This window comes from Streptomyces sp. TG1A-60 (assembly GCF_037201975.1).
In the GTDB taxonomy this organism is placed as follows: Bacteria; Actinomycetota; Actinomycetes; order Streptomycetales; family Streptomycetaceae; genus Streptomyces.
On record NZ_CP147520.1, the window covers coordinates 2,129,710 to 2,245,052 of the forward strand.

Annotated in this window: 69 protein-coding genes, 1 tRNA gene, 3 rRNA genes and 8 pseudogenes (2 of these 81 only partly in view); 20 read left to right on the forward strand and 61 right to left on the reverse strand. The window is 69.2% G+C overall.

Features of this window, described 5'->3' with window-relative positions:
* The 3 genes from WBG99_RS08590 to WBG99_RS08600 form a co-directional block, all read left to right on the forward strand.
* On the forward strand, positions 1 to 3,373 hold the 3' portion of the coding sequence (locus WBG99_RS08590) for an ATP-dependent helicase (protein WP_338895764.1). Its footprint begins 1,550 nt before the window's first position; 3,373 of the gene's 4,923 nt are visible here — the last part of the coding sequence; its start codon lies off the left edge, out of view; the stop codon is at positions 3,371 to 3,373.
* Positions 3,374 to 3,511: 138 nt separating this feature from the next.
* Complete coding sequence (locus WBG99_RS08595; protein ID WP_338895765.1) at positions 3,512 to 4,366, forward strand: DNA-formamidopyrimidine glycosylase family protein; 855 nt, start codon at positions 3,512 to 3,514, stop codon at positions 4,364 to 4,366.
* A gap of 32 nt (positions 4,367 to 4,398) precedes the next feature.
* Positions 4,399 to 5,163, forward strand: coding sequence for an SDR family oxidoreductase (locus tag WBG99_RS08600; RefSeq protein ID WP_338895766.1), 765 nt, complete (start codon positions 4,399 to 4,401; stop codon positions 5,161 to 5,163).
* Between the two features lie 32 nt (positions 5,164 to 5,195).
* On the opposite strand, the gene WBG99_RS08605 is transcribed toward WBG99_RS08600, so the two are convergent.
* From WBG99_RS08605 to WBG99_RS08650, 10 genes and pseudogenes are all read right to left on the reverse strand, one after another.
* Complete coding sequence (locus tag WBG99_RS08605) at positions 5,196 to 5,405, reverse strand: hypothetical protein (protein ID WP_338895767.1); 210 nt, start codon at positions 5,403 to 5,405, stop codon at positions 5,196 to 5,198.
* Positions 5,406 to 5,628: 223 nt separating this feature from the next.
* A complete protein-coding gene (locus WBG99_RS08610; protein ID WP_338900264.1) occupies positions 5,629 to 6,099 on the reverse strand; it encodes a DNA starvation/stationary phase protection protein in 471 nt (156 codons plus the stop codon).
* A gap of 304 nt (positions 6,100 to 6,403) precedes the next feature.
* Positions 6,404 to 6,780 (reverse strand): annotated as a pseudogene (locus WBG99_RS08615) (helix-turn-helix transcriptional regulator).
* Positions 6,781 to 6,889: 109 nt separating this feature from the next.
* Complete coding sequence (locus WBG99_RS08620; protein ID WP_338895768.1) at positions 6,890 to 7,435, reverse strand: CinA family protein; 546 nt, start codon at positions 7,433 to 7,435, stop codon at positions 6,890 to 6,892.
* Positions 7,432 to 8,163: a CDP-diacylglycerol--glycerol-3-phosphate 3-phosphatidyltransferase gene (gene pgsA / locus WBG99_RS08625; RefSeq protein ID WP_338895769.1), complete on the reverse strand. Its 732-nt coding sequence runs from the start codon at positions 8,161 to 8,163 to the stop codon at positions 7,432 to 7,434. The genes WBG99_RS08620 and pgsA overlap by 4 nt, the downstream gene beginning before the upstream one ends.
* Entirely contained in the window at positions 8,160 to 9,641 is a 1,482-nt protein-coding gene (rimO, locus tag WBG99_RS08630; protein WP_338895770.1) for a 30S ribosomal protein S12 methylthiotransferase RimO, read from the reverse strand. The genes pgsA and rimO overlap by 4 nt, the downstream gene beginning before the upstream one ends.
* A 112-nt stretch (positions 9,642 to 9,753) precedes the next feature.
* Positions 9,754 to 10,625, reverse strand: a pseudogene (locus tag WBG99_RS08635) (RodZ domain-containing protein).
* 325 nt (positions 10,626 to 10,950) lie between these two features.
* Complete coding sequence (locus WBG99_RS08640; RefSeq protein ID WP_338895771.1) at positions 10,951 to 13,698, reverse strand: DNA translocase FtsK; 2,748 nt, start codon at positions 13,696 to 13,698, stop codon at positions 10,951 to 10,953.
* Between the two features lie 149 nt (positions 13,699 to 13,847).
* Complete coding sequence (locus WBG99_RS08645) at positions 13,848 to 14,531, reverse strand: response regulator (protein ID WP_338895772.1); 684 nt, start codon at positions 14,529 to 14,531, stop codon at positions 13,848 to 13,850.
* A gap of 297 nt (positions 14,532 to 14,828) precedes the next feature.
* Positions 14,829 to 20,207 carry a HAMP domain-containing protein gene (locus tag WBG99_RS08650; RefSeq protein WP_338895773.1) on the reverse strand — a complete coding sequence of 1,793 codons (5,379 nt, stop codon included), beginning with the start codon at positions 20,205 to 20,207 and terminating at the stop codon, positions 14,829 to 14,831.
* A gap of 510 nt (positions 20,208 to 20,717) precedes the next feature.
* Between WBG99_RS08650 and WBG99_RS08655 the strand changes: the two genes are divergently transcribed.
* On the forward strand, positions 20,718 to 23,462 hold the full coding sequence (locus WBG99_RS08655) for a SpoIIE family protein phosphatase (RefSeq protein WP_338895774.1): 2,745 nt from the start codon (positions 20,718 to 20,720) through the stop codon (positions 23,460 to 23,462).
* Positions 23,463 to 23,554: 92 nt separating this feature from the next.
* Here WBG99_RS08655 and WBG99_RS08660 read toward each other — a convergent pair.
* From WBG99_RS08660 to WBG99_RS08705, 10 genes and pseudogenes are all read right to left on the reverse strand, one after another.
* Positions 23,555 to 23,630 (reverse strand) — tRNA-Thr (locus WBG99_RS08660).
* 162 nt (positions 23,631 to 23,792) lie between these two features.
* A complete protein-coding gene (locus WBG99_RS08665) occupies positions 23,793 to 24,455 on the reverse strand; it encodes a DegT/DnrJ/EryC1/StrS family aminotransferase (RefSeq protein ID WP_338900265.1) in 663 nt (220 codons plus the stop codon).
* Positions 24,456 to 24,566: 111 nt separating this feature from the next.
* Positions 24,567 to 24,683: ribosomal RNA gene (rrf, locus tag WBG99_RS08670) — 5S ribosomal RNA — on the reverse strand.
* Positions 24,684 to 24,768: 85 nt separating this feature from the next.
* Positions 24,769 to 27,890: ribosomal RNA gene (locus WBG99_RS08675) — 23S ribosomal RNA — on the reverse strand.
* A 308-nt stretch (positions 27,891 to 28,198) separates the two neighbouring features.
* A 16S ribosomal RNA gene (locus tag WBG99_RS08680) occupies positions 28,199 to 29,727 on the reverse strand.
* Together the 16S, 23S and 5S rRNA genes form the textbook arrangement of a ribosomal RNA operon.
* 502 nt (positions 29,728 to 30,229) lie before the next feature.
* Positions 30,230 to 31,915: a ribonuclease J gene (locus WBG99_RS08685; protein WP_338895775.1), complete on the reverse strand. Its 1,686-nt coding sequence runs from the start codon at positions 31,913 to 31,915 to the stop codon at positions 30,230 to 30,232.
* Positions 31,916 to 32,065: 150 nt separating this feature from the next.
* Entirely contained in the window at positions 32,066 to 32,965 is a 900-nt protein-coding gene (gene dapA, locus WBG99_RS08690) for a 4-hydroxy-tetrahydrodipicolinate synthase (protein WP_338895776.1), read from the reverse strand.
* Positions 32,966 to 33,176: 211 nt separating this feature from the next.
* Positions 33,177 to 33,626 (reverse strand): annotated as a pseudogene (gene thyX, locus WBG99_RS08695) (FAD-dependent thymidylate synthase); the annotation flags it as partial.
* Positions 33,627 to 33,638: 12 nt separating this feature from the next.
* A pseudogene (locus tag WBG99_RS08700) lies at positions 33,639 to 34,556 on the reverse strand (HNH endonuclease); the annotation flags it as partial.
* Positions 34,536 to 34,826: pseudogene (locus WBG99_RS08705) on the reverse strand (FAD-dependent thymidylate synthase); the annotation flags it as partial. The pseudogenes WBG99_RS08705 and WBG99_RS08700, both read right to left, overlap by 21 nt.
* Positions 34,827 to 35,015: 189 nt before the next feature.
* Here WBG99_RS08705 and WBG99_RS08710 point away from each other — a divergent pair.
* Entirely contained in the window at positions 35,016 to 35,573 is a 558-nt protein-coding gene (locus WBG99_RS08710; RefSeq protein WP_338895777.1) for a hypothetical protein, read from the forward strand.
* Positions 35,574 to 35,642: 69 nt separating this feature from the next.
* On the opposite strand, the gene WBG99_RS08715 is transcribed toward WBG99_RS08710, so the two are convergent.
* The 6 genes from WBG99_RS08715 to WBG99_RS08740 form a co-directional block, all read right to left on the reverse strand.
* Complete coding sequence (locus WBG99_RS08715; RefSeq protein ID WP_338895778.1) at positions 35,643 to 36,098, reverse strand: hypothetical protein; 456 nt, start codon at positions 36,096 to 36,098, stop codon at positions 35,643 to 35,645.
* Between the two features lie 16 nt (positions 36,099 to 36,114).
* Positions 36,115 to 36,867: a 4-hydroxy-tetrahydrodipicolinate reductase gene (gene dapB, locus WBG99_RS08720; RefSeq protein WP_338895779.1), complete on the reverse strand. Its 753-nt coding sequence runs from the start codon at positions 36,865 to 36,867 to the stop codon at positions 36,115 to 36,117.
* A 23-nt stretch (positions 36,868 to 36,890) separates the two neighbouring features.
* Positions 36,891 to 38,270, reverse strand: coding sequence for a pitrilysin family protein (locus WBG99_RS08725; protein ID WP_338895780.1), 1,380 nt, complete (start codon positions 38,268 to 38,270; stop codon positions 36,891 to 36,893).
* Positions 38,267 to 40,483, reverse strand: a complete 2,217-nt coding sequence (locus WBG99_RS08730) for a polyribonucleotide nucleotidyltransferase (protein WP_338895781.1) — start codon at positions 40,481 to 40,483, stop codon at positions 38,267 to 38,269. Before WBG99_RS08730 ends, WBG99_RS08725 begins: the two co-directional genes overlap by 4 nt.
* Before the next feature lie 366 nt (positions 40,484 to 40,849).
* Entirely contained in the window at positions 40,850 to 41,137 is a 288-nt protein-coding gene (gene rpsO / locus WBG99_RS08735) for a 30S ribosomal protein S15 (RefSeq protein WP_338895782.1), read from the reverse strand.
* 353 nt (positions 41,138 to 41,490) lie between these two features.
* Entirely contained in the window at positions 41,491 to 41,736 is a 246-nt protein-coding gene (locus tag WBG99_RS08740) for a hypothetical protein (RefSeq protein ID WP_338895783.1), read from the reverse strand.
* 440 nt (positions 41,737 to 42,176) lie between these two features.
* Here WBG99_RS08740 and WBG99_RS08745 point away from each other — a divergent pair, with 440 nt between their 5' ends.
* Positions 42,177 to 42,470, forward strand: coding sequence for a DUF397 domain-containing protein (locus WBG99_RS08745; protein WP_338895784.1), 294 nt, complete (start codon positions 42,177 to 42,179; stop codon positions 42,468 to 42,470).
* A gap of 385 nt (positions 42,471 to 42,855) precedes the next feature.
* Here the strand turns inward: WBG99_RS08745 and eccD are convergent, their stop codons facing one another.
* Positions 42,856 to 44,364, reverse strand: a complete 1,509-nt coding sequence (gene eccD / locus WBG99_RS08750; protein ID WP_338900266.1) for a type VII secretion integral membrane protein EccD — start codon at positions 44,362 to 44,364, stop codon at positions 42,856 to 42,858.
* Between the two features lie 336 nt (positions 44,365 to 44,700).
* Between eccD and eccCa the strand changes: the two genes are divergently transcribed.
* Positions 44,701 to 48,675, forward strand: coding sequence for a type VII secretion protein EccCa (gene eccCa, locus WBG99_RS08755; protein WP_338895785.1), 3,975 nt, complete (start codon positions 44,701 to 44,703; stop codon positions 48,673 to 48,675).
* A 319-nt stretch (positions 48,676 to 48,994) separates the two neighbouring features.
* On the opposite strand, the gene WBG99_RS08760 is transcribed toward eccCa, so the two are convergent.
* The 5 genes and pseudogenes from WBG99_RS08760 to WBG99_RS08780 form a co-directional block, all read right to left on the reverse strand.
* Positions 48,995 to 49,294, reverse strand: coding sequence for a WXG100 family type VII secretion target (locus tag WBG99_RS08760; RefSeq protein ID WP_338895786.1), 300 nt, complete (start codon positions 49,292 to 49,294; stop codon positions 48,995 to 48,997).
* 73 nt (positions 49,295 to 49,367) lie between these two features.
* Positions 49,368 to 49,712: a WXG100 family type VII secretion target gene (locus WBG99_RS08765; RefSeq protein WP_338895787.1), complete on the reverse strand. Its 345-nt coding sequence runs from the start codon at positions 49,710 to 49,712 to the stop codon at positions 49,368 to 49,370.
* Positions 49,713 to 49,848: 136 nt separating this feature from the next.
* A pseudogene (locus WBG99_RS08770) lies at positions 49,849 to 51,097 on the reverse strand (S8 family serine peptidase).
* 67 nt (positions 51,098 to 51,164) lie between these two features.
* Positions 51,165 to 52,934, reverse strand: a complete 1,770-nt coding sequence (locus WBG99_RS08775) for a hypothetical protein (RefSeq protein WP_338900267.1) — start codon at positions 52,932 to 52,934, stop codon at positions 51,165 to 51,167.
* 2 nt (positions 52,935 to 52,936) lie between these two features.
* Positions 52,937 to 53,383 (reverse strand): hypothetical protein, encoded by a 447-nt coding sequence (locus WBG99_RS08780; RefSeq protein ID WP_338895788.1) that lies wholly within the window; start codon positions 53,381 to 53,383, stop codon positions 52,937 to 52,939.
* Positions 53,384 to 53,913: 530 nt separating this feature from the next.
* On the opposite strand from WBG99_RS08780, the gene WBG99_RS08785 reads away from it, so the two are divergent.
* From WBG99_RS08785 to WBG99_RS08800, 4 genes and pseudogenes are all read left to right on the forward strand, one after another.
* Positions 53,914 to 54,417, forward strand: coding sequence for a hypothetical protein (locus WBG99_RS08785; RefSeq protein ID WP_338895789.1), 504 nt, complete (start codon positions 53,914 to 53,916; stop codon positions 54,415 to 54,417).
* A gap of 114 nt (positions 54,418 to 54,531) precedes the next feature.
* Positions 54,532 to 56,832, forward strand: a complete 2,301-nt coding sequence (locus WBG99_RS08790) for a hypothetical protein (RefSeq protein WP_338895790.1) — start codon at positions 54,532 to 54,534, stop codon at positions 56,830 to 56,832.
* A gap of 22 nt (positions 56,833 to 56,854) precedes the next feature.
* A complete protein-coding gene (locus WBG99_RS08795) occupies positions 56,855 to 57,418 on the forward strand; it encodes a hypothetical protein (protein ID WP_338895791.1) in 564 nt (187 codons plus the stop codon).
* Positions 57,419 to 57,577: 159 nt separating this feature from the next.
* A pseudogene (locus tag WBG99_RS08800) lies at positions 57,578 to 58,369 on the forward strand (transposase family protein).
* 309 nt (positions 58,370 to 58,678) lie between these two features.
* Here WBG99_RS08800 and WBG99_RS08805 read toward each other — a convergent pair.
* From WBG99_RS08805 to eccB, 3 genes are read right to left on the reverse strand one after another with little or no spacing between them, the layout of a single operon-like run.
* The gene (locus WBG99_RS08805) at positions 58,679 to 58,975 is read right to left on the reverse strand and encodes a hypothetical protein (RefSeq protein WP_338895792.1); all 297 of its coding nucleotides are present in this window, start codon (positions 58,973 to 58,975) and stop codon (positions 58,679 to 58,681) included.
* Positions 58,972 to 60,282, reverse strand: a complete 1,311-nt coding sequence (gene mycP, locus WBG99_RS08810; protein WP_338895793.1) for a type VII secretion-associated serine protease mycosin — start codon at positions 60,280 to 60,282, stop codon at positions 58,972 to 58,974. The genes WBG99_RS08805 and mycP overlap by 4 nt, the downstream gene beginning before the upstream one ends.
* Before the next feature lie 25 nt (positions 60,283 to 60,307).
* The gene (eccB, locus tag WBG99_RS08815; protein ID WP_338895794.1) at positions 60,308 to 61,831 is read right to left on the reverse strand and encodes a type VII secretion protein EccB; all 1,524 of its coding nucleotides are present in this window, start codon (positions 61,829 to 61,831) and stop codon (positions 60,308 to 60,310) included.
* A gap of 370 nt (positions 61,832 to 62,201) precedes the next feature.
* On the opposite strand from eccB, the gene eccE reads away from it, so the two are divergent.
* From eccE to WBG99_RS08830, 3 genes are all read left to right on the forward strand, one after another.
* On the forward strand, positions 62,202 to 63,422 hold the full coding sequence (gene eccE, locus WBG99_RS08820) for a type VII secretion protein EccE (protein ID WP_338895795.1): 1,221 nt from the start codon (positions 62,202 to 62,204) through the stop codon (positions 63,420 to 63,422).
* Positions 63,422 to 64,201: a hypothetical protein gene (locus WBG99_RS08825; protein ID WP_338895796.1), complete on the forward strand. Its 780-nt coding sequence runs from the start codon at positions 63,422 to 63,424 to the stop codon at positions 64,199 to 64,201. Before eccE ends, WBG99_RS08825 begins: the two co-directional genes overlap by 1 nt.
* 296 nt (positions 64,202 to 64,497) lie before the next feature.
* Positions 64,498 to 67,374, forward strand: a complete 2,877-nt coding sequence (locus WBG99_RS08830) for an SCO5717 family growth-regulating ATPase (protein WP_338895797.1) — start codon at positions 64,498 to 64,500, stop codon at positions 67,372 to 67,374.
* 172 nt (positions 67,375 to 67,546) lie between these two features.
* Here the strand turns inward: WBG99_RS08830 and WBG99_RS08835 are convergent, their stop codons facing one another.
* The 9 genes from WBG99_RS08835 to rimP form a co-directional block, all read right to left on the reverse strand.
* Positions 67,547 to 68,500, reverse strand: coding sequence for a bifunctional riboflavin kinase/FAD synthetase (locus tag WBG99_RS08835; protein WP_338895798.1), 954 nt, complete (start codon positions 68,498 to 68,500; stop codon positions 67,547 to 67,549).
* A 201-nt stretch (positions 68,501 to 68,701) separates the two neighbouring features.
* Positions 68,702 to 72,595: a trypsin-like peptidase domain-containing protein gene (locus tag WBG99_RS08840; RefSeq protein ID WP_338895799.1), complete on the reverse strand. Its 3,894-nt coding sequence runs from the start codon at positions 72,593 to 72,595 to the stop codon at positions 68,702 to 68,704.
* Between the two features lie 388 nt (positions 72,596 to 72,983).
* Positions 72,984 to 73,898, reverse strand: a complete 915-nt coding sequence (gene truB / locus WBG99_RS08845) for a tRNA pseudouridine(55) synthase TruB (RefSeq protein ID WP_338895800.1) — start codon at positions 73,896 to 73,898, stop codon at positions 72,984 to 72,986.
* Positions 73,895 to 74,347 (reverse strand): 30S ribosome-binding factor RbfA, encoded by a 453-nt coding sequence (gene rbfA / locus WBG99_RS08850; protein WP_338895801.1) that lies wholly within the window; start codon positions 74,345 to 74,347, stop codon positions 73,895 to 73,897. Before rbfA ends, truB begins: the two co-directional genes overlap by 4 nt.
* A gap of 45 nt (positions 74,348 to 74,392) precedes the next feature.
* Positions 74,393 to 74,686, reverse strand: a complete 294-nt coding sequence (locus WBG99_RS08855; protein ID WP_338895802.1) for a DUF503 domain-containing protein — start codon at positions 74,684 to 74,686, stop codon at positions 74,393 to 74,395.
* Between the two features lie 263 nt (positions 74,687 to 74,949).
* Entirely contained in the window at positions 74,950 to 78,081 is a 3,132-nt protein-coding gene (infB, locus tag WBG99_RS08860; protein WP_338895803.1) for a translation initiation factor IF-2, read from the reverse strand.
* 147 nt (positions 78,082 to 78,228) lie between these two features.
* A complete protein-coding gene (locus WBG99_RS08865) occupies positions 78,229 to 78,525 on the reverse strand; it encodes a YlxR family protein (RefSeq protein WP_338895804.1) in 297 nt (98 codons plus the stop codon).
* Positions 78,526 to 78,676: 151 nt separating this feature from the next.
* Positions 78,677 to 79,663 carry a transcription termination factor NusA gene (gene nusA, locus WBG99_RS08870; RefSeq protein WP_338895805.1) on the reverse strand — a complete coding sequence of 329 codons (987 nt, stop codon included), beginning with the start codon at positions 79,661 to 79,663 and terminating at the stop codon, positions 78,677 to 78,679.
* Between the two features lie 2 nt (positions 79,664 to 79,665).
* Positions 79,666 to 80,184, reverse strand: a complete 519-nt coding sequence (gene rimP / locus WBG99_RS08875; RefSeq protein WP_338895806.1) for a ribosome maturation factor RimP — start codon at positions 80,182 to 80,184, stop codon at positions 79,666 to 79,668.
* Between the two features lie 290 nt (positions 80,185 to 80,474).
* On the opposite strand from rimP, the gene WBG99_RS08880 reads away from it, so the two are divergent.
* The 3 genes from WBG99_RS08880 to WBG99_RS08890 are packed head-to-tail and all read left to right on the forward strand — an operon-like array spanning position 80,475 to position 82,424.
* Positions 80,475 to 81,011 carry a hypothetical protein gene (locus WBG99_RS08880; protein ID WP_338895807.1) on the forward strand — a complete coding sequence of 179 codons (537 nt, stop codon included), beginning with the start codon at positions 80,475 to 80,477 and terminating at the stop codon, positions 81,009 to 81,011.
* Entirely contained in the window at positions 81,008 to 81,463 is a 456-nt protein-coding gene (locus WBG99_RS08885) for a ferritin-like domain-containing protein (RefSeq protein ID WP_338895808.1), read from the forward strand. Before WBG99_RS08880 ends, WBG99_RS08885 begins: the two co-directional genes overlap by 4 nt.
* 28 nt (positions 81,464 to 81,491) lie before the next feature.
* Positions 81,492 to 82,424 (forward strand): aminoglycoside phosphotransferase family protein, encoded by a 933-nt coding sequence (locus WBG99_RS08890; RefSeq protein WP_338895809.1) that lies wholly within the window; start codon positions 81,492 to 81,494, stop codon positions 82,422 to 82,424.
* Positions 82,425 to 82,463: 39 nt separating this feature from the next.
* Here WBG99_RS08890 and WBG99_RS08895 read toward each other — a convergent pair whose 3' ends face one another.
* The 8 genes from WBG99_RS08895 to WBG99_RS08930 all read right to left on the reverse strand — a co-directional run bounded on the left by WBG99_RS08895 (position 82,464) and on the right by WBG99_RS08930 (position 94,190).
* Positions 82,464 to 83,873: an IS4 family transposase gene (locus WBG99_RS08895; protein ID WP_338895810.1), complete on the reverse strand. Its 1,410-nt coding sequence runs from the start codon at positions 83,871 to 83,873 to the stop codon at positions 82,464 to 82,466.
* Between the two features lie 483 nt (positions 83,874 to 84,356).
* A complete protein-coding gene (locus WBG99_RS08900) occupies positions 84,357 to 86,060 on the reverse strand; it encodes a proline--tRNA ligase (RefSeq protein ID WP_338895811.1) in 1,704 nt (567 codons plus the stop codon).
* Between the two features lie 126 nt (positions 86,061 to 86,186).
* Entirely contained in the window at positions 86,187 to 86,726 is a 540-nt protein-coding gene (locus WBG99_RS08905) for a GNAT family N-acetyltransferase (RefSeq protein ID WP_338895812.1), read from the reverse strand.
* Positions 86,727 to 86,895: 169 nt separating this feature from the next.
* Entirely contained in the window at positions 86,896 to 87,750 is an 855-nt protein-coding gene (locus WBG99_RS08910; protein WP_338895813.1) for a GNAT family N-acetyltransferase, read from the reverse strand.
* A 227-nt stretch (positions 87,751 to 87,977) separates the two neighbouring features.
* Positions 87,978 to 89,135, reverse strand: coding sequence for a flavodoxin-dependent (E)-4-hydroxy-3-methylbut-2-enyl-diphosphate synthase (gene ispG / locus WBG99_RS08915; protein WP_338895814.1), 1,158 nt, complete (start codon positions 89,133 to 89,135; stop codon positions 87,978 to 87,980).
* 273 nt (positions 89,136 to 89,408) lie between these two features.
* A complete protein-coding gene (locus tag WBG99_RS08920) occupies positions 89,409 to 90,713 on the reverse strand; it encodes a site-2 protease family protein (RefSeq protein WP_338895815.1) in 1,305 nt (434 codons plus the stop codon).
* Positions 90,710 to 91,984, reverse strand: a complete 1,275-nt coding sequence (gene dxr / locus WBG99_RS08925) for a 1-deoxy-D-xylulose-5-phosphate reductoisomerase (protein WP_338895816.1) — start codon at positions 91,982 to 91,984, stop codon at positions 90,710 to 90,712. The genes WBG99_RS08920 and dxr overlap by 4 nt, the downstream gene beginning before the upstream one ends.
* A 265-nt stretch (positions 91,985 to 92,249) precedes the next feature.
* Complete coding sequence (locus WBG99_RS08930; RefSeq protein WP_338895817.1) at positions 92,250 to 94,190, reverse strand: acyl-CoA dehydrogenase family protein; 1,941 nt, start codon at positions 94,188 to 94,190, stop codon at positions 92,250 to 92,252.
* A gap of 405 nt (positions 94,191 to 94,595) precedes the next feature.
* Here WBG99_RS08930 and WBG99_RS08935 point away from each other — a divergent pair, with 405 nt between their 5' ends.
* Together WBG99_RS08935 and WBG99_RS08940 are read left to right on the forward strand one after the other, a co-directional pair.
* Complete coding sequence (locus tag WBG99_RS08935) at positions 94,596 to 95,609, forward strand: LacI family DNA-binding transcriptional regulator (protein ID WP_338895818.1); 1,014 nt, start codon at positions 94,596 to 94,598, stop codon at positions 95,607 to 95,609.
* Positions 95,610 to 95,791: 182 nt separating this feature from the next.
* Positions 95,792 to 97,843 carry a glycoside hydrolase family 31 protein gene (locus tag WBG99_RS08940; protein ID WP_338895819.1) on the forward strand — a complete coding sequence of 684 codons (2,052 nt, stop codon included), beginning with the start codon at positions 95,792 to 95,794 and terminating at the stop codon, positions 97,841 to 97,843.
* Positions 97,844 to 98,307: 464 nt separating this feature from the next.
* Here the strand turns inward: WBG99_RS08940 and WBG99_RS08945 are convergent, their stop codons facing one another.
* From WBG99_RS08945 to WBG99_RS08975, 7 genes and pseudogenes are all read right to left on the reverse strand, one after another.
* Positions 98,308 to 99,054, reverse strand: coding sequence for a hypothetical protein (locus tag WBG99_RS08945; protein ID WP_338895820.1), 747 nt, complete (start codon positions 99,052 to 99,054; stop codon positions 98,308 to 98,310).
* A gap of 49 nt (positions 99,055 to 99,103) precedes the next feature.
* Positions 99,104 to 101,344 carry a glycoside hydrolase N-terminal domain-containing protein gene (locus WBG99_RS08950; protein WP_338895821.1) on the reverse strand — a complete coding sequence of 747 codons (2,241 nt, stop codon included), beginning with the start codon at positions 101,342 to 101,344 and terminating at the stop codon, positions 99,104 to 99,106.
* Complete coding sequence (locus tag WBG99_RS08955; protein WP_338895822.1) at positions 101,341 to 103,347, reverse strand: beta-galactosidase; 2,007 nt, start codon at positions 103,345 to 103,347, stop codon at positions 101,341 to 101,343. Before WBG99_RS08955 ends, WBG99_RS08950 begins: the two co-directional genes overlap by 4 nt.
* The gene (locus WBG99_RS08960; RefSeq protein WP_338895823.1) at positions 103,347 to 105,578 is read right to left on the reverse strand and encodes a 1,4-beta-glucanase; all 2,232 of its coding nucleotides are present in this window, start codon (positions 105,576 to 105,578) and stop codon (positions 103,347 to 103,349) included. The genes WBG99_RS08955 and WBG99_RS08960 overlap by 1 nt, the downstream gene beginning before the upstream one ends.
* 232 nt (positions 105,579 to 105,810) lie before the next feature.
* Complete coding sequence (locus WBG99_RS08965; protein WP_338895824.1) at positions 105,811 to 106,764, reverse strand: carbohydrate ABC transporter permease; 954 nt, start codon at positions 106,762 to 106,764, stop codon at positions 105,811 to 105,813.
* On the reverse strand, positions 106,761 to 107,810 hold the full coding sequence (locus WBG99_RS08970) for an ABC transporter permease subunit (protein ID WP_338895825.1): 1,050 nt from the start codon (positions 107,808 to 107,810) through the stop codon (positions 106,761 to 106,763). The genes WBG99_RS08965 and WBG99_RS08970 overlap by 4 nt, the downstream gene beginning before the upstream one ends.
* 26 nt (positions 107,811 to 107,836) lie before the next feature.
* Positions 107,837 to 109,521 (reverse strand): annotated as a pseudogene (locus WBG99_RS08975) (extracellular solute-binding protein).
* 376 nt (positions 109,522 to 109,897) lie between these two features.
* Between WBG99_RS08975 and WBG99_RS08980 the strand changes: the two are divergent.
* A complete protein-coding gene (locus tag WBG99_RS08980; RefSeq protein WP_338895826.1) occupies positions 109,898 to 112,750 on the forward strand; it encodes a glycoside hydrolase family 3 C-terminal domain-containing protein in 2,853 nt (950 codons plus the stop codon).
* Between the two features lie 142 nt (positions 112,751 to 112,892).
* On the opposite strand, the gene WBG99_RS08985 is transcribed toward WBG99_RS08980, so the two are convergent.
* Together WBG99_RS08985 and WBG99_RS08990 are read right to left on the reverse strand one after the other, a co-directional pair.
* Entirely contained in the window at positions 112,893 to 114,350 is a 1,458-nt protein-coding gene (locus WBG99_RS08985) for an aldehyde dehydrogenase family protein (protein ID WP_338895827.1), read from the reverse strand.
* Between the two features lie 319 nt (positions 114,351 to 114,669).
* Positions 114,670 to 115,343 carry the final stretch of a PucR family transcriptional regulator gene (locus WBG99_RS08990; protein ID WP_338895828.1) on the reverse strand. Its footprint extends 1,126 nt past the window's final position, so the window shows 674 of its 1,800 coding nt (coding positions 1,127–1,800); its start codon lies off the right edge, out of view; the stop codon is at positions 114,670 to 114,672.

Consider the following 115,343-nt stretch of genomic DNA (forward strand, 5'->3'; position numbering starts at 1 on the left):
CGGCACGATCACGGGACGACCGGGCGCCCAGCGCCTCGCGGTCACCTCCGGGGGCACGATCCCCGACCGCGGGCTCTTCGGGGTCTTCCTCGCGGGCGCCGACCCCAAGAAGGGCGGTGGCCGGGTCGGCGAGCTCGACGAGGAGATGGTGTACGAGTCGCGGGTCGGGGACGTCTTCACCCTCGGCACCAGCTCCTGGCGCATCGAGGACATCACCCGCGACCGGGTACTGGTCTCCCCCGCGCCGGGCGTACCGGGCCGCCTGCCCTTCTGGAAGGGCGACCAGCTCGGCCGCCCGCTCGAACTGGGCCGCGCGGTCGGCGCGTTCCTGCGCGAGGTGGGCTCCCTGTCCCAGGAGGACGCCCGGCTGCGTCTGCTGGCCGCCGGACTCGACGCCTGGGCCGCGGACAATGTCCTCTCCTACCTCGCCGAACAGCGTGAGGCATGCGGTCATGTCCCCGACGACCGCACGGTCGTCGTCGAACGCTTCCGCGACGAGCTGGGGGACTGGCGGGTCGTCGTCCACTCCCCCTTCGGCGCCCAGGTCCACGCCCCCTGGGCTCTCGCCCTCGGTGCGAAGCTCTCCGAGCGGTACGGCATGGACGCCCAGGTCATGCACGCCGACGACGGCATCGTGCTGCGCCTGCCCGACGCCGACCTGATGGGTCTGGACCTGCTCGACATGGAGCCCATGAAGGCGGGCACGGAATACGACGCCGAGCAGGCTCCCCTCGGCGCGGCGGATGTCGCCTTCGACAAGGGCGAGGTCGATCAGATCGTCACCGACCAGGTCGGCGGCTCAGCGCTTTTCGCGTCCCGCTTCCGCGAGTGCGCCGCCCGCGCGCTCCTGCTGCCCCGCCGTAGCCCCGGCAAGCGCACGCCCCTGTGGCAGCAGCGCCAGCGTGCCGCCCAACTCCTCCAAGTGGCCAGCGAGTTCGGCTCGTTCCCGATCGTCCTGGAGGCGGTCCGCGAATGCCTCCAGGACGTCTTCGATGTTCCTGGTCTCACCGAGCTGATGGGCGACATCGAGTCCCGCAAGGTCCGCCTCGTCGAGGTCACCACCCCGGAGCCATCCCCCTTCGCCCGCTCACTCCTCTTCGGATACGTCGCCCAGTTCCTCTACGAGGGCGACTCCCCGCTCGCCGAGCGCCGCGCCGCCGCCCTGTCGCTGGACTCCCGGCTGCTGGCGGAGCTGCTGGGCCAGGCGGAGTTGCGTGAGCTGCTCGACGCCGAGGTGCTGGTCGAGCTGGAGCAGGAGCTCCAGTGGCTCACGGAGGACCGGCGCGTCAAGGACGCCGAAGGCGTCGCGGACCTGCTCCGGCTCCTCGGCCCCCTCAGGGACGCCGAGTTGGCCGAGCGCGGCGCCGAACCGCAGTGGGCGCGGGAGCTGACCGCGGCACGCCGCGCCATCCGGGTCCGGATCGCCGGCACGGACCACTGGGCGGCGACCGAGGACGCGGGCCGCCTGCGCGACGCGCTCGGCACGGCCCTGCCGGTCGGCGTCCCGGAGGCCTTCACCGAACCGGTCAAGGACCCGCTCGGCGACCTCCTCGCCCGGTACGCGCGCACCCACGGCCCGTTCACCTCGGCCACGGCGGCAGCCCGCTTCGGCCTCGGCGTGGCCGTCACGGACGGGACACTCCATCGACTCGCGGCGAACGGCCGTGTCGTACAGGGCGAGTTCCACCCGGCGGGCATCGGCCAGGAGTGGTGCGACGCGGCCGTGCTGCGCCGTCTGCGCCGCCGCTCGCTCGCAGCTCTGCGGCACGAGCTGGAGCCGGTACCGCCAGCCGCGCTCGCACACTTCCTGCCCCAGTGGCAGCACGTGGGCGGCGGCCACAGGTTGCGCGGCCTCGACGGACTGGTGCGCGCGATCGAGCAGTTGCAGTGCGCTTCCGTCCCCGCCTCCGCCCTGGAGAAGCTGGTCCTGCCGTCCCGGGTCGCCGCCTACGCCCCCGCCATGCTCGACGAACTCACCGCCGCCGGCGAAGTCGTCTGGGCGGGCGCAGGTGCCCTCCCCGGCAAGGACGGATGGGTCTCGCTGTACTTGGCGGACACGGCCCCGCTCCTTCTCCCACCCGCGCACCCCCTGGAGCTGGCCGCGCTCCACGAGTCGATCCTGAGCGCCCTCTCCGGGGGCTACGGTCTGTTCTTCCGGCAGATCGCCGACCAGGTCCGCGCGACCACCCACCCCGACGTCACCGATCCCCAACTGGCTGACGCCGTCTGGGATCTGGCCTGGTCGGGCCGGCTAACCAACGACACTCTCGCCCCCATGCGCTCCCTGCTGGGCTCGGGCCGCACCACGGGCTCCACCGCCCACCGCGCCAAGCGCACGGTCCCGCGCGGCCGGTACGGCTCCTTGACCGCCGCCGCGCGCCCCCAGTCCCGTACGGGCCCGCCCACGGTCGCCGGCCGCTGGTCCCTGCTCCCCGCGCCCGAGACCGACCCCACGGTCCGCGCCCACGCACTGGCCCGCACCCTCCTCGACCGGCACGGCGTCGTGACCCGGGGTGCCGTGGCGGCAGAGGGCGCCGAAGGCGGCTTCTCCGCGACCTACCGCGTCCTTTCCGTCTTCGAGGAGAGCGGTCAGGCCCGCCGCGGCTACGTGGTCGAGGGCCTGGGTGCCGCCCAGTTCGCGATGGACGGCGCCGTGGACCGCCTGCGCGCCGTCGCAAGCGCCCGCGACCGGAACGCCCCTGTCCCCGACCCTGCCCCGAACGACTCCCCCGAAGGCCACGGCACGGCAACCGCGGCGCTTCGGGACGGGTTCCCCGACGACTCCGGCCTCCTCGCCCCCGCCGGCTTCGACACTCCGACCACCCCGGACTGGAACCCCGACGGCGACCACAGCGAAATCAGCCCGCTCGACCAAGGCGGCCCATACGGCCGAGGCAGTTCATACGACCAAGGCGGTGCCTCCACTCACTCCAGCCCGTACGGCCGAGGCGGCCCCCCGCACCGCACCGGCCCCACCCCCTCCCCCCGTGCCGTCGTCCTGGCCGCCGCCGACCCGGCGAACGCCTACGGCGCCGCCCTCCCCTGGCCCGACCCGCCCACCGAAGCGGGCCACAAACCGGGCCGCAAGGCGGGCTCCCTGGTCGTCCTGGTCGACGGTGAGCTGACCCTCTACATGGAGCGTGGCGGCAAGACCCTGCTGGCCTGGCCCGCCGACCCGGACGCGAGGCCCATGGGCGACCCCCGCCTCCCCGCGGCCGCCGAAGCCCTGGCCACGGCGGCCCGCGCGGGCTCCCTCGGCACGGTCACGGTGGAACGCGTGAACGGCACCTCAGCCCTCACCTCCCCCCACGGCCCCCTCCTGGAAGCAGCAGGCTTCATCGCAACCCCGCGCGGCCTGCGCATCCGAGTGTGAAAAGCGTGGCTCCGGCCCCGAAAGGGGCGCGAGGGTCGGCGCGACCAGCCCCCACAACCCGCACCCGCCACCCCACCAAGCCCTCCGAGCTGTAAAGCGCCCCCGGCCCCGGCCCCCAGCGCATGCCACCCTTGACCCATGCCCGAAGGTGACACCGTCTGGCAAACGGCGAGACGACTCCACGCCGCTCTCGCCGGCAAGGTGCTGTCCCGCTCCGACCTACGCGTGCCGAAGTACGCCACGGCCGACCTCACCGGCCGCACCGTCCTGGACATCACCCCCCGCGGCAAACACCTCCTGACCCGCATCGAGGGCGGCCTGACCCTGCACTCGCACCTGCGGATGGACGGTTCCTGGAAGGTGTACGGCAACGGCGAGCGCTGGCGCGGCGGCCCCGCGCACCAGATCCGCGCGATCCTCGGCACCGCCGACCGCACGGCCGTCGGCTACCGCCTCCCCATCCTGGAACTGCTCCGCACCACCGACGAGCAGCGAGCCGTCGGTCACCTGGGCCCCGACCTGCTCGGCCCGGACTGGGACCCCGGCCGCGCCCTCGCGAACCTCCTGAGCGACCCGTCCCGCCCCCTCGGCGAGGCACTGCTCGACCAGCGCAATCTCGCCGGCATCGGCAACGTCTACAAGAGCGAGCTGTGCTTCCTGCTCAGGGTCACCCCCTGGCTCCCCGTCGGCTCCCTCCCCGAGGACACCGCCGCCCGCCTGCCGACGCTCGCCAAGGAGCTCCTGGAGGCCAACCGCGACCGCCCGATCCGTAGCACCACGGGCCACCGCCACCGCGACCTCTTCGTGTACGGCCGGGCCCCACACCCCTGCCTGCGCTGCGGCACCCCCGTCCGCACGGCCGACCAGGGCGACGGCTCCCGCGAACGCCCCACCTACTGGTGCCCCACGTGCCAGCCTGGCCCCGCCCCGGCACCGGGCGCTCCCCGAGCGGCCCGGCCTGATCCGCGAACCCAACGCCGCCCACTCAATTGACGGCCCGTCAGAAAAGCTCGTACCGTCACCTCATGCCCCTCCCGGCGTACGACCTCACCGGCCGCACCGCGTTCGTCACCGGCGCCGGCAGCGGTATCGGCCGCGCGTCGGCCGCGCTGCTCGCCAAGGCGGGCGCCACCGTGCACTGCGCGGACCGCGACGCTCAGGGCCTGCACGAGACCGCGGCCCTGGTCAAGGCCGGAGGCGGCACCGCGCACACCCACCATCTCGATGTCACCGACCGCGCCCGGCTCGCGCGGGCGGTGGCCGCCTGCCAGCAGTTGCACGTGATGGCGGCGATCGCCGGGGTCATGCACAGCAGTCCGGTGCTGGAGACCCGGGACGAGGACCTCGACCGGGTGTGGAGCGTCAACTTCAAGGGGGTGCTGCACGCCTGCCGGGAAGCGGCCCGCCGGATGATCGCCGATGCGACGCGGGGCAGCATCGTCACCATGGCCTCCGGCGCCGTCGACACCGGCGGTCCGGGCTTGCTCTGCTACGGCGTGAGCAAGGCCGCGGTGGTCCAGCTGACGAAGACCCTGGCGACCGAGGTCGGCCCGCACGGCATCCGCGTCAACGCGGTGGCGCCGGGCTGGATCCGTACGCCCATGACCGACCGGCACGACAACGAGACACAGGCGCGGACGGAGACCTTCATGGCGCGGCGCTCACCCCTCGGCCGGGTCGGCGAGCCCGACGACATAGCTCACGCCGTACTGCACCTCGCCTCCGACGCATCGTCGTTCACCACGGGCCAGATCCTCCGCCCGAACGGCGGGGTGGCCATGCCCTGGTGACCGCGGCCCCAACCGCGCTCCCCCGGGCATGGTCACCCCACGCCCCCTGACGCATCCCCCGACCGCTCAGGTGCCCGTCTCCCCTTCGGCACGCAGTGCACAGGCAGGAGACTCAACCCCCACCCGCCGGCCGCGACCGCCCCCTCCACCGCACCGGCATCCGGCACCAGCGCGAGCCGCAGCACACCCCACCACCACAGCGCACCGAGTCCCAGAGCCGCCCCCCAGCGAACTATCCGCATGGCCGCCACCTCCAGGCCTTTCGGGCCCCCAGAACGACGCTAGACGGCTCTCGTCACGGCCGGAGAGGGCGCACCACCGGCACAAGGACGCACGGCCCCCTCACGGGGACCGCGCCCCCAGGGCGGCCGATGCGCCCCGCAGCCACACACCGCTCTGTCCACGCCCCCGGGCGCACCATCAGAGGAAGCACGGAGAGCCGGCGCCCGCTCGTGTCCGCCGCCGCTACCCGTGCTCCGCCTGGAACATCCAGTGGTGCTTCTCGAGATCCGCGGTGATCCCGATGAAGATGTCCTGGCTCACCGGGTCCGCGTCGGCGGTGCTCTCCACCCGCGTCCGCATCCGGGTGATCACCGCGCCGAGCGCGTCCACCAGGGTCCCCACCGCGTCCGTGTCCTTGACCCAGCCGTCCGGGGTCTTGCCGATACCGCTGCTCCCTGCCACCGTCGCGGCCCGGCCGTCCGGCGAGACACCCAGGGTGGCGGCGCGTTCGGCGACCGTGTCGGAGTGCAGTCGGGCGGTGTCCACGACCTCGTCGAGTTGGAGGTGGACGGAGCGGAAGCGCGGCCCGACCACGTTCCAGTGGATCTGCTTGGCCACGAGGGAGAGGTCGACGAGATCGACCAGGGCACCTTGCAGCGCCTCGGAGACGGTCTTGAGATCGGCCTCGGACAGCGGGCTCTTCACCACGTACATCGGCACGCTCCGGTTTCTTGAGAGGACCGTACGCCCCTGTGCGTTCCTACGACCTTGCGCGGGCGTACGGAATGGATCGCGCGCACGCCCCCGAGCCCGCCCCTCAACGATGACTGCACACCACCACCCCGGCAAACGGGAGCCGCTCGGGCTGAGGCCACGCCCGCCCCTGACCTCAGCCCGAGCGGCCCGGCAGCACAAAGCCCCGGCCGACACCCCCAGGTCGCCCTGGAGGCCCCGCCCGGGGCTCCCTCTCTACTTCTTCACCGGCGCACGCCGAACCTCACGCACACACCCGCGGCAGTCACGCCGCGACGACATCCACCGCTTCGGCGGGCGCCTTGATCGTAACCCGCTCCGGCGGCACACCGGCCACCGAGACGGAGTTGAGCATGGGGCGACGCACTGGTGCTGGCACCGGTTCGGTGACCGCTGCGGACTGGGCCAGCTCGGCAAGGGCGAGCTCGTCGCTCACTTCCCGCATGAGTTCGGACATCCGTACGTCCAGCGCGTCGCAAATGGCGGAGAGCAGTTCGGAGGAAGCCTCCTTCTGCCCCGCTCCACCTCGGAGAGATAGCCGAGTGAGACTCGGGCGGACGAGGAGACTTCGCGCAGAGTACGGCCCTGGCGCTGGCGCTGCCGACGCAGCACGTCACCCAGCAGGCGACGGAGCAGAATCATCGGTGGCTCCCTCCTCGGACCGCGTAGCCGCATCCTTCACGCCCCACCGTACCGCCTTGCGCTGCGGCCGTGCGGGGAGCGCTGTTGTGTTCACTCAGGGCTGCAAACATCAAGTCCCCCCGTTCTGTTCCGTATCCTGTGCCCGCTCGTTCCCGGCCTGTTCGCCCGCGAGCTCCTCAAGGAGCAGTGCGAGTACGCTCCGTACACTCTCCATACGGATTTCCGTCCGGCCGCCGTTCAACCGCAACGACGACACTTTCCCGCCACCTGATACGCCGGAATGGGCTGCGGGCGGCCCGGCGACGGCCACATAGACCGTGCCGACGGGCCGGCCGTCCTGCGGTTCCGGACCCGCGACGCCGGTGGTCGAGATCCCCCAGTCGGCGCCGAGCGCCTTGCGCACGCCGTCCGCCATCTGGGCCGCGACCTGTGGGTCCACCGCCCCCTGCTGGTCCAGGAGAGTGGCGTCGACACCGAGCAACCGGTGCTTCAGATCGGTCGCGTACGCGGTGACCGAGCCCCGGAATGCCTTGGAGGAGCCCGGGGCCGCGGTGATCGCGGCCGAGACCAGACCACCGGTCAGCGACTCGGCGACAGCGAGCGTCTCGCGCCTCACTGTCAGTAGTCGTAGCACCTCGGCGGCCGTGGAAGTCAATGTTCCGTTCCCTCCGCAGCGGCCTCGCGCTCGGCGATTCCGCGCCGACGCAGCACAATGGCCTGTCTTACGTAGTCGAGTCCGGTGACGACGGTCAGGACGACCGCCACGGCCATCACCCACCACCTCAGAGTGGCCAGGGGCCCCTCCAACGCAAGGACGTACATCCCGACGGCGGTGCCCTGGGTGAGGGTCTTCAGCTTGCCGCCGCGGCTCGCCGGGATGACTCCGTACCGGATGACGATGAAACGCAGGAGGGTGATGCCCAGTTCCCGGCCGAGGATGACGCCCGTCACCCACCACGGCAGATCGCCGAGGGACGACAGACAGATCAGCGCGGCACCCATGATCGCCTTGTCGGCGATGGGGTCGGCGATTTTCCCGAAGTCGGTGACCAGGTCGTACGTCCGGGCCAGATGGCCGTCGAAGATGTCGGTGATCATGGCGACGGCGAAGGCGGCCCAGGCCCACGCCCGCCACACGGGGTCGTACCCGCCGTCCATGAGCATCAGCATGACGAAGCCCGGTACGAGAACCAGGCGGACCATGGTCAGAATGTTCGCGATGTTCCAGAGGCTGGCCTGGTTGACGGCGGCAGCGCCCAGCTTCCCGCCGCGCACGGGCCGCGCGTCTCCGGCAGCGCTTGGGGGGCTGGGAACGCCGGAAGCGCTCGTCGCGCCCTTGGCGCCGGAGGTGCCGCCCGCCGCGGATGCCGGGGCTCCTGTCATCTGGCCGCCTCCTCAGTACACGCGAGAGAGCCGGGCGAACCGGGAAGCACCTCGGCCACCAGGTCGACGCCTTCCGTGCCGACCACCTTCGCCTCGACCACAAGGCCGACGCTCAATTCCTCACCGCTCGTGAACAACACCTGGCCGTCCGTCTCGGGGGCCTGGTGCGCACCTCGGCCGTACGCGCCCTCGTCCCCGTCGACCGACTCGACCAGCACCCGCACGGTCTGCCCGACGCGCTCCTCGGCACGCTGCGAGACCAGTTCCTCGGCCAGCCGCGAGACACGCGCGAGCCGCTCGGCGACCACGTCCTCGTCCAGCTTGTTCTCGTACGTCGCCGCTTCGGTGCCCTCCTCGTCGGAGTAGCCGAAGACGCCGATCGCGTCCAGTCTCGCGCCGTTCAGGAACCGCTCCAGCTCCGCGAGGTCGTGCTCGGTCTCGCCGGGGAAGCCCACGATGAAGTTGGACCGCATGCCTGCCTCGGGGGCTTTGGCGCGGATGGTGTCGAGCAGTTCCAGGAAGCGGTCGGTGTCGCCGAAGCGCCGCATCGAGCGGAGCACCGCGGGGGCGGAGTGCTGGAAGGACAGGTCGAAGTAGGGGGCGACCTTGGGGGTGGACGTGAGCACGTCGATGAGACCGGGCCGCATCTCGGCGGGCTGGAGGTAGCTCACACGCACCCGCTCGATGCCGTCGACCTCGGCGAGCTCGGGAAGGAGGGACTCCAGCAGCCGGATGTCACCCAGGTCCTTGCCGTACGAGGTGTTGTTCTCCGAGACCAGCATGACCTCCTTGACGCCCTGCCCGGCCAGCCACCGGGTCTCGTTCAGCACGTCAGCGGGCCGGCGTGAGATGAAGGAGCCGCGGAAGGAGGGGATGGCGCAGAAGGAGCAGCGGCGGTCGCAGCCGGAGGCGAGCTTCACGGAGGCGACGGGCGAGCCGTCCAGGCGGCGGCGCAACGGCGAGCGCGGCCCGGAGGCCGGAGCGAGACCTTCCGGGAGATCGACGGGGGCGTGCCCCGGAAGCGCGACCTCGGTCGCCGACTCCTGGCGCTCGGCCGGGCTGATCGGCAACAGCTTGCGCCGGTCGCGCGGGGTGTGCGCGGCGTGGGTGCCACCGTTCAGGATGGTCTGGAGGCGGTCGGAGATGTCAGCGTAGTCGTCGAAACCGAGCACGCCGTCGGCCTCGGGCAGCGCCTCGGCCAGCTCCTTTCCGTACCGCTCCGCCATACAGCCGACCGCCACGACGGCCTGGGTTCTGCCGTGTCCCTTGAGGTCGTTGGCCTCCAGGAGCGCGTCGACGGAGTCCTTCTTGGCGGCCTCGACGAAACCACAGGTGTTGACGACCGCGACGTCCGCTTCCTCGGCGTCCTCGACGAGCTCCCAGCCGTCCGCCTCCAAGCGGCCTGCGAGCTCCTCCGAGTCCACCTCGTTACGGGCGCAGCCAAGAGTGACGAGTGCGACGGTACGGCGTTCAGGCATGGGCTCAAGACTACTTCGTCCCACCGACAGCCCACGTCTACGGGGCAGGGCCCTACCCGTAGGGGCGCTTCCCCGTACGATGCCTGTGCGTACCCCGGCATGCTCGGGAGGGTCAGCCGACCTCCGGGTCGCCCTTCGTGTAGGTCAGGCGCTCCACCTGGCCGGGCTGGAAGTCGTCCTCGATCTTCTTGCCGTTGACGTAGAGCTGGACGGCTCCGGCGTCACCCAGGACGAGGTCGATCTTGGAGCTGTCCTGGAACGTCTTGGACTGGCCCTGCTTGAGGAGGCCGTCCCACAGGAGGCGGCCGTTGTGGTCCTTGGCGGAGATCCAGCTACGCCCGTCGGCGGCGCTGACCTGTACGGTCACCTTGTCACGAGGCGCGGCGGCGATGGCGCTGTCGGTCGGGTCGGCGTCGGTCGGGTCGGCGTCGGGCTCGTCGGCTGCGGGCGGGGGGAGGCGGGCTTGCTGTTGGTAGGTTTGGAGCCCTCGGCGAGCTGCGTGGTGTCGCCGTCCTCGCCGTCGCCGCCGTTGAAGGCGGTGAAGCCGACGAAGCCGATCACCGCGACGATCGCGGCGACCATGGCGGCGGTCCAGTTGGGGCCGCGCCGCTCGGGTCGGATGCGCTCCGCCTCGAACAGCGGGGCCGCCGGGGTCGGCGCGGGCCGCCCGCCGTGGGTCTCGTCGAACTGTGTGAGCAGCGGAACGGGATCGACGCGCGCCGCGCGCGCCAGGGTGCGGATGTGGCCGCGCGCGTAGACGTCGCCACCGCAGGAGGCGAAGTCGTCCTGCTCGATCGCGTGCACGATGGCGATGCGGACCCGGGTGGCACTGCTGACGTCGTCGACGGTCAGCCCGGCCGCGATGCGTGCCTGCTGAAGGGCACGGCCGATCGAGGGGCGTTCCGCCCAGCGTTCGTCACGGTCGTCTTCGAACGGAGGCTCGTCTTCGGGGGAGTTGCCGTCAGGGGAGTTGCCGATGGACACGGGGGCGCCTTTCGAGCGTGTAGCCACCTGTGCTGGAGGTTCAGTCTAGGGGGGGTACGAAAGGGTGGGGCAACCGGACGGTGGGACTTTGTACGCCATCAGAATGGCCGGACATCCTGCTGGTGGTGAGGGGTGGGGCACGAAACTGCCCCCTCCTCCAACTTGACGTACACCGAAGGGAAACGGTTGCTCACGATTTCCTTACGGGTGAGTCACGTTCGAATACCCGAATGCCGTAAGCACATCCGCGTTCCGCCCGTCGGACGACCGGTTTTCCCCTCCTCCGCGACCTTTGTGTGACCCTTTCGAGCCCCGGCCGCAGATCTCACTCCCCTTCAGTCTCCCCCCGGATCACGGCCAGCACTCCGTCCAGCTCGTCGGGTTTCACCAGAACGTCACGTGCCTTGGAACCCTCGCTCGGTCCGACGACACCCCGGGACTCCATGAGGTCCATCAGCCGCCCGGCCTTGGCGAAGCCGACGCGCAGCTTGCGCTGGAGCATGGACGTCGAGCCGAACTGCGTGGAGACGACCAGTTCGGCCGCCTGGCACAGCAGGTCGAGGTCGTCACCGATCTCCTCGTCGATCTCCTTCTTCTGCTTGGTGCCCACGGTGACGTCGTCCCGGAAGACGGGCGCCATCTGGTCCTTGCAGTGCCGGACGATCGCGGCGACCTCGTCCTCGGTCACGAACGCGCCCTGCATCCGGGTCGGCTTGTTCGCGCCCATCGGCAGGAAGAGCCCGTCACCCTTGCCGATCAGCTTCTCGGCGCCGGGCTGGTCGAGGATGACGCGCGAGTCGGCGAGTGAGGAGGTGGCGAAGGCGAGCCGCGAGGGCACGTTCGCCTTGATCAGACCGGTGACGACGTCCACGGACGGCCGCTGTGTGGCGAGCACCAGATGGATGCCGGCCGCGCGCGCGAGCTGCGTGATCCGCACGATGGCGTCCTCGACGTCCCTCGGCGCCACCATCATCAGGTCGGCCAGCTCGTCCACGATCACCAGCAGGTACGGGTACGGCTGGAACTCGCGCTCACTGCCCTCGGGCGGCTTCACCTTGCCGTTCCTGATGGCCTCGTTGAAGTCGTCGATGTGCCGGTAGCCGAAGGCCGCCAGGTCGTCGTAGCGCAGGTCCATCTCGCGCACGACCCACTGCAGGGCCTCGGCGGCCCGCTTGGGGTTGGTGATGATCGGCGTGATCAGGTGCGGGATGCCCTCGTAGGCGGTCAGCTCGACGCGCTTGGGGTCGACGAGGACCATGCGGACGTCCTCGGGGGTCGCGCGGACCATGATCGAGGTGATCAGGCAGTTGATGCACGACGATTTACCCGAGCCGGTCGCACCTGCGACGAGCACATGCGGCATCTTCGCCAGATTGGCCATCACATAGCCGCCCTCGACGTCCTTGCCGAGCGCGACCAGCATCGGGTGATCGTCCTCGGCCGCGTCCGCGAGACGCAGTACGTCACCGAGGTTGACCATCTCGCGGTCGGTGTTGGGGATCTCGATGCCGACCGCCGACTTGCCGGGGATCGGGCTGATGATCCGTACGTCCGGGCTGGCGACGGCGTACGCGATGTTCTTGGTGAGCGCGGTGATCCGCTCGACCTTGACCGCCGGGCCCAGTTCGACCTCGTAGCGCGTGACCGTCGGGCCGCGGGTGAAGCCCGTGACGGACGCGTCGACCTTGAACTCGGTGAAGACGTTGGTGAGGGAGGCCACTATGGCGTCGTTGGCGGCGCTGCGGGTCTTGCCGGGCCCGCCCCTCTCCAGGAGGTCGAGCGAGGGCAGTGAGTAGGTGATGTCACCGGAGAGCTGGAGCTGTTCGGCGCGTGGCGGCAGCTCGCGGGGCTCATCGGGAGCCTGCTTGGTGAGGTCCGGCACGGGGGAGTCCTGTCTGGCTCCCTTGGGCGGCTTGGCAGCCGGGGGTTCCTGCTTGGGCGCCTTGCCGCGGGCGGCCGGGACGGGCGTGGTGTCCTCCCGGTCCCCCACGCTCACCCCCTGGGTCAGGTCGGCGACCACCGGCGAGGGCGGCATCCCGTGCAGCACGGCACCGTCGAGCGCGGCAGCGGCGGCCGCGGCGACGTCCACCGCGTCCATCGGCCGGTCCGCGTCGGGCTGCCGCACGGCGGAGCGCTTCGGTCGGCGCCGGGTGGGTGCCTCCTGCTCGGCGCCGACTGGGTCGTACGCCTCGGGGGCCGGGCGGCGTCTGCGGGGGCGCGCGGGCAACGCGTCGCGCCACTGCTCCTCGTAGCGCGCGTCGTCCTCGCCGTACTCCTCGTACGCCTCGTCGTCCGCGACGATGCCCAGCTTCCGTCCGAGCAGCCGCAGCCGCTGGGGGATCGCGTTGACCGGCGTCGCCGTGACCACCAGCAGCCCGAAGATCGTGAGCAGCACCAGCATCGCCACGGCGAGGGCCTCACCCATGGTGTAGGTCAGTGGGGTGGCCGTGCCCCAGCCGATGAGTCCTCCGGCATCCCTTATCGCCTGCATTCCGACGGTGCGGGCGGGCGAACCGCAGGCGATGTGGACCTGTCCGAGCACGCCGATGACGAGCGCGGACAGGCCGATGACGATCCGGCCGTTGGCCTCGGGCTTCTCGGGGTGCCGGATGAACCGTACGGCGATGACCCCGAGCAGTATCGGCACGAGCAGGTCGAGCCGGCCGAAGGCGCCGGTCACGAGCATCTCGACGAGTTCGCCGACCGGGCCGCGCAGATGGGACCAGGTGCCGGCGGCGACGATCAGGGCAAGGGCGAGCAGCAGCAGCGCGAGACCGTCCTTGCGGTGCGCCGGGTCGAGATTCTTCGCGCCCTGCCCTATGCCTCGGAAGACGGCGCCGACGGCGTGCGCGGCGCCGAGCCAGACAGCGCGTACGAGTCTGTACACGCCCCCGGTCGGATTGGGAGCCGGCTTCGGAGGGGCCGTCTTCTTCGCGGGTGCCTTCTTGGCGGCGGCTTTTTTCGCGGGGGCCTTCTTCGCCGGAGCCGCCGCCTTCTTCGCGGGCGGCTTCTTCGCTGCGGACTGACGTGAGGCCATGAGTGTGAGGTTACCGGTGGAGGCCACAGCCGACACGTGTGACTACTGCTTCACCCGTTCGTGTCGCACGCCCGAAGCCCCGAAACTGACATCGTCCGACAGGACCTCAGCCGGAAGACCGTCGTCCACAACTGGACGCGGGCCTGAGTCACTTGTGTGCCCCCGGCCCGCGCCGCGGAACGTGCTCAGTTCTGCGACGGCACCGATGCGGGCCCGCCCGTGCCCGGCTCCAACGCGTCCAGCGCCCGGCGCAGGCCCGTGAGTTTGCGTTCGAGATGGGCAGCTGTGGCCACCGCGGCGGCGTCCGCCGCCTCGTCGTCGAGCTGTTTGGACAACGCCTCCGCCTGCTCCTCGACGGCCGCGAGCCGCGCGGAGAGTTCGGCGAGGATGCCGCCGGAAGGCTCTTTGGAGCCGCCCGCCGTGCCCTTGCCACCGCCCTCCAACTGGAGCCGCAGCAGCGCCGCCTGCTCCCTGAGCTGGCAGTTCTTCATGTACAGCTCGACGAAAACGGAGACCTTGGCGCGCAGCACCCATGGGTCGAACGGCTTCGAGATGTAGTCCACCGCACCCGCCGCGTACCCACGGAACGTGTGATGCGGTCCGTGGTTGATGGCGGTGAGGAAGATGATCGGGATGTCCCTGGTCCGTTCGCGCCGCTTGATGTGCGCGGCCGTCTCGAAACCGTCCATTCCCGGCATCTGGACATCCAGCAGAATGACCGCGAAGTCGTCCGTCAACAGCGCCTTGAGCGCTTCCTCCCCGGACGATGCCCGCACCAGCGTCTGATCGAGCGCGGAGAGGATGGCCTCCAGCGCCAACAGATTCTCCGGCCGGTCATCGACCAGGAGGATCTTGGCCTTCTGTACCATGGCCCGCCCTCCTCGCCCCGGCTTGGGGCCTCCCCTGTCCGCAGGACTCGGCGTGACACCACTCGGCGTCACCCCAGGGGACGACTCCCTCGCGCCACCCGTCCTTGTGCCGGTCATCGTAGCCGCACCCCGCCTGTCGCCACACCCTGTCACCGTGATGTCACTGTGCTCGTAGCAGAAACGCAGCAGGGGACCAGAAGGTTCCCCGAATCCCGCGTTTCTACACGGCCGCGGCCACACTCAGTCAGCAACTGCGCGCGCCCCCCAACGGGTTGTCATCTCATGTCGTACGCGGTGTCACTCACCGCGCATCCACTGTTCCATGACCGACAGCAGATGATCCGGATCGACCGGCTTCGTCACATAGTCGGAGGCTCCGGAGCCGATCGCCTTCTCCCGGTCGCCCTTCATCGCCTTGGCCGTCAGCGCGATGATAGGCAGTCCGGCGAACTGGGGCATCCGGCGGATCGCCGTCGTCGTCGCGTATCCGTCCATCTCGGGCATCATGATATCCATCAGGACGACCGACACGTCGTCGTGCTGCTCCAGGACCTCGATGCCCTCTCGGCCGTTCTCCGCGTACAGCACGGACAGGCCGTGCTGCTCCAGGACGCTGGTGAGCGCGAAGACGTTGCGGATGTCGTCGTCGACGATCAGCACCTTCTCGCTGTCGAAGCGGGCGACCCGGGGCGGCTGCGGCGCCTCCTGCGCCCAGTGCTCCTGTGCCTGCCCGTTGCCCGCGGCGGGCGGGGCGGACGGGGAAGGGGCCGACACGGCCCTGCGGCGCCGCCTGAAGAGCGCGGCGGCCCCGTTCTGGGTCTCGCGGTACGACTTCACCTCGGCCGGCGTCTCGGCGGACTCGGTCAGTTCGTTCTCGGAGGCCAGCAGTTCCCCGGCCCCCAGCGCGGCGGGCGCGTTGTGCGGGTAGCCCTGCGGGGGCAGTTCGCTCGGGTGCAGTGGCAAATACAGGGTGAAGGTGGAGCCGCGTCCCGGCTCGCTCTGCGCGTGGATCTCGCCGCCCAGCAGCCGGGCGATCTCCCGCGAGATGGACAGCCCCAGACCCGTACCGCCGTACTTGCGGCTCGTGGTGCCGTCCGCCTGCTTGAACGCCTCGAAGATCACCCGCATCTTGCTGGCCGCGATGCCGATGCCCGTGTCCGTCACCGAGAACGCGATCATGTCGGCGTCCGCGTCCCGCAGCGAGCCCGCTTCCAGCAACTGCTCCCTGATCGCAACCGGCACATCCGCGCCGGCCGGCCGGATGACCAGCTCGACGGCCCCGGAGTCGGTGAACTTCACCGCGTTGGACAACAGGTTCCGCAGCACCTGCAACAGCCGCTGCTCGTCCGTGTGCAGCGTCGCGGGCAGCTCCGGCGAGACCCGTACGGAGAAGTCGAGACCCTTCTCGGCGGTCAGCGGCCGGAAGGTGGCCTCCACGTAGTCGACGAGTTGGACGAGCGCGATACGGGTCGGTGAGACGTCCATCTTGCCCGCCTCGACCTTCGACAGGTCCAGGATGTCGTTGATCAGCTGGAGCAGGTCGGAACCAGCCCCGTGGATCGTCTCGGCGAACTCGACCTGCTTGGGCGTCAGGTTCGACTCGGCGTTGTCGGCGAGCAGTTTGGCGAGGATCAGCAGCGAGTTGAGCGGGGTGCGCAGCTCGTGCGACATGTTCGCCAAGAACTCGCTCTTGTAGCGCATGGAGACGGCCAATTGCTCGGCACGCTCCTCCAGGACCTGTCGCGCCTCCTCGATCTCGGTGTTCTTGACCTCGATGTCGCGGTTCTGCCGGGCCAGCAGCTCGGCCTTCTCCTCCAGTTCGGCGTTGGACGCCTGGAGGGCCTTCTGCCGGTTCTCCAACTCGTCCGAACGCTCGCGCAGTTGCTCGGTCAGCTCCTGCGACTGCTTCAGCAGCACCTCGGTCTTGGTGTTGACGGAAATGGTGTTGACGCTCGTCGCGATCATCTCCGCGATCTGGTTCAGGAAGTCCTTCTGGATCTGCGTGAACGGCGTGAACGACGCCAGCTCGATCACCCCGAGCACGGTCCCCTCGAAGAGCACCGGAAGCACGATGACCTGCGCGGGGGGCGCCTCTCCGAGCCCGGACGAGATCTTCAGATAGCCGCTCGGCGCGTTCTCCACAAGGATCGTGCGCTTCTCCTTCGCGGCCGTCCCGACCAGCGCCTCACCGGGCCGGAAGGACGTCGGCATCGAGCCCATGGAGTAGCCGTACGAACCGAGCATGCGCAGCTCGTACTGCTCTTCGTTGTCCGGGGCGAGGTCCTTGCCGTCGAGGAACGGCAGCGCGAGGAAGAACGCGCCATGCTGCGCGGACACCACCGGCGTCAGCTCACTCATGATCAGCGAGGCCACGTCGTCGAGATCCCGGCGGCCCTGCATCAGCGCGGAGATACGGGCGAGGTTGCCCTTGAGCCAGTCCTGCTCCTGGTTGGCGATCGTGGTGTCGCGCAGGTTGGCGATCATCTTGTTGATGTAGTCCTGCAGCTCCTTGATCTCGCCGGACGCGTCGACATCGATCTTGAGGTTCAGGTCGCCCCGGGTCACCGCGGTGGCCACGCGCGCGATGGCACGCACCTGCCGGGTCAGGTTCCCGGCCATCTCGTTCACCGACTCGGTGAGGTCGCGCCAGGTGCCATCGACGTCCCGTACCCGGGCAAGACCGCCCAGCTGCCCCTCGGTGCCCACCTCACGGGCGACCCTGGTGACCTCCTCGGCGAAGGACGACAACTGGTCCACCATCGTGTTGATGGTGGTCTTGAGCTCCAGGATCTCACCGCGCGCATCAATGTCGATCTTCTTGGTCAGGTCGCCCTTGGCGATGGCGGTCGTCACCATCGCGATGTTGCGGACCTGTCCGGTGAGGTTGGACGCCATCGAGTTCACGGACTCGGTGAGGTCCTTCCAGGTGCCCGCGACACCCGGCACGTGCGCCTGACCGCCCAGGATGCCGTCCGTGCCCACCTCACGGGCCACCTTGGTGACCTGGTCGGCGAACGAACTCAGCGTCTTCACCATGCTGTTGAAGGTGTCGGCGAGCTGCGCGACCTCGCCGCGCGCTTCGATCGTCACCGTACGGGTCAGGTCGCCGTTGGCGACGGCCGCCGCGACCTGGGAGATGTTCCGCACCTGCATGGTCAGGTTCTTGGCCATCAGGTTCACATTGCCGCTGAGGTCCTTCCAGATACCGGTGACGCCCGGCACGTGCGCCTGGCCGCCGAGGATGCCCTCGGTACCCACCTCGCGGGCCACCCGGGTCACCTGCTCGGCGAAGGACGACAACTGGTCCACCATCGTGTTCACGGTGGTGACGAGTTCGAGGATCTCGCCCCGCGCGTCGACGGTGATCTTCTTCGACAGGTCGCCCTTGGCGACGGCGGTCGTGACCTCGGCGATCTGACGCACCTGGATCGTCAGGTTGTTCGCCATGAAGTTCACCGACTGCGTGAGGTCCTTCCAGGTACCGGAGACGCCCTGCACCTCGGCCTGACCGCCGAGCTGTCCCTCGGTGCCCACCTCACGGGCGACCCTGGTGACCTCCTCCGCGAACGACGACAGCTGGTCCACCATCGTGTTCAGCGTGTTCTTCAGCTCCAGGATCTCGCCGCGCGCGTCCACGGTGATCTTCTGCGACAGGTCACCGCGGGCCACCGCCGTGGCGACCTGCGCGATGTTGCGCACCTGGCCGGTGAGGTTGCCGGCCATGCCGTTCACGGACTCGGTGAGGTCGCGCCACACGCCGGCGACACCGGGCACCTGCGCCTGACCGCCGAGGCGGCCCTCCGTGCCCACGTCCCGGGCGACCCGGGTCACCTGGTCGGCGAAGGACGACAACTGGTCCACCATCGTGTTGATGGTGTTCTTCAGCTCCAGGATCTCACCGCGCGCGTCGACGTCGATCTTCTGCGACAGGTCGCCGCGGGCCACGGCCGTCGTCACCTGGGCGATGTTGCGCACCTGCGAGGTGAGGTTGCCGGCCATCGAGTTGACGGAGTCGGTGAGTTCCTTCCACGTGCCCGAGACACCGTCCACACGGGCCTGACCGCCGAGGCGGCCCTCCGTGCCCACGTCCCGGGCCATCCGCGTCACCTGGTCCGCGAACGACGACAACTGGTCCACCATCGTGTTCACGGTGTTCTTCAGTTCGAGCATCTCGCCCGCGACATCGACGGTGACCTTCTGCGAGAGGTCGCCGTTGGCCACGGCCGTCGTCACCGCCGCGATGTTCCTCACCTGTCCGGTGAGATTCCGGAACGCGGTGTTGACGGAGTCCGTCAGGTCCTTCCACGTACCGGCCGCACCCGGCACCTGCGCCTGACCGCCCAGCCGGCCCTCGGCACCGACCTCGTTGGCCACCCGCGTGACCTCGGCGCCGAAGGAGGACAGCTGGTCGACCATCCCATTGACGGTGTTCTTCAGCTCCAGCATCTCGCCGGCCACGTCCACGGTGACCTTCTGCGAGAGGTCGCCGTCGGCCACGGCCGTCGTCACCGCCGCGATGTCCCGCACCTGCGTGGTGAGGTTCCGGAAGACCGTGTTCACCGAATCGGTGAGGTCCTTCCATGTTCCCGCCGCGCCCGGCACCTGCGCCTGACCGCCCAGCCGGCCCTCGGCACCGACCTCGTTGGCCACCCGCGTGACCTCGTCGGCGAAGATCCGCAGCGTCTCGGTCATCTGGTTGATGGTCTCGGCGAGCTTGGCGACCTCGCCCCGTGCGGGCACGGTCACCTTCTGCGACAGGTCGCCGTTGGCGACCGCGGTGGTGACCTGGGCAATCCCCCGCACCTGCGCGGTGAGGTTGCCGGCCATGGTGTTCACCGAATCGGTGAGCTCCTTCCACACACCGGCCACGCCCGGCACCTCGGCCTGACCACCGAGCTGCCCCTCGGTGCCCACCTCACGGGCGACTCGCGTCACCTCGGAGGAGAAGGCGGAGAGCTGGTCGACCATCGTGTTGACGGTCTCCTTCAGCTCCAGCATCTCGCCGGCCACATGAACCGTGACCTTCCGGGACAAGTCACCCTTCGCGACCGCGGTCGTCACCAACGCGATGTCCCTCACCTGTGCGGTGAGTCGGTGCGCCATGGTGTTGACGGACTCGGTCAGGTCCTTCCACGAACCCGACATACCGCGCACCTTGGCCTGCCCGCCCAGCTTGCCCTCGGTACCCACCTCGCTGGCCACGCGAGTGACCTCATCGGTGAACGTCGACAGCTGATCGACCAGGTTGTTGACCGTACGCCCGACCTTCAGGAACTCCCCTCGCAGCGGATGCCCGGTCCCGTCCGGCGCCTGCGTCCGCAGCTCCATACGCGGCGAGAGATCTCCCTCCGCGACGGCCGACAGCACCCGACTGACCTCGGAGACAGGCCGTACGAGGTCGTCGACCAGCGCGTTCGACGCGTCGATGGCGGTCGCCCAGGACCCCTCGGTGGCTCCCGTCTCCAGCCGCTCCGTGAGTTTTCCCTCACGCCCCACCATGCGCCGCACCCGCGACAACTCGCCGGTCAGATGCAGATTCCGGTCCGCGACCTCGTTGTACACGGCCGCGATCTCGGCCATGACACCGTCGCCGGACACGGTCAGCCGCTTGCGGAAGTTGCCGTCCCGCATCGCCTCCAGCGCCGTGAGCAGCCGGTTCAGGGCAGCCGTGTCCACGGTGGTGGTCCCATGGTTGGATTTACGCGATGTGCGCTGGTCGTTCAGGGACTGTCCGCCTTTCGCGCGCGTCTTAGTGCCCCGCGTCGCTGCGCCAGACTCCACTGTGCCCCTCCCGCAAGGGTCGACCGTTCCTGCTAGACGTACTTCGCCGTATTCGAACGCTTCGCACTACTCGTACTGCTCATACCACTCGTACCACTTCGCACGCGGATACTTCTGCTCGGCAAACCGAGTGCCCACTCCCTGCCACGCTCGGAAGGCACTCGACTCGCCGAGCTTCTCCTGGAAGCCTGCCCAGTGTTTCACCATGGCCGAACCAGGCCATAACAGTTCGGCAGCTTCGCACACGGTCCGCACACCTCCGGACGGAAACACAGGCGACCGGCATCCGCTTGGACGGCGAAGGTAAGTAACCTTGCATGCGGCTGTCCAGCCATGCCGGTCCCGTCCGGCCTGGGCGGTGGCGCACGAGCACGAGCGGGCAGGCATCGGAGGGGCGGCCGCACCATGACCACCGGACTGCATCCCGGGGAGACTCCCCAGGACCCCAGGCCGACGGAGAACCAGCCTCTGCCACGGCAGGAGGCCGGCCGCGGGTTCCCGCACGACGAGAACCGGACAAGGAGTTCCGTGATCACCGCGCGCGCGGCCGCCAGCTTCGACCCCGTCTCGCGATCCGTCGCGACCGCCCGCTCGTTCGTCCGCGACACCCTGCAGGGCTGGGGGTTCGCCGATATCGTCGACGACGCCGTGGTCCTCACCAGCGAGCTGGTCACCAACGCGGTCGTCCACGCGGGCACCTCCGCCGACGTCCTCTGTCTGCGCTCGGAGGACGGCGTCCGCATCGAGGTCGCCGACAGATACCCCGAGCGTGAGATTCCTCTCCAGGGCAGCCACATCAACATGGGCAGCCTCGATCGCGAGGGCGGTCGCGGCCTCCAGCTGTGCGCGGCGATGGCCGGCCGCTGGGGCGTCGAGTACACCCCCACGCACAAGCAGGTCTGGTTCCAACTCGACCTCCCCGACCGCCCGGTGGGCACCCGCACTGCCGGCCCGTCCCTCCCCGCCCACCTGCTCCCGCTCGCCGACGGCCGGATCCGCGTGGCGGTCGTCCAGATCGACCGCTCGGGCGCGATCGGCGCCTGGAACGAGGACGCCGAGGAACTCTTCGGCTACGCCCCCGACCAGGTCATCGGCAAGCCCCTCACCGACCTCGCCGCCTGGCCGCACACGCCCGGCACCAGCACCGGCGTCGCCGAGGCCCTCAGACTCTCCCGCTGGGAGGGCAGTTACGGCATCCGCGGCGCAAACGGCCGTGTGACGCCGGTCTACGCCTCCCACCTCCGGGTACGCGACACGGCCGGCGACCCCTCCACTGTCTGCCTGCTCGTACGGGACCACGAGCGCGCCGTCCTGCAGACCCCCCTCCGTGTACCGGCCGGCGACACGGCCGGCTCCGGCGAGGGCCAGGCCGCGGACCCCTTCGAGGTCTTCATCGGCTCCCCGGCGCCGGACGACCTCGACGGCCTCCTCCAGCGCACGGTCGAGCGCGCCCGCGACATGCTCGACGGCGACTCCGCCTTCCTGCTCCTGGCCACCGACGACGAGACCGAGCTGGAGGTACGCGCCTCCACGGGCCTCCCCTCGGCCCGCCAGCGCTTCGCCCGCGTCCCCGTGGAGGCCGGCCCCGGCCGCTACGGCTCGGCCCGCATGCCCGCCGTCCACGACGACCTCCTGGCCGTCCCGGGCGCCGTCCCTCTCCTCAACGGCACCGGCATGCGCTCGGTCGTCACGGTCCCCCTCAAGGTCGAGGGCCGGCTCACGGGCTCTCTGGGCGTCGCCGCCGAGGCCCAGGGCCGCTACTCCAACGAGGAGGCCCTGCGCCTGCAGTTCGCCGCCGACCGGATCGCCCTGGCCGTGGAGTCGGCCCGTCTGGGTGAGCTGGAACGCCTGCGCCGCGGCTCCCTGTCGTTCCTGGTGGAGGCCTCCGACCTGCTCGCGGGTACCCTCGACCGCGACCAGACCCTGGCCCTCATGGCTCAGATGACGATCCCGACCCTCGCCACCTGGTGCGCGGTCTACACGATCGCCGACCAGGCCTCGGACCCGTACCTCAGTTACGTCCTGCACGAGGACGAGGACCTCATCGACGGCCTCAAGGCCCTCCTGTCAAAAATCCGCCCGCCGGAGCCCATCCCGACCCCGGGTGCCCGCGTCTGGACGGCCCCTGCCGAGGCGGCCCACCAGGCGGCCCTGCGCACCTCCATGCGCAGTCTCGGCCTCGGCGAACCCGCCACGGTCAGCTCGGGCATCGGCACGACGCTGGCGACGGCCTCGGCGGTGGGCGGCGAGACCGTCGTCCTCCCGCTCGTGGCCCGCAACCGCGTCATCGGCATGCTCACCCTCGGCAAGCCCACGGACGAGCACTTCCGCCAGGAGATCCTGGAGTTGGCGGAGGACTTGTCCCGCCGTGCCGCTCTCGCCCTGGACAACGCCCGCCTGTACTCGGAGCGCATGGCCATCAGCCAGTCCCTCCAGCGCAGCCTCCTCCCGCCGGAGCTCCCGGATATCGACGGCGTCGAGGTCGAGGTCATCTACCGCGCGGCCGGCGAGGGCAACGAGGTCGGCGGTGACTTCTACGATCTCTTCCCCATCCGCGACGGCGCGTACGGCTTCGCCATCGGCGACGTCTGCGGCACCGGCCCGGAGGCCGCCGCGGTCACCGGCCTGGCCCGCCACGCCCTGCGCCTGCTGGCCCGCGAGGGCTATGCCGGCCCCGCGGTCCTGGAGCGCCTCAACTCCGCGATCATCGACGAGGGCGCCCGCAGCCGCTTCCTGACGCTGCTGTACGGCGAGTTGTGGCCCCAGGAGGACGGCAGCGCCGTACTGAAGGTCGTCTGCGCCGGCCACCCGCTCCCGCTGCGCCTGCGCCAGGACGGCACGGTCGAGCCCGCCGCCGAACCCCAGGCTCTCCTTGGCGTCATGGAGGACCTGGAGCTGTACGAGCAGACGGTCACCCTGGACCCCGGTGACGTCCTCCTCTGCGTCACGGACGGCGTCACCGAACGCCGTGAAGGGACCCGCATGTTGGGCGATGACGGCCTCACCGAGGTCCTCACCACCTGCACGGGCCTCACGGCGGGCGCGGTCGCTGCCCGCGTCATGCGCGCGGTCGAACGCTTCGCCTCCGACGCCCCCTCGGACGACATGGCCATCCTGGCGATGCGCGTCCCGGGCCTCCACACGGACTGAGCGGCCCCAGCCCCGGAGAACCCGGGGCATGCCTGGACATGAGAAAAGGCCACCACCCACAAGGGTGGTGGCCTTTTCTGCTTGACTCCTACTGGAGCCCCCAAACGGAATCGAACCGTTGACCTTCTCCTTACCATGGAGACGCTCTACCGACTGAGCTATAGGGGCATGTCACCCGTTCGGGGCTTCCCTCACGGCAACGAGATAGATCATACCCCCAATCCGCCGATGTTTCGAACCGCCGGCCCACCGACAGGCTCCACGCGCCCCCGAGTTACCCCGCGCACCAGAACGTGGCGGCGACAGGCAACGTTCGCCTCCGTCGCAGCACTAGAACGCCGGTTGCAGCAGCCCACCGAGCGCATTACAGGCGGCCACCAGTCGCTGCAGCTCCCGCCGCGACATGTCACCCCCGATGGGCAGCGCCAGCGTCTCGTCGGCGGCCCGCTCGGTCTCCGGCAGATATACGTCCCGCCGGAATCCAGGCATACGATGCACCGGCGTCCTCACCGGCACGCTGCACTCGACTCCCTTGGTCCGCACCGCCCGAGCGAAGGCGTCCCGGTCCGGCCGCCCGTTCCCGGGCACGCGCACGACGTACTGCTGAAAGGTGTGCCCGCCGCAGTCCTCGGGTGTCCGTACGCCCTTCAGCTTCACACTGAGATACGCGGCCCGCTGCCGCCGCTCCCCCAGCTCACCGTACGGCGCCTCCGACTCTCCCTGCTCCAGCACCAACAGCCCGTTCCGCTCCCCGACTTGATGCAGCGCCTCGATGTCCGCCGACCGACCGAAGCGGTGTACGACGACCACAGCGACCGTCCGCGATGTCACTGCGGCCTCGACTGCCGAGGCGTCCAGGCAGTATGTCGCCGGTTCTATGTCGGCGAACACCGGTACAGCCCCTGTCAGGCTCACCGCCTGAGCGACCTCCGGGTTCCCGAACGCCGGCACGACCACCTCGTCACCGGCGCCTACACCTGTGGCCCTGAGCATTCCAACGGTACCCATGACTCGGATCCTGCTCGCGCGACGTGAACTCCAAGTAAAGCCCAACAAAAAGAGCTGGTCCCCGAACCGAAATTCGGGGACCAGCTCTCACTGTTTGTTCGGCGGCGTCCTACTCTCCCACAGGGTCCCCCCTGCAGTACCATCGGCGCTGTAAGGCTTAGCTTCCGGGTTCGGAATGTAACCGGGCGTTTCCCTCACGCTATGACCACCGAAACACTATGAAACAGTCAACCGCACCGCCGTGACCATGGCGGGGTTGTTCGTGGTTTCAGAACCAACACAGTGGACGCGAGCAACTGAGGACAAGCCCTCGGCCTATTAGTACCGGTCAGCTTCACCCATTACTGGGCTTCCACATCCGGCCTATCAACCCAGTCGTCTACTGGGAGCCTTAACCCCTCAGAGGGGGTGGGAGTCCTCATCTCGAAGCAGGCTTCCCGCTTAGATGCTTTCAGCGGTTATCCCTCCCGAACGTAGCCAACCAGCCATGCCCTTGGCAGGACAACTGGCACACCAGAGGTTCGTCCGTCCCGGTCCTCTCGTACTAGGGACAGCCCTTCTCAAGACTCCTACGCGCACAGCGGATAGGGACCGAACTGTCTCACGACGTTCTAAACCCAGCTCGCGTACCGCTTTAATGGGCGAACAGCCCAACCCTTGGGACCGACTCCAGCCCCAGGATGCGACGAGCCGACATCGAGGTGCCAAACCATCCCGTCGATATGGACTCTTGGGGAAGATCAGCCTGTTATCCCCGGGGTACCTTTTATCCGTTGAGCGACGGCGCTTCCACAAGCCACCGCCGGATCACTAGTCCCGACTTTCGTCCCTGCTCGACCCGTCGGTCTCACAGTCAAGCTCCCTTGTGCACTTACACTCACCACCTGATTACCAACCAGGCTGAGGGAACCTTTGGGCGCCTCCGTTACTCTTTGGGAGGCAACCGCCCCAGTTAAACTACCCATCAGACACTGTCCCCGATCCGGATCACGGACCCGGGTTAGACATCCAGCACGACCAGACTGGTATTTCAACGACGACTCCACAACCACTGGCGTGGCTGCTTCAAAGTCTCCCAGCTATCCTACACAAGCCGAACCGAACACCAATATCAAACTGTAGTAAAGGTCCCGGGGTCTTTCCGTCCTGCTGCGCGAAACGAGCATCTTTACTCGTAGTGCAATTTCACCGGGCCTATGGTTGAGACAGTCGAGAAGTCGTTACGCCATTCGTGCAGGTCGGAACTTACCCGACAAGGAATTTCGCTACCTTAGGATGGTTATAGTTACCACCGCCGTTTACTGGCGCTTAAGTTCTCAGCTTCGCCCACCCGAAAGTGAGCTAACCGGTCCCCTTAACGTTCCAGCACCGGGCAGGCGTCAGTCCGTATACATCGCCTTACGGCTTCGCACGGACCTGTGTTTTTAGTAAACAGTCGCTTCTCGCTGGTCTCTGCGGCCACCCCCAGCTCGAGGAGCAAGTCCTCTCACCAGTGATGGCCCCCCTTCTCCCGAAGTTACGGGGGCATTTTGCCGAGTTCCTTAACCATAGTTCACCCGAACGCCTCGGTATTCTCTACCTGACCACCTGAGTCGGTTTAGGGTACGGGCCGCCATGAAACTCGCTAGAGGCTTTTCTCGACAGCATAGGATCATCCACTTCACCACAATCGGCTCGGCATCAGGTCTCAGCCACATGTACGACGGATTTACCTGTCGCACGGCCTACACCCTTACCCCGGGACAACCACCGCCCGGGATGGACTACCTTCCTGCGTCACCCCATCACTCACCTACTGCAGGTCTGGTCCGTCGGCTCCACCACTCCCCTTTGCCCGAAGGCTCCGGGACGGCTTCACGGACTTAGCATCGCCTGGTTCAATGTTTGACGCTTCACAGCGGGTACCGGAATATCAACCGGTTATCCATCGACTACGCCTGTCGGCCTCGCCTTAGGTCCCGACTTACCCTGGGCAGATCAGCTTGACCCAGGAACCCTTAGTCAATCGGCGCAAACGTTTCTCACGTTTGTATCGCTACTCATGCCTGCATTCTCACTCGTGAACCGTCCACAACTCGCTTCCGCGGCTGCTTCACCCGGCACACGACGCTCCCCTACCCATCACAGCCGCCGTTGGGCGTACATGCTGCAATGACACGACTTCGGCGGTACGCTTGAGCCCCGCTACATTGTCGGCGCGGAATCACTAGACCAGTGAGCTATTACGCACTCTTTCAAGGGTGGCTGCTTCTAAGCCAACCTCCTGGTTGTCTCTGCGACTCCACATCCTTTCCCACTTAGCGTACGCTTAGGGGCCTTAGTCGATGCTCTGGGCTGTTTCCCTCTCGACCATGGAGCTTATCCCCCACAGTCTCACTGCCGCGCTCTCACTTACCGGCATTCGGAGTTTGGCTAAGGTCAGTAACCCGGTAGGGCCCATCGCCTATCCAGTGCTCTACCTCCGGCAAGAAACACACGACGCTGCACCTAAATGCATTTCGGGGAGAACCAGCTATCACGGAGTTTGATTGGCCTTTCACCCCTAACCACAGGTCATCCCCCAGGTTTTCAACCCTGGTGGGTTCGGTCCTCCACGACCTCTTACAGCCGCTTCAACCTGCCCATGGCTAGATCACTCCGCTTCGGGTCTTGAGCGTGCTACTGAAACGCCCTGTTCGGACTCGCTTTCGCTACGGCTACCCCACTCGGGTTAACCTCGCAACACACCGCAAACTCGCAGGCTCATTCTTCAAAAGGCACGCAGTCACGAGACAAGCACACGTGCTTGTCCGACGCTCCCACGGCTTGTAGGCACACGGTTTCAGGTACTATTTCACTCCGCTCCCGCGGTACTTTTCACCATTCCCTCACGGTACTATCCGCTATCGGTCACCAGGGAATATTTAGGCTTAACGGGTGGTCCCGCCAGATTCACACGGGATTTCTCGGGCCCCGTGCTACTTGGGTGTCTCTCAAACGAGCCGTTCATGTTTCAGCTACGGGGGTCTTACCCTCTACGCCGGACCTTTCGCATGTCCTTCGCCTACATCAACGGTTTCTCACTCGTCTCACAGCCGGCAGACTGTGAAAGAGAGATCCCACAACCCCGTATACGCAACCCCTGCCGGGTCTCACACGCATACGGTTTGGCCTCATCCAGTTTCGCTCGCCACTACTCCCGGAATCACGGTTGTTTTCTCTTCCTGCGGGTACTGAGATGTTTCACTTCCCCGCGTTCCCTCCACTTGCCCTATGTGTTCAGGCAAGGGTGACAGCCCATGACGACTGCCGGGTTTCCCCATTCGGACACCCCCGGATCAAAGCCTGGTTGACGACTCCCCGGGGCCTATCGTGGCCTCCCACGTCCTTCATCGGTTCCTGGTGCCAAGGCATCCACCGTGCGCCCTTAAAAACTTGGCCACAGATGCTCGCGTCCACTGTGCAGTTCTCAAACAACGACCAACCACCCATCACCCCGAACCAGAGCGGTCCGAGTGCACTGGGGCCGGCACTGAAGGCAGCCATACGGCCATACCCTCAGACACCCAACAGCGTGCCCGACACGATCAGTCGATGAGCTTCGCGTTCCACGCCGAAGCAGTACTAACGCTCTCACCCATACTGAACCGTGCCGAATAATCAACGTTCCACCCATGAGCAACCAGCATCAGACGTTCGCTGATGTCCTGGCCTCTGACCAGCCGAAGCCGGTAAGAAGTGCTCCTTAGAAAGGAGGTGATCCAGCCGCACCTTCCGGTACGGCTACCTTGTTACGACTTCGTCCCAATCGCCAGTCCCACCTTCGACAGCTCCCTCCCCACAAGGGGGTTGGGCCACCGGCTTCGGGTGTTACCGACTTTCGTGACGTGACGGGCGGTGTGTACAAGGCCCGGGAACGTATTCACCGCAGCACTGCTGATCTGCGATTACTAGCAACTCCGACTTCATGGGGTCGAGTTGCAGACCCCAATCCGAACTGAGACAGGCTTTTTGAGATTCGCTCCGCCTTACGGCCTCGCAGCTCATTGTACCTGCCATTGTAGCACGTGTGCAGCCCAAGACATAAGGGGCATGATGACTTGACGTCGTCCCCACCTTCCTCCGAGTTGACCCCGGCAGTCTCCTGTGAGTCCCCATCACCCCGAAAGGCATGCTGGCAACACAGAACAAGGGTTGCGCTCGTTGCGGGACTTAACCCAACATCTCACGACACGAGCTGACGACAGCCATGCACCACCTGTACACCGACCACAAGGGGGCGACCATCTCTGGCCGTTTCCGGTGTATGTCAAGCCTTGGTAAGGTTCTTCGCGTTGCGTCGAATTAAGCCACATGCTCCGCTGCTTGTGCGGGCCCCCGTCAATTCCTTTGAGTTTTAGCCTTGCGGCCGTACTCCCCAGGCGGGGAACTTAATGCGTTAGCTGCGGCACCGACGACGTGGAATGTCGCCAACACCTAGTTCCCACCGTTTACGGCGTGGACTACCAGGGTATCTAATCCTGTTCGCTCCCCACGCTTTCGCTCCTCAGCGTCAGTAATGGCCCAGAGATCCGCCTTCGCCACCGGTGTTCCTCCTGATATCTGCGCATTTCACCGCTACACCAGGAATTCCGATCTCCCCTACCACACTCTAGTCTGCCCGTATCGAATGCAGACCCGGGGTTAAGCCCCGGGCTTTCACATCCGACGCGACAGACCGCCTACGAGCTCTTTACGCCCAATAATTCCGGACAACGCTCGCGCCCTACGTATTACCGCGGCTGCTGGCACGTAGTTAGCCGGCGCTTCTTCTGCAGGTACCGTCACTTGCGCTTCTTCCCTGCTGAAAGAGGTTTACAACCCGAAGGCCGTCATCCCTCACGCGGCGTCGCTGCATCAGGCTTTCGCCCATTGTGCAATATTCCCCACTGCTGCCTCCCGTAGGAGTCTGGGCCGTGTCTCAGTCCCAGTGTGGCCGGTCGCCCTCTCAGGCCGGCTACCCGTCGTCGCCTTGGTGAGCCATTACCTCACCAACAAGCTGATAGGCCGCGGGCTCATCCTTCACCGCCGGAGCTTTCCACACCGAGGAGATGCCTCCCGGTGTCGTATCCGGTATTAGACCCCGTTTCCAGGGCTTGTCCCAGAGTGAAGGGCAGATTGCCCACGTGTTACTCACCCGTTCGCCACTAATCCCCACCGAAGTGGTTCATCGTTCGACTTGCATGTGTTAAGCACGCCGCCAGCGTTCGTCCTGAGCCAGGATCAAACTCTCCGTGAATGTGTACCCGTAATCGGGTGCAACACCACGAGAGCGGAACAGTCAGGCGGAATAAGCCCGACCGTTCACAGCGTCCTCGCTGTGTTTGTTTCAAAGGAACCTCGCCCCGACCGAAACCGGCCAGGAACGGGGTATCAACATATCTGGCGTTGATTTTTGGCACGCTGTTGAGTTCTCAAGGAACGGACGCTTCCTTTGTACTCACCCAAACCAACCGGCTCAGGCTTTCCTCCGGGCGCTTCCCTTCGGTCTTACGTTTCCGACTCTATCAGATCCTTTTCCGATCCGATTTCCTCGGCGCTTTCCAGGTTCCCGCTTCCGCGTTTCTCTTTCCGGCGGCTCCGACTTTATCAGAGGTTCTGAGTCGGCATTCCCGCCCGGTCCGGGGGCTCCTGGCGCACAGTTGCGTCGGGTTCCCCCTGGGCGGAGCCGTAAACGTACTGGAGCGGGGCGCCCCGATGCAAATCGAGGAGTCCCGCTCCAGGCAGGGGCTGACGGGGGGTCAGACCTCAACGACGACAGGGAGGATCATCGGCCTGCGCCGGTAGGTGTCGGAGACCCACTTGCCCAGGGTGCGGCGGATGAGCTGCTGCAGTTGGTGGGGCTCGACGACCCCGTCCTGTGCCGAACGCTCCAGGACTTCGGTGATCCGCGGGACGACCGCGCTGAAGGCAGAGTCCTCGATGCCGGAGCCTCGGGCCTGGATGTGCGGACCGCCGGTGATCTTGCCGGTGGAGGAGTCCATCACGACGAAGACGGAGATGATGCCCTCGTCGCCCAGGATCTTCCGGTCCTTGAGGGCCGGCTCGCCGACATCGCCGACCGAGAGGCCGTCGACATAGACGTAACCGGCCTGGACCTTGCCGGAGATCTTGGCCTTGCCCTCGATGAGGTCGACGACCACGCCGTCCTCGGCGATGACGATGCGGTCGTGCGGTACGCCCGTCATGGCGCCCAGTTCGGCGTTGGCGCGCAGATGACGCCATTCGCCGTGCACCGGCATCAGGTTCCTCGGACGGCAGATGTTGTAGAAGTACAACAGCTCGCCGGCCGAGGCGTGTCCGGAGACATGGACCTTGGCGTTGCCTTTGTGGACGACGTTGGCACCCCAGCGGGTCAGGCCGTTGATGACGCGGTAGACCGCGTTCTCGTTGCCGGGGATCAGGGAGGAGGCCAGGATCACCGTGTCGCCCTGGACGATGCGGATCTGGTGGTCCCGGTTGGCCATGCGGGACAGGGCGGCCATCGGTTCGCCCTGCGATCCGGTGCAGACGAGGACGATCTCATGGTCAGGCAGGTCGTCGAGCGTCTTGACGTCGACCACCAGGCCGGGCGAGACCTTCAGAAAGCCGAGGTCCCGGGCGATGCCCATGTTCCGGACCATCGAGCGGCCGACGAAGGCGACCCGGCGGCCGTGCTCATGGGCGGCGTCGAGGATCTGCTGGATGCGGTGGATGTGGCTGGCGAAGCTCGCCACGATGATCCGCTTGCGGGCACCCGCGAAGACCTGGCGCAGGACGTTGGAGATGTCTCGCTCCGGCGGAACGAACCCCGGGACCTCGGCGTTCGTTGAGTCGCAGAGAAGGAGGTCGATTCCCTCCTCGCTCAGCCGTGCGAATGCGTGCAGGTCCGTCAGCCGGTTGTCCAGCGGCAACTGGTCCATCTTGAAGTCGCCCGTGTGGACCACCATGCCCGCGGGGGTACGGATGGCCACGGCCAGGGCGTCCGGGATGGAGTGGTTGACCGCGACGAACTCGCAGTCGAAGGGGCCGATACGCTCGCGGTTCCCCTCCGCCACCTCAAGGGTGTATGGGCGGATGCGGTGCTCCTGGAGCTTCGCCTCGATGAGGGCGAGGGTCAGCCTGGAGCCGATCAGCGGGATGTCCGGCTTCTCGCGGAGCAGATACGGGACCGCGCCGATGTGGTCCTCGTGACCATGCGTGAGGACGATGCCCTCGATGTCGTCGAGGCGGTCCCTGACGGATGAGAAGTCCGGCAGGATCAGGTCGATTCCGGGCTGCTCCTCCTCGGGGAAGAGCACTCCGCAGTCGACGATCAGCAGACGGCCGCCGTACTCGAAGACGGTCATGTTGCGGCCGATCTCACCCAGGCCGCCGAGCGGGGTGACCCGGAGGCCGCCTTCGGTGAGGACCGGCGGCGGGCCGAGTTCAGGATGCGGATGACTCAAAAGACTCTCCTCACCACGCGCGCCACGTACCTCTGTGGCACGTGGCGCGCATGACGTTCGTGCAAATGCAGTTGTGGATGTGGACGCAGGCGCATCGTCCTGCTTATTCAGTTGTGAAGTCAGGTTTGTCGTGCAGTACGAAGTCCGATGTCAGAGCTGTACCCCGCCGGCGCCAAGATCGATCTTGAGCTGGGCGATCTCAGCGGGTGAGAGCTCCACCATGGGAGCGCGCAACGGTCCGGCGGGCAGACCCTGGAGGGCGAGCGCCGCCTTGGTGGTCATCACGCCCTGGGTGCGGAACATGCCGGTGAAGACCGGGAGCAACTTCTGGTGGATCTCGGTGGCCTTCTGGACGTCACCGGAGACGTACGCCTCGACGAGGGAGCGCAGCTCGGGGGTGACGACGTGGCCGACGACCGAGACGAAGCCGACCGCGCCCACGGAGAGCAGCGGCAGGTTCAGCATGTCGTCGCCGGAGTACCAGGCGAGGCCGGAGCGTGCGATGGCCCAGCTGGCGCGGCCGAGGTCGCCCTTGGCGTCCTTGTTGGCGACGATGCGGGGATGCTCGGCGAGGCGGACGATCGTCTCGGTGTCGATCGGGACACCACTGCGACCGGGGATGTCGTAGAGCATGACGGGCAGGTCGGCCGCGTCGGCAATCGCCTTGAAGTGGCGGTACAGGCCCTCCTGTGGGGGCTTGTTGTAGTACGGCGTGACGACGAGGAGCCCGTGGGCGCCGACTCTGTCGGCGGCGCGGGCCAGCCCGATGCTGTGCCGGGTGTCGTTCGTGCCGACGCCGGCGATGATGTGGGCGCGGTCGCCGACGGCTTCGAGGACGGCTCGTACCAGGTCCGATTTCTCCGCGTCACCGGTGGTGGGGGACTCGCCGGTGGTGCCATTGATGACCAGGCCGTCGTTGCCTGCGTCCACCAGGTGGGTGGCGAGCCGCTGCGCGCCGTCGAGGTCGAGTGCGCCGTCCGCCGTGAAGGGCGTGACCATGGCGGTGAGGACCCGCCCGAAGGGGGTCTGCGGAGTCGAGGTCGGAGCCATGGGTAACACGCTACTCGCTGCTCAGGTCCCGGTCTGCCCTCGGGGGGCGGTAAAAGTCAGGACAAATGCGGAGCCCGGCACTGCCTGCTCGGGGGTTCAAGCAGTGCCGGGTCCGTTTGATCAGGCTAGATGAACTTCACGAAATGCCGCAATACGGACACTTCGCTCGACTGATCCGTACATCTGTGCCTGGCCGAAAGTCGCCGGTACGCTACGGGGCCACCCGGCCGTTCGCGTTGAACGCGGCATGCGTGAGCGGCATGAGCTTCGCCCACTCCGCCTCCATCCTCTCGCCTACCATCTCGATCTCCCGCTGCGGGAAGGACGGGACCTTGGCGAGCTCGTGCTGCGTGCGCAGGCCGAGGAAGTGCATCAGCGAGCGGGCGTTGCAGGTGGCGTACATCGAGGAGAACAGGCCTACGGGAAGCACGGCGCGGGCGACCTCGCGGGCGACACCTGCGGCGAGCATCTCCTGGTACGCCTCGTACGCGTGGACGTACGAGTCCTCCATGACACGGCCGACCAGCTCCTGCTGGGCCCGGGTGCCCTCGACGAAGACGTACTTGCCGGGGCGGCCCTCCTGGACGAGCTTGCGGGACTCGTCGGGGACGTAGAAGTGGGGCTGGAGTTCCCTGTACCGCCCGGACTCCTCGTTGTAGGAGTTGTGGACGACGATTCCGTTCGCGAGGAAGTTGTGCCAGGGGCCCTCGACGGAAAGGTCGTATGTCATCTCCTCGCCGTCCTGTTCGATGGTGAGGATCCGGTCCGGAACGGCTGTGGCGATCTTGCCCTCGCGCTGGGCCAAGGCCTGCTCTCCCGCGCTCTTGACCGAGTGACAGGGCTCGCACGCGGGCGCGAGGTTCGTCTCGTCCAGAGCCTGAGTCAGGTCACCGGCGACGGGGACCAGGTGGTCCAGGGCAAGCTCCGCGCGGGGGAAGTCCTGACCGCAGAGGTGACAGGTGTCGGTCTCCTTGATCAGCCGCTCTCGTTGCATGGAGGCCCATACCCCGATGCCCCGCCGGAGGCTCGGCGGGACCAGTGCCTGCGACGGGCGCGGCGCGGTGCGCGCCGCCATCACCGCGTCCCCGACAGCCAGTTCCCCGGCCTTGCACCAGCCTTCGGGCGTGAACACCGCGTGATCGGCCGTGCAGCGAAGCGTCTTTCCGGATTCCGTGGTGATCTTGATAAGTGATTTCACCCCGGACTGGATGACGTCGACGATCCTGGCCCGCTGGGCGAGCAGCGTCTCTTCGTCATAGCAGCGCACGTGGTTACGACGGACCGATTCGAGCTTCCGCAGGCGCGTGCCGGGGTGCGGTTCCCGGAACTCCGCCACGGCCGACTCGGCTGCCTCACGGCTCTCGTACAGGCCGAGGTAGTGGTTCTTCTCGCCGCGACGGACCTGGGTCATCCACTTTCCGGCCCGGCTGTGCCAGGTCACGCCACCGGCGGAATGAGGAAGCCGGTCCTCGACTCCGAGGTGCCAGAGCTCGTGGAGCTCGGCGATGGTGCGCTGCCGAGGATTGCCGGCCTCGCTCTCCAAGGTGATCTCGGTGTCGCCGGCCATGCACCAGCCGACGCGGTGGCGCATGAACTCGCGGAAGACGAAGATCGGGGCGCTGATGAAGAAGGTCATCGAGTTGTGCTCGAAGGGGCTGCCGTGCCGGTCCCGCATCAGGTAGTTGATCAGGCCCTTGGAGCGCTCGGGGTCCTTCTTCAACTCGTCCAGGGACTGCTCGCCCGCGGTGGAGACCCGGGCGGCCCACAGCACGTCCGAGTCTGCCGCGCTGTGCTTCACCAGTTCGACGGTGACATCGCTGCGGAAGCTGGGTTTGAGGTCGTCGTCGGGGATGTCGGTCACGGCTCGGAGGGTCCTTCCCATTGCTGCTCTCGGGCGGCGCCCACTCTACGGCCCGGCACGACAAGCGGCCCGGATAGCCGGAATTGCCCCTTCTTGTGCCCCCGTTGGCCCCCCGAAGGTGGTGAGTGGACATCCGGCTGGGTAGCCTCACCGGGCGAAACCTCTGTGTGGATCGAGTGAGGACCAGCCGTGCCCCTGCCCTTCCTGACCGCCGACCGCGCCTTCGACCAGGCAGTGGACGAAGCGCTGCCGTTCGACGACCGGGACCGCTGGCGGCGCCCCTACCGGCCCGGTCCGTGGCGGGTCGGCGCGGCCGCCCTCCTGCTGCTGCTCGCGTCGTACGCGCTGGTCGCCGCGGTCATCATCGCGGCTGCCGAGACGCCGCAGGCGGGCGCGGTCTGCTTGGGGGTGGCACTGTTCGTCATCGTCTGCGCCCTGCGGCTGCTGCGGGTCGGCATCTGGGTGAGCGCTCGGGGCGTGCGCAAGGTGGGCTTCTTCAGCACGCGGACGGCGTCCTGGGAGCACATCGTCTCGGTGCGCACCACGCAGCAGCCGGTGCGGTGGCTGGGGCTGCCGCGGACCGTGCAGGGGCAAGCGCTGCTCCTCGTCCGCAAGGACCGTGCGCCGGAGGCCGTGGGGCAGCTGATGACCTCGCACAACGCCGACTTCCTGGCGCGGACGGAGGCCTTCGACCGGGCGGCCGACACGATCGAGGCGTGGGCCGCGGAGTACGGGCGCGCCGCGTAGTCGGGCGTGTGGGTGAGGGGCCGGTCCGCGTGGGCGACCGGCCCCTCACCCCGTGTGGAGGAAGCGGGATCAGGCGGCCGGCGCGGGCCTGCCGTCGTGGAGGGCGATGGCCCGCTGCATGGCCTTGCGGGCCCGCGAGGTGTCACGGGCGTCGTGGTAGGCGATCGCGAGGCGGAACCAGGTACGCCAGTCGTCGGGGGCGTCCTCGGTCTCCGCCTTGCGCCGCGCGAAGACCTCGTCGGCCGCCTCACGGTCGATGCGCCCGCTCGGGGTGCGCTTCAAGTCGTCGACGGGAAGGCCGTCTTCGGCGTCGAGTTCGGCGGCGAGCTGGTTGGCCCTGCGGACGAACTGGGTGTTCTTCCACAGGAACCAGACGCCGATCGCCGGGAGGACGAGCACGGCGACGCCGAAGGCGATCGTGACCGGCGTGCCGGTCTCTATGAGCAGGACCCCGCGGCTGCCGACCAGGACGAAGTAGACGACCAGGACGGCAGCCGTGAGGGTGTAGGTGATCTTCGCGCGCATGATCTTTGCCGGCCGATCAGCCCAGGTCGAGGAAGTGTTCGAGGCCGAAGGTGAGGCCCGGCGTCGTCACCACGCGGCGGGCGCCGAGCAGGATGCCCGGCATGAAGCTGCTGTGGTGGAGGGAGTCGTGCCGGACGGTCAGGGTCTCGCCCTCGCCGCCGAGCAGGACCTCCTGGTGGGCGAGCAGGCCGCGCAGGCGTACGGCGTGGACGGGCACGCCGTCGACGTCGGCTCCCCGCGCGCCGTCCAGGGCCGTGGCCGTGGCGTCCGGTGCCGGGGCGGTGCCGGCCGCGCGGCGGGCCTCGGCGATGAGCTGGGCGGTGCGGGTGGCGGTGCCGGAGGGGGCGTCGACCTTGTTCGGGTGGTGCAGCTCGACGACCTCGACGGACTCGAAGTAGGGCGCGGCGATCTGCGCGAACTTCATGGTCAGGACGGCCCCGATGGAGAAGTTGGGCGCGATGAGCACACCGGTCTCCGGGGACCCGTCCAGCCAGTTCCTGAGCTGCGCGAGGCGTTCGTCTGTCCAGCCCGTGGTCCCGACGACCGCGTGGATGCCGTGGCGGACGCAGAAGTCGAGGTTGTCCATGACCGAGGCGGGGGTGGTCAGTTCGACGGCGACCTGGGCGCCGGACTCGGCCAGCGTCTCCAGCTTGTCGCCCCTGCTCAGGGCGGCGACCAGTTCCATGTCCTCGGCGGCCTCGACGGCCCGTACGGCCTCGGAGCCGATGCGGCCCTGAGCACCGAGGACCGCCACGCGCAGCTTGCTCATTGCTTGGTTCCTTAACTGGGGTGTTAGGCGACGGCTTCGTGCAGACGGGACGCCTGCTTGTCCTTGAGCGGGCCGATCACCGACAGGGAGGGGCGGTGTCCCAGGATCTCGCGGGCCACGGCACGGATCTCGTCCGGGGTCACCATGGCTATCCGGGTCAGCATCTCGTCGACCGACATCTGCTCGCCCCAGCACAGCTCGCTCTTGCCGATGCGGTTCATGAGGGCACCGGTGTCCTCCAGGCCGAGGACCGTGGAGCCGCGGAGCTGGCCGATGGCTCGCTCGATCTCGTCGTCCGGCAGCCCGTGCTCGGCGACCTGGTCGAGCTCGTCCCGGCAGATCTTCAGCACGTCGTGCACCTGGGACGGGCGGCAGCCGGCGTAGACGCCGAAGAGGCCGCAGTCGGCGAAGCCGGACGTGTACGAGTACACGCTGTAGGCAAGGCCGCGCTTCTCCCGGACCTCCTGGAAGAGGCGGGAGGACATGCCGCCGCCGAGCGCGGTGTTGAGCACGCCGAGGGCCCAGCGGCGCTCGTCGGTGCGGGCGAGGCCGGGCATGCCGAGGACGACGTGCGCCTGCTCGGTCTTGCGGCCGATGAGCTCGACCCGGCCGGCCGTACGGAGGCCGCGGCGGCCGTCGCGCGGGGCGATCGGGGCGGCGTCGGCGCGGGTGAGGGCGCCCGCGCTCCCGAAGGCCGCGCGGACCTGTCGTACGACCTTGTTGTGGTCGATGTTGCCGGCGCAAGCGACCACGAGGTGGGTCGGGTCGTAGTGCTTCTTGTAGAAACGGCGGATGCGGTCGGCGGTGAGCGCGTTGACCGTGTCGACCGTGCCGAGGACGGGGCGGCCGAGGGGGGTGTCGCCGAACATGGTGTGCGCGAACAGATCGTGCACACAGTCGCCCGGGTCGTCCTCGGTCATCGCGATCTCTTCGAGGATGGCACCGCGTTCGACGTCGACGTCCTCCTCGCGGATGAGCGAGCCGGTGAGCATGTCACAGACCGTGTCGATGGCGAGCGGCAGGTCGGTGTCGAGCACGCGCGCGTAGTAGCACGTGTACTCCTTCGCCGTGAACGCGTTCATCTCGCCCCCGACCGCGTCGATCGCGGAGGAGATGTCGAGCGCGCTACGCCGTGACGTGCCCTTGAAGAGCAGGTGCTCCAGGTAGTGCGTGGCGCCGTTCAGCGCCGGCGTCTCGTCGCGGGAGCCGACGTGCGCCCAGATGCCGAAGGTCGCGGAGCGCACGGAGGGCAGGGTCTCGGTGACCACGCGGAGGCCGCCGGGCAGGGTGGTCTTGCGGACCGTACCGATGCCGCCCGCGCCCTTGATGAGGGTTTGGGTACGGGCGACGGCCCGCGCCTCCGAAGAGGTGCGGGCCGTCGCCGTGGAGCTACTCGACGTCACTGGTCGGTGTCGTCCTTCTTCTCGTCGTCGCCTTCGCCCTCGATCACGGGGATGAGGGAGAGCTTGCCGCGGGAGTCGATCTCGGCGATCTCGACCTGGACCTTGGCGCCCACGCCGAGCACGTCCTCGACGTTCTCCACGCGCTTGCCGCCGGCGAGCTTGCGGATCTGCGAGATGTGCAGCAGTCCGTCCTTGCCCGGGAGCAGCGACACGAACGCACCGAAGGTCGTCGTCTTCACGACGGTGCCCAGGTAGCGCTCGCCGACCTCCGGCATGGTCGGGTTGGCGATGCCGTTGATCGTGGCGCGGGCGGCCTCGGCCTGCGAGCCGACCTGGGCACCGATGTAGATGGTGCCGTCGTCCTCGATCGTGATCTCGGCGCCGGTGTCCTCCTGGATCTGGTTGATCATCTTGCCCTTCGGGCCGATGACCTCACCGATCTTGTCCACGGGGATCTTGACGGTGATGATCCGCGGGGCGTTGGGGGACATCTCGTCCGGGGTGTCGATCGCTTCCATCATCACGTCGAGGATGTGGAGGCGGGCGTCACGGGCCTGCTTGAGGGCGGCGGCCAGGACGGAGGCCGGGATGCCGTCCAGCTTGGTGTCGAGCTGGAGGGCGGTCACGAACTCCTTGGTGCCGGCGACCTTGAAGTCCATGTCGCCGAAGGCGTCCTCCGCACCGAGGATGTCGGTGAGGGCGACGTAGTGCGTCTCGCCGTTGATCTCCTGGGAGATCAGGCCCATGGCGATACCGGCGACGGGGGCCTTCAGCGGCACACCGGCGTTCAGCAGCGACATGGTGGAGGCGCATACGGAGCCCATGGACGTCGAGCCGTTGGAGCCGAGGGCCTCGGACACCTGACGGATCGCGTAGGGAAACTCCTCGCGCGTCGGCAGGACCGGCACGATGGCGCGCTCGGCGAGGGCGCCATGGCCGATCTCGCGGCGCTTCGGGGAGCCGACGCGGCCCGTCTCGCCGACGGAGTAGGGCGGGAAGTTGTAGTTGTGCATGTAGCGCTTGCGGGTCACCGGGGAGAGGGTGTCCAGCATCTGCTCCATGCGGAGCATGTTGAGGGTGGTGACGCCCAGGATCTGGGTCTCGCCACGCTCGAACAGCGCCGAGCCGTGCACACGCGGGATGGCCTCGACCTCGGCGGCGAGCGTACGGATGTCCGTGACGCCACGGCCGTCGATGCGCTTCTTCTCCTTGATGACGCGCTCACGGACCAGGGACTTGGTCAGCGAGCGGTACGCGGCGGAGATCTCCTTCTCGCGGCCCTCGAACTGCGGGAGCAGCTTCTCGGCGGCCAGACCCTTGACGCGGTCCAGCTCCGCCTCGCGCTCCTGCTTGCCCGCGATGGTGAGGGCCCGGGAGAGCTCGTCCTTGACGGCGACGGTGAGCGCCTCCAGGACGTCGTCCTGGTGGTCGAGGAAGACCGGGAACTCTCCGGTCGGCTTGGCGGCCTTCGAGGCGAGGTCGGCCTGGGCCTTGCAGAGCACCTTGATGAAGGGCTTCGCGGCGTCCAGACCGGCGGCGACGACCTCCTCGGTCGGCGCCTCGGCGCCGCCCTGGACAAGCTGGATCGTCTTCTCGGTCGCCTCGGCCTCGACCATCATGATCGCGACGTCGCCGTCCTCCAGGACACGGCCGGCGACGACCATGTCGAAGACGGCGTCCTCGAGCTCGGTGTGCGTCGGGAAGGCCACCCACTGGCCATTGATCAGCGCGACGCGGACACCGCCGATCGGGCCGGAGAAGGGCAGACCGGCCAGCTGCGTGGACGCGGACGCGGCGTTGATCGCGACGACGTCGTACAGGTGGTCGGGGTTGAGCGCCATGATCGTGGCGACGACCTGGATCTCGTTGCGCAGGCCCTTCCTGAAGGACGGGCGCAGCGGGCGGTCGATGAGGCGGCAGGTGAGGATGGCGTCCTCGGAGGGCCGGCCCTCACGACGGAAGAAGGAGCCGGGGATCTTGCCGGCCGCGTACATGCGCTCCTCGACGTCCACCGTGAGGGGGAAGAAGTCGAGCTGGTCCTTGGGGTTCTTGGAGGCGGTGGTGGCCGACAGCACCATGGTGTCGTCGTCCAGGTACGCCACGGCGGAGCCGGCGGCCTGCTTGGCCAGGCGGCCCGTCTCGAAACGGATGGTGCGGGTGCCGAAGGAGCCGTTGTCGATGACGGCCTCGGCGTAGTGGGTCTCGTTCTCCACTAGTGTTCTCTCCTCGTCTTCGTCCCTGGTCCTGCCCGTGTGGCAGGGGGACGGTGGCGGAGAGGCGCGCCGTCTGGTGCGGGCCGGTCTTCGATCGAAGCCCTCGGGGTGCACTTTCCCCGGGAGCCACTACCGAGGACCGGCGGCGGCGAGGTGCGCTTCTCCTCGTTCGGTGTGCGTGCGGCCACCCGTGTCCGGGGCCTCACGCTGTGTCGTACATAGTGCGTTGTGGTACCACACTACAAAGGGGCGGTGACACTCCGCACGTTTCCGCACGTACGGCATGGTCCGTACCCACGTCATGGCCCACGTACGGCGAAGGGAGCGGCCCCCGATCGTTTCGGGAACCGCTCCCTTCACGGTGTCCTACTTGGCGCCCGCCGCACCGCGGCGGATGCCGAGGCGGTCGACCAGCACACGGAAGCGCTGGATGTCCTTCTTGGCGAGGTACTGCAGCAGACGGCGACGCTGACCGACCAGGATCAGCAGACCACGGCGGGAGTGGTGGTCGTGCTTGTGGGTCTTGAGGTGCTCGGTCAGGTCCGAGATGCGGCGGGAGAGCATCGCGACCTGGACCTCGGGGGAGCCGGTGTCGCCCTCCTTGGTACCGAACTCGCTGATGATCTGCTTCTTCGTAGCGGCGTCGAGCGACACGCGATACTCCTCATGAGTCTCGTTGATGCCACCGAGTGCCCCTGGTCTGCGTCTCAGGGGGGCTTCTGTGACTCGGGTGGCGGAGTCCGTCGGCGCTGTCTCCGGGGTCCCTGGGGGAGTTCGGAGGTGCGTACACAGACGGCCGTCACACAGGGTACCAGGGTGGAGACACGGGCTTGTCCGGGGGCCGGTCAGCTCTGGCGAGGGCGACGCTCTCGTAACCGATAGCCACGGTGGTCTCCTCCCCGACCTCACCCTTGTTGCTCGGCCCGTACAGGGCTTCGGTGGCGAAGTAGATCCGGTCGTGCTCGTAGTGTCGACGTCGAAGACCGCGAGGCGGTCGCAGGGCAGGCTCATGGCCGTGGTGGCGGGGTCGAGCTTGTACAGCTGCTTGCTCTCGTCCCCGTGGGTGAACCCTGGACGTAGTTCCCGATCCCCTTCGCGAAGACCTTCTCCGTCGCCCGGGTGCCGATGGACGAGATGTTCTCGCCCACGGTCTTGATCTTTTCGATGAGGTAGAGGGACCTGCCGCCCTCCGGCGACTCGGGCGCCTTCTCCACGGTCTCGCGGATGTCGTCCGGAGCCTGCCTGACGGCCACCGGACGCCGCTCCGACTCCGCATCGTCACCGCCGGACGTGAGGGCCGGACGTGAGGCCCAGGACACCCGCGGCGACGACGGCCGCGGCCAGGACCGACGCCCCGGCCGTCCGCAGCCGCCGAAGTCGGGTTCGGCGCTCGGCTTCGAGGGTGGAGGCGGTGTACGGAGAGTGGGACGGGCCGCTCACTGGCCGTGGCCTGCCTGTGCGATGGGGCCACGGCCACCCGGGCGTAGGCGAGAGGGACGATCAAGAACCACACGGCTCGCCGTGCGGCGGCGACCAAGCGGCCCGTGTGCAGCTTTGGCGAGGTGCGCCGACACTGTAGCGAAGCCGACACCCGTCGTTACGGTCATCCCTGGGTGAACCCCTGAGCAGCGAGAACGGCAGCAAGTAGGGTGACCGCACAGTGCGTTGGCGCGGAGGAAGGATCGGAGCCGTCATGGCCGAGGCCGAGGACAAAGAACTCAAGGCACGCAAGGAGCGGGAGAAGGACGAGCTCTACGCGCTCGACATCTCTGGTGTCGAGTGGCACAGCGCGCCTGGCACGGAAGAACACGAGGAGCGAGTGGAGATCGCGTACCTCCCGGAAGGCGCGGTGGCGATGCGGTCGTCGCTGGCCCCGGAGACCGTGCTGCGTTACACGGAGGCGGAGTGGCGGGCCTTCGTCCTGGGGGCCCGGGACGGCGAATTCGATCTGGAGCCGGCTGCGCACAATGAGGGGCTGGACGCGTAGACAGGGCGCTACCGAATGGGGCAGGGAACCAGCGATCGACTCCCTGCCCCATTGGCCTGCACGCTATGGCACCCACGGCTTTCCCCACACCGACCGCCGCTTGACTGCGCTCGCCGGATTCGCCCCGACTACAAGACCCCGTGGACCCGCGTACGGCGCTTGCCCGGGCGCGGTCACACGGCTCACGCGGAACGTTCCTTTCACGCGGAACGGTCCTTCCCCCGTCGGGGACGAAAGGTGCAGGGAACGACGGGCGTTCCGGCACCAGCGAGACCGATCCATGTCGCACGGCTTCTCGGCCCCGTTCACAGAGCGCGCCGTGCCCGCCTGCGCGGGACCACTGCCCGCATCCCACCCGGACACGTATGCGAGGCGGGCCCTGCCGCTAGCTGGTCATGGCCCGGGCGCGTGCGTACACGTCGAATACGGCCAGGGCGAGGGGGATCAGCGTGAGCAGGACGAAGCTCTCGGCGATCTCCAGGAAGCGTCCCCAGAACGGGGTCACACCACGCTGCGGGGTGATGAGACCGATCGCGGTGACAAGGACGGCGGCTGCGGCGATCGCCGCAGCGAGCCAGACGCTGCGGATGTCGAGGGCGGCCGTATCGCCGAGGAGGGCGTCGCGCACGTAGTCCTGCGGCGGGTTCAGTGCGAGCCCGAGTCCGAGGAAGACCAGGGCCGCGAGACCGGCTGCCAGGGCAGCGCTCACCTGCGCGGTGTAGCGGAAGAGGTGGGCACGCATCAACATCGCCACGCCTGTGGACAGAGCCAGAAGCTGCGCCCACACGTTGCCGGAGAAGCCCAGGACGATCGAAGCGCCTACGGAGACAAGCGCGCAGCCGCCGACGAGGCCGACGAGAAGCTCGTGGCCGCGGCGGGCCTGGGCCGCGATGCGCTCGACGTCAATGGGCTCCTGCGGGCCCGGCTCGCCTGCGTCGTGGCCGCCCCAGGACGGATTGGGTGCTTCGAAGCCGATCGGCAACCGTGCGAAGCGCATGGACAGGCCGGGCAGGAAGGCGAGCGCGACAACGGAGAGCGGGGCGCAGAGGGCGGCCGTCTCCATGGGACGAAGCTTCGTGAGGATGGCGATGAAGGCGGTGATCAGACCGATCCCGGAGGCGAAGACGAAGGCCACGAAAGGGCCGTCGCCGCCGGGCGACAACAGGGTGAGTAGAACGGCGGCGAGCAGAACCGCCGTGCAGGCGAGCAGGAACTGCAACCGCCCGATGCCTTGCCCTTCGGAGAGAGGCAGCAGTCCGGAACCGGCCACGGCAACGTTCGGAAAGGCGCCCAGGCCGAGGGCGATCGCTGAGCCGCGATCGCCGTACACACGTGCGCGAACGCAGGCGATCGTGAGCAGCAGGAGCCCGAAAACGCCGGCGATGACGCCCTGCAGGCTGTACATGTCGTGACGGATCTGGGATGTCCAGGTCACGAACGCCAGCAGCGCCGGCAGGACCCCGCCCGCGATGAGGCCGGCAGTCCGTGTGAGCTCGCCGTTCCACAGAGTGCGATCACGCGTGACGGCAGCGGCCACCGCCTCGGAGACGTCGTCGAGGACGGCCGGCGGCAGCGAATCGGCGAACGGACGCAGAGTGAGCAATTCCCCGTCCAGGATGCGCTGCGCCGCGAACGACCGAGCGCCGTCGAGGACGGTGCCGTCACGGCGTACGAGGTGGTAACCGACAGGGGCCCCCTCCTCGGGGCTCTGCTGGGAAAGCCTCAGGATCTCCGGATACAGGTCGGCGACCGGTACGTCGTCGGGCAGCGCCACGTCGATGCGACTGTCGGGTGCCACGATGGTGACCCGGCAGAAGCCAAGGCCCGTGCCTGCCCCGGAAGGGGCTCCGCTCCCCGGTCCGCCGGTCGCGCCGACCGGCGCGGAGGCCGTCATGCTCACCTGCTGTTCCCCCTCGTCGGTGGTCGGGCGGTCTGCGATGCCGCAGCGCACCCGCCCGCCCGCAAAGATCCTGTGCAAGTTGCGCCGCACCGCCCGCGCAGCCGGGCAACGATGCCGTCACGCCCGGGAATTGCAGGGCGGCGCTTGGTTCCGAGCGTTGCAGATTTGCCCGGTTTACCCGGAACGATTCGCAACTGCTCACACATCTCACGGGCACCTTACCGCCCGTCGGTGCCGGTGGTTGTCAGTAGGATCACCTTCGCGACCGGCGTCCGCCGGACACGGGGCGGCGGACGAAACAACTCGGTCCGGCAAGGGAATTGGTGCGTAGTGAGCCACATCGTCGTCAAGCGCCCGCCGCGGGCGCTGCCGAAGGAAGTGCCCACGAACGAGGTCGTGCTGCAGCCTCCGCCGGAACTTCCCCGCGGGCAGCAGGAGGGTGCTCTCATGCAACTCCTGCCGATGCTCGGCATGGGCGGTTCCGTGGTGTTCTTCTTCAACCCGCAGGCCCAGCCCTTCATGAAGATCATGGGCATGGTGATGGTGGCCTCCACAATCGCCATGGGCGTCGCGATGCTGGTCCGCTACCGCCGCGGCAACCAGGGGCAACTGGCGGACATACGACGGGACTACCTGCGTTACCTGTCGCAGACCCGGCACCAGACCCTGGGCACCGCCAAGGCGCAGCGCGACGCCCAGTACTACCTGCATCCTTCACCGGAGCAGTTGTGGGCCCTGGTCGCCGAGGGCAGCCGGGTGTGGGAGCGGCGCACCGGTGACGAGGACTTCGGGCAGGTGCGCGTGGGCCTCGGCCCGCAATCCCTGGCCACTCCTCTGATCGCACCGCAGTCCGCTCCGGTCGACGAGTTGGAGCCGCTGGCTGCCGGGGCCATGCAGCGTTTCCTGGCCACGCACAGCACTCTCGAGGACCTGCCGATGGCGGTCTCGCTTCGCGCCTTCTACCACGTGACGATCAGTGGCGAGCCCGGCACCGTGCGCGGCACCGCCCGAGCGGTCACCGCCTGCCTCGCAGCGCTGCACTCGTCCGAGGACCTGACCATCGCGGTCGCCACCGGGCGGGAGTCGGCACCCGAGTGGGAGTGGGTGAAGTGGCTGCCGCACACGCAGACGCGAGGCGTCACGGACGGCGCGGGCAGCATGCGCCTGATCACAACCGATCCGATGGAACTGGAGGACCGGCTGACCGCCGTCCTCCAGGGCCGTCCCCGTTTCCATCCCGCCGCTCCGCCGGTCTCCGAGCAACCGCACTTGGTCGTCCTGCTCGACGGTGTCTCGCTGCCGCCCACTTCCCTGCTTGCCAGCCCTGAAGGCCTGCAGAGCGTGACGGTCATCGAGATCGTCCCCGGGGACCTCAGCTTCGGGCGCGGCGACCTCTCGGTCATCGTGCGCCCCAAGGAGCTGCGCCTGGAGTCGGCGCACGGCATGGTCTACGAGGGCACACCGGACGTCCTGTCGTACGAGGCCGCCGAAGCGCTTGCCCGGCAACTGGCGCCGCTGCGCATGGCATCGGGTGGTGACGACGGCGAACCGCTGCTGGCGAACCTGGATTTCACGGAACTGCTGAACCTGGGCGACGCGGCTTCGGTCGACCCACGGCGCACCTGGCGCCCGCGTTCACAGTCGGAGCGGCTGCGCGTGCCGATCGGCCTCGGCGAGGACGGCCGGCCCGTGATGCTCGACCTCAAAGAGGCCGCGCAGGAGGGCATGGGCCCGCACGGTCTCTGCGTCGGCGCGACCGGCTCCGGAAAGTCGGAGCTGCTGCGTACTCTGGTCCTGGGACTGGCCGTGACCCACTCCTCCGAGACGCTGAACTTCGTCCTGGCGGACTTCAAAGGTGGTGCGACCTTCGCCGGTATGGCGCAGATGCCCCACGTGGCGGCCGTGATCACCAACCTCGCGGACGACCTGACCCTCGTCGACCGCATGGGCGATTCGATCCGCGGTGAACTGAACCGGCGCCAGGAGCTGCTCCGCGATGCCGGTAACTACGCCAACATCCACGACTACGAGAAGGCCCGCGCGGCCGGCGCCCCACTCCAGCCCATACCGTCGCTAGTCCTGGTGATCGACGAGTTCAGCGAACTCCTCACCGCGAAGCCGGACTTCATCGAGATGTTCGTGCAGATCGGCCGTATCGGCCGTTCCCTGGGCGTCCACCTCCTGCTCGCCTCGCAGCGTCTGGAGGAGGGCCGCCTGAGGGGGCTCGAGACCTACCTGTCGTACCGGATCGGTCTGCGGACGTTCTCGGCGGCCGAGTCGCGCGCCGCGATCGGCGTCCCGGACGCGTACGAGCTGCCGAACGTGCCAGGCTCGGGCATCTTGAAGTTCGGCACGGAGGAGATGGTCCGCTTCAAGGCGGCGTACGTCTCCGGTGTATACCGCACGGGTTCCCAGCGGTCCGTCGTGCCCGGTGGACCGCTCCCGGTCGACCGCCGGCCCGTGCTGTTCACCGCGGCCACAGTCCCCGTGCAGTATGCGCCGGTGCCGCAGCAGCGCCGGGAGGAGCCCGACGAGCAGCAGGACGACGCGCTCGCCGACACCGTCCTGGACGTGATCGTCCGGCGTCTGGAGGCACAGGGTCCGGCGGCCCACCAGGTGTGGCTGCCCCCGCTGGACAGTCCACCGTCACTCGACTCGTTGCTGCTGGGGCTGGCTCCGGTGGCCGGCCGGGGCATGACACAGCCCGGTTACGAGGGTGCAGGTCGGCTCGTCGTCCCGGTCGGCATCGTCGACAAGCCGTACGAGCAGCGGCGCGAACCGCTGTGGGCCGACTTCGGCGGCGCGGCCGGCCACATGCAGATCCTCGGCGGCCCGCAGTCCGGCAAGTCGACGCTGCTGCGCTCGATCATCGCGTCGTTCGGGCTCACCCACACGCCCTATGAAGTGCAGTTCTACGGGCTCGACTTCGGCGGTGGCGGTCTGTCGGCGGTGGCCGACCTGCCGCATGTGGGCGGGGTGGCCTCACGCCTGGATCCCGAGAAGGTCCGGCGTACGGTGGCGGAGGTGTACGGCGTCCTGACCCGCCGTGAGGAGTACTTCCGCTCTGCGGGTATCTCCTCGATCGCCGAGTTCCGGGCGCGCCGGGGCCGGGGCGACATCTCGGTGACCGATCAGCCCTGGGGCGACGTCTTCCTTGCCGTCGACGGTTGGGGCAACTTCCGTACGGACTATGAGACGTTGGATCCGCTGATCCTGGACATCGCTGCGCGCGGCCTCGGTTACGGCATCCACCTGATCCTCACCGCCTCCCGCTCCATGGAGGTCCGTTCGAACCTCAAGGACCACCTGATGAACCGCCTGGAGTTGCGGCTCGGCGACCCCATGGACTCCGAGTTCGACCGCAAAGTGGCAGCGAACGTTCCCGCAGGTGTTCCTGGACGTGGTCAGACACCGCAGAAGCAGCACTTCATGGCCGCGGTCCCGCGGATCGACGGCCTGTCCTCCGACACGGACCTGGCGGAGGCGACGTCGGCCCTCGCAGCCGAAGTCGGCCGCCACTGGCAGCAGCCCGGCGCGCCCGAAGTACGCCTGCTGCCGAGGGAGTTCCCGGCGGCCCAGCTGCCCCCTGGCGGCCGCTTCCCGAACCGCGGCATCTCCTTCGCCCTCGACGAGGACAACCTCGAGCCGGTGTTCGTGGACTTCGACCAGGACCCGTTCTTCCTCGTCTTCGGCGAGAGCGAGTCAGGTAAGTCGAATCTGCTGAAGCTGCTCATCAAGCGTCTCACCGAGCGCTATGACGGCGACAGCTGCAAGCTGTTCGTGGTCGACAACCGCCGTGCGCTGCTGGGTGTCACCCCGCCTTCCCACCTGGCGGAGTACATCCCCATGTCGAACCAGATGCAGCACCACATGGAAGCGCTGGCCGACCTCATGCAACGCCGCACGCCCACCGCGGACGTCACGCCGGAGCAACTACGCGACCGCAGCTGGTGGCGTGGCCCCACGGTGTTCGTGATCATCGACGACTACGACCTGGTGTCCACGTCGAGCGGCAACCCGCTGTCGGGACTCACGGAAATGCTCCCCTTCGCCCGTGACGTCGGCGTCCGCTTCATCATCGCCCGCTCCACCGCGGGCGCCGGCCGAGCCGGTTACGAAGCCTTCACCCAGCGCATCAAGGAACTCGGAGCGCAGGGCGTCGTCCTCGCGGGCGACCCGGGCGAGGGCGACCTGCTGGGCGGCGTGCGTCCGCGGCCGATGCCTGCGGGGCGGGGTGTGTTCGTGTCTCGGAAGCGGGGGAAGCCGTTGGTTCAGGTTGGGTTGACCGAGGACGAGAGTGAGTGACGGCTTGACGGTCGACTGACGCGCGGGGGTCTTGGGGCCGTGGCCGCTTCAGGCCCACGGCCCCGGAGGCGGCCTCGGCCTCAGAGATGGCCACAGCCCCAGACGCGGCGCGGGCGGATCGGGCCGGTGTGCGGGGGGGGCGGAGGATGCCTTCTTCGGTCCGGCACAGCGCGGGATCAGGACGTACGGCATGAACTTCCGGCCCGCATGCCTCCGTCGGCGGACCCGGGACCAGCGCTCACGCTCCGACGGGGAACAACGACGGGGTGGGCGCCTCCCGCGCGCGCCCACCCCGGCACTGCTCTTTACGAGCCTTGAGCTACTGAAGGTAGCTGGCTCCCTTTTTGTCGCCCTCCATGTAGGTACCGCCGGCCGTAGCCACGACGTGACCGATACCCGTGAGAGCCGTGTGGATGTCGGTGGCTTCCTTGTCCCACCTCTCCAGCTTCACCTTGAACGTGTCCTGGGCCTCACCCTCCCAGTACTGCACACTGTTCTCGACAAGCCTCTTCAACTCCTGCAGATCCTGCTCGAGGTCCCTCGCCTCGCTCGCGATCTTGGTCGCCGTGATGTCGAGCGCGTCATAAGTGACGGAAAGCCCATCCATGTTCTTGCCCATGCCTGCTTACCTCGTCTCGCTGGTGCGTGTTGATGAGGCCGGTGTCCGGCCTTGGTCCTGAGCTCGGCGCAACTCAGAAGGAGCTGAAGGGGGAAACCGTGGGCGCACCGTCCTGGAGGTCGATCCTGTTGACCGCCGCGCGCACCTCGTCTTCCTTGGTGTCAATGATGTTGCGCGCTGAGGTCATCGCCTCGATGACCTCAGCAAGGATGTTGCCCATGCTCCGCAGCGACTGGTTGATCTCGAACTGCTTCTTGTCGAACGCTGCTCGGCCGATTCCATCCCACTGACCGGTTTCCAAGCTGTCGATAACGCCCTGGAGCCTGTGCACACGTGACTTGACGTTCTCGTACTTCGAGAGCATCTGCTTCTGGAGCAGAATTACCGCATCGTTTTCGAGCTTCTGCTTACCGGCCATGGTCAGCTGTCCTTCCTAGCTGTTACTGATCCAACTGTTCTGGCTTTCGCTGTTCATCACCCACTAGCGATGAACACGCACCGCATGTCTCACATCAACAGGCAGGGCCGTCGACGGCTCTTTACAGCCTCCGAGGTCACCTGACGCGTCGCGCCCGCATCACAGCCAGGCCGACACCACCGATCACGACGGCTGAACCGAGCGCAATCCACAGCGTATTGCTGCCATTGGGCGCTTCCGCGGCTGATCCAGTCGCGGAAGCACCGCCGGTAGAACCCTTTTCGGGGGCTTGTGACGCGGTTGATGGAGAAGGGGAGGGGGGACGAGGCGGTGGATGCGGAGTTGGCCAGGAGGTCTCCGCCGTTGTCCTTCGCGAGGGGGTCGACGTTCGGGGCGCCTGCATCATAGTTGGGCTTGTCGAGAACCAGCCGAGGACGGACGAACCCGTAACCCACGTACTTACTCGGCTTGTCCTTCGCCCACGTACGGCCAGCTGTGTCGATCATGGAGCGGGTGACCTGGTTCACCGTCCAGTCAGGGTGGGCGGACCAGATCAGGGCCGCGGAGGCTGCGGCGATGGCAGCTGCGGCACTCGTCCCCTGGGCGTCATCGCAGTACGAGCGGAGGTTCCCGTCGCACCACCCGGGGAAGCCCTGCCCTGGGGCCGCGAGATCCACGTAGTTACCGGACGAGGCGAACTCCGCTACCGTGCCGGATTCGTCCGTCGCCGACACACCAATTACGTAGGGGTACGCGGCTGGATAGCCAATCCTGCCCTTGGTACGGCCCTCGTTGCCAACTGCTGCAATCATCAGCTTGCCCTTCGAAGCGGCGTACTCGATGGCCTCTTTCTCCTTGGAGCTCGGCCCCTCCGCTCCGAACGACATGCTGATGATCTGCGCGTCGGTGTCGGCTGCTGCCCTGATCGCGTCTGTGGCCTCGGGCGTCTTCTCCCGTTCCTCCGCCCCACCCTTCAGTCCCTCAAGCTCAATGCGATATGGAACGATCTTCGCCCCCGGCGCCAACCCCTGCAGGCCTCCTCCTGCTCCCGTACCTGCGATCAACTCAGCCATGGTCGTTCCATGGCCGGTGTAATCGTCCGTGGCGCTGTACGCGACCGACGCGGGAACTTCACCGGTCAGGACCTTCCCCTTCAGGGACGGTGTATTTGCGTTTACGCCGCTGTCGATGACAGCGACCTTGATGCCCTTCCCTGTGCTGACCTTCCACATCTGCTCGGCCTGCATCGGTTCCAGATACCACTGCTTGGACTGGGCGTCGTACGCAGCGGCACAAGGGGCGAATCCCACGCTCACGGCCGCCAGGGCACCGACGGCCGCGCCCACAGCCCGCACTCGTCTACCGAGGCGCGATCTGTGGAACATAGCCCGCTGCTGGGCTCGTCGGCTGGTCCCTGACGTCATCGTGTTCCGTGTCCTCGCTCGTGCTCGGTCAGTTGACGACCGACGGCACATCACGCCGCGGCCTGTTGGGCAGGTACGTCTCTTCGTCTTCGACCCGGTGGTCGAGGCGCGGCGATCCCTGTGCATTCCCATCGTCACCGGACGCTGCGCGGCCAGGGCCGCGCACGAGACCGGCACCGCCACGTGTCAGGCCGTTGCGCTCGGCTCCCGCAACGAAGTTGCGTGCGGCCGGCCTACCCGTGACAGCATCAGATGTTCCCGAACCACCACGAGGGGTCGTCGCGCCTGCGTTCGACCTCGCCGAGGACTCGGGCGCTCCGAGAACCCCGCGCTGCCCGGGTCGATCAGCAGCGGGCCGAGAGTTGGCTACTCCATCGCCGCCGACGATCGTCCCGCGAGGAATCCTGGCGCCGCCGTGCGTAGAAGCACCGCCAACGGCTGTGGGCTGCCCCCCGACAACCCCGTTGGCCCGACCAGCTCCGGTCACCGGACCGCTGGTCGCCCGCGGAGCGGCCGTACCACCGACCCGCGGAATACCTCCAGTGACTGCTCGGCCCATCTGGGACGAATGCGATCCGGGAGCCATGCCTCTGGCGTTGGGCTGCCCGGTCGAGGCGGCACGCCCCATTTGGTTCACAGGCCCTTGCCCCGTGGACTGCCCAGGACCTGAATTGGTCAGGCCAGGCGTACCTGCGCGCCCCTGAACCGACGCAGGGGTACGACGACCATCCGTTCCACCCAGGTTACGGCCTGCCGTGCCGTTGGAGACCGGTGTCCCGAGGCCGCCCTCGAACATGCTCGACTGACCGCCACCCGGAGCAGGGGTACCCCACGCTGGCGGAGTGTGGCCGGTCACGGGTGTGGTCGTGGACGGCGGCAGCGTGCCGACGCTGTCGATATTGGTACGGACGGGCTCGTCGGGGTACGTGATCTTGCCAGTGATGTTCTTTGTGGACCTCGGGTTGTCGCTTACGCCTTGTCCAACGGCATCATCCGTCACGGAAACGTGAAGGCCCGCGACAGTTGCCGTTCCGGACTCTCCAGTTGCGCCTGAGGCAGATTCGCCAGAACGATACTCCATCGCAGGCCGCGGAACTCCCACATCAGGCATGGCCGTGAACTCCGGCGTCTTGTCCTTGGCAGGCAGGGACGCCAGCACCTCTTCGGACACCGCGTAGTACGAAGCCAACCGGTTCATCTGGTTGATCGCCTCTTGACGGTCCTTCTCCACCCGTACGGCAGCCGCGTACTCGCTCTTGTCCGCGACTTTCTCAGCCTCTGTGAAGTGCTCGGGCCGCTTCCGGCTCGCTTCCGCATCTCGAGACGGCATGGCACCGCGCACAGATGCAAGGCCCACGGCGGCAGCGGTGATCTGGTCCCCTGCCGCTCCCGCGAAGTCACTCAAGCGATGCGTGTTGGTGATGAGCGAGCTGCCCCACTTACGGAAGGCATCACCCGACTCTCCGACCCAGTGGACGTTGTCGATGTGGCCTTCGAGTTCGTCAGCTGCCGCCTTGATGGCGTCGCGCGCATCCCACAGAGCCTTGCCCGAGGATTCCAGATCCTCCGGGTCCGTACGCTCGACGAGGTCAATCAGCTGATTGAGGTCGAAGTCACGCTTCTCGAAGTCCGTCCGATCCGCGATGGTCCGCCCCAGTGAACTCTCCATGAAGGCCGAGCGCACCATGCGGTTGAGCAAGCCACCTTGCGGAAGGTCCTCAGACCCTCGGACGATATCCGCGACGCCGTTCTGGCCCTCCACGCGGTCGAAGTCCGCCTCGTGCCGTCTGTCGGTCATCGTCACATCACCACGGTGGGGTTGTCACCGAGGCGCTGCTTGCCATCCTGGGCATCCTGGATCTCCGTGACCTCTCCCTGGATGGCGTAGAACCGCTGACGCAGTTCCTCCTCAAGGTTGTCAAAACCCCGATGCGCACCCTGAACCGCGATGGCGGTCGCCTCAATCTGCAGATGCAGGGTCTTGGACAGGGACGTGAGCTCTTGATGGACCCGGTTGTACTGCGTGTACAAGCCGTCGGCTTCAGGGAAGATGCCGTCCGCCCCCGTACTCAGAGACGTGGACCTGATGGTCTGGGCGCCCACCTTCGTCGGGTTGCCGGCCGAGGTCTCAAGGTCGCGGAGAACCGCATCCACCCGCTTCACGAACTTGTCCAGGGCCTCACCACTGGCCTCCAGGTTTGCCGCCCTGGCCGCCGACACACCCCCCGCCATCTCTGCCGGAAGCACGACACCCTCCCCCGTTTCCCCGTACAGCCATCGGCCCCGACTCAATCGAGACCTGGCCAAACACTCGCCGTACGATCGCAAAGCAAGCAGCGCCTCACAACGCTCCTACCACTCTAGTCAACCTCCGCAACTGGGCCAACAGCGATGTGCGTCAGCTCGGTTACGAGACCGATCGGCTGCCACACTTTGCCCGTCTTGCCTGTTCACTGCGAACGGGTGTACACGACGGTCCGGACATCGGGCCCGCATGGCTCTACCCCATGAGTCAGCGCCATCACGAAGTCCGCCACAGCTGAAGAAGGTGCCCAGGCACGGGGCTCCTCCCCTTCTCCAGCAGTCACCGGCTGTCCCGAGCACACGTCTCCTGCAAACCTTCACGGCCGATAATCTACGCACAGCGGACGTGCCTCAATACTCCACGGGCCGAGTTGCTAGCTTGATTGGCCACCACACCATCGGAACGGCAGCGTCTGGCCGACGCAGTGACACGAGGGCCTGCTGACCGAGCAAACGGGGGAACGGTTCTGCCCATGGCATGGGAAGAGTGGGAACAGCTCAAGGCGCAGGCGGCCGAGCGGCAGTCGACGCGCATGCAGTTGAACCAGGTCGACGGTGGTGGCACTTCCGCACTTCCGGAGAAGTTCGGCGTCCTCAAGGCCAGCCAGACCGATCTGAGCAAGATCGGCAAGATCGCACACACCCTCTACAACGACCTTTGGGACAAGGCCCGTATCGCCGTCCCGAGCAGTGACTCGGCGGCAGGTGACCTGTCGAAGCAGGGCTTCGCCCTCGGCGCCGGCCTCAAGCACGTGTCGACCCGCTGGGAAGAGCAGCTCAAGTCCCTGATGGACGCGGTCGCGCACATCTCGAACCACATGCACGTCACCACCAGGCTGCACGACGGTGACGAGGGCTTCATCCAGCGCCAGATGAGCAGCATCGACGCGTTGGACGCCGGCTTCGACGAACGGGTCGGGAAGCCCGGCGACAGGAACCCCGCCTACTACCCGGAGGAGAGCAAGAAGAAGGAGTAGTGGCGACTCGGGCCCACAGCGGCGTGATTCCACCACACCGCCCGGTACTGACACCTGCGCCGTCAATCACCCGGCCCCTACTCCCCCTACTTCCCTGCTCTAAGGACGAAACCGATGCAGCTCGACACTCTCCTCCACGCCAGTTTCAAACTGCTCGACGACGCCGTCACCGACTGGTCGACACTCGTCGATCGCCTCGAAGACCTGAAGAAGGACGCCGAAGACGGGCTGCACCAGGCCGCCAACAAGGCCAACTGGGCCGGTGTGAACGCCCAGGTGTCCAAGAAGTTCATTGGCAAGACGGCAGGCGAGTTCGCCGATGCCCACACCCAGGCCAAGACCATTCACAGCATCCTCAGCGATACCCGGGGCGAGCTGAAGGGCTATCACCGGCAGCTGACCGAGGCCATTGACCGCGGCCGGAAGAAGAACCTGAAGGTCATCGGGTACGAGGGTGGGTTCACGGTCACCTCGGACGTTCCCCCGGAAGGCCGCGCCAAGGCGGACTCGGACAACCAGGGCGACATCACCGCGCTTCGCGACGAAGTCCAAGGGGTTCTGGACAAGGCCTCCCAGAGCGACGACTCGGCAAGCGCCGTCCTCAAAGCCATCGCCGACCAGAGCACGCTGGGCTTCTCAGACGCCAACTACACCAACCGGGATTCCGCAGCCGAAGCCGTCAAGGCGGCCAAGGAATTGGCGAAGCTCGCAAAAAAGGACCCCGACGACCTGACGGTCAAGGACTTCGACAGGCTCAACGACGGACTCAAGAAGTATGCCAACGATGACCTCTTCGGCGAAACGTTCGCGACGACCCTCGGTCCGAAGAAGACTCTTGAGTTCTGGGCCGGTGTCACCGATGCCAGCAGAGGAAACTACGAACTCGGGCACAAGCGCCTCGACCAGTTCGACGACCTCCAGCGCAACCTTGGCACCACGCTGGCCCATGCCTCCCAGAGTGACTCCCTGGCCATGACCGAGTGGAAGCGCCAGATGATCGAGATCGGCGACAAGCCGATCTACGGCACCAGCGGTGGCCCGATGGGCTTCCAGGTCATGAGCAACCTGATGCGGACCGGCGACTACGAGGACCAGTTCCTGCACGACTACGGCACCAAGCTCATGGACACCGAGCGCAAGCTCACCGGCAATGGCGAGCACGGCAACGGGGCCTGGCAGCACTTGGGCGGCAGTCCCACGCTGAACAGGATCGGAGAGGACAGCGGCTCCGACCCACTCACGGGTTACTTGAAGGGTCTCTCCAACAGCCCCGACTCGGCTACCGATTTCTTCAACCAGCAGTACGTCTCGAAGGACAATCCCGATAACCCCTTCGAACGGGACTCGGACGACGCCAACTCCTACAAGGGCAAAGTGTCGCTCTCCAACTTCCAATATCTATTCGAGGAGCGGGACTGGCCTCAGGAGGTCGACTCGAAGGGCGATGATCTCCACACGGGGAAGAACAATCTGGCACTAGCGCTGGAGGCGGCGACCACTGGGCATCCGGCGGGCGAGCTGCCGGCGGCGGACACACCTGCCCACAACGGAGAGCAGACGAAGCTCTTCGAGAGTCTCGTATCATCCATTTCTGATGATAGTGGACGACTCACCGATAACGGCTATATGTCCGACAGTATCGGGCAGATCACATCGGAGTATCTTCCGGATATCAATCGGGCAATGACAGACGACTCCGACGAAGACACAAACAAACTTTTCCCTGTGAGTGGCTCATCCGCCACCCTCAATCATCGGGACGTGATTGCACTACTCATTGCAGTCGGTCAGAACCCTGAAGGTTATGCAGCTGTCGAAGTAGCGAACAAATCTTACATGGCAAGCCTGATGGATTACCACATGAACCCAGACTTGGCGGTAAGCGACAGGTACTCGAAGGACACTCAATTCGCCATCGAGCAGCTCGCACACGGTTCGGGTGAAGTCTCGGGGACGTTGGCCATCGGACGTCAAGAGGCAGTTGCCGGCCCTGCGGACGAGGACGACAAAGCTTACGATCATTCTGTCGCTCAATGGAAAAACGGTGTCTCAGGTGTCATCGGAACGGGTATTGGCGTTGGCGCCACCTTCGTCGCCAGCCCGGTTGTCGGCGCTGCCGCTGGCAGCGTAGCCGGCACTGTCAGCAGCCTGGTCCTCGAGGAGTTGTTCCAGAACGCAGAGGGTCATGCAAAGGAAAATGCTGGATCAGCTATGGGGGAGAACTGGGAGAGCGGACTCGAAGAGAACGCGGCATACACCGAACGGGCCGCCGAGCTTGCGGCCAAGGCTCACGGTCGTACTGACCTGCAAGACATCAGTGTCGACGAGAAGGCGCGCACGGCAGCGCAGCAGGGCTTCCGGGACGCGGGTACGAACACCGAGTACATGGCACCGCACCTCAAGACCGATATCTGACACTACGCGAGAGAGGCTCGTCATGTTCCGCATCCAATTCAATCGCCCTGCACGAACTGTTCGAGTTTCCGCCACTTTTTCCGTGGCGTTGGCAGTCGCCACGGCAATTGCCGCATGCTCAAACGGAGGCAGAGAAGAAGAGAAGAAGTACACGGCCCCCAGCGCTTTCTGCGGAATTTCACTGGAACCCGATCTACTCAATGCTTTCCTGCCGGGGGGTGATTCCATCTCAGTGAAGCCCACGTTCCCCAACGGGGGAACGAAACGATGTGACGTGATCGTCGATGGCACCATCTCAGTTCGGCAAATCCAGACATGGTGGAGTACCGGAGAGAGTGCGTCCACTATCGCCGCCGCCTACGACAAAATGGACGATGGTCAAGTGACCGCCGACGGCCGCTACCTCTACTCGGGCGCTGGTGCTGTAGGAAAAACCACGGCATCTTGCAAGACATCGGACCATCCCGATCAGGACCTGTACGCTGTGATCCAGGTGTTCACTCCCGAACGATCGGACTCCGATGCAATGAAGAAATTGATCACGGCCTACACCAAGGGGCTTGAGCAATCCAGTAGATGCAACTGAGGCTCTCGTCCACTTGTTGTGTAGCGGTTACGCGCACGCATTGAGCTGTTCCCAGCAGCCTTCGGCTACCATCCGTGATCGCGAGGTGTGTCGCGTGGTCCGCGGTATCCCCAAGTCCGGGCAGGCATAAGGCCCCTGGTAGAAACGATCTTTCGACAGATTATTCTGACCGAGGGGCCTCACGTGTCGACCAGTGTCACATACACCGCCGTGCTCGATGTGAAGCGGTCCACCGCCGAGCACCTGACCGGCCTCCTGCGCGACCACCGGATCGCGGCCAGGACCCGCAAGGGGCGGGGTGCGCTGGGCTGCTTCAAGCAGGCCGTGCTCGTGCTGCGCTGGTTCCTCGAAGGCACTCGGCTGGCCCCACTCTCCCGTGACAATGGCCTGTCGGCCTCCACCTCCTACCGCTACCTCCACTACCTCCACGAAGGACTGGCCGTCCTGGCCGCCGGGCCTCGCCACCGCGCTGGAGCGCGCGAAGGCAGCCGGGCTGACACCTGAACCTCGACGGTACCGGCATCCGCCCCTACCGCGTCGTCGCCCCCGGCCCCAACGGCGCGGACCTCTGGTGGTCAGTCTGGGTCTCACCAGTTCGCCCAGGCCACGAGCACGACACCACCTGCGCCCGCCACCACGGCCTGATCCGCGCCCTGGACCGGATCGCCGCCGAGCCGGATATGCCGACCTTGGTCGACCTCGGCTACGAGAACACCGGCGACGGCTTCCGCCACCTGCACAAGAAAGCCCGCTGGAGGCGGGCTGACCGAGGCTCAGCAGACCTACGACAAGGTCATCCGCGGCATCCACGGCGTCTGCGAGCGCGCCAACTCTGCTGCTCAAGACCACCTTCAAGGCTCTGCGCCAAGTCAGCCTCGCCCCAGCCGCATCACGAAGATCGCGGCCGCATCACTCGTACTGTTCCAGCTCGAGTACGACCGCACCATCTGAACGATCGCACAACGTCATGATCTGTTACTGGGAAAAACTCAGTGAAGGCGCGGCCGGTGCACGCAAGGTCGAGGCCGGCACGGCTCGCCGACTTCGACGCAACGCGGTGCGTCCTGCGATCCATCCGGCGCTCACGGTCGGCCGAGCGGCAAACGGGCGGCGAGGGGCAGCGCTGTCCCTCACATATCCGGGTAGAAAGAAGTCCCCGCCCGACTTGGGGCATCACCGCCGCCGTTCTGCGACACCGTGTCCTTGATGAGAGTCGAGTAATCATCGAAGGAAAGGGAGTCGCCAGCCTGGTCGGTCGGGCTACATGTAGCCGTCCAGGTCGGCCATGGCACCCTGCACCGCTCCGGTCAGCTCGCTGCCGTCCCACACCGCGTCGCCGGAGACGCTGAAGCCCTGTATGGCGAGGTAGATGCCGATGCCAGCCATGAGGACCAGGATGACGCGGGCGGCGGTGAAGGCCGCGTCGGGCAGTTCCTCGGCCGACGGGTTGACACGGGAGCGCCAGGCACGTACCCAGTCCGCCTTGACACAGGCCATCACCAGGAATACAGCGGACAGGACCAGGCTCAGCACGTTCAGTACGGCCAGCGCGTTCATGTGTCACTTGATCTCCGCTGCCTGCGCCGCGAGTCCCGCACCGCCACCGCAGTGCCGCTCAGGCCCGCCACCAACACCAGGCCACCTACGGCCACATACGTCGCCAGGCGCATGTTCCGTTCCTCCGCGGACTCACCGAAGTGCAGCGGGGTGACCGACGGTGCCTCACCCTTGGCCACTGCGTTGTCGGGCTTCGGGGTCTCGACCGGATTCGCCGGGTCCACGTCCGTCAAGGCTTTGACAGGATCGATCACTCCCCAACCGACCAGGCGGTCGTGGCCGGGGATCGAGCGTTCCGCCGTCTGCTCGATCTGGGCGACGACCTGCTGGGCTGTCCATTCCGGGTACTTGGACTTCAGGAGGGCCGCCACGCCGGCCACGTACGGCGCCGAGAAGCTCGTACCGTTGTCGGAGCAGTGGCCGCCGCCGGGAACTGTGGAGATCATGTCGACGCCGGGGGCTGCGACTCCTACGAATTCTCCCGATTGTGAGAACGAGGCCCGCTCGTTGTTGCGGTCGGAGGCCGCCACCGCCAGGACGCCCTTGTACGACGCCGGGTAGGTGACCTTGACATTGCCACCCAGACCGTCGTTGCCGGCCGAGGCGACGACCACGACGTTGTTGTCGAGCGCGTAGTCGACGGCCCCCTCCAGTCTCGAGTCGGGTTTCACGGCGTTGGCCGTGTCCTGCGAGACGTTGATGACGTCGGCGCCCACGTCGACCGCGTGGCGGATCGACGACGCCAGGGTGAGGGCGGTTCCGTCACCCTCCGCGTTGTTCTGCTTGATCGGAATGATCTTGGCGTCCGGGGCCAGGCCCACGAACCCGGTTCCCTTCAGCGGTCGCGCCGCGATGATGCCGGCCACGCGCGTGCCGTGGCCGACCGTGTCGGTCGTGCCCTGGCTGTTGCCGCGGTCGGTCTTCTCACCCTTGGAGTTCTTCCTGGGGAGGTAGTTCGCGCCCTTGGAGGCGTCCACGGCCTTTGTGAGCTGAGGGTTCTTGACGTCCACCCCCGTGTCGATCACGGCCACTTGGACGTTCTGCCCCGTGGACAGCGCCCACAGCTCGTCGAGGTTGACTCGTTGCAGCGCCCAGGGGCGGCCCGCGTAGTTCTTCGACGGGAATGTGCACTGGCCGCCGTCCGCCCAGGCAGTGGTCGCGGGCAGGACGAGTACCGAGGTGGTGGCGATCAGCGCGGTCGCGGCGGCCAGGGCCGCCGGCCTCGTACCCCGGCCGCTCCGGAGCCCCCACGTCCCCGCGTTCCGCCTGCTCCGCGCGTTCAGCGCCCTCGCGTTCGCTTTCGACATCGCTTCGCTCTCCTCCACGGCGCGTCTACGAACCCTGCGGCTGCCGCGCCGCCGCCTCCGACAGGCGCGGGCCCGTCGGCAGGAACGTCGACCACTGCGCCGGGACGGGAGAGGGCGTCACCTTCTCGTAGCCGAGCCGGGTCTGGGCGATCTTCGCCTCGTTCAGCTCTTGCTCGCGCTGCTTGGCGGAGGTGCCGATGCCCTCGTCGTCGGTGGTGCTGTCGCTGTTGGACTGCAGGGCATAACGCAGGCCCGTGTCCGTGACCAGGAAGACGCCACCCGCCGTCGTCTCCGTACCCTGGAACTGGCGGTAGAGCTGGCCGGAGCCCGGGGTGACATACGCGCTGGAGGAACCGGTGGGCAGTTGAGCCGGGAAGTCGGTGCCCACCCAGGTGGACAGCGTCGTCTTCCCCTTCGAGCCGACCGAGAGCAGTACGGTGCAGACGGTGTTGCGGCCTGAGGTGGCGCTGGAGCCGTCGTTCACCGTCTTCGGCTTGAACGCCGGCCAGGTCTTGTCCGCCTCGAAGGTCGTGCTGTCGGCGACCGCGCCGGGGTGCACCTGTTGCGCCTCGCCCGCCTGTCCGACGTCGACGAGGTCCCCGCTGTTGAGCAGCAGCGTGGCGACGAACTCGGAGATCCGGGCCACCTCGCCCTGCAGCACCACGTAGTACTGCATCCGCTGGCCGTCGTATGCCTTGATGACCTCGCCGACCTTGTCGTACTGCTCAAGGCCGGTGGAGGCGTTCGCCTTCGCGCCGGGCGTACCGTCGATCGCCGGGATGGAGATCGGGTCGCCCTTGTGGAGTGTGTCGAGCCATTGCTGGGAGACTCGCTGGGGGTCACGGCCCTGGGTGTCGAGGGCCTTGAGCAGCTCGGTGTCGGTCGGGTCGGCGAGTTGGTACGCGGTGCCCCGGGCGTCGACCACGTACCGGGTCTTGTCGTCCGGGGCGACGACGTACATCAAGTCGCCGCCGGAGAGCTTGTTGGAGCCTCCCGTCTTGTCGAACTCCTTCTTGGCCAGGACGAACGCGGCTTTCTGGATGGCGCGGCCGCCGTCACCGGGACGCTCGCACACTGCCCAGCGCTTGGCGACCTCTGCCTCGTCGGCGGAGGGCAGGCGGTCGGGGGCGTAGGGGATCCCGATCGTGGCACCGTGCGGCGGCTTGCCGCTGTCCAGGATCTTTTCGTCGACGGTGATGATGCTGGCCTTGGCGGGGTCCAGGAGCAGCTTGGCCGACGCCATGTTGAGCACCGGATGCAGTTGCTTCTGACCGTCCGTCTTCAGCACCACGTACCGGGTGGTGGAATCGCTCGCCACGATGACGTGCTCCTCCGCCTTGGCCCAGCCCTTGGGTGCCGTGGGGCTGAATACACCGATGCCCCCGAAGACCGCGAGAATCACCACACCGACGACGGCGCCGGGCCACAGTGCCCGCAGCGGCTTGGGGGCGCCCTCCTCCGATCCCGACGGAGACGGCTGAAGGAAGGATGCGAGCGTACGGCGCTTCGCGAAGGTGTAGGCGTTCAGTTCGTCCCGCCGTGATGCCATCTGTGTCCGCTCTCTCCCCGTGCGGAGCCATGGGGAGATCTGCAAGGATCCGTCCCCGTCCTCAATTGCCTCTGCTGCCTAGGCTGTCAGAGCCGCCCCCTACTATGCCTGTTGCGTGACTGTGCTGGTGGCACGGGCAGGGCGCTCAGGCTTTGCAGGACCCTGGGCGCAAGGGTTTTCGGGAGAGTTCGGGGGTTTTGGAGCAATGGCTTCCGCAACACGGTCCCGGTCGCGATCGCAATCGGGGCCGCGATCGGCTGGTGCGCGTCGGTCGCGTTCGCGTGGTTCGTCTTCCCCCTCTCCGACCGCGCGGTCGGGAGCGGAGCCTGATGCCTCTGCGTCGTCCCGCGGGTCCGTCTCGCCCCATCTCATGTCCCACTCGGGGCACGGAGGCTCGTTCGCGGTACGGCGGCTGGTGATGCTGGAGATGGCGGCCACCCTCGTGGTCGTCGGATGGCTCGTCGGTACGGCCGCGCTCATTACGGCCATCGCGGCCGCCGCCGTGCTGGTCGTACTCGCCCTCGTACGACGCCGCGGGCACTCCCTGCCCGAGTGGTTGGGCTCCCTGCTGGCGCTGCGAGCCCGCATGCGCAAGGCCGCGAGCACGCCGGTGCCCTCGGGGCTCGATTCCGGTCTCGCACCTGCCGTGGAGTGTGATCCGAGCCTGCGGACGTACAGCTTCAACCGCGGCGACCGCCGCGATCAGCGGCCGGTCGGCATGGTGGGCGACGGAGGATTCCTCACCGCGGTGCTACAGCTGGAGTCGGACGCCGGTGCGCTGCGTGCCGAGCGCGGGCGCCGACCGCTGCCCGTCGCGCTCGTGCAGGACGTCCTCGAAGTCGACGGAATCCTGCTGGAGTCGGCCCAGATCCTGGTGCACACGCAGCCGGCGCCCGCACTGCATCTGCCCCAGCAGTCGGTCGTGGTGGGCAATTACGCGCCGCTCCAGGCCCAGACCGGCGCTCCCGCGGTGCGCATCGTGTGGATCGCGCTGAAACTCGACCCCGAGTTGTGCCCGGAGGCGGTGGCCGCGCGCGGCGGCGGGCTCCGTGGGGCGCAGAAGTGTCTGGTGCGGTCGGCGGAACACTTGTCCAGTCGACTGACCGGCGCGGGCTTCCGGGCCAACCTGCTTACGGAGGAGGAGCTGACGGCCGCCATCGCCACCTCCGCGTGCGCCAACCCGATGGTGACCGCGCAGGCCGCTCAGACCGGGCGGGACGAAGGGCCGCAGCGGCGGACCGAGGAGTCCAGCCGCAGCTGGCGCTGTGACAACCGTCGGCACACCACGTACTGGGTGCGCCGCTGGCCTCAACTGGGCGGCTCCGGCACCTCGCTGGCGCAGTTGGTGGCACTGCTGACCGCGGTTCCCGCACTGGCGACGACCTTCAGTCTGACGCTGGCCAAGGGCGGGCGGCAGGATGTGGCCATCACAGGTCACCTCCGTATCACCGGTCGCAGCAACCAGGAACTGACCGACGCGCGGCGTGATCTGGAGCATGCCGCGCGTCAGGCGCGGACCGGGCTCGTGCGGCTGGACCGTGAACAACTCCCTGGCGTTCTCGCCACCCTGCCGCTCGGAGGTACCCGCTGATGGCTACGAGGACTGTGGTCTCGCCCTCATCCGCGTCCGCTCCGGATGGCGCTCCGGAGGCCACGGGCCTCGGACAGCGACTGCGCACCGGGTTCGGGCTGCTGGGTCCCCGGCACCCGCGGCACACACTGCCCGTGGAGCAAGTGGGCGCGCTCTCCCTGCCCATCGGAGACGACGGTGTGGTGGTGGGTGTCAACCAACAGGGCCAACCCGCCGTTCTCGGGGTCAACCGCCCGACCCCGTTCGACGTCGTCCTCATCGGCGGACTGTGGACGGCCCAGGTCCTGGCGCTGCGCGCGGCGGCGACGGGGGCACGCGTGGCCGTGGAGACGGCACGGGCGCAGGCCTGGGTGCCGTTGGTGCACGCCATGGGCGGCGGGCAGAACGGCCTGGCCGTGTACGACGTGGGACGCGTACCACCACAGGGCGCGTCGGCCGGCACCCCCGTGCTGGTGGTGCGTGATTGCGGCATGCGGCCGCCACGCGGACGCGTGACGTCGGCACCCTGGCAGTCCGTCCTCACGCTCCTTCCCTATCTGAGTCCGGTCGCACCGCGGTTGATGCGCCAGGCTCGTCTCGTGGGCGTACAGCGGGTGTCGCCGGACGAGGCAACGGAGATCGGGCGCGTGATAGGGCTGCCGCACCCCGAGATCCGGTCTCTGCCCGGGCTGCAGGACGGCATCACGCTGTGGTGCACGGAGCGGGACCGACAGTACGTGATGACGCAGGCCACGGACGCGGAGACCGGTCTGCTGGGTGTGGCACGTCGCATGGACTGAGCCGACTGTTCAGGACGAGGCCGGCGAGTGAAGATCGAACTGAGACCATACGCCCGACTTTCTCCGTTGTTGGGGTAGTTGCACACTTCGCCGAACCCGGTCGGGAGAGACAGGCCTGCCGGGTCCGCGGTTTTGATGATTAGGCTGGGGTACAGCACGTCGTATTGCCCGCGAGCGGGAGGTACGGACTGTGCGACATGGCCCGGGGCCCGAGGGGGGACCAGCCCGGCGGATCGGACGACAGGAACGGTCGCCCCAGCACGGCATGAGGGTGCTCGACCACACCAGGAGGAACTGTGAGCAGCGATCGGGACGGGATCCGCGGGGGCTGGGCCACACCCGACGATGACCAGCCCGACGCGGAGTCCGTCGTCGAGATGACGGGCGAGTTCACCATCGACTACGCGCCGCCCGCCTGGTACACGCAGAACTCGGGCAATACGGCGCCGGGACAGGGGACAGCCGGCCAGGCTCCCGGTGCCCCTGCGGCCGTTCCGCCTCCGCAGGACAACGCGGTCCCGCCAGCGACTCCGCCTCCGACCACGCCACCGGCGGACGAGCCGATGACCCCACCCCGGGCTCCCGTGAGTGGCGGATTCGAGCTGCAGCCGCCGCAGGTTCAGCCGGAGGGACCTGCGCAGGGGCAGGGCGCTTCGGATGCGCCCGAGGCTCCCGTCACACCGACTGCTCCGCCCACCCCACCTGTCGTCGACCCTCCCGTCACCCCTGCGCCTCCCGTCGCTCCCGCCCCGCCCGCGCCCTCTCCCGTCCGGCCCGTCAACGAGGATGAGTCCGGCATCGGCGACATGGAGGGCGGCGCCACCATGCGGTTCTCCGCAGCCTCCCTGAAGCGGGAGATGACGGAGGTGACCACTACTGCCGAACCTCAGGTCGGAGCCCGGGCCGGAACCGCGCAGAAACCTGCCGAGGAGAGCGGGGCCGCGACGGACGATTCCGCCGATCACAGTGCGGCGCAGTCCGTCGACGGTGACAGCGCTACCGACGGTACGGACGCGGCCGGTGCCGGTGCCGGTGCCGGTGCCGGTAGTGGCACGGATGACGGCGCAGGGGCTTCCGACGACGCTTCCGGCACCTTCCCGGAGGACCTGGAAGCCAGCGCGAACGCCGAGGCTCCGGTCCCCGTCTCCGACGACACAGCTCCCGCGGACGGCGAGGCCCGGGCCGAAACCGACGGCGCCTCGGTACGGGACGCCGGTGCCCCCGTCGATCCCGCCGCAGACACCCCGCATGCGGTTGCCGCCCCGCAGGACGCACCCTCCGCCTGGACGCCCCCGCCGGCGGCGCAGAGCAGGGTGCCGCCGCTGCCGCCGTCGTACCAGCCCGCCGTCCCCGCGGCCGCCCCGCAGTGGCCCGCGCAGCCGCAGTCGTACCCCGCGTCGCCCGCCCAGCCGGCTCAGCCGCACTTCCAGCCGCAGGCGCCGGAGCCCGCGCCGACTGCCTGGAACCCGCCCACCGCACCGGCGCAGCCGGGCCCGGAAGCTCTGCAGTCCCCTCCCGAAGCCGCCTATGGCTTCCCGTACCCCGGCACACCGGCCCAGCAGCCGCCCGTCGCACAGGGCACATACGGCTTCCCCCAGCAACCGACACCCAACACACCCGGCGGATACGGCTTCCCGCAACCCCCCGCACCCAACGTCCAGGACGGTCACGGCTTCCCGCAGCCCGGCGGTTACGGAGCGCCGGCATCGAACGCCCAGCCCGGCGGTTACGGCTTCCCTCCGCCGCCCGGCCAGCCCAACCAGCCGCCGAACCCCGCTCACCCCCATCCCGGAGTCCCAACGCGGCAGCCCGACGGCCAGGCCCCGCCCTTCCCGCAGCAGCAGCCGCAGCCGCAGCCGCAGCCGCAACAGGGCCAGCACCCCCCCACCCCCATCGACCCCCGCACCGGCGCAGCCTGGCCCCAGCCCGTGCAGCATGACCAGCGGCCGCCGACCAACCCGGGGGTCGCGCCGCTCGGTTACACGGCGGCGGTGGAGCTGTCGTCGGACCGGCTGCTGAACGGCAAGAAGCAGAAGGCGAAGAGCAGTCGTCCGACGTCCGGGGGCGGGCTGTTCAAACTCGGCGGTAAGAAGGAGGAGGCGGAGCGGCAGCGGAAGCTGGAGCTGATCAGGACTCCGGTGCTGTCCTGCTACCGCATCGCGGTCATCAGCCTCAAGGGCGGCGTGGGCAAGACGACGACCACCACGGCCCTCGGCTCGACGCTCGCCACCGAGCGGCAGGACAAGATCCTCGCGATCGACGCCAACCCGGACGCGGGCACGCTCGGCCGCCGGGTCCGCCGCGAGACCGGCGCCACCATCCGTGACCTCGTCCAGGCGATCCCGTACCTCGACTCGTACATGGACATCCGGCGGTTCACCTCGCAGGCCCCCTCCGGTCTGGAGATCATCGCCAACGACGTCGACCCGGCCGTCTCCACGACCTTCAACGACGAGGACTACCGGCGTGCGATCGGCATCCTCGGCAAGCAGTACCCGATCATCCTGACCGACTCGGGCACAGGTCTGCTGTACAGCGCGATGCGCGGCGTGCTCGACCTCGCCGACCAGCTCATCATCATCTCGACGCCGTCGGTGGACGGGGCGAGCAGTGCCAGTACGACGCTGGACTGGCTCTCCGCGCACGGATATCAGGACCTGGTGGCACGGTCCCTCACGGTCATCTCGGGTGTGCGCGAGACCGGCAAGATGATCAAGGTGGAGGACATCGTCTCCCACTTCGAGACGCGCTGCCGCGGTGTCGTCGTCGTGCCCTTCGACGAACACCTGGCCGCCGGTGCCGAGTTGGACCTCGACATGATGCGGCCGAAGGTGCGGGAGTCGTACTTCACCCTCGCGGCCATGGTCGCCGAGGACATCGCCCGGCACCAGCAGTCGCACGGTCTGTGGACCTCGGACGGCAACCCGCCGCCCGTGGCCGCCCCGCCGATGCCGGGCCACCAGTCGTACCCGCAGCAGTCCCAACCGCAGCAGGGCCAGCCGTACCCCGGCCAGCCCTATCCGGGTCAGCCGGCGCCGCAGCCCTACGGCCACCCCGGCCAGGCGCCGCAGCCCTACGGCCACCCCGGCCAGCCGGCTCCGGGCCAGCCGTACCCGCCGCAACAGCAGCAGCCGCAGGGCCCGCCCTACCCGCCCGCCCCGCCCCAGCAGTAACCGGACCAACCGGGCACGGCACCACAGCCGAGGGCCCGTACCGTTCACGGATCGTGAACGGTACGGGCCCTCGGCGGATCCGGATCCGGATCCGGAGCGGGAGCGGGAGCGGGAGCGGGAGCGGGAGCGGGAGCGGGAGCGGGAGCGGGAGCGGGAGCGGGACCTCGGGGGATTACTCCCCCGCGTACGCCCCGATCAGCTCCCGGCATTTCTTCACGTCCTCCCCCATGGCCACGAGCAGCGCGTCCAGGGAGTCGAACTTCGCCTGTCCGCGCACGAAGGCGAGGAACTCGACGGCGACATGGAGGCCGTAGAGGTCAAGGCCGACGCGGTCGATGGCATACGCCTCGACCGTGCGCTCGGTACCGTCGAACTGCGGGTTCGTGCCGACGGAGATCGCGGCCGGCATGGCCTCGCCCTCGACGTGCAGCCAGCCGGCGTAGACGCCGTCGGCGGGGATCGCGGTGTGCGGGAGTGTCTCGACGTTGGCCGTGGGGAAGCCCAGCTCGCGCCCGCGCTGGGCGCCGCGTACGACGACGCCCTCGACGCGGTGCGGGCGGCCCAGGGTCTCACGCGCGCCCTCGACGTCGCCCTCGGCGACCAGCCGCCGGGTCAGCGTCGAGGAGAACGGCCGGCCCCCGCCCGCCTCACCGGTGACGAACAGGTCGACGACCTCGACGTCGAAGTCGTACGTCTTGCCCTGCTCGGCCAGGAACGCCACGTCACCCGCGGCCTTGTGGCCGAAGCGGAAGTTGGGGCCCTCGACGACCGCCTTGGCGTGCAGCCTGTCGACCAGGACCTTGCCCACGAAGTCGGCCGGGGACAGCCGAGAGAACTCCTTTGTGAAGGGCAGGATCAGGACCGCGTCCACGCCCAGCTCCGCCATCAGTTCGGCACGGCGGTGGTGCGGGGCGAGCAGCGGGGGGTGGCTGCCGGGGCGCAGGACCTCGCTGGGGTGCGGGTCGAAGGTGACGGCGACGGAAGGGACGCTCAGCTCACGGGCGCGGTCCACCGCGTGCCGGAGGATCAGCTGGTGCCCGCGGTGCACCCCGTCGTAGGAACCGATGGTGACGACGCTGCGCCCCCAGTCCTCGGGGATGCCCTCCAAGCCACGCCAGCGCTGCACTGTGACCGCTCCTCGTCGAACCCGTGTCCGTGGTTGCCTCATACGCAGGTCTAAGGGTGCCATGCCCGATGCCTTCGGCCCGCATCGGCATCCGGGCTGTGACCCGGAGCACGGACGCGTTCCACCCCACGGACGCGCCCCACGGCGTACGCCCCGCCCCCTCCCAACACCCCAGCGCGCACGCCCCGCCCTCCCAAGGCCTCACGCGGGGACCCGCGCCTCCGGCGCCCCCGCCAGGTTCTCGATCATCCGGCGGGTGCTCGGCCCGACCACCGCCGCCCACTCCTGTGGCGTGCCACTGAGCCAGTCGGCCACCAGCCCCGCGAAGCCGGGGACATGGCGGGCCAGGTCGACGAGCGCCCCGTCGAAACGGGTGGCCCCCTCGGGTGTACGGACCAGAAGCGTCCCGACCCGGTGGACCAGCCCCCGGGTGTCCCCGATGTCCGCCCCCCGTTCTTCCGGACCGTCTCCGGCACCGCGCGCGGCAGCCGCCCGCAGCAGCGCGTCGAGGACGGACGGATCCCGCTCGGTCGCCATCAGGAGGTCGAGCAGTTCGCGCCGCAGCGGGCCCGACGCGGTGGTGCCGGGCTCGGCGAAGACCGCCGCGAGGGCCGCCCTCACCTGGACGGGACCGTCCGCGATGAGCCAGCTGATCATCGGGAACAGCACGGCGCGGGTGCCCGGACCATGCTCCAGCCGCCGGTCCACGTACACGGCCACGTGCCCGGCCACCTCGGGGCGCTGTGCGACGACCTCCCGGACGAGGGTGGTGACGCGGCGCGCGAGGCCGGGCGTGGTGACCTCGGCGAGCGTGCGCAGGGCCTCCCCGTCGGAGCCGTCGGCGCCCGGTGTCCGCAGCCGGGCGCGGAAGGCGTCGAGGACCGGGGCGGGGTGGGTGGCGAGGGCGGTGACCAGGTCGCTCGCGGGCAGTTGCGGGTCACCCGCCGCGAAGCGTTCCAGCGCCTGCGGCAGATACCGGGACCTGGTCCGCGGATCGCGTACGAGCAGGGCCAGCGCCCGGCTGTGCAGGGTGACGTCGGCGGGGCGGCCGAGGAGGGCGAGGGCCGCGTAGCGGAGCAGTGCGCGGTCGGGCTCCGTACGCACGTGCGGTGCGGTCCGCAGGCCGTGCGCCAGCGCCGCGACCCGCCGGGCCGGCCGCTCGTCGTGGGCCCACCGGTCCACGGCCCGGCACACCGCCGACGGTTCCTCCTCGGCGAGCACGGCGAGCAGTTCGTCGCCCCGCCTGTGCGCGCTGTCGACCAGCGCCTCGGTCAGGTAGTCCAGAGCGCACCGCCGATGTGTGTGCAGCAGCGCCTGCGCGGCCGTCGCCACGGTGGCGTCGGGGGTCGCGACCAGCGGGGTGTCGTCGTGGAACCAGCGGGTGAGGTTCGGTTGTACGGCGGTGGGGTCGGCGGCGAGGAGGCGGGAGACCAGGTCCAGACAGCGGGGCCCGTCGCCGATGGCCGGGTCGGCTACGACCAGGCGTCGCAGCAGGTCGAACCGTTCCGCCTCGGGCAGCGGCAGCGCCGCCCAGAGGGCCGGCCCGAACTCCCCCGGCACACCCCGGCCCTGGCCCCGCCAGGCCCCGATCCGCTCGGTGAGGAACCGCAGCACCCGGGTGTACGGCGTCGCGTCGGGCACCCGCAGCAGCACCTCGGCCAGGAGGTGGGTGGCCCACCAGGTCGGGTCGTCGGGTGCCGGGGCGCCCGGCGGCAGCAGTGCGTCGAGGGCGTCGATCAACTCCTCCAGGCGCACGGCGAGTTCGGTGGGACCCTGTTGCCGGCCGAGGAGGAGCAGCGCGTGGACGACGGGGCCGATGCGGTGGCGGGGCACGGGGAGGTCGCGGGTGGCCCGGCGGGCGTGTCGGCGGACGCGGGCCCCCGCCGGCATCGTGCCCCAGCCCCGCCGCGCCTCGGCCTGCGCGACCCAGCCCCGGTGCACCAGCGCGTGCAGCGCCGCGTCGAGATCCAGGTGGGCGCCCTGGATCCAGTCGGCCAGTTCCTCGTGGGCGAAGCGGTAGCCGTCGCCCGCCGGGACGAGCAGCCCTTCGGTGAGCACGGCCGAGGCCCAGCCCGTGGTCCCGCCGAGCCTCCGCCCCGGCACCGGCCCCCATGGGAAGACCGCTTCGAACGCCGCCCGGTCCAGCTCCCCCTGTCCGGGTCCGAGACACCGCCTTGCCGCCTCGTGCACCTGCCCGGAGACCTGCGCCGCGAGCCGCCGTACGGCCGTCCCCCGCACCCCGTTCACCGCGGCGAGCCGCACGGCGACGCGCAAGCACATCAGATCCAGCTGGGCGGCCAGCACCTCGTCCCGGTCCGGCCGCCCCGGAGCCTCGGCGGGAGTTCCCACCACCCCAAGGACACCTCCGCCCGCCCCGCTCCCGTCGGGCGGGCCGGCGAGGGCGCCATCCTCGCCGGGCCGCCCGTCCGGACCCGACGGCAGCGCCGCCCGCACCTCGGAGAGGAGGCGCAGGGTGAGCGGATGCCGGGCGTCGGCGCCGGAGAGCGCGTCCTCCGGAATCCCGTACCGCAGCCGGGCCCGCCGCGCCTCGTCCTCGCTCAGGTCGCCCAGCCGCACACAAGCGGGCAGCAGTTCCCCCTCCTCGGCCGGCGCGCTCCCGTGCAACAGCTCCGGCGGGAACCGCGCCCCGGCCCGCTCCCAGTACTCGGCACGGCAGGCCACCACGAGCCGCGCCCCGTTCGCCCGCAGCCAGTCGGCCGTCCCGGCGGTCCACTCGGCCAGCCGGTGCGCGAGCGTGGGAGGCATCTCCTCGGGTCCGTCGAGAAGCAGCAGCATCGGCCGCCCCTCCTCCGCCGCGAACCGGGCCAGCCGCTCCGGCCGGATGTCCCCCAACTCCCCTTCGTACCGCCCGGGAAGGGGAGGCGACGGCCGCTCGAACCCTCCGGGAAGCCCTCCAGCAGCGCTCGACGTACCCAAGGCGCCGTCGACGTCCGAGGCGGCCCACCCGTCCGACGTCGCAGATCCGCCAGACGTCGCAGACGCGGCAGACGCGGCCGACCCGCACGAGTGGGCGAGCGCACCCGAAGCGGTGGGCGCGCCCGGAGCCTTGGAAGCGGCAGCCGAAGCGCACATCCCGGAGGCCGCCACGATCCGTCCCGCACGCTCCAGCGCCCGCCGCGCCGCGTCCCCGACGGACGCGTCGTCGGCCAGGAGGTCGGCGCCGCGCAGCCACAGCGTGGGCGCGGGCTCGGGGCCCCGGCCGCGCCGGGCGGCCAGGGCGGCGAGTTCCGTCGTACGGCCGCTGCCGGGGGCGCCGACGAGACCGAGGACCGTGGCCGGGCCGTCGGCGAAGGCGGCGAACTCCCTGACGGCGTCGACCCGTTGGACAGGCTCGGCACCGGCCCCCGTGCTCGCCCCCGGCCCGTCCGAGCCCACGGTGGTGGCCGTGAGCTCCAACACCCCGGCCAGATTCAGGTCGGTCCCGTACGCGGGCACGGTCGCCGCGTTGCGCGCGAGGAGTTCGGCCAGCGGCTGCTCGGCCCGCCACCCCCGCAGGGGTACGGCGAAGCCGGTGGCCCGGTGCTGTGCCTCCAGTGCCGTACCGAGCACGCCCACCACGGCACCCGTGGTCATGTCGAGCACGGGTCCCCCGGCCGCTCCCCCGCCCGGCCGCAGTGCCTCGCGCCCCGCTGTCCCGATCGCCAACTCCAGGGCACCGCACAGCAGATGGAAACCGTCGGTCGCGGTGTACGTGACGTCCGCCGTGCCCAGCACCCGGGCCTCGCGCCAGCCGCCGGCCGCGATGCTCACGTACGCGCCCGTCTCGACGTCGTCCCGCAGGGCGAAGGGCAGCGGGTCCACGCACAGCCCCTCGGTGCGGATGAGCGCGAGATCGAGCGTGGGCAGCGGGGTCACCGCGTCGGAGGACACCACACAGGTCCGCTCCCCGGCCGCGTGCAGCACGATCCGGGCCTGCCCGTCCACCGCCTCGTGGCTGGTGACGAGCGTGCCCTGGTGATCGGCCACGAAGCCGGTGCCACGCGGTCGTCCCGCCAGGTCGCCGACCCGCACCAGGACTTCGTCCCGCGCCGCCCGACAGCCGTCGTCCGTTGCCCGACGGCTCCGTACCGTCATTCCTGACCTCCCCGTCGTACCTCTGTCACGACGGTAGGCACGTGAAGACCAGCAGAACAGATCGCTCGGCGAACGCGCCCCCTTCCGCTCCCTCGGTTCACTCCGAGCGCCCGCACGAAGGGGTGAATAGCCCCGAGCGGATGGATACACCTCTGAGTGGGGGAACCGAGGGGGCCGTGGAGCGGCGGGAACAGCGAGCCCCGCCGCTCCGCTGGGCTGAGCCGATCGACGCCGGGTGCCTCCGGCCCCGGCCGGGCCAGGGGCTACGCCCCCGGGGACCCCCGCGTGAGAGATCGGCGGGACAAGGCTGTGTGGCGGGTGCGGGTGGTGTGTGGCTGATCGCGCAGTTCCCCGCGCCCCTGAGGATCACGAGGCTACGCCCCGGCTTTCAACCGAAGATCGCCAGACTCCTCGCCTTGCCCTTCTGGCTCTCCACCAGGGCCAGAAAGCCCCCGGTGGAGTCGAAGACCGCGACGGCCCCCCGGCCGGCGTACTCCTCGGGCATCTCCAGCCGCACCCCGTTCAGCAGCAGCCGCGCCCGCCGGTCGTCCACGTCCCAGCGCGGGAACGCGGCCTCGGCGGCCTCGGCGACCGGCATCACGGTCAGCTCCTCCTGGAGCTGGTCGAGGGTCCGGGCGGAGTCCAGCTTGTACGGCCCCACACGCGTCCGGCGCAGCGCGGTGAGGTGACCGCCCACGCCCAGGCCGGCGCCCAGATCGCGGGCGAGGGCCCGGATGTACGTCCCGGAGGAGCACACGACCGACACCACCAGGTCGAGGACCGGGGTGCCGTCCTCGGCGACCGCGTCCCGCACGTCGTACACCGCGAAGGAGGAGATGGTGACCTGCCTGGCGGGGATCTCGAAGTCCTCGCCGTCCCTGGCCCGCTTGTACGACCGCACGCCGTCGATCTTGATGGCGCTGACCTTGGACGGCACCTGCATGATCTCGCCGGTCAGCTTGGCGACACCGGCCTCGACGGCGTCGCGGGTGACCTTCGACGCGTCGACCGACGCCGTGATCTCGCCCTCCGCGTCGTCGGTGAGCGTCGTCTGCCCGAGCCGGACGGTCCCCAGGTACTCCTTCTCCGTGAGCGCGAGGTGACCGAGCAGTTTGGTCGCCTTCTCCACGCCCAGGACGAGCACCCCGGTGGCCATGGGGTCGAGCGTCCCCGCGTGCCCGACCCGGCGGGTTCTGGCGATGCCCCGCATCTTGGCGACGACGTCGTGCGAAGTGAAGCCCGACGGCTTGTCGACGATGACAAGGCCGTCGGGCGTCGTGTTCTTCTGGCGCTGCTGGGTCATTCGGCGGCGTCGTCCCCGTCCTCGTCCTCGTCCGGCTTGCGGTACGGGTCGGCTTCACCGGCGTACTTCGCCCCCGAGGCGCTCTCGCGCACCTTGGCGTCCGAGGCCCGCGCCTTGTCGAGGAGGTCATCGATGGTCTTGGCGGTGTCCGGGAGGGCGTCGGCCACGAAGGTGAGGGTCGGCGTGAACTTCACACCCGCGGCACGGCCGACCTCGGAACGGAGGACTCCCTTGGCGCTCTCCAGTCCCGCGGCGGCAGCCGCCCGCTCCTCGTCGTCCCCGTACACCGTGTAGAAGACGGTCGCCTCCCGCAGGTCCCCGGTCACCCGGGTGTCCGTGATGGTGACGTGTGAGCCGAGCCGCGGGTCCTTGATCCCACGCAGCAGCTTCTGGGCCACCACCTCTCGGATGAGGTCCGCCAGCCTCTTGGCACGCGCGTTGTCGGCCACTGGTCCGTCTCCTAGCTCTTTCTACGTTTGCTGATCACTGCTCGGTCAGTCGTCGTCACCGTGGAGACGGCGTCTCACCGAGAGCAGTTCCACCTCGGGGCGTCCCGCGACCAGCCGCTCGCACCGGTCCAGTACGTCGGTCAGATGCCCCGTGTCACCCGAGACCACCGCCAGCCCGATCCCGGCCCGGCGGTGCAGATCCATGTGCTCGACCTCCGCCACACTCACAGCGAACCTGCGCTGGAGCTCGGCCACGATGGGACGGACGACAGAACGCTTCTCCTTCAGCGACCGTACGTCGCCGAGCAGGAGGTCGAAGGACAGAGTCCCCACATACATGTGTGTATCCGGTTCACCCGCCGGTACGGGATAGATGGCCTCCCCCTGTGCCGGGCAGGAACATCAGAACCGTACAACGAAAGGCGCACAGCCTCGACGGGATTTGCTCGCGACCCCGGCCCAGGCGATCAGGGGCGCGGGGCTGCATCACCATGCGTCTCCGCCGCGTGGGCGCGAAGGGGGGCCAGGGGACGCGGCCCCAGGAACGGCCACACCGGCCGGGGGTGAGCACGTCACCCCCGGCCGGCATGAACCACCGCTGGTTACGACCGCGGCTTCTCCCGCATCTCGTACGTCGCGATGACGTCGTCGACCTTGATGTCGTTGAAGTTTCCGAGGTTGATACCACCCTCGAAGCCCTCGCGGATCTCGGTGACGTCGTCCTTGAAGCGGCGCAGACCGGAGATGGTGAGGTTCTCCGCGATGACCTTGCCGTCGCGGACGAGACGAGCCTTGGTGTTGCGCTTGACCTCGCCCGAGCGGACCAGGACACCGGCGATGTTGCCCAGCTTGGACGACTTGAAGACCTCGCGGATCTCCGCCGTACCGAGCTCGACCTCCTCGTACTCCGGCTTGAGCATGCCCTTGAGGGCCGCCTCGATCTCCTCGATGGCCTGGTAGATCACCGAGTAGTACCGGACGTCGACGCCCTCGCGGTCCGCCATCTGCGCCGCGCGGCCCGCAGCGCGGACGTTGAAGCCGATGACGATGGCGTCGGAGCCGGTCGCCAGGTCGATGTCCGACTCGGTGACCGCACCCACGCCGCGGTGCAGGACGCGGATGTCGACCTCTTCGCCGACGTCGAGCTGGAGCAGCGAGGACTCGAGAGCCTCCACCGAACCGGACGCGTCGCCCTTGATGATGAGGTTGAGTTCCTGCACCAGACCGGCCTTGAGGGCCTCGTCCAGGTTCTCCAGGGAGAACCGGACACCCCTGCGGGCGAAGTTGGCGTTCCGCTCACGCGCGGCACGCTTCTCGGCGATCTGACGGGCCGTACGGTCCTCGTCGACCACCAGGAAGTTGTCGCCGGCGCCCGGGACGTTGGTGAGACCGAGGACGAGGACCGGGGTCGAGGGACCCGCCTCTTCCACGTTCGCACCCTTGTCGTCGAGCATCGCGCGGACTCGGCCGTACGCGTCGCCGACCACCATGGTGTCGCCGACCCGCAGGGTGCCTCGCTGGACCAGGACGGTCGCGACGGCGCCGCGGCCGCGGTCGAGGTGGGACTCGATCGCGATGCCCTGCGCGTCCTGCTCCGGGTTGGCCCGCAGGTCGAGCGAGGCGTCCGCGGTGAGGACCACAGCCTCCAGCAGGGAGTCGATGTTCAGACCCTGCTTGGCGGAGATGTCGACGAACATCGTGTCGCCGCCGTACTCCTCGGCCACCAGACCGAACTCGGTGAGCTGACCGCGCACCTTGGTCGGGTCGGCGCCCTCGACATCGATCTTGTTGACCGCGACCACGACCGGCACACCGGCCGCCTTGGCGTGGTTCAACGCCTCGATCGTCTGGGGCATCACACCGTCGTTGGCCGCCACCACGAGGATCGCGATGTCGGTCGACTTGGCACCACGGGCACGCATGGCGGTGAACGCCTCGTGGCCCGGGGTGTCGATGAAGGTGATCCTGCGCTCTTCGTCGTTGACGTGGGTCGCGACCTGGTACGCACCGATGTGCTGCGTGATACCGCCGGCCTCGCCCGCGACGACGTTCGTCTTGCGGATGGTGTCGAGGAGGCGGGTCTTACCGTGGTCGACGTGACCCATGACGGTCACGACCGGCGGACGCGCGACGAGGAACTCCTCGCCACCCTCGTCCTCGCCGAACTCGATGTCGAAGGACTCGAGAAGCTCGCGGTCCTCCTCCTCCGGGCTGACGATCTCGAGGACGAAGTTCATCTCGTCCGCGAGGAGCTTCAGCGTCTCGTCGGAGACGGACTGCGTGGCAGTGACCATCTCGCCGAGGTTCATCATCACGCCGACGAGCGACGCCGGGTTGGCGCCGATCTTCTCGGCGAAGTCGGTGAGGGACGCACCGCGCGACAGGCGGACGGACTGTCCGTTGCCGCGAGGCAGCATCACGCCGCCGACCGACGGGGCCTGCATGGCCTCGTACTCCTGGCGCCTCTGCCGCTTCGACTTGCGACCACGACGGGCCGGACCGCCGGGACGGCCGAAGGCGCCCTGTGTGCCACCGCGGGCACCCGGACCACCGGGACGTCCGCCGAAGCCGGGACGACCGCCGCCACCGCCGAAGCCACCGCCGCCACCGGGGCCACCGGGACGACCGGCGAAACCGCCGCCACCGCCACCGGGACGACCCGCGAAACCGCCGCCACCGCCACCGGGACGACCCGCGAAACCGCCGCCACCGCCACCGGGACGACCGGCACCGCCGCCGCCACCCGGACGACCACCGCCACCCGGACCGCGGCCACCGGGGCCACCGGGGCCACCGCCACCGGGACGCGGGCCGGCAGCGGGACGCTGCGGCATCATGCCGGGATTCGGACGGGGGCCGCCGCCGGGACGGGGACCGCCGCCCTGCGGACGGGGCATGCCGCCCGGGGTCGGACGGGAGCCGCCCGGAGCCTGCGGACGGGGGCCTCCACCGGCACCCTGCGGACGGGGCGCCTGGCCGGGGGCCTGCGGACGCGGACCGCCCTGGGCGCCACCGGGACCACCCGGGCCACCGGGACGCGGGGCACCACCGGGACGGGGCGCCTGCGGGCGGCCCATGCCGGTGGAGCCACCGGAGGTGAAGGGGTTGTTACCGGGACGCGGACCCGCGGGACGGGCGCCGCCCGGCTTGGGCCCACCGGCGCCGCCGGGACGCTGACCACCGGGACGCTGGCCGCGTTCCTGGCCACCGCGCTCCTGGCCACCGCGCTCCTGGCCACCGCGCTCCTGGCCGGGGCCGGCGGGACGAGCACCGGGACGCGGCGCACCCGGGCCGGGACGTGCGCCCGGACGCGGGGACGGGGCGGCCGGAGCCGACGGGGGTGCCTGGAACTCGGGCACGCTCGGGGCCGGGGAGGCCGGAGCGGGCTTCGGCGTCGGCGGCTTGGGACCCGGCGTCGGGCGCGGGCCCGGCGTGGGGGCCGCGGGCCGCTCGGCGGCGGGCGGCTTCGGCGCGGCCGGACCCGGGCGCGGGGCGGCCGGACGTGCCTGCGAGGCAGAGGGGGCCGCCGGACGTGCCGGGGCGGCCTTGCGGGCGGCGGGCTTGCCACCGCCGTTGCCCTGCTGGAGGGCGTCAGTCAGTTTGCGTACAACGGGCGCCTCGATCGTCGAGGACGCCGAACGGACGAATTCACCGAGTTCCTGGAGCTTGGCCATGACGACCTTGCTCTCAACTCCGAACTCCTTGGCGAGTTCGTATACCCGGACCTTAGCCACTTCGCTCCTTTTTAGGTCCGGGTGCGTCCGGACCGTCGCTACTTCATGGGCGTACTCATCGCGTGCTCATCGAGTGCTCATCGCAATCTCGACCTACTTCCAACTCGCGGGGTACCAGGGCCGCACGGAGGCTCCGTGCGACGCTTCTTACGGTGTTGCCTGCTCAGCAACTGTCGTCTGCTCCACGTATCGGCGCAACGCCTTTGTGTCGAGCGCTCCCGGGGCGCGCAGCGCCCGCGTGAACGCCCGGCGGCGAAGCCCCAAGTCGAGACAGACATGGGCGGGATGTACGTACGCACCCCGGCCGGGCAGCGTACCGCGAGGATCGGGGACGCATTCGTCCTCGATCGCCACGACGCGCAGCAGTTCGGTCTTGGCCGATCGCTGCCTGCACCCCACACAGGTGCGTTCAGGGCATGCGCGGGCACGCGTCCGGCCAGACACTGCTAAGTCTACCTCCCCGCACGCACCTCACCCTTTTGGGGCAAGAATCGAACGGTTGTTGTCGTGATCCAAACGGCCTGCGGCTTGGATCTATTCCCCGACCGCCGGGATGTACCCGGACGGATCAGCTCGGGGACGTCTGCTCGCGTGGTTACTCCGACGGCTGCTCGGTGTCCGGGCGGATGTCGATCCGCCAGCCGGTGAGGCGTGCGGCGAGGCGGGCGTTCTGGCCCTCCTTGCCGATCGCCAGCGACAGCTGGTAGTCCGGCACCGTCACGCGCGCGGAACGGGCCGCGAGGTCCACCACCTCGACCTTGGAGACCCGGGCCGGGGAGAGCGCGTTCGCCACCATCTCCGCCGGGTCGTCCGACCAGTCGACGATGTCGATCTTCTCGCCGTTCAGTTCGCCCATGACATTGCGCACCCGGCCGCCCATCGGGCCGATGCAGGCACCCTTGGCGTTCAGGCCGCTGCGGGTGGAGCGGACGGCGATCTTCGTACGGTGACCCGCCTCACGCGCGATGGCTGCGATCTCGACGGAACCGTCGGCGATCTCGGGCACCTCAAGGGCGAACAGCTTCTTCACCAGGTTGGGGTGCGTGCGCGAGAGGGTGACCGACGGGCCGCGGACGCCCTTGGCCACCCGGACGACGTACGACCGCAGCCGCATGCCGTGCTGGTAGGTCTCGTCGGGGACCTGCTCCTGCACGGGCAGGATGGCCTCCAGCTTGCCGATGTCGACGAGCACGTTCTTCGGGTCGCGGCCCTGCTGGACCACACCGGTGACGATGTCGCCCTCGCGGCCCGCGTACTCACCGAGCGTCGCGTCGTCCTCCGCGTCCCGCAGACGCTGCAGGATCACCTGCTTGGCGGTGGAGGCGGCGATGCGTCCGAAGTCCGACGGGGTGTCGTCGAACGCGCGCGCCTCCTGCCCCTCCTCCAGGTCCTCGGGGTCCTCCTTCGCCCACACGGTCACATGGCCGGTCTCCCGGTCGAGCTCCACGCGCGCGTGCCTACGGCTTCCCTCGGTGCGGTGGTAGGCGATGAGGAGGGCCGCCTCGATCGCCTCGACGAGCAGGTCGAAGGAGATCTCCTTCTCCCGTACCAAGCCCCGCAGGGCGCTCATGTCGATGTCCACGGCTACGCCTCCTCCTCTTGCGTCATGTCCTTCTTGTCCTTGCGGTTGAACTCGACCTGGACACGAGCCCTGTCGATCGCGTCGAAGGCGAGCCGACGGCTGGTGGCCTTGCGGCCCTTCACGCCTGGCACCTCGAGGTCGAGGCCGTCGTCGTCCACGGTCAGGATTCTGGCGACCAGTTCCCCGGACCCTGCCGCGTCGGTCAGCTGGAACTTCACCAGCCGGTCCACCGCGCGGCGGTAGTGGCGTTCCTCGGTGAGAGCGCGCTCGGCGCCCGGCGTACCGACTTCGAGGGTGTACTCCGCCTGACCCATCGCGTCCGTCTCGTCCAGCTTGGCCGAGAGCGCACGGCTGACGTCGGCGACCGCGTCCAGATCCGCGCCCTCGTCCGAGTCGACGACCACGCGCAGCACTCGCTTGCGTCCGACCGAGTCCACTGCGATCTCTTCGAGATCCATGCCCTGGGAGCGTACGAGCGGTTCCAGCAGTTCTCGCAGCCTCTCGCTCTGGGTGGTGCTCATCCGGGTGACTCCTCGGCCGCGTGTGCTGTTGTGGGTAGGGCGCGTGTCAGGTCAAAGGGTAGCCGCTCCGCTGGGGTGTTGCCGTCCATGTGGGTGCGGGTGAGCGGGGGGTGCCTCACGGCTCGGGGGTGCCGCTGTCCGGGTGGCTGCGGGTGCCCGGGGGCTGGTCGCGCCCGCGCGGCGGAGTCTCATGTCGATACGGCCCGCGCCCCTATCGGGGCTGCGGCTCGTTCACAGGTACCGTGATCACGCCGCTCTTTTGTTCGTACGACCCCCCTAGGACGTCTGCCGTGTCGTTCACCGTGCCGTCGCGTACCCCGTCGGGGCCGCGAAGAAGGAGTCTGCTGGTCGGGGCCGCGGGTGCGGGCCTGCTCCTGGGGTGCTCGGCGGGAGGTGAGGGGTCGGACGCCTCCGGGGGCGATCCTTCGGTGCTGGAGAAGGCGCGGGCCCGGGTGGCGCGGGACAGCAGGGAGCTCGTGGAGCGGTACGACGCCGTGATCGCCGCGCACCCGGACCTGGCCGCGCTGCTGACGCCGCTGCGGGCGGAGGTCGTCCGGCACGCACGGGCCTTCGGGAGCGGAATGGGTGCGAGCACGGGTACCGCAAGCGCTTCCCCGTCCGGCCCGCCCTCCGCTTCGCCCTCCCCCTCCCCCGTGCCCGACGATCCGAAGGCCGCCCTCGCCGAACTGGCCGCGGCCGAACGGAAGCTGGCCGACAAGCGGGCCGAGGCGCTGCTGGGGGTGCCGGGAGAGATGGCGCGGTTGATGGCTTCGGTGGCGGCGGCGGGCGCCGGTCACGCGTACGTCTTGACGGAGGGTGCGAAGTGAGCAGCGCCGAGCTGAAGGCGGTACAGGCGGCGCTCGGGGCCGAGCACGCCGCCGTGTACGGGTACGGGGTCGTCGGCGGGAGGATCGGCGAGGCGCGGCGGAGCGAGGCGCGGGAGGCGTACGACGCGCACCGGGCCCGCCGGGACGAGCTGACCCGGGCCGTACGGGACCTGGGCGGCAAGCCCGTCGCGGCGGCGGCCGGGTACACGCTGCCCTTCCAGGTCACCGACTCCGACTCCGCCGTACGGCTCGCCGTGGAGCTGGAGGAGCGGGTGGCCGGTGTGTACTCCGATCTCGTACGGGCATCCGAGGGTGACCGGCGCGGCGCGGCGGCCGAGGCGCTGCGGGAAGCGGCGGTGCGGACGGTGCGGTGGCGTGGCCGAAGCGTAGCCTTCCCTGGTCTCGCCGAGCGGGCGGTCGCCGCCGGCCCGTCGGCGACACCGCACACCTGATCACGGCCTTGAAGGGAACGACTCGCACATGGCTCGCATGGCTTTCGAGGCTTTCGAACCGCCGCAGCGGCTCGTGCGAGCACTCGCCGAGACCCGTCGGCCGGACGGCGGTGACGGGGTCGGCGAGTGGCTGGAATCGCTCCCCCGTCTGCTCCGACAGGCGGTCGGGCTACGCGAGTTGACAGTCGAGCGGGTTCAGGCGCCGGGGGGCCGCAGCAGTCTGGTGCTCCTCGTGCGGCTGATCGACGACACCCCCGCCGTGCTCAAGCTGGCGCCCGAGCGCGCCCGGCCGGAGAGCGAGCGGGCCGCGCTCGCCCACTGGGACGGGCGCGGTGCGGTGCGGTTGCTCAACCCCGGGGACAGTCATGGCGTGCTGCTCATGGAGCGGCTGCATCCCGATCTGTCGGTGCGGTCGCTGCCCGAGGCGAAGGCGCTGCTGGAGGCCGCGGGCACCCTGCGGCGCCTGTGGGTCGAGCCGCCTCAGGCGCATGTCTTCGAGACCGTGGCCGAGCGGACGGGGCGGCAGGCCGAGGCGATGCGGGGCGGCTCCGCCGGGGACAGCGAGGCGCGGGCTCTGGTCGACGCCGCCCTTGCCGCGCGGGAGGAGCTGCTCGCCGCCGAGCCTGAGCGGCGGCTGCTCCATGGGACCTTCCGGCAGAGCAAGGTGCTGGCCGGGGAGCGGCTGCCGTGGCTGGCCGTGGGGCCGGATCCGGTCGTCGGGGAGTGTGCGTTCGATCTGGCCCGACTGGTTCGGGATCGGGTCGAGGATCTGATCGCGTCGCCGTCGGGGGCCGCGACCACTCGGCGGCGGGTGAAGAAGCTGGCCGAGTCATTGGACGTGGATCAGGAACGGTTGCGGGGGTGGACGTTGTTCCGGGCCGTGGAGTCGGGGGTTCGGGCGCGCAGGGTCGGGCGGCCTCGGGATGCGGAGTTGTTGCTGGAGTTCGCCGGGTGGCTCTAGAAGTCAACGCCGTTGCTCTAGAAGTCAACGCCGTTGCGTTTATGTCCGTGAGCGGTTCGCAAGTCCGTGCTCGAAGAACGTGATGGCGGTTCGGATGGTGTAGTTCTGGCTGGTCGTGGGCTGTTGTCCGGCGTTCGGTCCGTACTTGCTGGTGGGGTTCTTGCGGGTGCGGGCCTTGACGCGGTGCTGGTGGCGGGCGGGGTGCAGGGCGTCGAGGACGGTCCGGCCGATGGTGCCGAGGAGTTCGGCGGGTCCCGCCGGGGGCAGGATTCCGGTCGCGGTGGTGACGGTGTCGGCAGCGGTGGTCTGCAGGACGGTGAAGCTGATGCGGTCCATGTCCAGGCCGGGCCGGGTGCAGGCGGTGTCGGCGGCGGCGCGGATCAGGGCCTGGTAGGTGGTGAGCAGGGCGTAGACCTCCTGGTCGAGGCCGGTCAGGCTGCGGGAGCGCAGGACGCGGCCATCCAGCATGGTCGCCTTGATCGAGAAGTACGTCGTCTCCGACTGCCACCGCTCGTGGTAGAGATCCACGAGTCCGGCGGCCGGGTGGGCGGCCGGGTCGAGGAGGCTGGTGAGCAGGCGCCACTGCTCGGTGCGGACGGTGCCGTCGGCCAGCGTGACGGTCACGGATGCCTCGATGACGCGGACGGTCAGCAGGACGGGCAGGACGCCGTAGCCGATCCGGGCCAGGTAGGAGCCGTCGCCCAGGCGCCGGAAGGGGGTGGGTATCCGGCGGGCGGAGGAGCGCACCAGGAACTGGGCGCCGGTGGCCTGGACGTCCCGGGCGAACTCGGCTCCATCGAAGCCGGCATCGGCCAGCAGGAGCATCGTGCGGTCCAGCACACTCAACAGGCGGCCTGCGTAGGTGAGTTCGCCGTCACTCTCGGGACCGAACGCGGCGGCCAACACGGCACGGGTGCCACACTCGACCAGGACCACGAGTCGCAGCAGCGGGTAGCCGAACTCCACGCTCTCGCCCGCTCGCTTGGGATAGCGCCAGGTGAGCGCCTCCTCATCGGGCACGTGCAGCAGGGTGCCGTCCACGGCCACGGTCCGCAGCCCTCGATAGAACGAACCGGCCTGCCCGATGTGGGCGACGGGCCCGGCGATGATCTCGAACAGCCGTCGCAGCGGTGCTGCTCCTATTCGCCGTCGGGCCCTGGACAGCGAGGAGACCGCCGGACGCACCAACGGCAGTCCCTCCAGCCCTGCCGTCAGCTTGCCCCACACGCCCCGATAGGAGCAGTCCTCGAACAGGGCCAGCGCGAGGACGAAGTAGACCACAACCCGGGACGGCAGCAGTCGCAGCCGTTTCTCACGTGACCTGGTCTCCTCGATCACCGTGTCCACCAGTACGAAGTCCACGATCTGGGTCAACTCGCCCAAGTGACCGGGCGCGTACACACCCCCGGCCGCCTCGACCGTGCGCGTGATGACAGACTTCTCCTGCAACGGGACTCCCGATGATCTTCTTGCTCGACACAAGCTGATCTATCAGGACGTCCCGTTGCGTCATTCACCAGGGCTTGACCTGCGACTCAAGACTCAAACGCAACGGCGTTGCTCTAGAAGTGCCCTGAAGATCTTGAAATCGCGCCCGGCTTGCACCCATTCATGCCGATTGGCATTTACCGGCGATCCGGGGCGAGCCGGGCGGCCGGAGCAAGATCTTCATCGGCCTTCTAGGGCGTGTTCCGAAAGTTCCGTCTGCCTCGTGCCGCCGCGCACGCCCTCTCCGCCGCCGCCGCCGCTGCCGCTGCCGCTGCCGTACGCCGGGCGCCTCTGCGGACTCCCGCGACGGCGCCTGGTTCCCCGGTCGTCGTGACCGTTCCCCTCCGTTGTGTCGTTCTGTCGCGTCCTACGGTCGGGGAACGGTCTGAGAGAAGCCTGTGAGGCCTCTGGAGGCCCGGGGAGGAGTTCCTGAGGGTTCTCCCCCTACGCCGTCAGGCGGGCGATCGCCTCGTCGACGGTCAGTTCCTCGCGCTCACCGGTGCGGCGGTCCTTCAGCTCCAGGACGCCCTCGGCGGAGCGGCGGCCGGCGACCAGGATCTTCGGTACGCCGATGAGTTCGGAGTCGGTGAACTTCACGCCCGGGGAGACACCGGCGCGGTCGTCGACCAGAACGCGCAGGCCGGCCGCCCGCAGCTTCTCGGAGACGTCGAGGGCGAGTTCGGTCTGGAGTGCCTTGCCCGCGGCGACGACGTGGACGTCGGCCGGGGCGACCTCGGCGCTCCAGCACAGGCCCTTGTCGTCGGCGGACTGCTCGGCGAGGGCGGCGACCGCTCGGGAGACGCCGATGCCGTACGAGCCCATGGTGACGCGGACCGGCTTGCCGTTCCGGCCGAGGACGTCGAGCTTGAGGGCGTCGGCGTACTTGCGGCCGAGCTGGAAGATGTGGCCGATCTCGATGGCGCGGTCGAGCTTGAGGCCGGTGCCGCAGTTCGGGCAGGGGTCGCCCTCCTGGACGACGACGACGTCGACGTACGCGCCGACCTCGAAGTCACGGCCCGCGACGACGTTCTTGGCGTGCGTGCCGGCCTTGTTGGCGCCCGTGATCCAGGCGGTGCCCGGCGCCACCCGCGGGTCGGCGATGTACGTCACCTTCTCGCCCGGACCCTGCGGGCCGACATAGCCGCGGACCAGGTCGGGGCGGCCCGCGAAGTCCGCCTCGGTGACCATCTCGACGGCCGCCGGGGCGAAGTGCGCCTCGACCTTGCCCATGTCGACCTCGCGGTCGCCGGGGACGCCGACGGCCACGATCTCGCCATCGACCTTGACGAGCAGGTTCTTCAGGGTGGCGGAGGCCGGGACGCCGAGGGAGGCGGCCAGCGTCTCAATGGTCGGGGTGTCCGGGGTCGGGATCTCCTCGGCCTCCGGCACACCGGTCGCGTCCACCGGCTTCAACTCGTAGGTGATCGCCTCGGTGTTGGCGGCGAAGTCGCAGTTCGGGCAGTCCGCGAAGGTGTCCTCGCCGGCACCGGCCGGAGCCAGGAACTCCTCCGACTTCGAGCCGCCCATCGCGCCCGCCGTCGCCGCGCAGATGCGGTAGTCGAGGCCGAGGCGCTCGAACACCTTCTGGTAGGCCTGGCGGTGCAGGGCGTACGACCGGGCCAGGCCCTCGTCCTCCGTGTCGAAGGAGTACGAGTCCTTCATCAGGAACTCGCGGCCACGCAGGATGCCGGCGCGGGGGCGGGCCTCGTCACGGAACTTGGTCTGGATCTGGTAGAGGATGACCGGCAGGTCCTTGTAGGAGGACGCCTGGTCCTTCACGATCAGCGTGAAGATCTCCTCGTGGGTGGGGCCGAGGAGGTAGTCGCCGCCCTTGCGGTCCTTCAGGCGGAACAGCTCGGGGCCGTACTCGTCCCAGCGGCCGGTCGCCTCGTACGGCTCCTTCGGCAGCAGCGCGGGCAGCAGCACCTCCTGGGCGCCGATCGCGTCCATCTCCTCGCGGACGATCCGCTCCACGTTGGCGAGGACCTTCTTGCCGAGCGGCAGCCAGGTCCACACGCCGGCCGCCGTGCGGCGGACGTAACCGGCGCGGACCAGGAGCTTGTGGCTGAGTACCTCGGCGTCCGCCGGGTCGTCGCGCAGCGTCTTCGCCATCAACTGGGACATGCGCTGGACCGGTGCGTTCGCCATGGTTCTCGTACTCCTGCTGACGGGGGTCCCCCGCTCCGGCGAGGCCGAGCGTGGGGAGGGTGACGGCAGGAGGTTAGCCGGGGTGTACGGGACCGTGGAAATCCGCCGGTGGCGGTCGGGCACTCGCTACGGCCGCTGTCCGCGGCGCAGGGGCAGGGTGGCGCCCATCACCGCGTACGGCTTTGGGGCGCTGGGGAAGACGACCTGGCGGGCCAGGTCCGTGTAGCCGAGGGAGTGGTAGAGGCCGCGGGCCGGGCTGTCGACGTCGATCGCGGAGAGGATCGAGCGGGGCTCGGCCGCGCTGTCGGTGAGGGTGGTGATCAGGGAACGGCCGACGCCGCGGTTCTGGTAGCGGGGGTGGACGTGCAGTTCGGTGATGACGAAGGAGTCGTCCAGCCAGTGCTCGTGGCCGAGGGCGCGCAGGTACGGCTCCACGACGGTGGACCACCAGTGGGCGCGCTCGTTGGGCATACCGTAGACGAAGCCGACGAGGAGGCCTGCGGCCGTGGCTCCGAGTGCTCTGGCCCCCGGGTAGGTCATGTGGCGCAGGACGATCTGGCGGCGTACGGCTACCTCGTCGGGGCCGAGACCGAAGGCCACGGCTTGGACGGCCAGGGCCTCGTCCACGTGGGTGGAGAGGTCCAAGGGGCCGATGACGAGGTCCATGGCCGGGAGCCTACCGGGCCGCTGTGCCGGGTCGGGCCGGGGACTGCGGGTTGTCGTACGGGGGCGGGCTGTTCGCGGTGGGACGGGCCCGCGCGGCGGAGCCGCACGTCGGTACCGCCCCGCGCCCCCGAAGGGCGCGCATCCTGCCCGGCTTTCAGAAGTCGAGCCCTCAGAACAGGACGCTCATGAAGGCGCCCACCTCCTGGAAGCCCACCCTGTGGTACGTCCGTCGCGCGGCCGTGTTGAAGTCGTTGACGTAGAGGCTGGCCACGGGCGCGATGTCGGCCAGGGCGTAGCGGAGGACCGCTGCCATGCCGGGGGCCGCGAGGCCCTGGCCTCGGTACTCGGGGGCCACCCAGACGCCCTGGATCTGGCAGGCCTGGGAGGTCGCGGCGCCGATCTCGGCCTTGAAGACGACGCGGCCGTCGGGGCCGAGGCGGGCGAAGGAGCGGCCGGAGCCGACGAGTTCGGCCACGCGGGCCTGGTAGAGGAGGCCGCCGTCGCCGGCGAGCGGTGAGACACCGACCTCCTCGGTGAACATCGCCACGCACGCCGGCATGATCGCGTCCATCTCGTCCTTGCGGATCCGGCGGACGTACGGGTCGGGGGTGACCTCGGCGGGGTCGGGCAGGCGGTCGGTGACCATGAGGGGCTGGTGGGCACGGACCTCGCGGGCCGGGCCCCAGCTGGGTTCGAGCAGGCGCCAGAGCTGGGCGGTGGGTTCGGCGGGGCCGACGACCGAGGAGCAGCGGCGGCCGGCCCGGCGGGCGCGGTCGGCGAAGGCGCGGACGGCGCGGGGGGTGGCGCAGATGGGGACCAGGTTGGCGCCGGCGTAGCAGAGGGCGGTGAGGGCGCCGTCCTCGTACCAGCCCCACATCTCGCCGCCGAGCCGCCAGGGGTCCAGGCCGGCGACCTGGACGCGGGAGGTCACGAAGGCGTTCGCGACGGGCTCTCGGTCCAGGACGGCGAGTGCGGCGTCCAGGTCACTCGGTTCGAGGACCCTGGTGGTGGTCTGGGTCAACACGTGCGGGGGCCTCACCCTGGGGTCTGCGCTGGTCTCCGCACGATACCCTGCCGGGCTGTGCCCCGTGGCTGCGCCGTTGGGCCGTCGCCTCGGAGCTCGGGCAGTGCTGTGGTTCGGCGGGTGCGGGTGCGTCGTGGCTTGTCACGCCCACACGGCGGAGCCGCACATCGATACAGCCCCGGGCCCCTTGAGACCGCCTGCTGCCCTCTCAAGGGGCGCCGGTGCCGTCAGCCCGCCACCGCCACCGTTGGCTCTCCCGACGTGACGCCGTCGGCCTCCATCTGTTCGGCGATCTTCATCGCCTCCTCGATCAGGGTCTCCACGATCTTGGACTCGGGGACGGTCTTGATGACCTCGCCCTTGACGAAGATCTGGCCCTTGCCGTTGCCGGAGGCGACGCCGAGGTCTGCCTCGCGGGCCTCACCGGGGCCGTTCACCACGCAGCCCATGACGGCCACGCGCAACGGGACCTCCATGCCGGTCAGGCCTGCCGTGACCTCTTCGGCGAGCTTGTAGACGTCGACCTGGGCGCGACCGCAGGAGGGGCAGGAGACGATTTCGAGGCCGCGCTGGCGCAGGTTGAGGGATTCGAGGATCTGCGTACCGACCTTGATCTCCTCGACCGGAGGGGCCGAGAGGGAGACGCGGATCGTGTCGCCGATGCCTTCGGAGAGGAGCGCGCCGAAGGCCACCGCCGACTTGATGGTGCCCTGGAAGGCCGGGCCCGCCTCCGTCACACCGAGGTGGAGGGGGTAGTCGCACTGGGCGGCCAGCTGACGGTAGGCGTTGACCATGACGACCGGGTCGTTGTGCTTGACCGAGATCTTGATGTCCCTGAAACCGTGCTCCTCGAAGAGGGAGGCCTCCCAGAGAGCGGACTCGACCAAGGCCTCGGGGGTGGCCTTGCCGTACTTCTGGAGGAGGCGTCGGTCCAGGGAGCCGGCGTTGACGCCGATGCGGATGGGGGTGCCGTGGTCGCCCGCCGCCTTGGCGATCTCCTTGACCTTGTCGTCGAACTGCTTGATGTTGCCGGGGTTGACGCGGACGGCGGCGCAGCCGGCCTCGATGGCGGCGAAGACGTACTTCGGCTGGAAGTGGATGTCGGCGATGACCGGGATCTGCGACTTGCGGGCGATCACCGGGAGGGCGTCGGCGTCGTCCTGCGTGGGGCAGGCGACGCGGACGATCTGGCAGCCGGAGGCCGTCAGCTCGGCGATCTGCTGCAGCGTGGCGCCGATGTCCGACGTACGCGTGGTGGTCATCGACTGGACCGACACCGGGGCGTCTCCGCCGACCGCCACGGACCCGACCTGGATCTGCCGGCTCTTGCGGCGCTCGGCGAGCTTGGTCGGAACGGACGGCATGCCGAGAGAAATCGCAGTCATCTGCTGTGCAACCCCAAGTTGTGGATCAGGATCGGGTCCCGGTACGGCGGGCTCCGGGCTTCGAGATTACGGCACAGGCGTAGGCCTGAGCACATCACCGTCCGTAGAACCCACCCGCCCGGGAGGCTCACCGGGGAGTTCGGCCGCACGCGTGCACGTGTGTGCGTACGACGGCGGCCGGGCCCCCGCTCCCGCGAGCGTGCCCGGCCGCCGTGAACCCCGTATGGCCTGTGCCGCGACAGGCAACGTCCGCCCGGCACCGGTGCCGCGGCACTAGGAGATGCGCACCGGGTTCACCACGTCCGCGATCAGCACCAGGAGCGTGAAGCAGACGAAGATCCCGGCCACCACGTACGCGACGGGCATCAGCTTCGCCACGTCGAACGGGCCGGGGTCGGGGCGGCGCAGCACCTTGGCCGTGTTCCGGCGCACCGACTCCCACAGGGCGCCCGCGATGTGTCCGCCGTCGAGTGGGAGGAGCGGGAGCATGTTGAACAGGAAGAGGGACAGGTTGAAGCCGGCCAGCAGGATGAGGAAGCTGGCGAACTGCTGGGTGGCGGGGATGTCCAGGGTGAAGATCTCGCCGCCGACGCGGGCCGCGCCGACCACGCCCATGGGCGAGTCGGGTTCGCGCTCGCCGTCGCCGAAGGCGGCGTCCCACAGGGCGGGGATCTTGGCGGGCAGGCTGATCAGGGCCTCGAAGCCGTTCTCGATCATGTCGCCCATGCGGTCCACGGACTGGCCGAAGGAGAGCGGGAGGATGTCGGAGGCGGGCGTGAAGCCGAGCCAGCCGGCGTACACGTACTCGCCCTCGACGTAGCCGCCGTCGCCGTCGGTCCGGCTGACCTGGTTCTTGATGAGCGTGGGGGTCAGCTCGACCTGCTGGCCCTGGCGCTCCACGGTGAGGGTGACCTGCTTGCCGGGGTTGTCGCGGATGTCCGCCTGCAGGGAGGACCAGTCCACGATGGGGGCGCCGTCGAACGCGACGATCTTGTCGCCGGGCTCCAGTCCGGCGGCCTTGGCGGGGGCCTCCTGGTCGCTGTCCTTGCACTTCGAGCGGTTCTCGCTGGCGGAGATGACGCAGTCGGAGACCTTGCTGACCGTGGTCGTCTGGGTCTGGACGCCGAAGCTCATCATCACGCCGACGAAGATCACGACGGCGAGGATCAGGTTCATGAACGGACCCGCGAACATCACGATCACGCGCTTCCACGGCTTGCGCATGTAGAAGAGGCGGGTCTCGTCTCCGGGCTGAAGCTCCTCGAAGGAGGCCGCGCGGGCGTCCTCGACCATCCCGCGCCACGGGGAGGTCGAGCGGGCCTCGATCCGGCCGTCCGGGCCGGGCGGGATCATGCCGATCATGCGGATGAAGCCACCGAGAGGGATCGCCTTGACGCCGTACTCGGTCTCGCCCTTCTTCCGCGACCAGAGGGTCGGGCCGAAGCCCACCATGAACTGGGGCACGCGGACGCCGAAGAGCCTGGCGGTCGAGAAGTGGCCCAGCTCGTGCCAGGCGATCGAGAACGCCAGGCCGATCACGAAGACGACTATGCCGAGGATGAACATCAGGGTCGTCATGCACGGGCCTCCGCGGTCGTCCGCTCGGTGGGTTGGTCGGTCGAAGTGGTCAGTTCACGGGCCCGGGCGCGGGCCCAGGTCTCCGCTTCGAGGACGTCCGCCACGGTCAGGGAGGTTCCCGCTGTGGGGGTGCCGTGCTCCTCGACGACCCGCGTGACGGTCTCCATGATCGCGTTGAACCGGAGTCCGCCGTACAGGAACGCGCCGACGCACTCCTCGTTGGCGGCATTGAACACCGCCGGGGCTGTGCCCGCGAGCTCCCCCACATGCCGGGCGAGTCCGACCGACGGGAACGCGTCGCCGTCGAGGGGGAAGAACTCCCAGCCGGACGCCTTGGTCCAGTCGAAGGCGGGCGCGGCGTCCGGGACGCGCTGCGGCCAGCCGAGGCCGATGGCGATGGGCCCGCGCATGTCGGGGGGCGTCGCCTGGGCCATCGTCGATCCGTCCGTGAACTCAACCATCGAGTGGACATACGACTGGGGGTGCACGACGACCTCAATACGAGCGAAGGGAATGTCGTAGAGGAGGTGCGCCTCGATGACTTCCAGGCCCTTGTTGACCAGGGTCGCGGAGTTGACGGTGATCACCGGGCCCATGGCCCAGGTGGGGTGCGCGAGGGCGTCGGCGGGCGTGACGTCCGCCAGTTCCGCCTTCGTCCGGCCGCGGAAGGGGCCCCCGGAGGCGGTGACGACCAGTTTGCGCACATCGGCCCGGGTGCCGCAGGCGAGTGCCTGGAAGAGGGCGGCGTGCTCGGAGTCGACCGGGATGATCTGGCCCGGCTTGGCCACCGCCTTCACCAGCGGGCCGCCGACGATGAGCGACTCCTTGTTGGCGAGTGCGAGGGTGCGGCCCGCCTCCAGGGCGGCGAGGGTCGGGGCGAGGCCGATGGAACCGGTGATGCCGTTGAGCACCGTGTGGCAGTCGGATGCGGCGAGGTCCGTGGCGGCGCCCGGGCCGGCGAGGATCTCGGGCAGGGCCTCCCCGGCCCCGTACGCGGTGGTCAGGGCCTCACGCAGGGCCGGTACGACGTCCTTACGGGCGACCGCGACGGTCCGTACGCGCAGGCGGTGCGCCTGCTCGGCCAGCAGCTCCACCCTCCCTCCGGCGGCGGAGAGCCCGGTGATGCGGAAACGGTCCGGGTTACGCAGGACGAGGTCGATGGCCTGGGTGCCGATCGATCCGGTCGATCCGAGGATCACCACGTCCCGTACACCGTCGACCGGGTCGAAGACGAGATGCGGATCGGCGAGAGGGGCTGGACTGTCGCTCATCCCCCCATTGTGGCCGCTTCCGGTGTCCGCCAGGACCGCGCGCCCCTCTGTTGACCCACTTCGTGCCGTGTGCGGTTGACGAGGGCATTTCTCCACTTGTGAAGCACACGTGAAGACCGGGGTGAACGGACATCAGCGCGACCAAGTTCCAGGACCGCAGGCCGGCGGTCGGCTGTCGGCTGTGGCTGATCGCGCCCAGGCGGCGGAGCCGCAGATCGGCACAGCCCCGCGCCCCTGAAAGCATGGGGCGCGGGGAGCTGTGACGTCACCGGACGCGGCGGTGGACGTTCTCCTTCTCGCTGGGGCCGGGTGTCGCGTCCGCGATCCAGGGGCCCTCGCCGGACGGGTCGATCACGCCCTGCTCCAGCCACTCGTAGACGCCCCCGAGCACCCCCTTGACCACCTTGCGGTCGAGGTCGTCGGTGTTGTCCCAGAGGCGGCCGAAGAGTTCCTCGACGCGGAGGCGGGACTGACGGCAGAAGACGTCGGCGAGCTGGTAGGCCTCGCGGCCGTGGTCGCCGGTGGTGCGCAGGAGTTCGGCGCGCACGACGGCCGCGCTCATGGCGAAGAGTTCGGCGCCGATGTCGACGATCCGGCCGAGGAAGCCCTGCTTGCTCTCCATACGGCCCTGCCAGCGGGACATGGCGTAGAAGGTGGAGCGGGCCAGCTTGCGGGCGTTGCGCTCGACGTAGCGCAGGTGCGCGGAGAGATCCGGATGTCCTTCGGGGTGGAAGTCGCCGTACGCGCGCGGGAGCTGTCCGGCGCCCGCGACCAGCTTGGGCAGCCACCTGGCGTAGAAGACGCCCGCGTTCGCGCCGGCCCTGGCCTTGTCGGAAAGGGACTTCTCCGGATCGATGAGGTCGCCGGCCACGGAGAGGTGGGCGTCGACGGCCTCACGGGCGATCAGCAGATGCATGATCTCCGTGGAGCCCTCGAAGATCCGGTTGATGCGCAGGTCGCGCAGGATCTGCTCGGCGGGGACGGCCCGCTCGCCGCGCGCCCGCAGCGAATCCGCCGTCTCGAAGCCCCGGCCGCCGCGGATCTGGACCAGTTCGTCGGCGATGCGCCAGCCCATCTCGGAGGCGAAGAGCTTGGCCAGGGCACCCTCGATGCGGATGTCGTTGCGGTCCTCGTCGGCCATCTGCGAGGAGAGATCGAGCACCGCTTCCAGGGCGAAGGTGGTGGCGGCGATGAAGGAGATCTTCTGCCCGACCGCCTCGTGGTGGGCGACCGGCTTTCCCCACTGCTCACGGGCCACCGACCACTCGCGGGCGATCTTCAGGCACCACTTGCCGGCGGCCACGCAGGACGCGGGGAGCGAGAGCCGGCCCGTGTTGAGGGTCGTGAGGGCGATCTTCAGGCCCGCGCCCTCGGGGCCGATGCGGTTCGCGGCGGGGACCCGGACCTGGTGGAAGCGGGTGACGCCGTTCTCGATACCGCGCAGCCCCATGAAGGCGTTGCGGTTCTCGACGGTGACACCGGGCGAGTCGGCCTCCACGACGAAGGCGGTGATGCCGCCCCTGTGGCCCTCGCTTTTCGGCACCCGGGCCATCACGACGAGAAGGTCGGCGACCACGCCGTTGGTGGTCCACAGCTTCACCCCGTCGAGGACGTAGTCGTCGCCCTCTGCCACCGCGCTCGTGGCGAGCCTGGCCGGGTCGGAGCCGACGTCGGGCTCGGTGAGGAGGAAGGCGCTGATGTCGGTGCGGGCGCAGCGCGGCAGGAACTTCTCCTTCTGTTCGGGGGTGCCGAACAGTTTCAGCGGCTGCGGTACGCCGATCGACTGGTGTGCGGACAGCAGCACGCCGATTGCCGGGCTGGCCGAGCCCGCCAGGGCCAGCGCCTTGTTGTAGTACACCTGGGTGAGGCCGAGACCGCCGTACCTGGGGTCGATCTTCATGCCGAGGGCGCCGAGCTCCTTGAGGCCGTTGATCACCTCGTCGGGGATGCGGCCCTCGCGCTCGATCAGGGCCCCGTCCACCTTCGTCTCGCAGAAGTCGCGCAGCTCGGCGAGGAACTTCTCGCCGCGCCGGACGGCCTCGCCGGTGGGGAGCGGGTGGGGGTGGATGAGGTCGAGGCGGAACCGGCCCAGGAACAGTTCCTTGGCGAAACTGGGCTTGCGCCAGTCCTGCTCCCGGGCGGCCTCCGCCACCTGGCGGGCCTCACGTTCGGTGACGACGGGCTTCTTGAGGGGTGGTGCGGACATGAGGCTCACCTCGCCGCGAATCGGGATCTTGTCCCTGGATGGTTACCTATGGGTGCTACCTGATCGTTGGTACCCGATCCCGGGTGAGCCCGCCACCCCTCGTGCGCGCGTTCAGCCGTTTCGCGAACCCGATCGCGACCGGACCCGCCCGAAGTCGCCATCCAGTTCTAAGCTGGGATCACGGGGAGCACCCGGAGGAGCGCGAGGGCCGCGCGACAAGCCCCAACCGTGCGCTCCCGCCCCACACCCCCACCCCCACCTCGCCTCGGCGCCCACCCCGTCATCGAAGCGCTTCGACAACCTATGGACACCCACCCCCCGCCGAGCTACTGTCGAGCCACCCTCACTGCCTCTTGTCCCGAAGAAGTGCGCTGTCGAAGCGCTTAAACACGCTTGGAGAGCTGGATGGTCACCCTCGCCGAGGTCGCCCAGCACGCCGGAGTCTCGGCGAGCACGGTGAGCTATGTCCTCAGCGGCAAGCGGTCCATCTCCGTCGGCACCCGGCAGCGGGTCGAGCGGAGCATCCAGGAGCTCGGCTACCACCCGAACGCGGGGGCCCGCGCCCTGGCGAGCAGCAGGTCGAACATCGTCGCCCTGATGGTCCCGCTGCGCACCGACATGTACGTCCCGGTGATGATGGAGATCGCCATAGCCGTGGCCACCACGGCCCGCACGTACGGCTACGACGTGCTGCTCCTCACCGGCGAGGAGGGCCCCGACGCGGTGCGCCGCGTCACGGGCAGCGGGCTCGCCGACGCGATGATCCTGATGGACGTCGAGCTCGCCGACGAGCGGCTGCCGCTGCTGCGCGGCACCGACCAGCCGTCGGTGCTCATCGGACTGCCCGCCGACACCAGCGGTCTGACCTGCGTCGACCTCGACTTCGGTGCGACGGGCGCGCTGTGTGTGGAGCATCTGGCGGTGCTCGGCCACCGCGAGATCGCTGTCATCGGCGAGGCGCCCGCGGTGTACGAACGGCACACCGGTTTCGCCGAACGCACCCTCGACGGACTGCGGTCCCGGGCCCGGGAGCTGGGCCTGCGCGTGCTGCACCGCCCGTGCGAGGGCGGCTACGACGCGATGGCCGCGACCCTCGCCCGGATCTTCGACGAACGGCCGGGCACCACGGGGTTCGTCGTGCAGAACGAGTCCGCGGTGGAGCCGCTGCTCGCGCTGCTGCGCCAGCAGGGCCGGGCGGTGCCCGAGGACGTCTCGGTGATCGGGGTCTGCCCGGACCAGGTCGCCGTGCAGGCCTCCGTGCGGCTGACCTCCGTCGCCATCCCCGCCCAGGAGATGGGACGGCGGGCCGTGGAGCAGCTGGTCGCCAAGCTGGAGGGGCGGGACACCGACGAAGTGGTCCTCCTCGCCCCCGAACTGACGGTCCGCGCGAGCACGGGCCCGCTGTCCGCCACGGGCTGAGCCCACCGACCGAGCCGGTCGGCGGTCCGCGCCGCCACCACCGACACCGAAACCGACAGTCACCGCCCTTTCCCGGTACGGAAGTCGCCGTACGGGATCGCCGTAGGAACCTCCTCCCCCACCGCCCGGCCCACCGAGCCGAGTCCGGTGTGCCGCCACTCCTCCCTTCCAGGAGCCGTCTCGTGAATCAGCCTGCCGAGAACCAGACCCCGTCGGGCGCGGTCAGCCTCGCCCAGTCCTCCCCCACCGTCGGTACGTTCCGTGAGCGGGACGGTGCCCTGGAGTGGAGCGGACGCCAGGAGACCCTGCGGATCGAGCCCTGGGGCCCGGACGCCGTCCGGGTCCGCGCCCGCCTGGGCGGCCCGGTCCTCGACGGGCTGCCCGGTGCCCTGCTCGACGAGGCGGAGAGCACCGAGAGCAGCGTCAAGATCGAGGACGGGCTGGGGTGGCTGACCGTCGGCGCGCTCACCGTCGAGGTGAACGCCGAGGGCCTGATCCGCTACACGCGCACCGCCGACGGCAGTGAGCTGCTCTCCGAGGCCCGCGCCCACTTCTGGTGGCCGGGCTCGCGCCTCTACACCGCCGTCGGCAACGGTTACCACCGCCTTGAGCAGCGCTTCGCCGCGTACGACGACGAGAAGCTGTACGGCCTCGGGCAGCACCAGCACGGGCGGCTCGACCAGAAGGGCCTGGTCCTCGACCTGGTCCAGCGCAACGCCGAGGTCGGCATCCCGGTGCTCACCTCCAGCCGCGGCTACACCCTGCTGTGGAACAACCCGGCGATCGGCCGCGTCGAGCTGGCCGGCAACGGCACCCGGTGGGTCGCGGACTCGGCCCGGCAGATCGACTACTGGATCACCGCGGGCGACCCGGCCGACGCGCAGCGCCGCTACAGCGCGGCGACGGGCCGTACGCCGATGCTGCCCGAGTGGGCGGCCGGGTTCTGGCAGTGCAAGCTGCGCTACCGCACGCAGGACGAACTCCTCGCCGTGGCACGGGAGTACAAGCGGCGCGGCCTGCCCATCGACGTCATCGTGTGCGACTTCTTCCACTGGACGCACCTCGGCGAGTGGAAGTTCGACCTGAGCGAGTGGCCCGACCCGGCGGCCATGGTCCGTGAGCTGGACGAGCTGGGCATCAAGCTGGTGGTGTCGGTGTGGCCGTCGGTCTCGCCGCTCAGCGAGAACCACCACCTCATGGAGCAGCGCGGCTACTTCATCGGCACGCAGTACGGCCCGATGGCGCACGCCGACTGGCCGGACAAGCAGGTCGCGTCGACGGTCCAGGTGGCCTTCTACGACGCGACGAATCCGGAAGCGCGGGAGTTCGTGTGGTCGCGGGTGAAGGAGAACTACCTGGAGCGGTACGGCATCAAGGCGTTCTGGCTGGACGCCTGCGAGCCGGAGCTCAAGCCGGGCTTCCAGGAGAACCTGCGCTACTGGGCGGGCCCCGGCCTGGAGGTCGGCAACATCTACCCGGCAGAGAGCGCCCGCACCTTCTACGAGGGTCTGAAGGCGACCGGCGAGGACGAGATCGTCTCCCTCAACCGGTCGGCGTGGGCGGGCAGTCAGCGCTACGGCGCCGCGCTGTGGTCCGGTGACATCGGCACCGACTTCCCGACCCTGCGCCGGCAGATCGCGGCGGGCCTCAACACGGCGCTGTCCGGCATCCCCTGGTGGAACACCGACATCGGCGGCTTCCACGGCGGGAACCCGGACGACCCGGCGTACCGCGAGGTGATGGTCCGCTGGTTCCAGTTCGGCGCGTTCTCCCCGCTGATGCGGTTGCACGGCTTCCGCGAGCCCGGCATGCCGCTGGGGCCGGACATGACCGGTGGGCCCAACGAGGTCTGGTCGTACGGGGAGGAGGCCGGGGTGGTCCTGGAGCGGTATCTGCGACTGCGGGAGCGGCTGAAGCCGTACGTGCTCCAGGTCATGCGTGAGGCCCACGAGGAGGGGCTGCCGGTGATGCGACCGCTGTTCCTGGAGTTCCCGGACGACGCGGCCGCCTGGTCGGTCGACGACGCGTATCTGTTCGGGCGGGACGTGCTGGTCGCCCCGGTGCTGGAGGCGGGGGCGACCACCTGGACGACGTATCTGCCGGCGGGGGCGCGGTGGACGGACGCGTGGACCGGGGAGACGTACGAGGGGGGCCGGTCGGTGACCGTGGACGCCCCGCTGGAGCGCATTCCGGTGTTCCTGCGGGACGGGGTGTCGCTGCCGATCGCCGAGTAGGGGGACGTACACGCCGGTGGTGCCCGACTCGGCGTACCGGGCGAGCTGTCCGCCGATTCCCACGGGTGAGCCGTGCGGGGGTTCCACCCGCGTCGCCCCGGGGCGACGGAGAGAGACGGAGACGGGTCTACGCTGTGGCGCCACGGCCATCCCATGGTCTTCAGGGGTGTGCACGACCTCTGGGTGAGTGGAGATGACGGGGATGAACAGCCGTACGGGAGAGCCCCGCGGAACGCGCGGGGGACGGCCGGGACGCCGGGGCCCGGCCGTCCGCAGACCCGTCCACCGGACGCGGACGACGATACGCGCCACCGGCGCGCATCTGGACGCGCCGAGGGCCTCCGGTGCCACCGGAGGCGGCACCGGAGGCCGAGGTCCCCATGACCTGGTGCCGCGACGGGGCGAACGTCGCCCGTCGCGGCACCAGCCGACGACCCGGCCTGCGGCTCAATCGCCGATGACCGTCAACTGCTGCTGACGGTCAGGTTGTTGGTCCTGAAGTCCAGACCGCCGGACGAGGAGGTGACCTCGAAGCCGAACTGCACGTCACCGATGGTCTCGTTGCCCATCCAGCCCTTGGTGTCCTTGATCCACTTCAGGACCGGGAGGATCTGGACGGTGCCGGAGGTCGAGTCCGAGGTGCGCAGGAACGAGATGACGTCCCAGTACGTGCCGTCGGACCGGTACGCGCGGCCCTTGTAGACGTTCCAGTTGTGGCCACCGAGCGTGGCGTTGCCCTGGTAGCTGCCGAGCGCGCCGACGGCGCCGTTGTAGTTGACCCAGAGCATGATCTCGTAGTCGTGGTCCGTGTCCCAGACGTCGTACGAGGTGTTGTACGCGCCGGAGGACGGGACCGTGACGTTGTAGCTGCTGTTGAGCGAACCGAGCGAGCTGATCGTCTTGTTGATCACCTTCTTGGAGTTGGGGTACGACTTGATGCCACCGGTGTTGGGGTGGTTGGCCCAGACCCCCCAGTTGGTGCCGGAGTTGGCCCAGATGCACTGGCTGCCGGCGCCGGAGCCCCAGATGTTGTTGTAGAGGGTGTAGCCGTTCAGGTTCGTGTTGCCCCACTGGGCGCAGGAGTTCCAGACGGCGGCCGAGGCGGGGGCGGAGGCGAGGCCGATGGTGGCGCCGAGCGCGAGCGCGGGGGCCAGCAGGACCTTGCCGATCCGGCCGAGGGTGCGAGTGCGGGAGCGGGTGCGTGTTGCCATGGGGTGTCGTGTTCCTTCCATGGGTGGGGGGAGTTGCGGGGTGGGGGAGCTACCGCGGCCCCAGGGTGAGGACGCGGTCTTCTCCGGCGACGAGGTCGAGCGGTTCGGCGCCGGAGGAAGTCCGTAGTTCCACGCGACAGGTCCGGGTGGGGCGCAGGGCGACCGTCGCGCCGTGGGGCCCCCAGGTGAGGTCGGCCTCCGCCCCGAAGCGGGTGCGTACGCCCCGGAGGGAGCCCTTGGGGTACGCGTCCGGCAGCGCGGGCAGGAGGACGAGCCGGTCCGGGGTCGACTGGACGAGGGCCTCGATCAGCACGCCGGGCAGCGTGTGCGCGGCGTCCGCGTTGTAGACGTCGAGGCGGGGGTAGTGCGAGGTCATCAGGGAGGCGTGGAAGAAGTCGCCGGCCAGGACCTGCCCGAGTGCGTGCGCGACCCGTTCGCCGTCCCGCAGCCGGGCCGCGACGAGCGCGTGGTGCAGGTAGCCGTGTGCCGAGTCGTTCTCCGCGCCCCGGAGCTCCAGCGCGCGGTGCGCCGCCGCCGCGAGGTCCGGGGTGTCGTACGGGGTGATCTCGTCGAGCGGCCACACCCCGTAGAGGTGACTGAGGTGGCGGTGGTCGTAGGTCTCGGCCAGCCCCGGCCACGCCCACTCCGCCAGCGCCCCGTCCTCGTTCACCCGGTGCGGCGGGATCCGCTCGGCCAGCGCCCGCCAGCGGTCCGCCTCGGCGGAGCCCGGGTGGTACTCGGCGGCGGTCAGCAGCGCGTGCCGAGCGGCGGAGAGGTCCATCGCCGCGTTGATCGCACCCCAGCTCGCGTTCGCCGGCCGGTTCTCCGGTGAGTAGGAGGGCACGACGACGACCTGCCCGTCGGCGTCGGTCCGGGTGAGGAAGTCCTCGTAGAAGCGGGCCGCCTCGGCGAGCGCGGCTCCCGTGCGCGGATCACGCTCGCCGCGTGTCTCGTCGTGGTCCACCAGCGGCTTCAGCAGCCAGTCGGCTGCCGCCGTCCAGAGGTGGAGGGGGTACTCCCGGCTGTAGTGGTACGTGTACCCGGACTCCCCGTCGGTGTGCGGGGGCGCCACCACACCCCGCGCGCCGAAGATCGCCCGCGCGTTCTCCCGCCAGTCGTCGAGCTGCCCGTGGACCAGGTTCGCGTGCGCCTCGGTCACCTCCGGCAACGCGCCCGCCGCCGCGGACGCCGTCTGGAGGTTGAGGTTCGCGTCGGTGGTGAACGCGCCCGACCACGCGGTGTTCCAGTCGCCGGTCCAGAGGCCTACCAGGCGCGGCGGGAGCAGGCCGCTGGAGGAGAGGAGGTGGTAGCGGCCGGCGGCGAAGAGGCGTTCGAGGAGGGCGGGGCTCCGGTGGCGGCGGACCAGCTCGGAGCCGGGCAGGGAGCGCTCGGTGTCGTCGGCTTCCAGAGTGAGCGAGGCCCGGCCGTACGCGGTCCGGTGGCGGTCGAGGTGGCGTTCCAGGAGGTGGCCGAAGGTGTCCTGCTCCTGCAACAGGCCCCGCAGGCCCCGCCGTTCGGCCATCGCGTCCAGTTCACCGCTGTGCCGGCGTACCCGGGTGAGCAGCAGCACCGACCGGGCCCGTTCCACCTGTACGCCGGGCGGGGTGAGGGTCGTACGGCCGCCGGTGACGACGACCAGCGTGGTGCCGGTGTACGCGCGGTCGCTGCCCGGGTAGCGGACCCTGAGACTCAGTGCCGCGCCCTCGGGGGTGAGGACCGCGCCATGACCGATCCCCAGGTCCGTGGGTGCGCCCGGCAGCCGGGGGTCGAGGTCGATGTCCAGGGTGAGCGGGTGCCCTGTGACGCACTGGACGATCACGTCGTCCGCGCGTGAGACGAAGACACGGCTGCGCCAGCCGTCGCACACGGCCTCGACGACACCGGTGGTGAAGTCGACCGAGCGCCGGTAGCCGCGCCTGTCCCCGTGCGCCTGCCTCAGCCGTGTCCGGAACGCGGGATGGAACGGCTGCACCCACCGCAGCCCGCGTCCGTCCGTGAACCCTTCGGCGGCGGTCAGGTCACCGGCGAGCATCCGGTCCTGGAGCGAGGCGAGTCGGCCGGCGAGGCGCGGCGGCCTCTCGCTCTCGCCGCCGTTGGGGCGTACCAGGGTGTGGTGGGTGACGATGACGCTGTCGTCGTCGGGGTCGCCGAACACCATGGCGCCGTGCCGGCCGTTGCCGCTGAGGAAGGCGTCCTCCCAGCGGGCGGCGGGCGCCGGCTCCCACGTGCCGTGCCGGGTCGGCGCGGTGGTCGCCGTCGAGGCCGCGTCCGGGGTCGTGGACCTGGTCATGAGGTCAGCACCGCCACGCCGTACCGGCCGAGCGTCAGCGAGCCGGTGACCGTCGCCCCCGTCAGCAGGTCCCGGTGGATGCCCGGTATCCCGACGGTGACCTCGTCGCGGCCGTGGTTGAGCACGAAGAGCGCCTCGCCGCGACGGACCGCCTCGATGCCGTCGGGCAGCCCGTCGAGCACCGGGCGCACCCCGGCGTCCGTCGCGACCCGCGTCAAGAGGGCCCGCAGCTCGGCGGGTTCGGGCAGGGTGGAGACGTACCAGGCGCGTCCCTTCCGCAACACCGCCGGGAGGCCGTCGAGTTCGCCGCCCTTGTAGGGGACGGTCTGGTCCGGGTCGCCCGCCTCGATCTCCTCGGACCACAGCGTCCCCCGGAAGCCGTCGCACTCGACGTCCTCCCCTGCGTCCAGCGGCCACCACTCGTGCAGGGTGCGGATGCCGAAGAGTGCGCGGAGCCGGGCGTCCATACCTCCCGGGCGTACCCGGTCGTCCCCGTCGGCGACCCCGGTCAGGAAGCCGCTGACGAGGGTGCCGCCGCCGCGTACGTACGCGAGGAGGTTCTCGACGGCCGTGTCGGTGAGCAGATAGAGCTGCGGTACGACGACGAGCCTGTAGGCGGAGAGGTCGTGCTCGGGGTGGGCGAAGGCGGTGGTGAGGTGTGCCTCCCAGAGGGCGCGGTGCCAGGAGCGCACGACCTGGGGCAGGTCGACCTCGGACGAGAGCCGGCCGTCCTGGGCTCCGGCCCACCAGGAGTTCCAGTCGAACAGCACGGCGACGTCGGCGTGGACGTGATGTCCCGTCACCTCATCGCCGACAGCGGCCAGTTCGGCGCCGAGCCGCTTGACCTCCTGGTACGTGCGCCCCTGCTCGCCCGCGTGGCTGACCATGCCGGAGTGGAACTTCTCCGCGCCCTGCCGGGACTGTCGCCACTGGAAGTAGCAGACGGCGTCCGCGCCCCGGGCGACCGCCTGGAGGGACCACAGACGGTTGAGGCCGCGGGGCTTGGGGTGGTTGACGCCGCGCCAGTTGACGGGGCCGGCGGCCTGCTCCATGAGCATCCAGGGGCCGCCGCCCGCCTGGGAGCGCGTCATGTCCTGGATCAGCGCCCCGTTCTGGGCACCGAGCGGGTCGCGCGGGTCGGGGTAGATGTCGACCGAGACGACGTCCTCCTCCTCGGCCCACCGCCAGGCGTCCTGGCCCACCCACATCGGCATGAAGTTGGTGGTGACCGGGAGGTGCGGGGTGTGCCGGCGGACGATGTCGCGCTCGATGACGTAGCACTCCAGGAGCATGTCGCTCGTGAAGCGTCTGAAGTCCAGCACGTGCGTGGGGTTCTTCATGTAGTGGGCGCGACGGGGTGGCAGGATCTCGTGCCAGCCGTCGTAGCGCTGGCTCCAGAAGGCCGTGCCCCAGGCCTCGTTGAGCGCCTCCAGCGTGCCGTATCTCCGCCGGAGCCAGTCACGGAAGGTGACCGCCGCCTCGTCGCCCCAGTCGTAGGTGCAGTACTCGTTGTTGATGTGCCACATCGTGAGGGCCGGGTGGCCGCCGTAGCGGGCGGCGAGGTCCTCGGTGATGGCGGCGGCGTAACGGCGGTAGGTGTCGCTGGAGTGCGAGAAGTGCTGGCGGGAGCCCCACCACTCGATCTGCCCGTGCTCGTCGCGCGGCAGGGTCTCGGGGTGGAGGCGACCCATCCACGGCGGCGGGGAGGAGGTGGGGGTGGCGAGGACGACGCCGATGCCGTGGTCGTGCATGAGGTCCATCAGCTTGTCCAGCCAGCCGAACTCCCGTGCACCCGGCCGGGGTTCGAGTTTCGCCCAGGAGAAGACGCCGAGGGTGACGGAGTTGACGCCGGCCTCCTTCATGAGGCGTACGTCCTCGTGCCACACCTCCTCGGGCCACTGCTCGGGGTTGTAGTCACCGCCGAACAGGACCCGGCCTCGCGTGGCGTCGTTCAGGCCGGGGCGGGTGGCGTCCTGCGGGGCCGGGCGGGTCGCCTCCGGCATCAGACCGGCTCCCCGTACTGGACGCCCCGCCCGTTCGTCGCGAGGTACACGCGGCCGTGGACGCGCGGGTCGCCGATGATGACCTCGCCGATCCAGCCCCACTGGTGGGCGTCGTCGTTGATACGGATCCAGGTCTTCGCGCCGTCGTCCGAGCGGTAGACGGCGGTGATGGCCTCGGTCGAGCCGACCTGGTAGACGGCCGGGTAGTCGGCGCCGTCCGCGGCCTTGCCGAAGCCGAGGGTGTACGAGGCCCAGCAGCTGTCGACCTTCGAGAAGGCGGCACCGCCGTCGGTGGAGCGGTACAGCCCGTTCCACTTCACGCTCAGCCACAGGTCGCCCTTGCGTCCCGGGGCCGCGACCAGCTTGAACTGACTGTCTCCCTTGGGTAGTCCGGTCGCACGCGCCGTGAACGAACGGCCGCTGTCGGTGCTGGCGAACAGTGTTCCCGCGTCGGTGTCGTACGCGTAGAAGACCGTCGGGTCGGCCGGGTCGGCGACCGGCGTGGCGCCCTTCGGGAAGGAGGAGACCTCGGTCCAGGTCGCGCCGTTGTCGGTGGAGCGGTGGGCCGCGTACTTCGTGCCGTCCCAGTGCACGAAGGACCACAGCAGCACACTGCCGTCGGCGTTGGTGGCGATCGGCCCCGGCGCGTCCTTGGCGATGGCGGGCTGGGTCTTGAAGGGCGCCCAGGTCCGGCCCCCGTCGTTCGAGTAGGCGCCGTTGCCGTTGTCGCCCCAGCCGGTGCGGACCACGTACGACGGCTTCTCCGCGGCCTGCGCGAGGCCCGTCGCCGATCCGAACACGGGGTTCGTCGCCATGCCGCGCGAGGGGGACGCCGTGAGCCGCTCGTGGTACATCGTGCCGATGTCCCCGGACCCGCTGATCAGGTGCGCCTCTCCGACCGGCGGCGAGACCAGCTGGCGCACGGACGTCTCCTCCAGGCCGCGGATCTGCGGGGCCCAGCGCCTGAGGTCGCGGGTGCCGTAGAGAGTCGCACCGGTGCCGTACACGATGTGCTTCGAGTCGTACGGGTCGAGCGCCAGCGCCTGGATCCACCAGCCGAACTTCGGCTCGTCGGCACCCCACTTGAGGTAGGGCGTCTCGGACACGTCGAAGACGGCGGAGTCCTTGAGGGACGTCCAGGTACGGCCGCCGTTCGTGGAGCGGTACACGGTGTCGATGTCGGCCCAGCGGTTGTTGGTGGAGACGACGACGGTGCCAGGGCGGCAGGCGTCCACGTCCACCCCGCCGTAGCCGAAGCTGTCGGCGCTGCCGTCGGCCGTGGTGCCGCCCGGCTTCACGGGGGTGACGTCGGTCCACTTGCCGCTGGTGGTGCGGAGCTTGTGCACGCTGCCGTCGGACTGGCCGTTGGGGCCGGGCGCGTTGGCGTACGTCACGTACAGCTCGCGGGTGTGCTTGTCGTACGCGGCGCGGATCGGGACCTTGGCGGAGGTGCCGGTGGGCTGCCCGGGGACGGCTTTCCAGGTGGTGCCGTCGGTGGTGCGGTAGAGGTTGGCGGAGGTGCCGTCGCCGTCGCCCCAGCCGGCGTAGACGGCGCGGCCGGCGGCGACGAGGAGGGTGACGCCCTGGCCGGAGCTGCTGGGACTCGCCGGGAAGCCGGTCGCCGGCGCCCAGGTGGCGCCCCGGTCGGTCGACTTGAGCAGGCCGTCGTGTCGGGTGCCCAGCCACAGGGTGTCGCTGTCGCGCGGGTCGACGAGGAGGCGCTCGCCCGTGCCCCGGCCGTCCTCGTTGGCGCCGAGCTTCACGGTGAGGTCGGTGCGGCTCCAGGTGGCGCCGCGGTCCTCGGAGCGGAGGATCGCGCCGTTGCCGGCCCAGGACTGGGCGTAGGTGCCGAGGGCGAGGTAGAGCCGCTTCGGGTGGGCGGGATCGACGGCGATGGCCTCCACGCCGAGGAGGTTCCAGTCGTCCCAGCCGAGGTGGTCGGTCAGCGGGGTCCAGCGGGCCTTGCGGTCGTCCCAGCGGTAGGCGCCGCCGATGTCGGTGCGGGCGTAGGCGAGGCCGCGGACCGAGGGGTGGAAGAGAACGCCGGTGACGAAACCGGTGCCGCCGATCACGGCGGTGCGCCAGCGGTAGCCGCCGGCGGCGGGCTCCGCCCCGGCCGCCCGGGCTTCTGCGGCGTGGGCCGGGGCCCCCAGCGTGGGGAGGGCGGTGAGGGCGGCGGCGACCGCGGTTCCGGTGAGTACGGTGCGGCGGCTCGGCTGGGGCGTGCGCATGACATACCTCGTTTTGCGGGAGGGGGTGCGTTTGTTTGGGTGCCGGGGAATTCGGTCGACGCGGATCATCGGCGACTGTGGGTGTGTGTGTGGGGGGGGCTGGTCGCGCGGTTCCCCGCGCCCTTGAAGTCGCGCCCCTGTGCCAAAGGGGCCCTTGGGAGCCCGCCGTGCCCGGCCGGGTGACAGGCACGGCCGGACGCGGCGGGGGTCGGAGGTGGTGCGGGTGCGGGCGTCAGCCCTTGACCGCGCCGGTGAGCATGCCCTTCTTGAAGTGTTTCTGGACGAAGGGGGAGAGGACGGCGACGGGGACGAGGGCCATCACCATGACGGCCATCTGGATGGCGAGCGGGGAGAGCTGTCCGGTGTTGATCTGGGTCTGCAGCCCGACCGGGCGTTCCTGCATCTGGACCAGCTGGATCATCACGTTCTGCAACGGCATCATCTCCTGGTCGGTCAGGTAGATCGACGCGTTGAACCAGGCGCTCCAGTAGCCGACGGCGTAGAAGAGGGCGATCACCGCGATGACCGCCCGGGAGAGCGGCATCACGATCTTCCACAGGATGCGCCACTCGCCCGCCCCGTCGATGCGGGCGCTGTCCATCAGTTCCTGGGAGATGTTCATGAAGAACGCGCGCAGGACCAGGATGTTGAAGATGCTCACCGCGCTGGGGAGGACGAGCGCCAGATAGGTGTCCGTCAGGCCGAGGGCCTGTACCAGCAGGTAGGTCGGGATGAGGCCGGCGCCGAAGAACATCGTCGCGAGCAGGGTCATCAGGATCCAGCGGTGGCCGAGTGAGCCGCTGCGCGAGAGGCCGTAGGCGCACAGGATCGACACGGCCATGCTGAACAGCGTGCCCACGACGGTGACGCCGACGCTGACCAGGGCGGCGCGCTGCACCTGGCCGCCGCCGAGGAGTTCCTGGTAGGCGATGAAGGTGATGCCCTTGGGGATCACCACCAGGCCGCCCGCCTCGTCGATGGTCTTCTTCGACTGGAGACTGGTGACGATCACGATCCACAGGGGGAAGAGGATCGCGAAGCAGGCGATGCCCAGCACCAGTCCCTTGCCCGCGATCCCGACCCTGGACGGTTTCTCCTCCCAGACCGGGCGGGCCGGTGCCGCCCACGGGCTGGGCTTCTTGAGGCGCGGCTTGTCATCGGCCCGCTGGTCGAGGACGGCGGTCATTTCTTGTACACCCCCTGCTCACCCATGAGATGGGCGACCTTGTTCGCGGTCAGCACCAGTGCCAGGCCCACCACGCCCTTGATGAGGCCGGCGGCGGCGGCGTAGCTGAAGTCCTGGTTGCGGATGCCGTTCCACCACACATAGGTGTCGAGGACGTCGGAGGCGCCCGGCCCCACCGCCTGTCTCTGGAGCAGGAACTGCTCGAATCCGACGGTGAGGGCGTCGCCGACGCGCAGCACCAGCAGCAGGGCGATCACCGGGCGAAGGGCGGGCAGGGTGATGTGCCAGATGCGCCGCCAGCGGCCGGCGCCGTCCATGGCGGCAGCCTCGTACAGGTCGTCGGAGACGGACGACAGCGCGGCGAGGAAGACGATGATGCCCCAGCCGGCGTCCTTCCAGATGGTCTCGAACGTGACCAGGTACTTGAAGACCTCCGGGTTGGTCATCAGGTCGAAGCCCTCGTAGCCGTGCTGGCGGAGGGTCTGCGCGATGATGCCCGCGCCGCCGAAGATCTGCATGAAGACCGTGACGACGAGGACCCAGGAGAAGAAGTGCGGCAGGTACATGACCGCCTGGGCGATCGCCCGGACCCGTGGCCTGACCACGCTGTTGATGAGCAGCGCGAGCAGGATCGGGATCGGGAAGTACAGCACCAGCTGGAGGAAGAAGAACACGAAGGTGTTCTGCACCGCGTGCCAGAAGGCCGAGTCCGCGAAGATCCGCTCGAACTGCTCCAAACCGATCCAGGGGCTCTCGAAGACGGCGACGAAGCCGTTCTCGCTGAGGTACGGGTCGTAGTCCTGGAAGGCGACCACGTTGCCGAGGATCGGTATGTAGTTGAAGACCAGTACCAGCAGCACGGCCGGCAACGTCATCAGGAGCAGCGTGCGGTCACGCTTGAATCTGAGCCGGAAACCCAGCTTCCCCGAAGGCTTCTCGCCCTGGGGCGGGGGCCCGGCGGTGCCGGACCCCTCCGGGGTCTTCGCGCGGGTCTTCGCGCGGGTCTTCGCCTCGGTCTCGCTCCGAGGCACCGTGCTGTGGGACACGGCCTTCTCCTTGCCTCAGCCCCGGGTCAGTTCGCCGAACCGCTGTCGTCGAGCAGCTTCTTGTACCAGTCGCGCAGGTCGTCGCCGCCCCTGCTCTTCCAGTCCGACACCGCCTGCTGCACGTCGCTGATCTTCTTGCGGCCGCGCACGACGTCGTCCTCCAGCTGCTCGAAGTCGTCTGCGAGGTTGGCCCAGCGGTTGGGCTCGGTGACGGTCAGCCCGAAGAAGGAGGACTTCTTGGTGAAGGCGCCCATCCGCTGCTGCCACTCGACCATGGCCCGGGTGACGTCGGGGAGGTCGGGGTAGGCGATGTACGGGGCGGGGTTTCCGGTGTAGTCGAAGGCGCCGTTGACCTCGTTGATGCCCTGCTGGGTCTTGGAGGGCAGGCCGTCCTTGATCTCGTAGTCGGTGCCCTCGACACCGTAGGCGGTGAGCATGAACTCCTTGGTGCCGTACGGGGCCGCGCAGAAGTTGCAGACGGCGAGGAAGTCCTTGATCTGCTGCTCGGACGCCTTGTTGCTGATGAAGGTGAAGATGTTGGCCGGCTGGCCCGCCCACAGTGTCGGGTCGCCGCCGTCGGGACCGAAGATGTCGAACGCGGCCATGTCGAAGTCCGAGTCCCTGGTGCCCTGCTCGGCCGTCTTGCCCCACCAGTCGGCGATGTTGTTGTTGTAGACCAGCACCTCTCCGGCGGTGAAGCGGTTGCCCGAGGTGCCGCCAGCCTTGCCGTTGACCGCGTCCGGATGGACCACCTTGGCCGCGTAGAGCTTGCGGACCCACTCCAGGGCTTCGAGGTACTCGTCGGTCTCGATGCGGTTGATCAGCTTGCCGCCGTCCATGTTCCACCACAGCGCCTTGTCGCTGCCCTGCAGGACGCCGAAGACGTTGAAAGCCGTCCACTTCATGTCGTCGCAGGCCCAGAGCTTCGACCGGGCGTCGGTGGCCTCCTTGGCCCAGGACAGGAACTCGTCCGGGCTCTTGGGGACGCTGTAACCCTTCTTCTTGAAGAGGTCCCTGCGGTACAGGGGCGCGATGTCGGTGACGTAGGAGCCGGGCATCGGGATCGCGCGCAGCTTGCCGCCGAAGATGCCGCGCTGCCAGGCCTCGGTGGGAACGGCCGCGAGGTTCGGGTACTCCTTGACCTCGTCACCGGACAGGTACGGGCCGAGGTCGGCGAACTTGGCGTTGACCGCGCTGGGGATCCTGCCGTTCAGGTTCCAGCCGGGCACGACCACGACGTCGGGGATGTCGCTGGAGGCCAGGATCGCCCCGAGTTTCTGGTCGTAGGTGACGCCGTCCTGGTTCTGCCAGGTGACCTCGACGCCGATGGCCTCGTTCATCGCCGTGTAGTACGGGTTGTCGCCCTTCGGCGGGGTTCCCCAGAACGGAGACATGATCTTCAGCTTGCCGCCGCTGCCGAGCTTCTTCGACACGGAGGTCTTCAGGTCGGCGGTGGCTATCGCCTTGGTGAAACCGGCCGCCGAGCCGTTCTTCGCCGGGATGTCGGGGGCCACGACCGTCGAAGCGACGAACGTCGGAAGGATCCCCTGCGCGTCCTTCCCCGACGTCGTGCCGTCCTTGCGGCCTTCCTGCGACCCGCCGCACGCGGACAGCAGGGGCACACCCCCGCCACTACGGCGGCGGCGACCGCCGTGGAGGCGAGGAAACTTCTCCGGCTGGGCGCGGAGGAGGAGGCGGAGTTCGGCGTCATTGCGTCAACCCTTCATGGCGCACACCAGGACACCCGGCGGTGGCCGTCGGCTGCGGTGTCTTGAGTGGGACTGGCTGTGCTGAAGCGAGGAACATCGGAGGGATGTGAGCACGCGAAGCGTTCCCTCCGCAGTCGAAGCGCTTCGATGTTGCTGCGAGGTTAAGTGAACGACCGGGGGTGCACAAGGGTCGATTCGAAGATTCCTCCGAGGCGTGGAGGACCGGAACGAGCACGTCCGACCCCTGATAGGGAGGCCGATATGACAGTGAGGAAACGGATCTGTTGCGCCTTGGTCTCTTGACACCCACCCCACGGTCGAATCAGCATCGAAGCGCTTCGAAAGCGCCTCGTCGCTCCACCGCAAAGGGATCCTCACGTGACCGCACCGACGCCGCCCACGCCGCCTTTCCGCGATCCGCAGCTGCCGCTCGCGAAGCGCATCGACGATCTGCTCCAGCGGCTCACCCTGGACGAGAAGATCGCCTTCCTGCACCAGTTCGCACCCGCCGTCGAGCGCCTCGGGGTGGCTGCCTTCCGCACCGGTCAGGAGGCTCTGCACGGCGTGGCCTGGATGGGCCCGGCGACGGTGTTCCCGCAGGCCGTCGGCCTCGGCGCGACCTGGAACGAGGACCTTGTGCGCCGCGTCGGCGAGGCCGTCTCCACCGAGACCCGCGCCATGCGCGCCCGCGACGAACGCGTCGGCCTCAACGTCTGGGCCCCGACGGTCAACCTGCTGCGCCACCCCCTGTGGGGCCGCAACGAGGAGGGCTACTCCGAGGACCCCAGGCTGACCTCCGCTATCGCGACCGCGTACACCCGCGGCCTGCGCGGCGACCACCCCACGTACTGGCGCACGGCCCCCGTCCTCAAGCACTGGCTGGCGCACAACAACGAGACCGACCGCTCCGTCACGTCCTCCTCGGTCCGCCCCCGCGTACTGCGCGAGTACGATCTGCGCGCCTTCCGACAGACGGTCGAGGCGGGCGCGGTGGCCGGGGTCATGCCCGCGTACAACCTGGTCAACGGCCGCCCCAACCACGTCTCGCCCTACCTGTCCGAGCACCTGCGCACCTGGACGGACGAGCATCTGCTGGTCTGCTCGGACGCGGGCGCGCCGTCGAACCTGGTCGACTCCGAGCACTACTACGACACCCACGAGGAGGCGACCGCCGCCTCGCTGCGGGCGGGCGTCGACAGCTTCACCGACCACGGCACGGAGAGTTCGACGATGATCGGACGAATCCAGGGTGCCCTGGACCGGGGACTGCTGACCGCGGACGACATCGACGAGGCGGTCCGCCGCCAGTTGTCGGTCCGCTTCCGCCTCGGCGAGTTCGATCCGGAGCGGGACCCGTACGCCGACACCGAGGACTTCGACACCCCGGGCCACCGCGCCCTCGCCCAGGAGGCCGCCGAGCAGGCGATCGTCCTGCTGAAGAACGAGGGCGGCCTGCTGCCGTTCGCCGCGGACGCCCGTATCGCGGTCGTCGGACTGCTCGCCGACGAGTGCAAGCTCGACTGGTACAGCGGCACCCTCATCCACCGCTCGACCCCGCTCGAAGGGCTGTACGACCGCTTCGGCGCCGAGCGCGTGACCTTCGCGGAGGGCGTGGACCGCGTACGCCTGCGGGCACTGTCCACGGGCGCGTACGTGTCCGTGCCCGAGGCGGCCGACGCCGGCGACGAGGTGCGCGGCGCGGAGGGCGCCCTCGACCCGGCGCTCCTGGCCGGCCGCACCGACCTGCCGCCGCTCACCACGGACGCGGAGGGCACCGAACTGGCCCTCATCGACTGGGGTGACGGCGTGCTCACCCTCCGCGCGCCGGACGGCCGCTATCTCTCGGTCGCCGACGACGGCCGGCTGCGTGCCTCGGCCGACCAGCCGGGCGGCTGGGTCGTCCAGGAGACGTTCCGTCTCGAAGCCCACGCGAACGGTCACCTCCTCAAGCACACAGGGACAGGCCGGTACGTCACTGTCGCCGCCGACGGAGTGAAGGTTGCCGACGCCGATCCGGAAATTTTCGACCTGATTGTGGTCGAACGGGGTGAGGAATCCGTCACGCGCGTGGCCGCCGAGGCCGACGTGGTCCTCGTGGTCGCGGGCAACGACCCGCACATCAACGGCCGCGAGACCGAGGACCGCCGGACCCTCTCTCTCCCCGCCCACCAGGAGCGCCTGCTGCGCGCGGCCCGCACCTCCAACCCGAACACCACACTGGTCCTGGTCTCGGCCTACCCGTACGCGGTCGACCCCTCCGACCTGCCCGCCGTGCTGTGGACCGCCCACGGCGGCCAGGCCGCGGGCACCGCCCTGGCCCGTGTCCTAGCCGGCGATGTCTCCCCCGCCGGCCGCCTGCCGCAGACCTGGTACGCCTCCGACGCGGACCTGCCCGGCCTCCTCGACTACGACGTCATCGGCACCCGCCAGACGTACCTCTACTTCGAGGGCGCCCCGCTGTTCCCGTTCGGCCACGGCCTGTCGTACACGGAGTTCACCTACGGAAACCTCGTCGCCCACGTGGGTGACGGCGAGCTGACGGTCTCCTGCACGGTCACCAACACGGGCCCGGTGACCGCCGACGAGGTCGCCCAGCTCTACGTCCGCGCCGAGGCCCCCTCGGTCCCGCGCCCGCGCCGTGAACTGGCGGGCCACCGCCGCGTCACCCTCGACCCCGGCGCCTCGACGGAGCTGGCCTTCCGGCTCCCGCTGTCCGTCCTGGAGTTCTGGGACGTGGCGCACGGCACCTGGCACCTGGAGCCGGGCTCGTACGAACTGCTCGTCGGCGCGTCGAGCGAGGACATCCGCCTCCGTACGACCGTCACCGTCGAGGGCGAGCCGGTCGCCCCGCGCCCGGTCCTCGCCCACGGCCTGGACGCGGCGGACTTCGACGAGCAGCGCGGCACGGAGATCGTCGACCGCGCGAAGGTGTCGGGCGACGCGGTGCGCCCGGCGGGCGAGGCGTCCGACGGCTCGGGCGAACTCGTCTTCCAGGACTGCGACTTCGGCGCGGGGGCCACCGAGATGACGGCGGAGGTGGCGGGCGAGGGGAGCGTCGAGTTCTCCCTCATCGGCGGCCCGGTGCTGGCGACGCTGACCCTCGACACACCCACCGGGGACCCGTACACGTACACGACCCTGCGCGCCGGGGTCTCGGCCGCCGGTGTGCACGACGTCCACCTCAAGCTGCGCGGCCCGTTGCGGCTGGCGCACGTCGGCTTCTCCGGCTGAGGGTCCGGAAGCAGGCCGGCGCACAGAAGGGGCCCGGCACCGGAAGGCATCGGTGCCGGGCCCCTTCATCCCGGGATCTGACCCAGACTACATGAAAACGATTGTCAGGATCTAGAGGTGTGCGGGACCTGTTCAGGGCTGTTCAGAGCTGGATCCCCGTCAGCACCATCACCCGCTCGTAGGTGTAGTCGTCCATGGCGAACCGCACGCCCTCCCGCCCGACGCCGGACTGCTTCACCCCGCCGTAGGGCATCTGGTCGGCACGGTAGGACGGCACGTCACCGACGACCACGCCGCCCACCTCCAGCGCGCGGTGGGCGCGGAACGCGGTCCGCAGGTCGTGCGTGAACACGCCCGCCTGGAGGCCGTACTTGGAGTCGTTGACGGCGGCGAAGGCCTCGGCCTCCCCTTCCACCTTCCGCACGGTGAGGACGGGCCCGAAGACCTCCTCGCAGGAGAGGGTGACGTCGCCGGGCACGTCGGCCAGAACCGTCGGCGCGTACGAGGCGCCGTCCCGCTTGCCCCCGGCGAGGAGCGTCGCGCCGGCGTCGACCGCTTCCCGGACCCATGCCTCGACGCGCCGCGCCGCGTCCTCACTGACCAGCGGACCGACGTCGGTGGCGCCGTCGGACGGGTCGCCGGTCACCTGGGCCTCGACCGCGGCGACGATGCGCGGCAGCAGCCGGTCGTACACGGACGCGTCCGCGATCACCCGCTGCACGGAGATGCAGGACTGGCCGCCCTGGTAGTTCGAGAAGGTCGCGATGCGGTTCGCCGCCCGGTCGAGGTCCTCGTCGCTCGCGTAGTCGGCGAGCACGACCGCCGCGCCGTTGCCGCCCAGCTCCAGCGTGCAGTGCTTGCGCGGCACCGAGTCCATGATCGCGTAGCCGACCTTCTCGGACCCGGTGAAGGAGATGACCGGCAGCCGCCCGTCCTGGACGAGGGCGGGCATGCGGTCGTTGGCGACGGGGAGGATGCTCCAGGCCCCGGCCGGGAGGTCTGCCACGGTCCGGGCTTCCGCGAGCAGTTCCCCGATGACCAGGCCGGAGAGCGGGGTGGCCGGAGCGGGCTTCAGGATGATCGGCGCACCGGCCGCGATCGCCGGGGCGATCTTGTGGGCGCAGAGGTTGAGCGGGAAGTTGAAGGGCGCGATACCGAGGACGACGCCCTTGGGGAAGCGGCGCGTGAACGCCAGCCGGCCCTCCCCGCCGAGGTCGGTGTCGAGCCGCTGCGCCTCACCGCCGTTGAACCGCCGGGCCTCCTCGGCCGCGAACCGGAACACGGAGACCGCGCGGCCGACCTCGCCGCGCGCCCACTTGACCGGCTTGCCGTTCTCGGCGGAGATCAGCTGCGCGATCTCCTCGGTCCGCTCGACGAGACGCCCGCTGACGTGGTCCAGGGCGGCGGCCCGTACGTGCGCCGGCGTGGCCGCGAACTCGCCCCGTACGGCGTACGCGGCGGCCACGGCCTCTTCGACCTGCTCGTCCGTCGGCACGCTCACCCTGCCGACCAGGCGGCCGTCCCAGGGCGACGTCACATCGAGCGCGGTCTCACCGGTGGCCTGGCGGCCGGCGAGCCAGAAGGCGTGGGTGGCGGTCATAGTCGATCCCGGCCCTTCGGTGGGTACACATCAGCTTCCGGCTCCACGGTAGGGCCGGGGCGGCGGGGGGTCGTTTGTCCGGTGCGTATGAGTAGGGCCGGGGGGTGTGCCGGATTGGCATGGTGGACCGTCCCGTCCCGGGGGAGGTGCCCTCGCGCGCGAGTCGCGGGAGGGCTCAGGGGGTGGGGGTGGGGGCGGCCGTGGGTTGTCCGTGGCTTGTCGCGCAGTTCCCCGCGCCCCTTCAGGGCGCGGGGCGTGACGGGGTCCGGGGCGGAGTGCCCTTAAGGGGACGGGCAGGGGCAGGAGCGAGGGAACGCCTCTACTCCCCCGCCGCGGCCGTCGCCTTCAGCGCCAGCCACAGCTCCATCCGCACATCGGGATCATCCAGCGACCGCCCCAGGATCTCCTCCACCCGCCGCATCCGGTACCGCAACGTGTGCCGATGCACTCCCAGATCGGCGGCAGCCGCATCCCACTGCCCGTGCCGCGACAGCCACGCCCGCAACGAGGCCACGAGATCCCCCCGCCCGGTCGCGTCATGCTCGCGCAAGGGTCGCAGCAGACTGTCCGCGAAGGCACGCACCGCATCGTCTGCGAGAAGAGGCACGACAGACCCGGCCGCCAGCTCCTCGTGCTCGACGAGGCAACGCCCCCGCCGCCGGGCCACGGACAACGCCTGCTCGGCCTGCTTGTACGCGGCGGCGGCAGCGATCGGCCCGGCGGGCGCGGACAGCCCGACGACGAGTTCCTCTTCCTCGACGGCCGCGGAGGGGCCGACGCCGGCGGCCACGGGACCGGTCGCCCCCGGCTCCCGACCGGCCGCCCGGGACGTCTCCAACGCCACCGCGAACTCCCCGCACGCGGCCACCGCCGCACCTCCGTCGACGGCGAGCACGACGAGCCGCTCCCCCTCGGGTACGACGAGCACGGTCTCCCCGGCCCGCGCGGCGGACGCCTCCACGACCTCGACGAGCTGCCCGAGCAGATCTCCGT

Bases quoted from the DNA above. Each gene is read 5' to 3' on its own strand.
- WBG99_RS08950 (WP_338895821.1), bottom strand. From the start codon at position 101,344: ATGACCAGGTCCACGACCCCGGACGCGGCCTCGACGGCGACCACCGCG.
- dapB (WP_338895779.1), bottom strand. From the start codon at position 36,867: ATGAGCAAGCTGCGCGTGGCGGTCCTCGGTGCTCAGGGCCGCATCGGC.
- WBG99_RS08945 (WP_338895820.1), bottom strand. From the start codon at position 99,054: ATGGCAACACGCACCCGCTCCCGCACTCGCACCCTCGGCCGGATCGGC.
- WBG99_RS08645 (WP_338895772.1), bottom strand. From the start codon at position 14,531: ATGGTACAGAAGGCCAAGATCCTCCTGGTCGATGACCGGCCGGAGAAT.
- WBG99_RS08930 (WP_338895817.1), bottom strand. From the start codon at position 94,190: ATGTCCGCACCACCCCTCAAGAAGCCCGTCGTCACCGAACGTGAGGCC.
- WBG99_RS08790 (WP_338895790.1), top strand. From the start codon at position 54,532: ATGCAGCTCGACACTCTCCTCCACGCCAGTTTCAAACTGCTCGACGAC.
- eccE (WP_338895795.1), top strand. From the start codon at position 62,202: ATGTCCCACTCGGGGCACGGAGGCTCGTTCGCGGTACGGCGGCTGGTG.
- WBG99_RS08605 (WP_338895767.1), bottom strand. From the start codon at position 5,405: ATGCGGATAGTTCGCTGGGGGGCGGCTCTGGGACTCGGTGCGCTGTGG.
- WBG99_RS08765 (WP_338895787.1), bottom strand. From the start codon at position 49,712: ATGGCCGGTAAGCAGAAGCTCGAAAACGATGCGGTAATTCTGCTCCAG.
- WBG99_RS08935 (WP_338895818.1), top strand. From the start codon at position 94,596: ATGGTCACCCTCGCCGAGGTCGCCCAGCACGCCGGAGTCTCGGCGAGC.
- WBG99_RS08890 (WP_338895809.1), top strand. From the start codon at position 81,492: ATGGCTCGCATGGCTTTCGAGGCTTTCGAACCGCCGCAGCGGCTCGTG.
- WBG99_RS08595 (WP_338895765.1), top strand. From the start codon at position 3,512: ATGCCCGAAGGTGACACCGTCTGGCAAACGGCGAGACGACTCCACGCC.
- WBG99_RS08775 (WP_338900267.1), bottom strand. From the start codon at position 52,934: ATGACCGACAGACGGCACGAGGCGGACTTCGACCGCGTGGAGGGCCAG.
- WBG99_RS08955 (WP_338895822.1), bottom strand. From the start codon at position 103,347: ATGCCGGAGGCGACCCGCCCGGCCCCGCAGGACGCCACCCGCCCCGGC.
- WBG99_RS08855 (WP_338895802.1), bottom strand. From the start codon at position 74,686: ATGTATGTGGGGACTCTGTCCTTCGACCTCCTGCTCGGCGACGTACGG.
- WBG99_RS08920 (WP_338895815.1), bottom strand. From the start codon at position 90,713: ATGACGACCCTGATGTTCATCCTCGGCATAGTCGTCTTCGTGATCGGC.
- WBG99_RS08795 (WP_338895791.1), top strand. From the start codon at position 56,855: ATGTTCCGCATCCAATTCAATCGCCCTGCACGAACTGTTCGAGTTTCC.
- WBG99_RS08610 (WP_338900264.1), bottom strand. From the start codon at position 6,099: ATGTACGTGGTGAAGAGCCCGCTGTCCGAGGCCGATCTCAAGACCGTC.
- WBG99_RS08715 (WP_338895778.1), bottom strand. From the start codon at position 36,098: ATGCGCGCGAAGATCACCTACACCCTCACGGCTGCCGTCCTGGTCGTC.
- WBG99_RS08825 (WP_338895796.1), top strand. From the start codon at position 63,422: ATGGCTACGAGGACTGTGGTCTCGCCCTCATCCGCGTCCGCTCCGGAT.
- truB (WP_338895800.1), bottom strand. From the start codon at position 73,898: ATGACCCAGCAGCGCCAGAAGAACACGACGCCCGACGGCCTTGTCATC.
- WBG99_RS08805 (WP_338895792.1), bottom strand. From the start codon at position 58,975: ATGAACGCGCTGGCCGTACTGAACGTGCTGAGCCTGGTCCTGTCCGCT.
- rimP (WP_338895806.1), bottom strand. From the start codon at position 80,184: ATGAGCACCACCCAGAGCGAGAGGCTGCGAGAACTGCTGGAACCGCTC.
- pgsA (WP_338895769.1), bottom strand. From the start codon at position 8,163: ATGACAGGAGCCCCGGCATCCGCGGCGGGCGGCACCTCCGGCGCCAAG.
- mycP (WP_338895793.1), bottom strand. From the start codon at position 60,282: ATGTCGAAAGCGAACGCGAGGGCGCTGAACGCGCGGAGCAGGCGGAAC.
- WBG99_RS08785 (WP_338895789.1), top strand. From the start codon at position 53,914: ATGGCATGGGAAGAGTGGGAACAGCTCAAGGCGCAGGCGGCCGAGCGG.
- WBG99_RS08985 (WP_338895827.1), bottom strand. From the start codon at position 114,350: ATGACCGCCACCCACGCCTTCTGGCTCGCCGGCCGCCAGGCCACCGGT.
- WBG99_RS08665 (WP_338900265.1), bottom strand. From the start codon at position 24,455: ATGCTCAGGGCCACAGGTGTAGGCGCCGGTGACGAGGTGGTCGTGCCG.
- WBG99_RS08965 (WP_338895824.1), bottom strand. From the start codon at position 106,764: ATGACCGCCGTCCTCGACCAGCGGGCCGATGACAAGCCGCGCCTCAAG.
- WBG99_RS08840 (WP_338895799.1), bottom strand. From the start codon at position 72,595: ATGACGGTACGGAGCCGTCGGGCAACGGACGACGGCTGTCGGGCGGCG.
- WBG99_RS08960 (WP_338895823.1), bottom strand. From the start codon at position 105,578: ATGCGCACGCCCCAGCCGAGCCGCCGCACCGTACTCACCGGAACCGCG.
- WBG99_RS08900 (WP_338895811.1), bottom strand. From the start codon at position 86,060: ATGGCGAACGCACCGGTCCAGCGCATGTCCCAGTTGATGGCGAAGACG.
- eccD (WP_338900266.1), bottom strand. From the start codon at position 44,364: ATGACGGCCTCCGCGCCGGTCGGCGCGACCGGCGGACCGGGGAGCGGA.
- WBG99_RS08905 (WP_338895812.1), bottom strand. From the start codon at position 86,726: ATGGACCTCGTCATCGGCCCCTTGGACCTCTCCACCCACGTGGACGAG.
- WBG99_RS08760 (WP_338895786.1), bottom strand. From the start codon at position 49,294: ATGGGCAAGAACATGGATGGGCTTTCCGTCACTTATGACGCGCTCGAC.
- dxr (WP_338895816.1), bottom strand. From the start codon at position 91,984: ATGAGCGACAGTCCAGCCCCTCTCGCCGATCCGCATCTCGTCTTCGAC.
- eccB (WP_338895794.1), bottom strand. From the start codon at position 61,831: ATGGCATCACGGCGGGACGAACTGAACGCCTACACCTTCGCGAAGCGC.
- ispG (WP_338895814.1), bottom strand. From the start codon at position 89,135: ATGACTGCGATTTCTCTCGGCATGCCGTCCGTTCCGACCAAGCTCGCC.
- WBG99_RS08745 (WP_338895784.1), top strand. From the start codon at position 42,177: ATGGCCGAGGCCGAGGACAAAGAACTCAAGGCACGCAAGGAGCGGGAG.
- dapA (WP_338895776.1), bottom strand. From the start codon at position 32,965: ATGGCTCCGACCTCGACTCCGCAGACCCCCTTCGGGCGGGTCCTCACC.
- rimO (WP_338895770.1), bottom strand. From the start codon at position 9,641: ATGCCTGAACGCCGTACCGTCGCACTCGTCACTCTTGGCTGCGCCCGT.
- WBG99_RS08600 (WP_338895766.1), top strand. From the start codon at position 4,399: ATGCCCCTCCCGGCGTACGACCTCACCGGCCGCACCGCGTTCGTCACC.
- WBG99_RS08655 (WP_338895774.1), top strand. From the start codon at position 20,718: ATGACCACCGGACTGCATCCCGGGGAGACTCCCCAGGACCCCAGGCCG.